Source organism: Acutalibacter sp. 1XD8-36, assembly GCF_009917525.1.
In the GTDB taxonomy this organism is placed as follows: Bacteria; Bacillota; Clostridia; order Oscillospirales; family Acutalibacteraceae; genus Acutalibacter.
Map to the genome: position 1 here is coordinate 56,170 of NZ_QZDU01000006.1, position 109,213 is coordinate 165,382.

The window sequence follows — 109,213 nt, forward strand, 5'->3', positions numbered from 1 at the left end:
CTTCCAGTCAAATCAATCATTTTTCCCATGACATTCCTCCTTGAACTTGTCCATCAGTGCATCCGTCGCTTTTTCAAGTTCTGGTTTCGTATTGTGCAGAATGTTAGTAGCCACATAGAGCAGTTTGAGAATTTGCTCCGCGTAGTGGGGGAGGAATTTGGAATCCTCTTTGGATTCAAAATACCGTTCCGCCTCTGCCAATACCGCACAAGATAGTTCGATTTGGTACTGCTGCTGTTCGATTTCAGCCATAATGTCGAATATGGACATATCTGCCCCTCCCAATTTACGCCAGAAAATGGCGTTTATTTTTTCTCTATATTACGCCATAATAAGGCGTAAGTCAAGAGCTTTTTGTTAGGAGGTTCGAAAATGTTCAACGACCGGCTTCGTGCAGCACGCATTTTCCGTGGATATACCCTCCAAAGAACAGCAGATGCAGTAGGTGTTCCTCTTCGCTCATACCAGAAATACGAAAGCGCTGATAGTGAACCAGATTTTGAGATGCTTATAAAATTAGCAAATCTATTTGATGTTCCTACTGATTTTCTTTTGGGCCGAGATGATTATTTGAGGAAGCTCGAAGTATTCGTTGATGTACCCCCAGAAGGTCCTCCAAGGCATCCCAAACCTCGAATGAACCGCTAACTTCCTCATATTCGATTTTCTGGTAGTGGCGCAGTGTTAGACCTAACTTTTCCGCCATCGCCTGCTGAGTTAGCCCAGCGGCCTTGCGGGCGTTTTTGAGATTTTCCCTCATGGTCTACTCTCCTCTATATTCATATGGAGTAATTCCGTATGGAACTCTCCAACCATTTGCCGCTATGCGGTCAATCATTTGTCGGGCAGTTTCAAACTTCCATGTTCCTACATGACGAAAACCTTTGTTTTCCAAAAAACGTATCTGTTTTGGTGTTGTAAGCCCTTCCTGGCGGCGGGCATCCAGCCGGTCCAGCAGTTTTGCGGCCTTACCTGCGTTATCTATCTGGTCAGGGAAGATGCCGAGCTTTTCCAATGCTGCTATCTGTTTCTCAGAGGGCGGGGCCATTTCCCAGCCGAAGGACGGCACATAGCCTGCAAGGTCCTCGGCCTGAATGGACATTTCAAACTGCAGCGGGTCCACCAGCTTGCGCTTACGGTTGCGCATCTCCCTAAGCTGCTTGGCAAGGGCCTCCTCCCGCTGGGCCACAACGTCCTCACTGGCAGCTTTCTCAGCCTGCTCCAAATCAATCGGCTCCCCAGCGTTCTCAATGTTCTCGGTCATCTTTCGGGCCACTTCCTCGTTCTCGCAAATAAGAGATGCAGGGTGGCAAAGCTCATGGCGCTCGGTGTGCCAGAGGAAGTCAAGCAGTAGAAGGTGGTCTTTGCCGGGGAAGAGCCGGGTCCCGCGCCCTACCATCTGGCTGTACAGCGAGCGCACCTTCGTGGGCCGCAGCACCACTACGCAGTCCACAGAGGGACAGTCCCAGCCTTCGGTGAGCAGCATGGAGTTGCACAGCACGTTGTACTTACCGCTGTCAAAGTCGGCCAGCACCTGGGCCCTGTCCTGGCTCTCGCCGTTGACCTCTGCCGCCCGGAAGCCTTTCTCGCAGAGGATATCCCGAAACTTCTGGGAGGTCTTCACCAGGGGTAGAAATACCACGGTTTTGCGGTCCCGGCAGTATTTGTCCATCTCTTCGGCAATCTGGTACAGATAGGGGCCCAGGGCGTCTCCCAGGTCGCCTGCTTTAAAATCCCCCGCGCTTAGCCCTACCCCGGACAAATCCAACTTGAGAGGCACGGTGAGGGCCTTGATAGGGCTGAGATAGCCCTCCCGGATTGCTTTGGGCAGAGTATACTCATAGGCCAGCGACTCAAAATAGCTGCCAAGATTACGCATATCCCCCCGGTCGGGAGTTGCGGTAACGCCCAGCACATTACTAGTCTCGAAGTACTGCAAGACCCGCTGGTAGCTGTCGGAGATGCAGTGATGGGCCTCGTCGATGATGATGGTGCCGAAATGCTCGGGGTCGAACTGGCTCAGCCGCTTCTCTCTCATCAGGGTCTGGACGGAGCCTACCGTCACCCGGTACCAGCTCTGGAGGCTGGTCTGCTCTGCTTTCTCCACCGCACAGCCCAGGCCGGTGGATTTTTTGATTTTGTCCGCTGCCTGGTCTAATAGCTCCCCCCGGTGGGCAAGAATAAGTACCCGCTGGCCGGCCTTTACGCAGTCTTCGGTGATTTTGGCGAATACGATGGTCTTGCCGCACCCCGTGGGCAGCACCAGCAGTGTGCGCCGGATGCCCTCCTCCCACTGGCTTTCCACGGCAGCACGGGCCTCTTGTTGATATGGACGCAGAGCAAGTATGCTCTTTTCCATCAGAACTCACCCGCCTTAAATCCCTGGGCGGGTTTTTCCACAGGCTCATAAAACCGCTTGATTTCATTGCTCTGCTTCTTCTCGCCGTCCCGGTCGCTGACCCATTCCCGGATGCCCACCTTGCACCGGCCCTTTGAGCCGATAACCTTGCTCCAGTTCATGCGCAGCTTTTCACCGTGTTTGCGCTGGCCGATACTGCTGAAGAACGCACACAGCAGGCCCTCGCACTTACTGTGCAGGAACAGATTGTGCTTTATAGCCGCCTTCCCCTCAGGTGAGTCAATAGTGATGGAAAGCACCGCCTTGTTGCAGGGGGGAAGCTTAGCCCCGCCGGCATAGTGCTCCCGCTCAAAGTCTGTAACCGTAAAGTCGTAGTCGCCCGGAGGCAGAAGGACAAATTCCGGGCCATCGTTTTCAATAACGTCCTCCCAGTCCAGCTCTCTCTCGTGATTTACAAATTCCATAGACAAGTCCTCCTTTCGCCGTTAAAACGGCAGGTCGCGGTTGTTCATAATTGTAGTGAATACCTTTTTCCAGGCCCCCACCAGCACTCCGCTGATAAATGCCGGGTCGTAGTTCTCAATGGGCGTGTCCTCGGGGTAGTACCCCTTCTGGCTGACTGCAAGGCGGATTTCCTGCTCCTCCACCTGGTTCTGTATCATCAGGTCGGTAAGGGCCTTTGGCAGATTGGGATTGACGTTAATAGTCAGCTGCTCTTGGGGAGCCAGGACGGGCTCAGCTGCCGCCGGGGCCGCTTTTGGGCTTTCCGCAGGGGGAGCAGCTTCCTCCACCGGCGGTGCAGCCGGAACAGCAGGCTCAGGCGTACCTGACGCAGCCCCGCCGCCTATGTAGATATAAGGGGCAATAGCACTGTAATCAAACTCCACCTCCTCAGGCAATCCCCAGCGGTTCTTGGCGTCCCAGCAGGGATGGTGGGCTGTGTACATGGTCCGCCGCCCGCCCTGGGCCTTGACGGTCTTCTTGTCCTCCCCGGAGCGCACTGTCAGGATTTTGTAGTTGGCAAAGAGAAGAGCGTCCGACCATTCCTTCACCAGCGGGGCCACATTCTTGCTCATCTTCATCTCCCAGCGGTCATAGGCCCCGGTCTCCTCAGGCTGCTCGAATTTGCGCATTTTGGCGTGGGCGGTGCCCAACACGTTTATGCCCCGGTCTATAATCTCGTCCAGCAGGTTCAGAAGCTTGCCGAACTCTTCGGCAACATAGACATACCCTTTACCATACCCGAAATCCTCGACGCCTTTCTTCTGTGCTGTGTCACAGACGTGCTGTGTGCAAAGGGCCTCGGCCCAGTCCATGGTGTCTATGATAAGGGTCTTGCACACGCTAGGGGTGTCCCGGATATATCTCGCATCTTCCAGCAGCATAGTCCAGCTTGAGGGCTTCGGGAGCCGTGCCACGTCCATATGTCGGGTGCTGCCCTCGGTGTCAATAAACACAGGCTCCGGGAATTTACTGGCAAAGGTGCTCTTGCCGATACCCTCCGGGCCGTAGAGGACCACCTTCTGAGCCCCTGACTGTATGCCTCTCGTTATCTGCATTTAGAACTCCCCCTCCTTCCAGGCGGCTTTAGTCTCAGCCGGCTTTTCCTCTCCGGCTATGTAGCCGTCCTCGATGATGATGGAGCACTCCCCGCCGGTGCTGACCCTGGTGGCGATTGCCTGCAGGCCCTCGCTCTCCAGCCATGCCCCGAACTCCCGCAGGGTGGCAATATCCATCTGCTCCAGCTTGTCCAGAAGCACAAACCCACAGTTAGGATTGAGCTTGCGCACTATAGCCGTGCTGACCTTCAGCTGGTCGCTGCCGCTCATGCTGTCCCAGCGCTTGCCGTTGTAGGTCAGCGCCCCTTCCTCCACCGAGAGCCCGGGCAGGGGAAGCGGGGCGCGGTTCAGCAGGTCGGCCTTTTCCTGCCGGGTCTTATTGAGCTCGGCGGTGAGAGCAGCGTACCGCTGGCCGTAGTCATTGGCGTCCATCTCGGCCTTTTCCTTGTCCAGATTGGCCCGGACTTTCACGTTAATGGCCTCGATGTCCGCAATATTTCTCTCCAACTCAGCGGTAGACTGGTCCTGCAAATCCTGGGCAGAGCGGGTGGCTGTATCGCAATCAGAGCAGAGGGTCTTATATCGCTCTTCCAGAAGTGCCAGCTCTTTGCCCATGCGGTCCCGTTCTGCTTCCAGCTGGGCGGCCTGCTGCCGCTTGCGCTGGTTCTCTCCATTCTGGGCAAGAATGGCCTGCTGCTGGCTCAAAAGCTCACTGATGGAAACCGGCTCCTTGGGCGCGTCAGGATAGTAGGTCATCTCTTTGGCGAACTTCATCTTCTGGTCGGCTATCTGCCCAATGGCCCGGCGGCGGTTATATGTATCGCTCTCATGGCGCTCCAGCTCCATGAGCTTGTCCCCCACACCAATAATCTGCAGGAGGGTGTCCCCCTTTTCCTTGTCGCTGGCCTGCATGAACCGGGGCAGGTCCAGGGCCAGCTGGGACACAAACTCGTTGAGAAGCTGCTGGCCCCCTTTATGGCCCGCTGGGTCAGTTACTTTAAGTTCGCTGTTCTTGCCCTTGCGCTCTACCACCAGGCCGTTGCTCATTACGATATGCAGCCGGGGCGGGATGTTGGAGCCGTCCCGGGTGGCGGCACTGGGCCGGTAGCGGTCGCCTCCCAGAGCCCAGGCGATGGAGTCCAGCACCGAGGTCTTGCCCTGGTTGTTGTTCCCGCCGATGATGGTCAGGCCGCTTGCGCTGGGCTTGATTTTTACCGCGCGGATGCGCTTGACGTTTTCTATTTCTAGTTGGTTTATTTTCAGCATGATACAGTCTCCTTTTTGTATTCCAGCAGGTTCAGCGCCTGGTTGATAAGCTCGGGCAGCTTGTAGGGACTCGCGGCGAAAATCAGAATCAGCCAGTGGGGAGCCGTCTTTCTCCGTTCGGAGGCGGCTTGGGTGAAAGGAATAATTTTTGTGTTATTCACGCTGTTAATTTCCTCCTTGTGTTTCCCGGAGGAATGTGATACACTAGATATAGCCCTCCGGGGTTGTGTTGGGCCTCTATACGCGGTGCTTGGTCGGCGGTTGCGAATAGGGCCTTCACTTTTTCCATTGTATCGGTTCATCTTTCCTTGTGATGATATAGTCCATCTCGTCTCCGTATACCGTGCTCGACCGCCAGATACTCTGGAACTGTACCCGGCGCCGCTTCCTGGCATTCCGGGCGTCGTATGCAGCGCAGCACCTTTCGGCGAGATACCAGGCGAAGAAACCGAGCGTTGCTATACGCAGGCCCATAATAAGCGCCAATAACAGGTCCACCTTTTACTCCCTCCCCTCTGAGCGGTACCTTTGGCCCTTCAGCTCTGCCATAAGTTCCGCAAGCTTTGGTATATCGTCCTCACAGGCCCCCTCCAGCCAGAGCACCCACCAGGCGGCCTCTGCAGGGGTGAGCTTGTACTTTTTTCGGATACACCCGGCCCTGTGGGCCAGGTCTTTATACGTCCGTCCCATTTGTCCCCTCCTAACGGTAGAGCGTCACCGGCTCAATCGCGGCCTTGCGCCGCTCAAAATCCTCCTTAGGTATGAGCCATTTTGAGCTCCTGTCCACTATCTTTTTCAGCTTGGTGTCCCATATCAGGGTGGTCTCCACGAAGGTCTCCCCGTCCTGGCCCACGCCGCAGCTGGTCCATTTCTCCAGTGCCATATGTATACTCTCCTTTCTATATCAGTCTATGCTTTAGGGGTTGTACAGCGTGCGCCGAGTTGGGGAACAGTTTCCATCGCCCCGAGCGATAATTGCTCAAATGGATCTTTCTTCACAAAGTTTGCTATTGTTACAACACCGAACTGCTTACACGTTATCTCGACCTGCCAGGAAATGCTTTCGGACGGTTGCCTGTTTTCCTTCATCGTAAGCCGCAGTTCCCTTAACAGTGAAGCCACTTCACCGGCAGATGTCGCTTTTGCCGGGTAGAATGCAGGCGGCTGGTGCAAACTCTCAAACCGGTTCTACATGTCCTCGAATGCTGTGACATAGGCGACAGTAAAGAGGACACCTTTCTCTCCGGTGAGCTTATTGGCAATCATGTCGCAGCCCTTTTTAGTGATGAGATAGCAAGGCTGCTCTTTGTTTTGGGCACTTACATAGGTGCTTGGGATGAAGAAGTCGGACGGTCCAAATTTGGGCTCTCCTGACTTTTCCATGATTTCAATGTAACCCGCAATATTGCGGAGTAGGTGTTTGTGCTGCTTTCCTACCATCTCCGCAACCTCGCGGCTGTCTATGGCCTGTTGGCCGTTAATGTTTTTGACCGTCATTTCGTTCGCTCCTTCCAATAGTTGATATACGTAAGGCTACTGGCTGCTTTAACAAAAAATGTTGGCATGTGTCGAAAGGGCCCCTGTTCTTCATTCTAGGATAGACACAGTGCCCACAATATAGCTCGTCTCCGTCCCGGGTATAGTGCTGACGAAAGTGCTCGCAGTTATAGCAGCACTCTGTCTGCGGTTCGATATTAATTTTGAAATACATTTTGTTCCTCCTTGCCTTTTTGTTCTTACCGTGGTATTCTTTTAGTGAACTGTCCTATTCGTGTACCTTTATGTTCTTTAGCTAAACAGTTCTTCCACTGTCCGCCCAAGCGCTTTAGCTATCCGAATGGCCGTTTTCACTCCAGGTTCTCTCATATCGTATTCATATCTCTGATATGCTATTTCTGATATACCTGTTTCTTTAGCTACCTGCGCTTGTGTTTTTCCTGCCGCTTTTCGAGCGCTTTTTAGCAATTCGTTCACAGCACCTTCTCTTTCTAGTTTAACTACCAGTTGGTAGTGTATTCATGATAACACCACCAAACGGATATGTCAAGCTTTTTTATAATTGGCAAGGAGGAAATTTTATGACTTTTGCAGAACGACTCAAAAAACTACGTTTAGCTAGAGATTTAACGCAAAAAGACGTGTATGAGGCCGTTGGTATGTCTGCCATAGGTTACCAGCGATATGAATATGGGCAAAGGGAGCCCGCTTATCAACAGTTAATCGCTCTTGCCGACTTCTTCGATGTTCCCACAGACTATCTTCTGGGCCGCGGCGTGTTCGCCAACTGGGACGAGCTCATGGATGAAAAGAGCCGCTTGTTGATTATCGCGTCCATTGAATCTCATTTCCCTGAATTGAAGAAACTCAACCTGTCTCATGCTGACGAGCGCAAGCTCATGAAGGTTTTGCCCTCTTTCATTGCTTTGATTGAGTTTTCCGATGATATGAAAGAGAGTTCTATTACCTATAAAATTTAGTTCAGCTTGCTTTCTATTTCTGATCAGTAGCTGCTCAGACCGAGTTTGCCGGAATGCACGAAGCACTTGGCTCCATTGATATGCGCTCCAACATCTTCACTGACCTTAATACTAATAACGAGGTGAACCATCGCCCTGCCGCCCAGCAATGGGCGGTGTGTACTCCGTAAATTCAGCGAACATCTACTACCAGCTGCTTTCTTGTGGTGCAACACGAGAGAGCAGTTTTGTTATGAGCTGTTTTTCGTGTGAACCCTATGACCCTGCCCATTATTCGCGTGTTGCGCGACATATTGGGCAAAAAATATATTGTTTAGCTCTTCTGCACTAAGGTCAAGAAGCGAGGCAATCTTATCAGCTTCCTCAATGGTAAAGGCACCGCCTCCACCATTGAGGCGCCTGTATAGAGTACTTGGAGTAATCCCTACTGCGGTCGCAACAGAATCTATATTCATCCGGCGCTCTACAATTTTGCCTCGCAGCTTGTCTGTATTAACCATCCTTCCACCTCCTTTTTTCGCGTTTTGTGCGACACCCATATATTACCATACATATCTGGGCTTGTCAACCCTATTTTCGCAAAATTTGCGAAAATTTTTATTTTTTCTCCCTTTGCTATTGCAAATTTGCGAAACCTGTGTTATTATTGCATTACCTCACAGGAAAGGGAGTGGAATGCCTTGAAGATAGGTGACCGCATAAGGCGGAGAAGGGAAGACCTTCACATTTCAGTAGATGAAGTTGCAAAAAGACTTGGAAAACATCGTGCAACTATATACCGCTATGAAAGTGATGAAATACGCACTTTGCCAACAAATGTTCTTGAGCCTCTGGCGGCTGTTCTGGAGACTACCCCTGCCGCTCTTATGGGCTGGGAGCCTTTCGAGGAGAGCATGCCTGAAAATGTTATCCCCCTCCCTAAAACCTATACCATCCCTCTTGTAGGCACCATAGCCTGCGGGCAGCCCATCACAGCTATCCAGGAAGATACCGAGGTGGTGGAGGTGCCGGAGTATATTCACGCTGATTTTGCCCTGCGGTGTAAAGGTGACAGCATGATAAATGCCAGGATTTTTGATGGTGATATGGTATATATCCGGCAGCAGGAGCAGGTTGAAAATGGTGAAATCGCCGCTGTCCTTATTGAAGACGAGGCCACGTTAAAGAAAGTATTCCTTTTTCATGACAGGATTGTTTTAGAGCCTGCAAACCCTCTTTTTGAGCCCCTTATTTATAGGCAGGAAGAGATGAATAGCGTGCGGATATTGGGTAAGGCAGTGGCTTTTACCAGCGCTATACGATAGAGAATAAATGAGGGCTTTTATATGAAGTGCACGAGATGTGGCGGGAATATTCCGTCAGGGGAGGGTACCGGGGGTTTGCAATAAGAGCTATTTTGAGGGAAATAGTGAGAGAAAACGCTTGACATAGTGCGGCACATATGCTATAATATAAACATCCAAAGGAAGGGAGCGCCTACTATGACAGAGAAAGAGCGGCAAGATACAAAGCTGGCTACGCTCTATGAGCTAAGACTACTTTTTACGAATGGAGAAAAGCAAGAATACTCCATCAAGGAAATCGTAGAACTGCTGGACAAAATTGCAATGGCAAAAGACCAAAAATAGCCAGGAGGGGGCGGAAAAACCGCCCCTTACTCTGCGTATAGAATCACTGGAGTTGATGAAATGTCAGAAAAAAAAGAAACGCCTCAGGAAAGATACCATAAGGCGCATACTGTCAATGTTAATATCCGGCTGATGAAAAATACAGAGCAGGACATCATTGAAAAACTCGCCAGCGTACCCAACAAGGCCGGATACATTAAAAGCCTGATTCGGGCTGATATGGGAAAATGAAAAAGCCGCTTTCAATGCGAGCGTTCGTTGGCAGTGAAGGCTCGCATTGAAAGTGGCAAGCAATGAGACCGGGTACGGCACACCGTCACCTAAGCAATGATTTTTTCCCAGTCAGCCGGAAAACCTATGCGCTTCAGTTCAATAAGGTCTCTGTATTTTTCTATTGTCGCACACAAGCCGGGGGCAAATGAATTTGTCCAGCCGATACTGTCAGAATATAGCAGCTTTAATACTACAATATAGTCGAAAAGCCTGTTCCCCAGCTGTATACCAAAGCCTTTAGGCGTTCTGGGGACACCGGGAAGCTTCGCGTCATATAGTCTGGAATAGTGGGCGCAGAAGTTTCTCAATATCGTCAGGTTTTTCAGCCAGCTTTTCATATGTTTATCAGAGGGCACAGCGAAAGCTTTGGCAATACCTTTTTGGTCCGCCCTTTTCATATCGGCATAAAAAAGCGAGAGCTCTCCCATGCTGAAAAGTTCGATAATCACCCAAATCGGAAATTTCCCGGAATACTTTTCGTTGTGGTGCTGTACAAACGGTTGCTGTTTGTTGTGCTCCTTTTCTCTTTCAATATGTTCCAGGAAATTCTCGTGATTATGCCTTTCGGAAAAGTTTGCCTTGTCCAAATACCCCAGGGCGCCGTATCTGTGCCCGAAAAAGTAGGCGATTTGAGAGCGTAGAGCCAATTCGATTTCCTCGATGACCGGAAAAAGGAGCTTTCTCATATCGTGGTCAAACTGATATATTCCAACCACCTGAGAAAAATTTGTGCCGCTTATGTACTTGTCCTCTTGAGTTTTGAATGGCAAAAAATATGCAGTCAGCCTGTAATAGTTCACTCTCTTCAAAAATTCCAGCGCGGACTGCTCGTCGTCAATGATACACCCACGCTTCGCAATTTTCTCTAACTGCTGGCACAATATATTGTATCACAACCTAACCTTTTGCGTTTTCTAAGACCACACCTCCCCCCAGCGGCGGCGCACTGAGGGGACCATCCTCCAGCCGGAACGGCGCGCATAATCTGCGTAACCGCTCACAATTCTTATTACTATGGGAGTAGTGGGCTTTTTTATGCCCTCTTCCACGAAAGGATGAATCGAAATGGAAAACCCCCGGAAGATTTGCGCTGCCTACATCCGGGTCAGCACCCACGACCAGGAGGAGTACAGCCCGGACAGTCAGCTAAGGCTTATACGCGACTATGCAAAAAGCAACGGCTATGTCCTGCCTGAGGAGTACATATTCAAGGACGACGGCATAAGCGGGCGGACTGCACAGAAGCGCCCGGGCTTCATGTCCATGATAGCCGCAGCGAAGGAGAAGCCCAGGCCCTTTGAAACAATCCTAGTCTGGAAGTTCAGCCGGTTTGCCCGGAATCAGGAGGAGAGCGTGGTATATAAATCCCTTCTGAAGAAGGAAAACGGCATTGATGTAATCAGCATATCCGAGCCCTTAATGGAGGGGCCCTTCGGCGGACTTATCGAGCGCATTATCGAGTGGTTTGACGCCTTCTACAGTGCAAACCTTGGGGCCGAGGTCCGGCGCGGCATGACCGAGCGGGCCAGCCGCGGGCTCCCGGTGAGCGTTGCGCCGCTGGGATATACATACCAGAACAAAGCCTTTGTGGTTATCCCCCGGGAGGCCGACACCGTTCGGGCTATATACCGGGACTTCCTGGGCGGCATCACCATGATAAGCATAGCAAAGAAGCTGAATATGCAGGGCGTCAGAACAAAGCGCGGCGGACCCTGGGAAAACCGTACCGTGCGGTATATCCTGACAAACCCGGTCTATACCGGCAAGGTGCGCTGGTGCAGGGACGGCGTGAACGACTACCACGGCTCCGCTCTGCTGGACGGCACAATGATAGTGGAGGGTGAGCACGAGGCCATCATCTCCCAGGAGGAGTTCGATGCCGTCCAGCGGCGCATTGAGGACTACCAGCGCCGTTATAAGGGCTCCGCCCCAAAGGCTCAGCGCCAGGAGGTCTCACGTATGCTCCAGGGCATAGTTAAGTGCAGCGCCTGCGGCGGCACCCTTAGCTTTACCGGGGCCGGGATGAACTGCGTCCAGTATGTCCACGGAAAATGCAGGGTGTCCCATTATATCACAGTCAAAAAGCTTGAGGAGCTGGTACTCTGCTCCATAGAGGAGCAGCTGGATAGCCTAAAGCTGAATATCATCTCCCGCCAGAGCCCCGACCGGGAGGCCGAGCGCCAGCGCCTTGAGCAGCTGCTCCGCCGGGAGGAGAGCGTCCTGCAGCGGTACAGGGAATCCTATGCCGCGGGGGTAGACACCCTGGAGGAGTACCGGGCCAATAAAGCCGCCAGCGAAGCCCGCACCCTGGAGCTGCAGAAGTCCTTGGCCGGATTGCAGAAGCCTGCAAAAGCCGACCCCGCTGCCTTTGCCAAAAAGCACCGCAACGCAATCCAGGCGCTGAAAAACGCTCAGCTGACGGCCCAGGAGAAAAACGCCCTGCTGCGGGGCTTTGTGGACCATGTGGTGTTTTTCAAGGACACTAAGCGGGTTGAGGTGGTGTATTATGTGTAGGCGTGAAATAAAGGAGAGACAGGCGTTTACCCATCTCCCCTTTTGCTTCTTCTATCCGCTACACGCAGCTTTTCTCTGTCTCTTTAAGCCCTGAAAGTCTCCCTGCATTAAACAGAAGTGCGTAGAATCGTACTAACCGCCTCCACTCGCGTGCCCTCGGAGTCCACATATTGTGGTGCTTTGCAAAGTTTACAAGGAAGTCGTATAAATCCGTTCCCGGCCCAGGAGGCTCGGTGTCGCTGGCCTCCTGAACAGAAACGTGAACAACCTGGGAGCTGATAGGGAACCGCTCGTTTTTGTCAATCCAGATTTGCATGGCCATATCCAAATCGCGTGGGTCGCAGTTGGTGATGCCGTGGTAGTCGATGTTGACAGCAAAATAATTTAGCATTTCTTCACCTCCGCTTTGGCAGCACGGTAGCCCTTGGCCTGACCATAATTAAAAGCAAGTTTAATGCTGTCATAAGGCTTCTCACGAGCCATATTAATTAGGTCCCACATCTCGGCTACTTGCAGGCTATACCTGATGTTTGAAAAGCCGGTTTTCTTGGTGTACTTCTTCATCTGTTCAATTTTCGCAACTTGGCTACTCATTTCTTATATTCCTCCTTGATTTCCACCAAAGAGGGTGCTATAATAGATTTGGCACCATTTGGTGTGTGGTTTTTAAGGCGTTGCCCGGTGATTGGTAGTCGGAGGGCAATGCCTTATTTCTTTATGTCTGGCTTTAACCGTTTAATCCCTCGGCGTATCGCTTCCATCTGGCTGATTTTTTCTTGTTGAGAATACTGCTCTAATATGGCCTTGCTTTCCTCATCAACACGAACAGTCAGTTTATACGGTTTAGGGTTATCGGTAGGCCTCCCCATTTTGGGGGTCATCTCATCACCTCACTTTTGACAGTCATAATTATAAACTATTGGCAGTCAAAAGTCAACCCTTTTTCCAGAAATCATTTGAAAAGATTAAAAAAGGATTGACAACACGTGCGATACGTGTTATAATATTCTTGTAGGGAGGGGGAAATATGAAAGATAAAGACCTGCTAAAGATTTTGAAGAAAGATGGTTGGGAAGTCGTTAGAATACACGGTAGCCATCATGTTCTTCAAAAAGGGGACAATATCACGGTAGTTCCTATACACGGCAAGGATGTCCCCACTGGCCTGCTGAATAAAATTTTGAAGGATGCGGGGCTAAAATAAGCCCCCTCCTTTTAGGAGGTATGTCTCATGATGTTCGTCTATCCCGCAATTTTCCACCAGGAGGAGGACGCTTATTGGGTGGAATTTCCAGACCTGCCCGGCTGCCAGAGCTTTGGCGGTACCCTGAACGAGACAATGGAAGGGGCACAAGAGGCATTGGCGGCCTATGCGCTCACCTTGTTAGAGCAAGGTAAAAACCTTGCTGCCCCTTCTGATATATCTGCCATAGACCCAGCAGGCGGGTTCACCTCTTTGGTAGCCTGCTCCGTTGACCCGTACAAAGACACCCGTGCTGTAAAGAAGACCCTGACCATCCCCGCGTGGCTAAATGACCGAGCTGTGGCGATGGGAGTAAATTTCTCACAGGTTTTACAAGACGCATTGCTCTCAAAAATATAGGTATCTATGCTGAAATTAAACTTCTTTTCCTTCATTATCACATCTTGACATATCTTGGGCCCCACGGCGAAATAGGCGCGTCACTGCGATACCTGAGCCAGAGGTACGCCATGCCCTACCCGGAGCTTAGCGCTATATTGACGGATATAGGTACCGAAGAACTAGCCCACCTTGAAATGGTCGGCACTATCGTCTACCAGCTGACTCGCTGCCTTACCCCCGAGCAGATTGAGGAGGCGGGTTTTTCCGACTATTTCGTGGACCACACCACAGGCGTATATCCCCAGGCTGCCTCCGGCGTGCCGTTCTCCGCGGCAACCTTTGCCGTCACCGGCGACCCCATAGCCGATTTGAACGAGGACCTTGCAGCAGAGCAGAAGGCGCGGCTCAGCTACGACAACATCCTGCGCTTTGCCGACGACCCGGATGTGGCCGAGCCCATCAAGTTCCTGCGGGAGCGGGAAGTCGTGCACTATCAGCGCTTCGGCGAAGCAAACCATACTGATTTAAGCAGATTTTATCCCCTGTGGGCGGCTCACAGGGGATATTTGTCTCCTTTTTTATTCGGATATTCAGCCGCAGACCTGTCCCTCTTCATAGCACACCCGGATATAATCCCGAGGCTGGTAATAAAAATCACTATTGTAGTTGGAGATCGCAGTATTTATCCATGAGGTGTATACCTCCACCAAACGGTCAATGATGTGCTCCTCGTCATCGCCGGAAATGTCCTCAATCAACCGCTCGTAGACCTCGCCAATCGTCCAGTAGTCGGGTACGTCATACCGACAGGATGCTACGTTATCGAAAGCGCCTTTCGGAATATTCAAGTTCGTAATGAAGTCATCCGCTATTTTTTCAATCGGCTCACAGTGAAAAACGTCTGCGTAACGGTAGATACGCCTGATGGTTTTCTCTCCCATAACGCGAACCAGCTCGGAGCGATTCAATTTTTGCTGCCTACCGATATATTCAATCAGGCTACAAGTATAGAATAATGCGCTGTTATTCTTCATCCCGGACTTCACTTCCCTTCACAAACGACAGCGTAGTTAAGGCTCTGTCCGTATGGAAACTGATCTGATGGGTTGGCCTTTTGAACTTTGCAAGCTCCCAAAAGGCTTCTCTGCTGATTTTTCCGTCCGCAAAGTTCTGGACATAGTTGAAAATAGTGTCATTAGCCATAGGGCCTTCTACGATGTCATAGTCATGAGGATGTCCCAAACGGCAGGACACGATGAAATCCAGCCATTCCTCCGTCATTTCCGTGAACCGTTTTACTCTCAAACTATCGTCAGGCATATAGAGATACTCACTTAAATAGCCGACGCCATCAAACCGAACAGCCCACCGGGTAGCTTGTTCTCGAATTAATGTGCAGTAAAAGCCAAAGTAAAAGTCTTTATTGTACTTCTGAAGCCGTATCTCTGGCGATTTGACCAATACTTTGCTGCCATGGTAGAGAATCATGCCCATTCCTCCTTGTTAGATTCTTTAAGCCTATTATACTTCCTCAATAGCTGAAAATCAACTCAACAGCCGACTATCTGCAAAAAATAACCGCCAGAGCATCAAAGCCCTGACGGTCTGCTATATGTTCCAAAGCACCTTCGTGCTGCCATCCTCGCTGATAACAATTTTATGTATCATAATCATAGCGACAGCCTTTTTGCGCTTGTAGTCGGCAGTCCTCCATGACTTCGCCAGATTGACAACAACATTGGTTTCATCATCACGGCTTTTCAAGTCCTCTATCCGCTCATACAGAGCCAGCCGGTCCCTCTTGAGCTGGGTAGCCTTTTGATTTGCCAGCGCCAGAAGGTCATCGTTGAATCCACCCGCCAGCATAGTGTCCAAAAGCTGTTTCTCCGACTTCTCAATAGCCTTGATTTTCAGCTTCAGCTCGTTGACCTCTGCCGTGTCTCCCTTTCGGGTGGTGCGGTTCATCTCCTTCAGATCTGCCAGCTTCGCGGAGATGCACTCATAAACCATATTCTCCAAATCCTCGGCGTAGATCGTCACCTTCGGCCCTGTACAGGTTTTCTTGTGGGATCTTCCGGTGCAGTTGAAATACCGCCGTATCTCGCCACTCTTGTTGATCTTCCCCTTAATGGTGGTCATGGTGTGGCCGCACTTCTCACAGACCACCTTCCCTGCCAGCCAGCTGGTAGGGTTGCTGACGCTGTTCCCAATCTGACGGTTCTTCTCCAGCTTCCGCTGGCATCTGAGCCAGATGTCAGAATCAACAATACCGGGGTGGGTTAAGAGCACCAGCTTCATATCCGACCAATCTGGGCTGCTGGGGTCATGCTTAGTGTGACCGTAGAGCTGCGCCCCATTCTCCCCGGTGAACATGGACACGTCTGTGACCATCTGAACGCCGTGGCGGTCATAGTAGTCGTATACATCGGAATCGGCCTTGACGTAGATAGGGTTCTTTAGCAATGTGGACAGCTTCGCCGTCGTCCAACTGCTGCCATTCAGGGGCTGCTTCCCCTCGGCTACCAGAATATCCAGGAGCCGCCGCAGGGACACGCTCTCCTGAGCGTAGACCTCAAAGATATAGCGTACCTCCTCTACCTCAGCGGGGATTGGATTCAGCTTTTTAGTCTTGACGTTATGGATGACTGTCGGAACCAGCTCGAAGCCATAGGGCTGGCGGCCGCCCATATAGAACCCCATTTCACTGCGGTGGGCATATGCCTGGGTGACACGGTTGATAATGGATGTCCGCTCAAACTCGGCGAACACCATCAGGAGCTTGACGATCATTTCACCATAAGGCGAGGATGTGTCAAAAGACTCCTGAGAGGACACGAACTCAACCTTGTGCTCCTTGAACTCCTGCAAAATGTTCACAAAATCCGATAAAGAACGGCTGATACGGTCCAGCTTGTAGACAATGACCTTTTTGACCTTCCCCTGCCGCACCAGCTTCATCATCTTCTGGAAGCCGTCCCGATTGACATTGCCGCCGGAGAAGCCGTTGTCCACAAAGGTTATGATCTTTTCGTCCCGCTCATCGGGCTTAATAACAGACCTGCAATACTCAAGCTGGGTTTCGCAGCTAATGCTGTTCTCCCGCTCCACCGACTTACGGGCATACAGAATGATCGCCATTTGACACACCCCCTTTCCTCATGGTAAAATGTATGTACTCCCTATGCGGGAATACGCTTTTCCGTTCTTGTCAAAGCCAGAAACAGCTCTTCTTTAAGCCGCTCCCGATTGGCTGGGTCCTCTTCATGGACAGTAAAATGCTCTACACGGTGTTTCCGGTCTTTGATGTCCGTGTACTCATCTTTTAGATTAGCCATTGCAATACCTCCTAGATGGCCCCACACAGGGCCAATGTCGATCTCATCCATTACGATAATATGCGTGAAGCCGCGGCATATTTCGTGGATGAATAGTAAAAACCAAGAGCACATCCGCGCCCTTGGTTTTTACTATTATATTCGAATCACGCTATAATATTTCCTTCACCATCTCCCCCGCCCATTCCTCCTCCGGGTTATTCGTTCCCAATTCCCCACGGAACGCGCGGGCTAAAATCGCCTTTTTCATGTTGTCGATCTGGGAGAGGACAGCTTCGGCGGCTTCTTTGGCTTGCTGCTCTTTTTTCAGAATCTTATCCAAGGCAACGACAACTTCTTCTTGTTCTTCAACAGATGGAATGGGAAGCTCTATCTTTTGCAGTTTTTTTGCATTTACACCCGGCTGTGCAATGCCTGCACTAAACTCTGTAATTTGCTGCCAATAACTTGGTGATTGCATAAAGTAATATAAATATCTTGCCATTAGCCCTGCCTGTTTCATCGTCAGCCGAATCAAGTATGAGGCAAAAACCGCTTTTACGTCATCCGCAATCAGATAGCTTTTCCCTGTAGTTGCGCCTGTGCGTGCTATCACGATGTCGCCCTGCTTCATCGAGTATTTCTCAAAATCGTCCTTTGAAATCGCACAATATGGAACCTTGTCCCAATTAACAACGCCATCTTGTATATCGGTGATACGCAAAAACTTTGGGCCAACTGGTTCTTGTGTGGCGCTCTCCGTATATCCATACTGCGAATTCGTATATTTGCCAAATGTGGATGTACGCCATTTGTCTGCGCCACGCTTGTTTCTCCACCGCTCCGTCAGCTCCCCCGTAAATGCCTTATGAAGAATTGCAGACTTCCGCAGCTCAAAACCGTCCACCACTGCTTGGGCCTTTTCCTTCGCCTCATCCAGCTTGGCGAACAGGCTTTCAAGGCGGGAGACAATACGGTGCTGTTCTGAAAAGGGGGGGAGCGGAAACGGAATTGCTTCCAAATCACTCTTTCGTATTGCTGGAACAGTTGTAGCATTCGTGTATGTGTATAAGTCAAGCCCAAGGGTCCAATAAAACGCATAGTGCCAAAAACATTCCTTAGCTTGAAAGGCCATAAGATTATTATCAATGCAACACGGTACAGCATTGATGCTCCTGCGGTTTAAGCGAATAGCCTCGCCAATCTTTGCAAAAATAATTGATTGACTTGGTATCAATGCAGCTTTTAATTTTGCTCTAATTTCTTCGTTAATAGTATTGCTATTATCATATAAAATCCCATTTACATCGGAATATTTCAAACTTCCAACTTTGTAAAAAGGAATTTGATATTCAGCAAAACCTTGATATTCATTTTTGAAAGTACTTCCGGCAGTAAACTCGCCGATATTGCCCCAATAAATCCAGCACCAATTCTCAGGAATCGGATACGGCTGCTCCTCTGCTGGCACAAGGGCTTGTTGCAGCTTTTCCTCTGGCGACAGTTCTTTTGCCGCCTTTTTCCCTCTTGCCATCAGTCCACCTCCGACAGGGCCTTCAGCTCATTCACCACGCTCTGCAAGAGGTCCACCGCTTCTTCCAGCTGCGCAATGGCTTCCTCGCCGCTCTCAATCGGGTCGGGCAAATCGTCATAGTCAACCATGGAATCATCCCGAATCAGCCCCAAATCCAGGCTGTTGCCCTTCTGGGCGATCTGCTCCCGGGTGAACACGCTCCACCGCTCATCCTGCACAGCCCGACGGTCTGCGGCCTCAAACGCCGCCTCAAAGTCCGCGAAATGCTCCGTTTTCAGCGGATTTGTCTTGCCGAAAGAGGGCATATTGGTACGTAGGTCATAGAACCAGACCTCCTGGGTATTGCCCTTGTCCGTCCTTCCCCGGGTGAAAAACAGCACGTTGGTCTTGACCCCCTGGGCGTAGAAAATGCCGGTGGGCAGACGCAGAACCGTGTGCAGATTGCACTTGTCCATCAGGTCAATTCGGATTTTCTCACCCTCGCCGTCGGCAAAGAGGACGTTATCCGGCAGCACCACAGCGGCGCGGGCCTTTCCGTCCGCGTTCAGACTGCGGTAAATATGCTGCAAAAAGTTCAGCTGCTTGTTGCTGGTGGTGTAGGTGAAGTCGTCGCGGGTGGCGCGTTCGCCGCCCTTCTTCGTTCCAAAGGGAGGATTGGTGAGGACCACGTCATAGCCCCGCATACTTTTACCGAGATTGGACAGGGTATCGCCCAGCGTGATGGTCCCCTCCATGTTGTGCAGCATGGCGTTCATCAGAGCCAGACGGTGGGTATCATGTACCAGCTCCATGCCAGTAAAGGCCTCCGTGCGCTCAAAGGCGGCGGTGTCTGCGTCCAGGTCAAAGAAGTCATCGGTCTGGTCCGCAACATACCGATGGGCGGCGATCATAAAGCCGAACGTGCCGCAAGCGGGGTCGTTGCAGCGTTCCTTCGGCTGAGGCTTCACCAGACGGGTCATGACATCAATCAGCACCCGGGGCGTGAAATACTGTCCCGCTCCCGACTTCTTCTCGTTGGCGTTCTTCTCCAAAAGGCCCTCGTACAGATTGCCAAGCCCCTCTTCCCGGGCAGAAAACCAGTCCAGCCCGTCAATGGTGGTGATAATCTTTTCCAGGTTCTTCGGTTCGTCAATGTTGGTGGCCGCGCCCTGATAGATTTCCCGCACACGGCCTGTACAGCTCTCGCCCAGGTGGTTCAGCAGCTCCTTATAGAATTTCTTCAATTCAATGCCGCTTTTGGCGGTGAGGCTGTCCCAGTGATAAGCCTCCGGGATCTGGCTCTCTGCCCCCGTCTCCTTCGCCATTTTCAAAAACAGGATATAGGTCAGCTCCGTCACATACTGGTGATAGGTGATGCCGTCGTCACGGAGAACATTACAGAGGTTCCAGAGCTTGGAGACAATTTCCTGTGTCGTCATGCGATTTTCCCTCCATCATCGTACAGATACTCGTTCAGCTCCAGGATAATGCTTTCCAGTTTATTTCCAAACACTTTGTTGATCTTCGCAAAGCCGCCTTGTGCCTTGAAGCGCCCATCCTCGTCAAATACGGTCACATTCAGCACAGATTCTTCCATCAGGTATTTTTCCATTCTGGTAATCCAGTTAAGCTCCTGCTTGGAGAAGGTATGCGCCTTTTTCAGCTTGTCCACCGCGCGTCTGATTCTGGCCTCATGGGAAATCAGGGTGGAGCCGATAGCGTACCGGCGAATCAGGCTGATAATATCGGCGGCGATTTCCTCGTTGGTCATCTGGGAAACAGCCGTATTCAGCTGCTGGGTGGTAAAGCCCTCCCTGTCCAGCGTCAGGCGTAGGGAGCGCAGCCCCTCGCGGGTCAGCTCCTTCGGCCTTGTGCAGACGATGTTCAAGGCGGCGATCTCATTCAGATTGCTCTTGACATAGTTTGCGAATGCGTCCAGATAATCCTCGGGCTTGCTGCCGCTGCCGTAGCCTCTGGTATGCTCCAAAAGCTCATCCTCGTGGTCGGAGATCACCACAGAGCGGCGGCCATCCGGCTTGAACTGCGCCAGCATTTTGAATAGCTCCGTATTGGCAAGCAGACGGTTTTTGGCGTCCTCCGGCCTGCGCTGCTGAATGTCGTCAATGAACTGGGTGGGGTCTTGTCCCCCGGTCATGCTGATAAAATGTTCCATGGTTTCAGCATCCATGCGCCGTTTTTTCCGTTGCAGCTTTGCAAGGATTTGATCGATCTGATTTTGCACCTGGCGTTCATCCTCCAGAACCTCCAGGCCATCCAAAAGCTGCTCAAATGTTGCGCTGGGGTTGGCAACGACGGGCTTCATGGTGTTGACCGCTTCCAGAGAATCATAAACGCCAACGGGGTCGTAGATTTCAAAATGGGTCTTGTGGATATCAGGACAGCGGCGGGTGGCACGGCCCATCATCTGCTCAAACAGGATACGGGATTTCACACGGCGCATAAATACCAATGTTGTGATTGCGGGAACATCGATTCCCGTCGTCAGCAAATCCACTGTTACGACAACGCTGGGAAAGCGTTCGTTCTTGAAGCGCTTGATGGCGTCCTTTACCTTTTTCTTGTTGCCGCCGCCTACAGAGCCGGTGATTTTCATAATGGCGTCATTGTCCACGCCCTTTTCCGTATAAATCTCCTTCAGAATTTTTACGATTAAATCAGCATGGTCATCATTGACGGCAAAAATCAAGGTTTTCCCCTGAACATCCGGACTATCCGGGTCAATATCACGGGCGATTTCAGCCAAAACCGTCCGATTAAACGGCTCTGTTATGACCTGGCAGTTGAAGGCATCCACATCAAAATCCAATTCATCTTCCAACAGCTCAGAATTGGTGACCTCACCCGTCACAGGGTCATACCGTACAACGGTATCGCCCCTCTTGTAATGAATGCCCTCCGCGCTTAATTTGGTGGATATCCTATGGGGAGCGTCATGGTCAACCAGATACCCCTCGATCACCGCCTCCCGGTATGTATACTTGAATACAGGCTGTCCGAAAATCTTGGTGGTCTGTAGGGCTGGCGTTGCGGTCAGCGCAATTTTCACAGCGTCAAAATACTCTACAACGCAGCGGTATTTGCTCTGATAATCGATCTGATCCCGGTAAAGGACTTCATCCTCGCCCATTTCCTTATCCAGGATATAGCCTCGGTGCGCTTCGTCGATGATAACCAAATCATAGTCAGAAACAGCGGGCATGGTATCCTCGTCATTGTACAGGATTCGCTTGACCATGCTCTGAACCGTGGCAATCTGGATACGAGTCTCACGGTCTATATCCTTATCCTCTAAACCCTTGATATTGTATATATCATCAAGGGTCATTAAGTCCTCCAGCTTGACCTCCTGGAATACGTCAGAGGCCTGTTCACCTAAAGCGGTTCTGTCCACCAGGAAAAGGATTCTGCGGAACCGTCCCGTTTTCAGGAAACGGTAGATCATACCCAGGATGGTTCTGGTCTTGCCCGTTCCTGTCGCCATGGCAAGCAGGACATTACGTTGGCCGTTGATAATTGCTTCCTCGGCGGCCTTTATCGCTCTGACCTGATATTCATAGAGACTCAGGCCGTCCTTGTCACGCAGCAGGTCATAGGGCATCTCCTGCAAGTCCTGATTCCTTGCGGAAATATCCTTGTCAAGCAGCTCTATAATCCCCTCCGGGCTCATCCAGCCCCGCAGAGCTTTTGGCGCATTATCGGGCTGCCTCAAATCCAAAAACCATATACCGCTTTTGGTGTCGTACTGCTCTAAATACGGCCTTCCGTTGGTGGCAAAGGTGAGCGGCACTTTATAGCTTCCCCATGTTCCAATCTGATAGGCTTTATCAGCACTGCGGATATTTCGGGAGTAATCTTTGCACTGATAGTCGATGACAGATGGAATATCCTTATGGCTCGCCTTCGCTTCGACCGTTGCGACCAACTGCATACCAACGAATAGAGCATAATCCACATAGCCCCGATTGCCAACCGTAGAATCAGTAGGCCATTCAGCAATAGCGATATTGCGCCCCTTGGCAGGACGTGTTCCCTTGGAATAGCGCAGCTGCTCTGTATCGGCCTCCCAGCCAACCTTGCGCAGCTGCTCGTCGATTAGATAGCGTGTTTCCGCCTCGGATTTGACTCGCTGGCTTGCGGCTTTGGCGGACTGCTTCTTTCGGACTTCCTTTTCCATGGTGGGAGCCGCCGCCGCTGCCCTTTCCGCCTCTTCGATCAGCTGTGTCTCCTGAGCCTGTTCGCTCTGCTGATTGACACTGACGGGTTCCAGTGTTTCAGATGGCATGACAAACGGTTGATTTTGATAATTCCAGTCCCCATAGGTCTGCATAAACCATTCGCATAGACTGTACGCCATTTGAAGCAATGTCTTTCCGTCTTCTACAGAAGCGTAGTTTTCATGTGTAGCCTTATTGCGGCTGATGCGCAGGGCATGAAGGACCTCCTTTAAGTCGCGGGTAATCATACCCTCGCGGAAGAGGCTGTTGATTCTGACTGCGGCTGTGTTATCCTGGGGCAGAGGGATTCTATCATAGGTGAAACACAAATTAACAATCGTTTCGCCGATCATTCCCAATTTCATCAGGCAGGAGTTAGAATCGCTATATAAATATTTTTCTGCCAGTTCACCGAAATTTGCCAGCACGGGGAAATGACTGTTCAAAAACGCAAAGTTTGATTTCATAGTACCGTCTCCTTGCTGGTATTTTGTAAAAATGAAGTTGCATTTTCAGATTTATGATGCTTGAATCTTTTGTCAGATGGTTTTTTAGAATCTGCTGGGATAAGCCAGGTTTTCCCTTTCTTGATTGCACCCTATAGCCGCCCATCTGCACATCTTGATTCAAAATAAATCCAGTATTTATTATACATCATATATCGGAATAACGCAACAAAGTATTCCTTGCAAACTGTTCTACGGGAGTTCATACCACTCTTATTGCCATTTTATAAGTTATATCTGATATAACATCAAAATCCGATTGACTACAAGCTATACTATGTGTTATCCTATACAAGAGAGGAGTTGATCGTCATGGTTATACGAGAGAACTATCTGGCGAAAATCCGTCCCTTTATCGGCAAGGACATCATCAAGGTACTGACCGGCATCCGGCGCGGCGGGAAAAGCGTCCTGTTGGAACAGATTCGTGACGAGATAGGCAGCCCTAATACCATCTTTCTAAACTTTGAGGATTTGGGAAACCAACACCTATGCGAATATAACGCCCTTCATGACTATGTATGTGAGAAAATCGGAGACAGCAAGGAACAATTCTACCTGTTCTTCGATGAGGTTCAAGAGGTGCAGGGCTGGGAGAAGGCAGTCAACTCCCTGCGGGTGAAGTTCCATGCGGACATCTACATCACCGGCTCCAACTCCCGGCTGCTGTCCGGCGAACTGGCTACCTATATTGCCGGGCGGTATATTTCCTTTGTTGTATACCCCTTTTCCTTTACTGAGTTTCAAATGGCTGACCCCGGACTTACTTTCCATCAATACATCCAGTATGGCGGCATGCCCTTTCTGTCCAGCATCAACTTCGAGCCGGAGATCAGCAAGAACTACCTCCAGGACATCTTCAACTCGGTGGTGCTGAAGGATATTGTCAAGCGCAACAACATCCGGGACGTTGACCTATTGGAGCGCATCATTGCCTATGCCCTGGCCAACGTAGGAAGGAGCTTTTCCGCCACCAGCATCTCCAAGTTCTTCAAGGCGGAAAACCGCACCGTAGCCCCCGAAACGATCCTGAACTATCTGAAAGCCTGTGAGGAAGCCTATTTTCTGTATCGCTTCAAGAGCCAGGACATCAACGGTAAGAAGGTATTGAAGGTCAACGAAAAATACTATGTGGCCGATCACGGACTGCGGGAAGCTGTCATCGGCTCGAACCTTCAAAATGTGGAGATCGTTCTGGAAAACATCGTGGGCCTGGAACTACTTCGCCGGGGGTACAAGGTCTACGTTGGCCGTGTCGGGACGAAGGAAATCGACTTCGTGGGCGAGAAACAGGGGGACAAGCTGTATGTGCAGGTCTGTTACCTGCTCAGTGATGAAGCTACCATCCAGCGGGAATTTGGTTCGCTGTTGGAGGTCAGGGACAACTATCCGAAACTGGTTCTGTATAAAGAAGGCTCCTTCCGGGGGAACTATGAGGGTATCCCGGCGATGAGGATTGAGGACTGGTTGGCTGGAAAAAATGTGTGAAAACTGCGTTGTATTCCCCGAAAAAATGTGTTATACTATTCCTGATCCCACACAAGAAGGGCTGGTAATGTGATGAAGCGAAACGCCTTAGACGCTCTGATCCAGTGGCAGCACAGCGAAGACCGCAAGCCCATGGTACTCAAGGGCGCTCGGCAGGTTGGCAAGACCTGGCTCATGAAGGAATTCGGGCAAGGCTGCTACGAACATTCCGTTTACTTCAACTTTGATGAAGAGGACGAATTGAAGTCCATCTTTGAAGCCAATAAAAACCCCCAGCGGATCATCGAATTGCTGTCAATGATCGTCGGTGAGAAGATACTTCCCGGCAAGACCCTGGTGATTTTTGACGAGATACAGGAGTGTCCCGCCGCCCTCAACGCCTTGAAATACTTCAAGGAAAGGGCCAACGAGTACCATATTATTTCGGCTGGCAGTCTCCTGGGGACGCTGCTGGCCCAGCCAAAGTCCTACCCGGTGGGCATGGTGAACCTGCTGGACCTCTCCCCTCTTACCTTCGATGAATTTCTGGCGGCTGTGGAGCCTTCCCTGTATGAGTTCTACTGCGGCATCCAGAAGGAGCAGCCTATTGAGGAGATTTTCCACCGCCGTCTGATGGAAGCCTGCAATAACTACTTCATCATTGGCGGGATGCCGGAGTGCGTGGCCTTATGGATAAAATACAAAGACCCGGCTAAGGTGGCTCAGATCCAGCGGGAGCTGATTGAGATATATGAAAACGACTTCTCCAAGCACAACGGCAAGGTCAACAGCGGCCGCATTCTGATGGTTTTCCGCAGCATCGTCTCCCAGCTTGCAAAAGCCAATGAGAAATTCATGTACGGTGCTGTCCGGGAAGGAGGACGGGCCAGAGACTTTGAGGAAGCGATAGAATGGCTCGTTTCTGCCGGGATGCTGAACCGGGTCTACAATATCTCCAAGCTGGAGCATCCTCTTGCCGCTTTTGACAAGCTGGATCAGTTCAAGCTCTTTGTCTTTGACACCGGCCTGCTCAAGCAGATGGCGGGGATCGACAACAGCGCAATTCTGTTGAAAAGCGATTACCAATTCAAAGGCCCCCTGACCGAGAATTTTGTTTTGCAGCAGCTCCGAGGCCAGTTCGAGGTAGAACCCCGCTACTACTCCGACAAAAACGGTGAGATTGATTTTGTGGTGCAATACGGAACAGAGATCATCCCCATTGAGGCCAAGGGCGGCGAGGACAAATCAGCCCCTTCCTTCAAGCGGTATATTGCTGAAAAGCAGCCGGAACACGCTCTGCGATTCTCTAAGCGTGGCTACCGGAAGGATGGGTATATTACCAATCTTCCGCTATATCTGGCGAAAAAAACAAGGGAACTGCTTTAGCGGCTATACTTTAGAGAAAAAAGAGGACATCCAATCATATGACCAATGAAAAAGTATTCCAAATGGATTTTGGGAAAGTCTACGAACTTCTTTTGAATAAGGCAGTCAAGAAGGGGCGTACACAAACGGAAGTTGATGAAGTTATCTTCTGGCTGACAGGACACAATACAGAAAGTTTGGAAAAGGCCCTTACATCCTCGGTCTGCTACGGAGACTTTTTCCGCAACGCACCCGCCCCCAATCCCAATCGGACGCTGATAAAGGGTGTGGTCTGCGGCATACGGGTGGAGGAAATCGAAGACCCTCTCATGCGAGAAATCCGGTACTTGGATAAGCTCATCGACGAGCTTGCCAAGGGCAAGCCTATGGAAAAGATTCTGCGGAAACAGGAGGAACCAACCATGTGGGTATGCCCCAAATGCGGCCGGTCATTTCGCAGAAAAGAGCAGGATCATTATTGTGGGAAAGCGCCGGAGACGATCGAGGAATACATCCTCAGCCAGCCGGAAGAGGTGCAGCCTTATCTGCGCCAAGTCAATGACGCCATTAAAGGCAGCATCCCGGAGGCCAAGGAAAAGATCTCCTGGAGTATGCCCACCTATTGGAAGGGCCGCAACCTGATCCAGTTCGCGGCTTTCAAACGGCACATCGGCCTTTATCCCGGCCCAGAGGCTGTGGAGGTGTTTGCCGACAGATTGACGGACTATAAGACCAGCAAAGGAGCCATTCAGATCCCCTACAGCAAGCCGCTCCCGTTAGAGTTGATAGGAGAGATCGCGGCGTGGTGCGGGACAAATAACCAGAAATAGGGACTTGTCCGCACATTTTTCAGCCCACTGAAAAAGCCCCAGAACCCTTGCAAACACTGGGCTCCGGGGCTTTTACTTAAATCGCTAATTTCGGCGAAGGCCTGCGCATTCTAACCGACCGCCTGGACAGCAAGAATTTCTACGCCTTCAACCCCTCCTTCGACAAGTAGGCAAGGCACAAATGCAAAAAGTAAAGGCCGGCAGGACAGCCCTGTCGGCCTTTATGCTTTATATGAGGCTATCTCCGCCTGGCCCAGCCAAACAGCCCCGACTCGCCGAACATCTTCACACTCTTAAGCCACCCCGGTTCAATCCTCTCCAGCACCACCTGGGGGCACTCGTAAGTGCTGAGCTTGCGCTGGTTCTTTAAATCCTCCATCAGCTCATTATACCTGCGCACGGAGATTTCCTCGCAGTCCGGGCGCAGCACCTTATAGTTTCCGGGCTTTGAGAACTTGAAGGCGTAGATAAAGTCGGCCCAGATTCCGTACTCGGTTATATGCACAAACTCCTCAGGCACATCCATGGTGAGGCGTACGGAGCCTGATACCTTCCCTCCGGTGTTCTGCTTTTTGCCCTTTACCACCGCGAAGACCGGGCACTCGCAGTGGAGCCCCAGCATGTCTATCAGCGCGTTATACTCCCCGCGGAGGCCGAGGTTGGGCTTTGCCCGGTAGACCTCGCCGCTTCTCAGGGTGCGGAGCACCACCTTGGACTGGTAGGTTTGCAGTATCATCTCAGGTTTCCCCTTTCTCCTCTTTCTCCCGCCTGTACTCCTCCGGGGTCTTTACAGCCCAGTCATACAGGTATGTGTCAAAGGCGCCCACCCGGTTGGGGCGGATAAGGTAGCGCCGAAGCAGCGCGTCCTCGTCCTGGCCGGTGCCGCCGTAAAAGGCGTCCGCTATGCCCCCGGCTATACAGCCCACCGTGTCCGTGTCGCACCGCACGCTGTACACATTCCTTATGCAGCTCTCCCAGTCCTCAGACTCCAAAAAGCAGCGTATTGCCAAGGGCATTGTGCCCATGGCGGTCACGTCAAACCTGCCGAAGGGCCGGTACAGGAACAGGGGGCGCGCCACGGTGTATTTATAGCGCCTGCGCATATAATATGCTATCTCGGCCTTGCTGGCCCCGGTGCGGGCCATAAATACCGCCGCAGCCGTAGCTATGGCTGCCCTGATTCCCTCATAGTGGTCGTGGGTGCAGACGGAGCTCTGCCTTGCCTCCCGCTCAACATCCTCCAGGGTGTCAAAGTAAAGGCCTATATAGCTCACCCGCATGGCAGAGCCGTTGCCGTAGCTGTTATAGCCCTTCTCAGAGTGGGCGTGCAGCCAGTTCTTGAACATGGGCCCGTAGCCCGCCTGCATGTACCGCCGCCCGAAGCGCTGGTAGGCCCGGAAATACGGCACACCTGTGAGCACAGCGTACTTTGTGGCGATGGTGAGCACAGTGTCGTCGGTGTACTTGCTCATGCCGTTAAAGAGCTCCTCACGCCGCCAGTCGAATTTCTCAGGCCTTGTAAACTCAAACCGCGACCCGGCGATATCGCCCAGTATTGCCCCGTACACTCCACACACCCCCGGCTCTTTTGCGTCCATTATAACATGGCGCCGGTTAAATTACTATTTGGCATATTGCACAAAAAGAACGCCGGACCATCCAGGCCCGGCGCCATTTGCTTATGGGTTTTCGCTTAGCCCTCGCGGAAGGTGCAGCACTCGGTGCCGGATTTGCCGGTCACATCGTCGCAGCAGCAGCCCACGCAGACACACTCGGCCTCGCACCTGCAGTCGTTATTATAGGTGCAATTCTTGGCCTTGCAGTCGATGGCTGTCTCCGCGGACGCGCAGCCGCAGGAGCCTGCACTGTTGCTGCTCCCGCCGCGAGGCTCGAAGGACTCGCAGCAGGTCTGGCGGCTCTCCCGGGCGCCGGGACCCTCAACCTTGATACCGGGCAGGTCGCAGAAGTTGTGCTCGTTATGGCGGCAGGCGGTCACTGAACATTCAAGCTTGTTTCTCATGGTAAATGCCCCCTATATTATAGAAAGTGGTCGGACAGGGGTTAGTATTGCCGCAAAGCATCAAATTATCAGCCCTCCGGGAAAAGGGAGTTCAGGTCCTCCACCCGCTGGTAGGTATTTGCAGCGGTGGCGCTGTTCATAAAGAGCACATCGGTTATGCCGTTATCCCTTATAAAGTCCGGCAGGCTCCCGGAAAAGCTCCTGAAGTCTATCATATATACCTCGTCAAAGCTGGCGCCCATAAATGCCCCGGCAGCGTTGCCGTAGGATTCCTTTACCACTGCAAGCTTTCTGTTCATATATGAATTTTCATTCTGTATGCGCACACATGGCAGGTCGCCCCAGAGGAACATGCTGTAGCCCATGGAGGCGTCGCTGCTGTTCACGCCGTCCAGCTGGGAGAAGTCATAGCCGTCGTAGCTCATAGCGGCCTTATAGGGGTATCCGGGCTCGAAGGTCTCGATATGGTCCGGGTTGTCATACAGGCAGTCCTCGCCGGTGACCTCGGCAAGATAGCCGTAGAAGTCCCGCTCGTGGCTCACAGCGTTAAACTGCTCCAGAGACGTACAGGGCACCTGGGCAACTTTGCAGAACTCCTCATAGGCGTAGTAGGCCCCCCGGGCGGTCCAGTGGGTGTCGGTGTTGAAATAGAGGTACTCCTCCTTATGCTGGTCCAGGGCGTCGCAGATGTCAACGGGCTGGGCGTATTTATAGGTGCTGTAGATATATCGTATATTGTCCTTTTGTGAGCCGCAGCCAAGGCTGTCCCGAAGCCTCTCCGGCAGGCCGTACTCGCTGTGGTTGGGGACTATCATATTATATACCTTCACATCGGCGGGCAGGTCCCTTGCAAAGCCGTCTATAGCCTGGGCGTAGGGATCCGAGGCCTCGTCGTAGCCGTAGAACAGTTCAAAGGCCATATTGTTCCAGATGTATATGCCCTCAGAGAGATAGCCGTCCTCGCCGTTGTCAGGTATGGGGCCGGGAGTGGGCGTTGGCTCCGGCGTAGGTGATGGAGTGGGCGCCGGAGTAGGCGTGGGCTCTGCCTCAGACTCCACGGCAGAGGATACAGGTGCCGGGCTGGGCCCCTTTGCCTCCTGCTCCTTATCCCTTAGGCCCAGCTCACGGACAAGGAGTATGCCCGCAGCCAGCAGGCCGGTGAGTATAATTATTACAGCTATAATGAGCCAGAGGCTCGGTCGATTGTCCGCATGATGCTTGCCTGGCATAGGGGTCAGCTCCTTCCACTTTTATCCAGCCCCTAAATCATACCAGAATTTCCCCGGTAAAGCAAGCAAAGGCTAAAACTTTCTCAATCTTTCAGAATAAACCTCCCCAAAAGCTGCATGGCTATGAAGGCTACAATGCAGGTGACAAGTGTCTCGGGTATCATGTACATGCCGTTATAGCAGGTGGAGTAGATTATCCCAAGCTGTGGGCCGGTGAGGTAGCTGAGCCCGGGGAAGAAGTTTGCCACCAGCTCCTGCATATAGCCCACTTCCATAAACTGGGCCCAGAGCAGCCAGCCTGAGAGTATGGACGAAACATACCGCAGAAGTCCGGCTATAAGGCAGCCCAGGGTAAAGGCCGCGGGGTCATGCTTTATTTTGCCCCGGAATATCCCCGCAAGGCCCAGCACCGTGAAGGCCAGCAGGTAGTCGAGGAATATGGAGCCGGCTACAGTCGCGCCGGATATGCCCTTGAGGGCGTCCAGGCCAAAGAGCAGCTGCAGCACGCTGAAGGTGAAGCCGGCCCCAAGGCCCCATTTTATCCCGGAGCGGAAGCTGAAAAGCATTACCGGCAGCATGGAGCAAAGGGTAATTGAGCCGCCGTACGGCAGGTCGAAAACCTTCACAAAGGACAGCGCTGTCCCCAGGGCCACGAGAACTCCGGCAAGGACCAGGTTCTCCACATTTTTCGGGCGTGTGTTTGATGTGTTGTTCATTTAGCATTTCCCTTTCTCAAAAAGATTATTTTTGAAAAATGAAAAGCGCCGCCCGGAAAAAATTTTCCGAACAGCGCAGAAGCTCCCAAAAGTATAGAATAAGCTTGGGAAAATGAGATGCTTCCTCCGTCGGTATTATCCGCCTCAGGTTCATAGGGTCTAAGCTCGCAGCTCCTCTCAGCACACCCGGGCCATCGTACCATAAGCCCGGGGACCTGCCAAAGCAGCGCTCTGGCAAGGTCCGCTCCCCTGCTCTTCATTTTTCGGTTTTATTCTAGCCTATGTCCTTCTATTTGTCAATAGCGAATTTCTCCGGCACTGTCCAATGGCCTTTGCATAAATTTGCTATTGCTTTTTCCCGGCTCATGGTTTATAATACTTTATAAAGAATTTATAAAAACGCTGGTGGTGTTTCAGTTATGAAAGCAAAAGACCTTGCCAAAAAGCTGGGAGTTTCCCCCGCGACCATGTCCCTGGTGCTGAACAATAAGCCGGGTATCAGCAGCGCTCTGAGAAAGTCCCTTTTGGAGCAGATACATGAGCTTGGCTATGGGCAGATGCTGTGCGAGTCCTGCAGGGAGGGCTCGGCCCCGGGGCAGCAGGCGGCGGTGAAGGCAGAGGAGCCCGGCGGGGGCGGCTGCGCCTGCAAGTCCATTGCGTATTTTATCTACCATGAGCACGACTACCTGGAGGATATGAATGACCCGTATAACTTCTTCTCCGGGGTTCTGGAGGGCATAGAGGCCGAGGCCTGGGAGCATGACTACTACCTGATAATGCTCCACGCCGGGCGGTACAAGAAGGCGACCATTGAGGAGCAGCTCCGCCGGGCGGGGAACGTGGCGGGAGTCATTGTGCACCCCTGCTCTATTGACGAGAAGATTGCCGAGACCGTAAGGTCGCTGCCGGTGCCCTGCGTGTTTATGGACACCTACACCGACTCCACCTGGCAGCCGCCCTCGGTGTGTATCAGCAACAGCCAGGGAATGCACCGGGTGGTGCGGCACCTGAAGGAGCTGGGGCACCGCCGCATAGGCTACGTGTCAAGCGGCTGGGAGAACCTTCTGAACCTGGAGCGCCGCCGCTGCTTTAGGGAGGCCATGAGGGACTTCGGGCTTTGCTGCAGCGAGAGCGACTTCTTCACAGCCGGGGAGGAGAGTGGCCTAGTGGACTATACCAGCCTTTCGGGGGATTTCGGGAGCGCCGGGAGCCTGCCCACGGCTATGGTCTGCGAAAACGACCGCCAGGCTTGGCGGACTATAATGGCTCTGCAGGCTGTTGGCAAGAGGGTCCCCGAGGATGTGTCTGTGGTGGGCTTTGACGACGGGGCCATCTGCACCACCATTGAGCCGAACATCACCACAATCCACAATTCGCCCCAGCTTATGGGCCGCCAGTGCGTGCTCATGCTGGAAAACCTCCTGCGCCTGAAGGACCTGGGAGAGGAGGCCTGGCTGCGCTATGAGCTGCCCGCAAGCCTGATTTTAAGGGAAAGCACAGGGCCCGCGCCCCTTGAACTGTAAGAAAATATTAATAAATTGTAACTATTGAAGCTCTTGACATTGTTCTTTTTCAGAGTTATAATTATTCGCGGCTTGGGATTACTCCAAGCCGTAATCTATGATTAGAAAGGTGAACCTAAAATGAAAAAGAATGTTCTACGTACACTGGCCGCTGTGCTGGCCCTGACAATGCTGTTCTCACTGGCCGCCTGCGGCGACGACAAGGGCTCCGGCAGCTCCACCCCCAGCTCCAGCGAGACCAGTTCCGCAGCTGACGACAGCTCCAGCGAGTCCAGCACCGAGGAGTCCAGCTCTGAGGCTGAGGATAGCTCCGAGGAGAGCTCTGCGGCCTCCACCGGCGCTGCCGACGGCGTGTTCCCCACCGTCAAGGCTTTCCTGGAGGACCCCACCACTAAGGCCCAGCTGGACGCTTCCATCGAGCAGATGCTCGGCGGCGATGATTCCATGGACGTGACCCTGGAGGGCACTGAAGACACCCTGATTTATATGTTCAAGTTCAGCGACGAGGCCCTGGAGGGCGCCGATGAGAGCACTCTGAAGGCTAATCTTGATGAAGGTCTCAACGAGGCGACTTTCGTATCCACCTTCGAGAACATCGCCGGCACTGTTGCTCAGGTTGTCGAGGCTGATAGCGTCAAGGTCAAGGTTGTTTATGCCAAGGCTGACGGCACCGAGATTGCCAGCAAGGAGTACACCGGTAAGTAATTTACAGCTAACATAGCAGAAAAGCCTCAGGGTCAAAACCCTGAGGCTTTTGCTATTGGAGTTTACATCCGGCTCCTGTATCTGCGGTAAACATTGCTGCCAAGGGCGAGGGCTGCAACGAGGGCGCAGGCCCCCAGCAGCACCCACATGCCAAGGGAGAAGAAGCCCCGCAGGTCCATGGCGGGCCAGTCTGTGAGGCAGCCAAACCCATGGGTGAAAGGGGTCAGCATAAGGTCGAAGACAGCCCCCACCGCCCTTATGCCGAAGCTAAAGACGGCCCCGAAGAACCGCAGGCTTAAATCAGCCACCCAGGAGAGAAGCTTCCAGGCGTAGCCGAACATGGTGAAGAACAGGTCAAAGATAGATAGTGTCATGTTAATACCCCCTGTATATTGTTTTTAGTTTGTGCTCTCGACTATACGGTAGTAGGTGCGGGCGGTGAGCAGGTAGATGACAAGGTAGAACATACTGAACACCAGCACACAGCCTGCCATGGACATGATTATCAGGTTAAAATTCACCATCTCCATGAGCATTAGTATCTTTTGCAGCATTGGGAAGGCGAAGCACAGGTGTATAAGGGCCATTAAGAGTGGCAGGAAGAAGACCATCAGGACCTGGCTGTGGATACTGCGCTTTACCTCCTGGTGGCTCATGCCCACCTTCTGCATGATGTCAAAGCGCTTTGCGTCCTCGTACCCTTCCGAGACCTGCTTATAGTAGATGATGAGCACGGTGCCCATGAGGAACATTGCCCCCATAAAGAGCCCTAGGAAGAATATCCCGCCAAAGAGCCCGGTGGCGTCCTCGCGCTCGCTTACGATATTGCGGCAGTAGTAGCTGAGTCCCCAGCCGTTTGTGCCGAGGCACTCCCAGCTTTTGCTGGTATCCATGACCCATCCCAGAAGCTCGTCGTAAACAGATACTATCTTCTCAGGGTCATGGCCGGCTATATCAAAGTATAAGAAATAAGATGGGTCCACCCAGGGCTCGTCGGAGGATATGCCTTCGCCGGGATTTTGCAGGCGGCCGTCCACTATCAGCTCCGGGTCGTTTATCACAAGGCCGTAGTTCTCGATATTATCATAATTGCTGAATTTGGAGTCGGTGTAGGGCATGTCTATTTTCTCCACCTGATAGGTCCTGCCGAAGACGGAGACGGTTTCGCTGTCAAATTTATTGCCCGGGTCGCATAGGAGAACCTTCCCGCTGTCGAGAGTGTAGTCCGTTTTGGCGAAGGCGTTATAATCGTCTAAGGCGAAGATGGTGAAGAAGGCATAAACAGTGCCATACGCGGTTTCGTTCCTGAACTCGAAGCCGTCCCCCTGCCGGATAGCTCCCAGGTCCCAGGCGCGGTAGGTGAGCACATCATCCATCTGTGCGCTGTGGGCGGCTGCCGTCTCCTCCGCCTTAGCCTTTACCGAATCGAACTCATCCTGCAGGACGCCGGTGAAGCTCACATTTATATCCCGGGCACAACGGCTGCGCACCATGTCCTCTGTGCCTGTATATAGTGAGAAGGTGGTGGACACCGTCACCAGCAGGCAGGTAAACAGGATACAGATTGAGGCAAGTCCGGCGGCATTCTGCTTCATGCGGTAGAGCATACCTGAGACGGTGGTGAAGTGCCGGGTCTTATAGTAGAAGCCCTTGTTTTTCTTCAGGAGCTTGAGCATGGCTGTTATACCCACCATAAAGAGGAGGTATGTGCCCAGAATGACCAGTATTACAGCCACAAAGAACATTGTCAGGGCCGCTACAGGGTCCTCGATGGTGACAGCCATATAGTACCCGGCCCCCAGCAGTCCGGCGCCGATAATAGCCAGGAGCCAATGGGCCTTGGGCTCCTTCTCCCCTGTCTCCCCGCCGTGGAGCAGCTCAATGGGCTTTGACAGCCGCACCTGCAGGATATTATAGAGGGCTGTTGCCAGGAAGATACAGGCAAAGAGTATGATTGTGTTCCTGATGCCTGAGATGGGTATCACAAAGGGGATGAGCCCGGGCATACCAAGTAATTGCTCCAGGATAAGGAAGAATACCTTGGAGAATATCACTCCGAAGCCGATACCCATTATAAGGCATACGGCGGCGGTCATAAAGGTCTCGGTGAGTATGACCCCGGCAATATGCCGCTTCTCCATGCCTAGGATATTGTATAGTCCCAGCTCCTTTTTCCGGCGCTTCATAAGGAAGCTGTTGGTGTAAAAGAGGAATATCGCGCCGAATATGGCTATGACATAGGTGCCAAGCTCCAAGGCCGCGCCGGAGCTTGTGACTCCGTAGAATTTTGAGCCCCTGGTCCCCATGGTGAGGGCGAAGAGCATATAGTACATCATGATTATCCCGGAGCCCGAGAGCAGGTAGGGCACCGTTACCCGGTAGCTGCTTTTAATGTTGTGGACCGCAAGCTTTGGATAGAGCTTAAACATTGCCCTGCGCCCCCTCTCTGCCGGTGGCAAGGACCGTAAGGGTTTCGGAAATGCTCTGGTACATCTGGTCGTCGGTCTGGCTGCCCCGGTATATCTGGTGGAACACCTGGCCGTCCTTTATAAAGAGCACCCTCCCCGCACGGCTGGCGGCCTGTATGGAGTGGGTCACCATCAGGACCGTCTGGCCTGAGGCGTTCACCTTTGAGAAGATGTCCATTATCTGCCCGGCTGAGCGGGAGTCCAAGGCTCCGGTGGGCTCGTCGGCAAGTATCAGCTGGGGCTGGGTTATAATGGCCCTTGCTATGGCTACCCGCTGCTTCTGGCCCCCGGATATTTCATAGGGGAATTTTCCCAGGAGCTCTGCTATGCCAAGGCTCATTGCAATGGGCTCCAGGCGCTGGCGCATTTCGGGATACTTCTTCCCCGCCAGGACCAGGGGCAGGAAGATGTTGTCCTGGACGGAGAAGGTATCAAGAAGGTTGAAATCCTGGAAGACAAAGCCCAGGTTGTCCCGGCGGAAGGCGGATATCTCAGACTCCTTCAGGCTGGTGATATCCCGCATGTTAAGGTACACCTTGCCGGAGGTGGGCTTATCCAGGGCAGCTAAAATGTTCAGGAGGGTGGTCTTGCCGGAGCCGGATTCGCCCATTATGGCGGCGAACTCCCCCTCCTCCACAGTAAAGCTCACGTCCTGGAGGGCGTGGACCTGGGCGCCGCCCAGACGGTTTGAATAGGTCTTTTTCAGGTGTTCTACATTTAAAACTGGCATATATAAATCTCCTTTACGTTTTTTGCATGGTTTAAGTATAGCGGGTAATTCTTACAAAATCCATAAGCTGGGCTTACAAAATGGGGCCGTCAGCTTACAGTTTTGTAAGGTTGGGCAAAAAAAGAAGCCCTTACAGGGCTTCAGTCCTTCGGCAGGGCCGGGCGGTCCAGATACAGCAGCACCGTGGTGCCCCTGCCCGGCTGGGATTTTATCTCAAAGGACGTTTGCATCTTGTCTAAAACCGACTTGCAGAGGTACAGCCCCAGCCCGGTGCTGGAGCGCTCGGCCCGCCCGTTCTGCCCGGTAAACCCGCGCTCGCACACCCGGGGCAGGTCGGCGGGGTTTATGCCCACGCCGGTGTCACAGACAGAGAGCACATGCCCCGGGCCCATGGAGATGGTTATGCCGCCGGACACGGTATATTTGACCGCGTTGGAGATAAGCTGCTCCAGCACGAAAAGCAGCCATTTTTCGTCGGTTATAACCCTGTCGTCAAAGTCCTCAAGGTCCACCCGGAGCTTCTTATATATGAACTGGGACGCAAACTTTTTCACGGCTTTTGAGACAATGGGCCGCACCTGGCAGCTTTCCAGGCGCAGGTCCGAGCTGATGGAGTGCAGGCGCAGATACCCTAAGAGCATCTCCATATAGCGCTCTATTTTAAACAGCTCCTGGCGCAGGGCCTCGGCCTCTGGCACGCTCCCGGACTGGAGTATCAGGCCCATGGCGGCTAAAGGGGTCTTTACCTGGTGCACCCATAGGGTGTAGTAGTCCATAAGCTCCTCCTGGCGGGTGGCGGCCTGGCTCTCAAGGTCGGCGGCCCGGGTTCGCAGGAGCTCCATGGTCTCAAGGACGAGCTCCATAGGAAGTGGGCCTTCCATTGCAGCAGGCTCCGGGGAGCCCTGTAATGCAGAACACTTTACAGCTTTAAGCCGCCGCACGCTCCGGCAGTACCTGACAAAGTCGGGCACGGACATGACTATCGCCAGGGTGATAGCTATAAGGGCGCAGTAGCCTATCTGGGAGAGCCTTAGGCCGTAGAGGAGCATAAGCCCGGCTATGGCTGCAAAGAGCAGGAGCCCGCAGAGCAGCACCCGGCGGCGGTCAATGAGATATCTGAAAAACAGCATAGAGCCCTCCGTTTAACTGAACTGGTAGCCCAGGCCCTTCCTGGTGACAAGAGTGCCCTCAAGCCCCACAGACTCAAGCTTTTTGCGCAGGCGGGAGACATTTACCGTCAGGGTGTTGTCGTCTATAAAGCTCTCGCTCTCCCATAGGCGCACCATCAGGTCCCCGCGGCTCACTGTATGCCCACCGTTCTCCATTAGCACCTGGAGTATGCGGAACTCGTTCTTGGTGAGCTCCAGCTTCCCGCCGGGGCCGGCGACGGTCTCGGCTCCCAGGTCCAGTATTGCCGGGCCGTACTCTAAAAGGTTCGTGCTGCCAAGCAGGGAGTAGGTGCGGCGGAGCACGGCCTGAATCTTAGCTGTGAGCACCGTCAGGTCGAAGGGCTTTGCTATGAAGTCGTCGCCCCCGAGCTCGATAGCCGTTACGATATTTATATTGTCCGAGGCCGAGGACAGGAAGACCACAGGCACCTTGGAGCGCTTTCTCAGCTCCTGGCACCAGTAGTAGCCGTTATGCACCGGCAGGCCGATGTCCAGCAGCACCAGGTGCGGGTCGAAGTCCAGCAGCTCCTCCAGAACCCGGGAGAAATCCTCCACGGCCCGGGCCTGATAGCCCCACAGGGACAGGTGCTCGCAGACGGTGCGGCAGATGACCGGGTCATCCTCAACAATAAATATCTTATACATTCCGGAGTATCTCCCGGATATCCTCATAGCTCTCCGCCCGCCAGGTATAGCCGAGAGCGCTGCGCTCCCTGGTCCAGGCCCCGGGCGGGTCGTACCAGATGCTTCGGAGTCCGGCGTTTACGGCCCCCTGGATATCTGAGCTGGGTGAGTCTCCGATAACTACGGCCTCGTCCGGGGTGAAGCCGGGGATATGCCCGGCAACGTAGTCAAAGTAGCGCTTGTCCGGCTTGCCCACGCCAACGGCCTCGGAGACAAATACCTCCTTAAAGTATGGGGCAAGGCCTGAGTGCCTGAGCCTTGGGAACTGGCTCACCACGTTGCCGTTGGTTATAATATAGAGCTGATATGTAAAGCTCAGCTCCTTTACAAGCTCTACGGCCCCGGGATAGGCCGTGCCTGTTTCGGCCAGTGCTGTAAAGTATCTCTCATTTACAGCTTCCGGGTCACCGGACAGGCCGGACTCCGACAGGAACTCCACAAAGCGGGTGATATAGAGCTCCTGCTTTGTGCACTCCCCCCGCTCAAAGCGGTCCCAGGCCCGGTTATTGCAGGCATCATAGCAGTCCAGAAGCCCCTTTGAGTAGGGCCGCTGGTCGGAGAAGCAGGCGTCATACATTATTTTGAAGGAGCGGACCATGTCGGCGGGGAAGTCCAAGAGGGTATAGTCGGCGTCGAAGAGAAGAAAGCGCATATGACCATCCTTTCACGCATATTATCATAGAGAAATTATACCCGCTTTTTAAGCCGGTGTCAATCTCGGGAGGACAAGTCTATGAGGAAATCAGGGTCAATAGGGCGCGGCTTTATCAAGTATTTCGTGCTGTGGCTGGCATTGGCAGGAGCCGTGGGGGCGGTATGGCTTTTGGGCGGCGGTGAGAGCAGCGGGCTGGTGGAGCCGGCAGAGCCTGAGGTAAGGCCGGAGCCTACAGCAGAACCTGAGGAGATGGATGTCAAGGTCCCGCAGTCCTCGGAGCGGGGTGAGCTTGCCGGTGTATGGGTGCCGTACATGTCCCTTAATGTGCCGGAGCACACCAAGGAGGCCTTTGAAGCCAACTTTAAAAGTATAGCCGACAGCGCCAGGGAGAAGGGCCTCAATGCCCTGTTTGTGCACGTGCGGCCCTTCTCAGACGCGCTGTATCCCTCGGAGCTCTACCCCTGGTCCCATATACTCACCGGCACCCAGGGGCAGGACCCGGGCTTTGACCCGTTAAAATTCATGGTGGAGTATACCCACAGCCTGGGCATGGAGTTCCACGCCTGGATAAACCCTCTGCGGGTACAGACCACCGAGACCCCCAGCCAGCTATCCGGGCCTATAGCAGACCTTAAAGCGGACGCGCCCTACTACTTCATGGAGTGGCAGGGGGCGCTGTATCTGGACCCGGCGTACCCCTATGTGCGCACGCTGATAGCCAAGGGCGCGGCGGAAATAGCGGAGAAGTATCCGGTGGACGGCATTCACTTCGACGACTATTTTTATCCCTCACAGGACGGGAGCCTGGACGCCGAGGCCTACCAGCTGCACGTGGAGACAGTCTCAGAGCCGCTGGAGCTCCAGGACTGGCGCAGGGCGAACATCAACGCCATGGTAGCCGAGGTATATGACCGTGTGAAGTCCATGAGCCCAGAGGTACAGTTTGGCATTTCACCCCAGGGGAATATCGAAAACGACTTGAATATGGGCGCGGATGTAGAGGCCTGGTGTGCTGTGCCTGGGTATATAGACTATGTCTGCCCCCAGGTGTACTACGGCTTTGAAAACCCGGGGCTGAACTACACCCAGGCCCTGGAGGACTGGCAGGGGATGTACAGGCGTAAAGGCCTTGAGCTTTACATCGGTCTTGCGCTGTACAAGGCCGGGGACAGCTCCCAGGGCGAGGCCTGGACAGGCGGGGACGTGATAAGCAGGCAGATAAAGGCTGCCAGGGAGCTACCCTGTAATGGGGTTATACTTTACAGCAGCGACTTTCTTGACGCCGAGCAGACTGGCACGGAGATGAAGAACGCCGTGGAGACCCTTGCCGGCGTAGATTAGCATATCGGCCATTTACAAACCCGGCACAAATATGCTATCATAGCATCGAGAAAATGTCCCTCGAAAGGAATGATAGCATGGAGTTCAGGATACCAAACAGCAAGTGGATATGGGCAAGTGACCCCGGTGTGCTGAAAAGCACCAGTGCGAATCTTGTGCTTTTCAGAAAGAGCTTCGAGATTGGCGAGGCGCGTCAGTGCAGGCTGCGGGTCTCGGCGGACGCAAGGTATAAGCTGTACTGCAACGGCGGGCTTATCGCCCTGGGCCCTGCCAAGGGCGACAGGAGCGTATGGTACTATGACGAGGTAGACTTGACGCCGTATCTTCGCCCGGGAAAAAACGTGCTCTGCGCCCAGGTGCTGCAGTATCCCACCGGGCATAACCTGGGAAGCCACGGCGTGTTCCGCACCAATACCCCCGGGCTCTATGTGGAGGAGATTTACGATGGCCTCAAGGAGCCGGTCATGCAGACCACCGGTGAGACCGCGGCAGATACTGAGGACACCAGGGCCCATGGGTGCATAGGGCTGACTGCGGACGGCAGCTGGCGCTGGCACTACGTTGGTGGATTCAGTGTGGTACAGGAGGCCATGGGCTTTGCGCCGCTGATGTTTATGGAGAAGGTGGAGGCGGACCCGGCCCTCTTAGGCTGGACCCTGCCGGACTTTGACGACTCAGCCTGGCAACACGCCCGGCCCTACAGCCTTTTTGAAATGCGCAGCTCCGTGGTGCCGGGAAACCTGCTGCCAAGGCCTATACCCCAGGTGTACAGGGAGGACAGGCAGTTTGAGGGGGTTGTGCAGGCCATTAAGTCCGGGAGCAGTGTGAGGGACTGGGAGAATATGCTCCGGGGAGAGGGCGTTGTGAGCCTGCCCGCAAACTCCGAGGAGATAATAGACATAAGCGCGGGCTGTGAGGAGACCGGGTTCCTGTCTTTGCGCTTAGCCGGAGGCGGTGGCGCTGAGATATGCCTGCTCTGCTCGGAGGCCTACGGAGTGAAGACCGGGGACGGCCCGTTTGACCCCTTTATAAAGAAGGACCGCTGTGATAATGTCAACGGAGATTTAAATGGGTTTACAGACGTGTACACAGTGGCGGGCGGCGGCACGGAGTCTATGCCTGAGGCATATGAACCCTTCTGGTTCCGCACATTCAGGTTTATACGCCTGACTGTAAGGACCGGGGACAGCCCTCTGACTATATCCGGCTTTGATTACCAGGAGACAGGCTATCCCCTGGAGGTCAAAACAAAAATCGAGACCTCCGACCCGGCTATGGAAAAAATCTGGGAGATAAGCGAGCGCACCCTGCGCCGCTGTATGCAGGAGACCTACACCGACTGCCCATTCTATGAGCAGCTGCAATACGCCATGGACTCCCGCAGCCAGATACTCTACACCTATATGGTCTCCGGGGACGACCGGCTTGCCAGGGCCTGTATGGACGACTTCCGGCGCTCCCAGCGCTATGACGGCATGATAAACTGTTCTTACCCCTGCTATGAGCCAAACATAATCCCGGGCTTTGCCGTCTACTATATCCTGATGCTGTGGGACCATATGATGTTCTTCGGGGATAAGGGCTTCCTCAGGGGACATCTGGCCTGCATGGACGGCATACTGAATTTCTTCGGCAGTAATTTAGACGGGCGCGGGCTGGTGGGCAAAATCGGCGGTGTGAACGGACGCTCCAGGTACTGGTCCTTTATCGACTGGACGGACCAGTGGGACGAGACCAGCGGAGTCCCATGTGCTACACTAAAAGGGCCCATCACAATGGAGAGCCTTCTGTATGTGTACGGCCTGCAGGCAGCGGCGGAGGTGTCGGAGTTTGTGGGCAGGAGGGGTACGGCTGAGGAGTACCGCGCCCGGGCGGAAAGCGTTCAGGCGGCGGTGCGTGAGCACTGCACAGGCCGCAATGGGATGATAACCGACGGCCCGGGGGTAGAGGAGTACAGCCAGCACTGCCAGGTGTTCGCCCTGCTGACAGATACCCTCTCCGTTGAGCAGTCCAGGGCAAATATCTCAGAGACCCTTGATAACCCTGGGGAGTATGCCCAGTGCTCTGTGGCTATGGCATACTATCTTTTTAGGGCCCTTGAAAAAGCCGGGATGTATGAGCGCACTGAAAAGCTCTGGGACATCTGGCGGGAGATGGTGGAGAATAACCTTACCACCTGCGTCGAGGACAATGTCCGGGGCCGCAGCGATTGCCACGCCTGGGGAGCCCTGGCGCTGTATGAGCTCCCGGCGGTGGTGCTGGGGGTCAGGCCTTCGGCCCCGGGATTTGCAAAAGTTGAGGTAAAACCGGTACCCGGGCACTTTACCTGGGCCAGGGGATGCGTAGCCACGCCCCGGGGGGAGGTCCGGGTAAGCTGGAGGGCTGACGGAAAAGGCGGAATCGAGGTAGAGACTGAAGGGGCTTTGTAAGAAGCCTATAAAAGTTTAAGCCGGCCGGGTACTCCCCGGCCGGCTCACGTTATTCTACGGCCCTAAGCGGCCTCTTTATCTTCGATGTCCTGTTTATAGGAGCTGTTGCACTGTTCCAGCATAGTTTCGGCAAAAATCCCATACCCCATTGTGGGGTCGTCCATAAATACATGCGTCACAGCGCCGCAGAGCTTGCCATCCTGCAAAATCGGCGCGCCGCTCATTCCCTGCACGATTCCCCCGGTGCTCTCCAGCAGCCTCTTGTCCGTCACGCTTATCACCAGGTTTTTAGTTGGCTGGTCGGCGGGGTTGACCTTCTTTATCTCCGCGGAATAGAGCCGCGGGCCGCTGCCGTCGATACTTGCCAATATCTCAACCGGCCCGGGCTTCACTTCGTCCCGGGACAGCACGTCCATTGGCGTGCCCTCCTTCGGGCTGTCAAGAGTTCCATAAACGCCGGTTTCGTTGTTGGCCAGGAGCCTGCCCATGGACTCGTCTGAGGAGAAATAGCCCCTCAGCTGCCCGGGCTCGCCCCTCTGCCCCTTGACTATGCCGCAGAGGGTGATGGCGGCAGGCTCGCCGGTTTTTAAGGTCATGACGCTGCCCGCGTCCGCGTCGCAGATGCCGTGGCCCAGGCCCGCGAACATGCCGGTGTTGGGGTCATAGAAGGTCAGGGTGCCAACGCCCGCGGCACTGTCCCGGACCCACATGCCTGTGCGGAAGGCGCCCTCGCCGAACACCGGGGTCACAGTGGTCTCGAACTCCTTCTCCCCCCGGCGCACCCTGAAGGTGACGCTCTGGCCCTGGCTCTGGCCGATATAGGCGGCAAGGTCCGAGTTGCTGCCTATGGTCATGCCGTCGGCCTCTATAAGATAGTCACCGGCGCGCAGCCCGGCCTCGGCAGCGGGGCAGCAGATACCGCCCGTGGTATAAATATCAGAGAGGGAGGCAACAATAACCCCGTCTGTGAAAAGCTTTATACCGAAGGCCTCTCCCAGGGGTATCACCTGCCCGTCCTCTGCCTTTTGGACCGCTTTAGCTTCCGGCGGCTGGCTTGCAGTCTCAAAGGCCGCCGCCTCCTGCACCCCCGGCTCAATGGACGGCTCCTCAAGGCCCAGCACACCGACTGTGGCAAGCATACATACCGCCGTTATCCCCACGCTCATTGCAAAGGTGTGCAGGGCCCCGCAGAAAGCCCTTTTCTTTCCAAATTTTTGATTATCCTCACATTTCAAATGCTTCACCCGCTTTCGGGGCAAGACTAAAAGCGGCATAAATAAATCCCGCTTTCGGCCCCGTTTTTAATTTGCCACAGGAAAAAGCAATTATGATGGAAATTAAAAACGCTTCTGTATCTGTTGTGCATGAGAGCACAGATAATACAGAAGCGAGAATTTTTGGTCTGCCGCAACTACCGGGCACAGCGGTGGCATGCCCATAAATCCATGGGTCCGCACTCCGGCTATTGCCGGTCTCGCCCGGTAGAAGGGACAGTAAACGTGCATGAAATAAGTATACGATGATATTAGGCAAATAATGTTATGTTTTTACCGTCTTAGTGTAGGCTGTTCACCTCCTTTGCTTTCGATGGTATTAGTATACAGCAGAATTATGAAAAACCTATCAAGCCCATATAAAAGAATTGTGAGATTTTTATGAACGCATTGTAAACTGCGGCCCATGTATAGACAGGACCTCCCAGTTGAATTTTCCGGGAATATGTGCTATACTATTATATAAGTACGCAAAAGCGCGAAGGGAGGCCTCAAAATGCCCATCACTGTTATCTGCGGCCACTACGGTTGCGGCAAGACAAACCTCGTATTAAACCTGGCGCTGGAAGCGGCTGGAAGCGGCCCTGTCACCCTTGTGGATTTGGACATTGTAAACCCCTACTTCCGCTCCTCGGACTATGGGGAGCTGCTGAAAAATAAGGGCGTGCGGCTGATAGCCCCGGTGTTCGCCGGGACTACTTTGGACACGCCGACCCTGCCGCCGGAGATACAGTCCATATTTGCCCCGGGAGCGGGCAGGGTAATCATAGACTCCGGCGGTGACGACGCCGGGGCCACGGCCCTGGGCGGGCTGAGCCACGGGCTCAAGAGGTCAGGGTATGAGCTTATATATGTTATAAACCGCTATAGGGCCCTCTCCCAGAGCCCGCAGGAATGCGCGGAGCTCCTTCGGGAGATAGAGGGGGCCGCGCGGCTTCTGGCCACTGGGATAGTCAATAACTCCCATCTGGGGGTGGAGACAGAGCTTTGGCATGTGCTGGAGTCTCTGGACTTTGCAAGGACCGCGGCTGAGCTTACCGGCCTGCCCCTGCTGTACTCCACCGTGCCGGACTTTGCCCTGGACGGCAGGGAGCCGCCGGAGGGCTTTAAGGCTGTTGGACGGCTTGTGAAATTTGCCTGGGAATAACTGAGATTTATATATATCGAATAATTTAAGTTAAGGAGGTATAGATATATGCCTAAGATAACCGTAGACGAGAGCGTCTGCAAGGGCTGCGGCCTGTGCGCCAACGCCTGCCCGCTGAAGATTATCTCCCTGGATACCGGGAGACTGAATTTAAAGGGCTACCACCCCGCAAGGCTGATGGAGCCCGGCAGGTGCACCGGCTGCGCGTCCTGCGCGGCAATGTGCCCCGACACCGCCATAACTGTGGAAAAATAACCGGAAAAGAGGTTGAAGCCAAATGAAAGTATTGATGAAAGGCAACGAGGCCCTGGGTGAGGCCGCGATTCGGGCGGGCTGCCGCCATTTCTTCGGCTACCCCATCACCCCTCAGACGGAGCTTGCGGCCTATATGTCAAAGCGTATGCCCAAGATTGGGGGTACATATCTCCAGGCCGAGTCCGAGATAGCCGCGGTAAACATGGTGCTGGGAGCGTCGGCGGCAGGCGTGCGGGCCATGACCTCCTCATCCTCCCCGGGAATCAGCCTGAAGTCCGAGGGCATATCATATATGGCAGGCTCAGACCTGCCGGCGCTGATAATAAACGTCCAGCGGGGCGGCCCGGGGCTCGGGGGCATACAGCCCTCCCAGGCCGACTACTGGCAGGCAACAAAGGCCACAGGCCACGGGGATTTCCAGGTGCTGGTCTTCGCGCCCTCCACTGTCCAGGAGATGGTGGATTTGGTGTCCGACGCCTTCGATACCGCCGACCGCTGGCGTATGCCCGCCATGATACTTGCTGACGGTATGCTGGGCCAGATGATGGAGCCGGTAGAGCTCCCCGAGGAGGGTGAGCATGCCTCCACAGAGAAGCCCTGGGCCGCAAACGGCCATAGCAACAAGCGTGAGCACAACATCATAAACTCCCTGTACCTAACCCCGGATAAGCTGGAGGAGCTGGTAGTTGAGCGCTATAAGCGTTACGAGCAGGTAAAAGCTACGGAGCAGCGGGCCGAGGAGTACCTATGTGACGACGCGGACGTAATAATTGTGGCCTACGGAGCCTCCTCAAGGGTGGCCAGAAGTGCTGTGAACAAGGCCCGTGAGAAGGGCGGAAAGGTGGGCCTCCTGCGGCCCATAACCCTATGGCCCTTCCCCACCGGCGCGCTGCAGAAAGCGGCGGGCCACGCAAAGGCCTTCCTCACTGTTGAGATGAGCATGGGCCAGATGGTGGACGACGTGAAGCTCGCCATTGACTGCAGGGTGCCCGTGCACTTCTTCGGGCGCACAGGCGGCATAATCCCGACCCCCGGCGAGGTGCTGGCGGAAGTGGAGAAGCTTCTGTAAGGACTATAGAGAAAGGAAGGGTCTAATATATGGCAACAATATTTCAGAAACCCCACGCCCTGACCGACGCCCCACTGCACTACTGCCCGGGCTGCACCCACGGCATTGTGCACCGTCTGGTGGCCCAGGCCATCGACGAGCTGGGGGTGGAGGGCCGCACCGTTGGGGTGGCCTCGGTGGGCTGCTCGGTGATGTGCTATGACTATTTCGCCTGCGACATGGTCCAGGCCCCCCACGGCAGGGCCCAGGCGGTTGCTACCGGACTCAAGCGGGCAAAGCCAGATAATGTGATATTTACATACCAGGGCGACGGAGATTTGGCAGCTATCGGCACGGCCGAGACCGTCCATGCGGCGACCAGGGGGGAAAACCTCACCGTTATCTTCATCAACAACGCCATATACGGCATGACCGGCGGGCAGATGGCCCCCACCTCCCTGCCGGGGCAGATAACCCAGACCACCCCCTATGGGCGGGACACGGACACTGCCGGGTACCCGGTGAAGGTCTGCGAGCTCCTGTCCACCCTGGACGGCGTGGCCTTTGCCCAGAGGGTGACTGTGGACTGTGTGAAGAATGTGAATATAGCCCGGAAAGCCATTAAAAAAGCATTTCAGAACCAGCTGGACGGCAAGGGCTACTCCATAGTCGAGGTGCTCTCCACCTGCCCCACCAACTGGGGGCTGACCCCTGTGGAGTCCCTTGAGTGGCTCCGGGAGAATATGATACCCTACTATCCCTTAGGGGTATATAAGGACATAGACGCCGGGGTGAAGAAGGGGGGCGCGTCACAGTGAAGGACCTGAATATGGTGTTCGCGGGCTTCGGGGGCCAGGGCGTGCTCTTTGCCGGGAAGGTAGCGGCCTACGCCGGGCTTATAAAGGGCAAGGAAATTTCCTGGCTGCCCTCCTACGGCCCTGAAATGCGCGGGGGCACGGCAAACTGCAGCGTCTGTATTTCCGACGAGCCCATCGGCTCGCCCCTTATCACCGCGCCGAACTATCTTATAGCCATGAACCTCCCCTCTCTGGAGCGCTTTATCGACGGAGTGGAGCCGGGCGGGACGGTGATACTGGACAGCTCCCTTATTGACCGAGAGATATCCCGCGGGGATATTACCGTTTACCGGGTGCCATCCTCAAGGCTGGCGGAGGAGAACGGGCTTACAGGGCTCTCGAATATGATACTTGTGGGGAAGCTTTTCCATGAGCTGGGCTTCTGTACGGACGAGGTGCTGGACGAGGCCATGCAGAAGTGTATACCCCAGAGGAAGGCCGCTATGCTGGAGCTGAACCGTAGGGCTGTGGCTTTGGGGGCTCGGCAGTAATAGGTAAGTATTTACCCGCTTCTTTGCAGAAGCGGGTATTTTTTGTTTTATTATTGGGCTTTTTCGCTGTCGCTCAGTCGCAAGACCGTGGGACGCCGTCCCACACCCTGCAAGGGAAGCACGCTCCCCTTGACCCCATTAGCATTCCTCTATCCTCAGCAGGCGGTTATACTTGGCCACCCGCTCTGTCCGGCAGGGCGCGCCGGTTTTTATCTGCCCGGCGTTTACCGCCACGGCTAAATCGGCTATAAAGGTGTCCTCAGTCTCCCCGGAGCGGTGGGAGATGATGGTGTTATAGCCGCTCCTGCGGGCCAGGTCTATGGCGAGCATGGTCTCTGTGAGGGTGCCTATCTGGTTTGGCTTAATGAGTATGGCGTTGCCCGCGCTCTGGTCTATTCCCTGCTGCAGGCGGTCGATATTCGTCACAAACAGGTCGTCCCCCACCAGCTGCACACGGCTGCCGATACGCTCTGTCAGTGCAGTCCACGCGGGGAAATCCTCCTCGCCCAGGGGGTCCTCTATAGAGATGATTGGGTACTTGCCCACAAGGTTTGTCCAGTATTCAATCAGGTCCTCGGCGTCCATATTCTTCCCGCGCTTTGGCAGGTGGTATCCGCCCTCTGTGGCCCATTCGCTTCCCGCCGCATCCAGGGCTATATGCACCCGCCCGGAGTAGCCCGCCTTCTCCACGGCTGCCAGAATCTCCTCTATAGCCTCCTCGTCGCTGCCAAGGTCCGGGGCGAAGCCGCCCTCGTCCCCAACGCCGGTGGAGAGCCCGCGGGCCTTCAGCTGGGAGCCCAGCACATGGTATATCTCGCTGCACCAGCGCAGGCCCTCCCTAAAGCTCTCCGCGCCGGTGGGGACTATCATAAACTCCTGGATGTCGATATTGTTCCCGGCATGGGCGCCGCCGTTGAGAATATTCATCATGGGCACCGGCAGCTTATATGCTGCGGCGCCACCTAAAAAGCGGTAGAGCGGCATACGGTAGTGGGCGGCGATTGCCCGGGCGCAGGCCAGTGACACGGCTAAAGTGGCGTTGGCCCCAAGGTGCGCCTTGTTCGGCGTGCCGTCCAGCTTCTGGAGAAGGGCATCCACGTCCCGGACCGTGAGGCTGTGGAGCTTCTCCAGGGCCGGGGAGATTATTTCGTTTACATTCCTGACAGCCTTCAGGACCCCCTTCCCCCCATAGCGCCTGTCGTCGCCGTCCCGGAGCTCCACTGCCTCGAACTTGCCTGTGGAGGCCCCGGAGGGTGAGGCGGCGGTGCCCATGGTGCCGTCGGTGAGCTGCACCGTGGCGCTGACAGTGGGGTTGCCGCGGGAGTCAAGTATCTCGCAGCCGTAGACCTTCTGTATTTTTACCATAATATCTCACCTTCCAAAAAAATTTTTCCTATTTTCAGTATTGCACATTGCAAGGCAAAATAAACCATGGTAAACTAAAAACAGAAAACCGAATGGAGGTGCTCTATGGCACAGAAGGAATTTCATATAGAGACTGAACGGCTTATTTTAAGGCGCTATAAAAACAGCGACCTTGAGGGCCTGTACCGGTACCTGTCAGACCCTGAGACAGTCCGCTACGAGCCCTATCGTCCCATGAGCCGGGAGGAGACCGGTGAGGAGCTGCAAAGGCGCATAGCCTCCAATGAGATGATAGCCGTGGAGCTCCGGGACGGCTGCGGGCTCATAGGCAATGTGTACCTTGGCAGGCGGGAGTTCCAGTCCATGGAGCTGGGCTTTGTCTTTAACCGGGAGTACTGGGGGAAGGGCTATGCCTCCGAGAGCTGCCGGGCGGTGCTTGAAAAGGCCTTCGGGGAGGGCGTGCACCGGGTATATGCCGAGTGCGACCCGGAGAATGAAAACTCCTGGCGGCTGCTGGAGGCCCTGGGCTTCCAGCGGGAGGGATACCTGCGGCAGAATGTCTACTTCTGGACGGACGAGAACGGCCGGCCCATCTGGAAGGACACATATATTTATGGTAAGCTTCACATATAAAAATAAAGAAAAGAGGTAATACTTATGAACTTCCAAAGAGTCACGCCGGAATCTGTTGGCATACCCTCCGGCGCAATTCTGGACATGCTGGACCAGCTTTACCGCGAGGGCATTGAAATGCACTCCTTCAAGCTCCTGCGCCACGGGAAGGTCTGCGCCGAGGGCTCCTGGGCCCCCTACGCGCCAGAGACCCAGCACATCCTGTTCTCCTTCAGCAAGAGCTTTACAAGCACCGCCATAGGCTTTGCCGTGCAGGAGGGCATTATTTCCCTGGACGAGCGGCTTATTGACATCTTCCCGGACAAGGCCCCTGAGGAGCCCGGGGAGAACCTAAAAAAATGCCAGGTGAGGCACCTTCTTATGATGGGCTGCGGGCATAAGACGGAAATAGAATGGGCCTCTGGCGGCAGCAGCGACTGGGTAGAGCTGTTCCTCCACCACCCCTTTGTCTATGAGCCGGGGACCCACTTCCTGTACAATACCGCCGGCACCAATATGCTCTGCGCCATTTTAAAGAGAAAGACCGGCCTTGACATGACCGAGTTCTTGAAGCCCCGCCTCTTTGAGCCCCTGGGCATGGGTGAGATACACTGTGTTAAAATGCCCGACGGCGTGGAGATGGGCGGCGCCGGCATGTCCGTCACCATTGAGGAGATGGCCCGCTTTGTGCAGTTTATAGCCAATAAGGGCAGCTGGGAGGGCAATCAGCTATTGAACCCGGAGTGGTTTGACCTTGCCACCTCAAAGCAGATTGAGAACGCCGGGGCCGGCTGGGGCGGCGACCCGGACTGGCAGGCGGGGTACTGCTTCCAGTTCTGGCGCTGCGCCCCCGACGGCGTGTTCCGCGGGGACGGCGCCTACGGGCAGTACGGCGTTGTTATGACAAAGCAGGACGCTGTGCTGGTGATACACTCCTCCTCAATGAAGCTTCAGGCGGTGCTCACCGCCGTCTGGGAGAAGCTGTTGCCCGAAATGCGGGATGAGCCGCTGGCAGAGGACCATAGGGCTCATCATATGCTGGAGAAGCGCCTGGAGAGGCTGGAGCTCAACACCATGCTTGGCGTGCATAACCCCGGCGCTGAGGCGTCCCTAAACGGCGCGGTGTATGTGCCAAAGGGCCATGTGCCTGGGCTCCGGGACATAGTTGGCGGCCCGGGTTGCTTCGCCCCGGAGGGCGGCTCCCTGGAGAGCGTCACATTTAAGTTTGAGGGCACCAGGGCTCAGCTTCTGTGCAAAGAGGACAGAGGGGAGTATACCCTGGACCTGGGTATGGAGGGGCATTTCGTCACAAGCTTAGTCCACGGCGTGCCCTTTGGGGCCAACTCAAGCTGGCGGGCCCACGACACGCTTGAGGTACACCTGGTGAATACCAAGGTGGTAATGGGCAAGAGGTTCCTCTTTAAGTTCAGCGGCAGTGAGCTTACAGTGACCGGAACGCCGACCCTGCCGGAGGCTATAAGCCTTGGGGATGTGCAAAGCTCAGAGCTCCGCTTTGAGCTTTCTGAGGGAGAGATAAACACCAAGACCAGGATGTACTGGGAAGTAAACGACTAAAAATAAGGGCCGGGCTGGTGATAAACACAGCCCGGCCTTAGGTTTTAATAATTCTCGGGTTTTACACGGAAGTAGGACTGCGGATGGGCGCACACTGGGCAGACCTCCGGGGCCTTGCTGCCCACACAGATATGGCCGCAGTTCATGCACTGCCAGATGGCGTCGCCGTCCTTGGAGAATACCAGCTTGTCCTCAATGTTCTTTAAGAGCTTGCGGTAGCGCTCCTCGTGCTCCTTCTCAATCTTCGCAACGCCCTCAAAGAGCGCCGCTATCTGGTCGAAGCCCTCCTCCTTGGCGGTTTTGGCAAACTCCGCATACATGTCGGTCCACTCGTAGTGCTCCCCCTCGGCGGCGGCCTTGAGGTTTTCCTCGGTAGTGCCGATGCCGCCGTTTAAGAGCTTAAACCACATCTTGGCGTGCTCCTTCTCATTGTCGGCGGTCTCCTGGAATATCTCGGCTATCTGCTGATAGCCGTCCTTCTTGGCTTTGCTGGCAAAATAGGTGTACTTGTTCCTGGCCTGGCTCTCCCCGGCAAAGGCGGTGAGCAGGTTGGCCTCGGTCTTGCTTCCCTTGAGTTCCGGCATGGTTTTGTACCTCCAGTAAAATATAATGTCTATAGCCAATATTATAGCCAGATTCCGGGCAAAAGTCCATGCGTCCAGGAAAATAATTGTAAAATTATCATGAAGCCCCCGGGAGGTGTTGAAAAACCGCGATAGAGGGAGTATACTAAAAATAAAAAACAAGTGAGGTCGTGTTTTTATGTGGTATGAACGCTTGCAGCGCTTTCTCTACGGCCGCTACGGCACAGATAAGCTGAGCATTGCCATCTTGGTCGCGGGGCTTCTGCTGTCCCTTATAGGCAGCCTGCTGTTCTGGCCCATCACCCTGCTGGCAGACGCACTCTATATCTGGGCTCTGTTCCGCACCTTTTCCCGGAACATACCCGCCCGTCAGAGAGAGTACGCCGCCTTCCTGCGGTTTTGGACTCCTGCCGAAAACTGGCTGCGCAAAAAAAAGCAGCGCTTTTCCCAGCGCAAAGAGTATAAATACTTCAAATGCCCCAGCTGCCGCCAGGAGCTGCGTGCGCCCAGGGGCAGGGGGAAGATAGAGGTCACCTGCCAGAAGTGCCATAACGTGTTCCGCACGAAGACCTGAGGAGTTAGGAGGATAGTAAGAGGATGTATTTTAGGGATGAAAAAAGCCGTGACTGGCTGAAAGTGGGCAGTATTCTGCTGATTCTGGCGGCGCTCCTGGCTATGGCTGTGCTGCGCTTCGACCAGGTCTGGGGGGCCCTGAGGACTCTCGGGAACACCCTCTCCCCTGTGCTTGGGGGGCTGGTGATTGCCTATATACTGAACGTATTCGTGCACTTTTTTGAGGATATAGCTTTTAAGCCCTTTGAAAAAACCAAGTCAAATATATGGGATAAGCTGCGGCGTCCTGTGTCGGTGACGCTGGCGTATCTTGTGGTGATACTTCTGGTGGTGTTTATTGTCTGCTTTATAATCCCCAGCCTGGTGGATTCAATGAGCGTGCTGACCGTCACCATCCAGCATAACCTGCCCATATACGCAAACCAGGTCATGGCCTGGGCCAACGATATGGCCCGGGAGCACGACCTGACATTTGTACAGGAGTTTTTAAAAGACTTTAACTGGAGCTCCCTTCTCAACATGCTGGGCGACGCGACCAAATTCACCACGGAAATACTTTCCCAGCTCTTTAACGTGACGGCAAATCTGGCCTCCGGCGTGTTCGCCATGATAATGGGCTTTATCTTCTCGGTATACATGCTCTCCGGGAAGGAGAAGCTTATCCGTGGCACAAAGGACGCGCTCAGGGCGTTTCTGCCCAAGCGGGCCTCCACTGTTATCGCAAGGGTGGCAAGGCTCTCAAACCAGGTGTTCTTCTCGTTTATCCAGGGCCAGCTTACCGAGTGCGTAATACTGGGGGTGCTGTGCTATATCGGCATGAGCATACTGCGGCTGGACTACGCCCTGCTCATATCCTCGGTGGTGGCCCTTGGGGCGCTGATACCTATTCTCGGGGCCTATATCGGCGCCGGGGTCGGGGCGTTTATACTGCTCCTGGTGCACCCGCTGGACGCTTTGATATTTGTGGTGTTTTTAGTGATACTCCAGCAGCTTGAGGGGAACCTGATTTACCCGAGAGTCGTGGGGTCGTCTATCGGGCTCCCGCCGATTTGGACGATATTTGCGGTGACCTTCTGGGGGGGAGTCCTGGGGATACCGGGTATCTGGATAGGCACGCCCCTGACAGCGGTGGTTTACCGGCTGTTCAGGGAGCAGGTTTATAAGCGGCTGCGCAGGCCGAAGCTGGAGCGGGGGGAATACTAGGAGCTTTGCCCCACTTAATAAACAGAAAGCAGTCAGTATTACCTCTGAAACTCCGTCATGTTCTGCCAATACCTCATAGGCATATTTCCCCGGCGAAGGGCTGGGTTAATGCGCCCCTCAACGGCGATGGTGTCGTAGAACAGCCGCCATAGCTCCTGGAAGTGGGTCTCCTCCTCCGAGGGCTCGGGCAGGTCAAGGCTGTCCGCCTGGAAGAACTCCCGCTTGCGGCCCGCCGACTGGTAGACGAAGCCCATGCCGTGGGTCTTGTCAAATATAACAAGGTTCTCGGTGTTAAAACGCTCACAGAAGTGCGGGGCTACCAGGGGCAGCACCATATTGTTGGGGGTTATCATAGACGCGAGAAATCCCCCGCAGTCCGCAAAGCGCATGAACTCCACGTGGTAGTGGGCCTCGTTTTTAAGGTAGAGCAGGGCTTTATCAATGGCGTGCACGTCCGGGTCAACGCTCAGCTTCGTGACCCTGGCGCCGTTGCGGTAGCCCTTGAGAATGAAGCGAATCAGCCGGAGCTCCTTATCCTCCATGCAGCACAGGAAGCCCTTTCGCACCATGTCCTGGGCGAGGGGGGAAATCCTCACGCTTAGTGAGCGCTCCACCCGGGCGGCAAGCCTTTCGTCTGTGTCCACAGCCTTTATACCGAACAGGGTGCCCTGGGGTTCGTCCAGAAGCTGGACGCCCTGGGGCAGTTTCTTGTCAAAAAAGCACTGGGCCACGCAGCAGAGAAAGCCCTGGTACGTGCCGTCGTAGCGGTAGACTATATTTGCCCCGTCAGACATTTTACACCATCCTCTCTAACCGGCGCGAAGAATGATAACTGCTCGGGCGGGTCCACCTTCCGCTGGCCCAGCCCGCGCTCGCTTATGGCCCCGGCTATGACCGCAGGGTTGTCAGTGGGCAGCGGGGAGGCGCTCTTGCCGCTGCATACTATAAAGTACCTGGCACGCTTCAGGACTACACCCAGCTTTTTAAGGCCGTCAAAATCCAACCTGCACTGCCGCCGGGCGGAGCGTATGCGCATGGCTGACTTTACACCAATGCCCGGGACGCGCAGGAGCATTTCATAGGGGGCGGTGTTTATCTCCACAGGGAAATGCTCCATGTGGTTTACTGCCCAGTTGCATTTTGGGTCAAGAAGGGGGTTAAAGTCCGGGTGCTCCTCGTCAAGAATCTCCCCGGCGGTGAAGCCGTAAAATCTGAGGAGCCAGTCGGCCTGATAGAGCCGGTGCTCCCGAAGGAGCGGAGGCGGGGTGTCTATAGCCGGGAGCGCCCTGTCCGAGACCACAGGCATATATGCAGAGAAGAAGACGCGCTTGAGGCTGTACTTTTTGTACAGGCCCTCGGTGAGGTTCAGTATCTGCCGGTCGCTCTCAGGGCTGGCGCCGATTATCATCTGGGTGGACTGCCCCGCCGGAACAAACCTGGGCGCGGCCTTATACTTCACTATCTCCCGGCTGTTTTGGGCAATGCCGTCACGAATCTGGGCCATGGGGGTGAGTATCTTCTCCTTGGACTTTTGGGGGGCCAGTAGCTTCAGGCTCTGCTGGGAGGGCAGCTCGATGTTTACGCTCATCCTGTCGGCATAGCGCCCCAGCTGCTCTGTAAGCCGCGGGCTGGCCCCGGGGATGGCCTTAATGTGCACATATCCCCAAAAGCCGCAGTCGTCCCGGAGCATTTTAACTGCCGAGAGCATTAGTTCGCAGGTGTAGTCCGGGTTTTTTGCCACCGCCGAGGACAGGAACAGTCCCTCGATGTAGTTCCGGCGGTAAAACTGCATGGTGAGCTCACAGAGCTCCCGTGGGGTAAAGCTGGCGCGCCTGCAGTCGGTGGAGCGGCGGTTGACGCAGTAGGTGCAGTCGAATGCGCAGTCGTTGCTCATTAGCACCTTCAGAAGGGAGATACACCTGCCGTCGGCGGCGAAGCTATGGCATATCCCGGCCTTGGCAGCGGTGCCAAGCTTCCCCTCCATGCCCGGGCGGTCCACCCCGCTGGAGGTACAGGCTACGTCGTATTTCGCCGCGTCCGTCAGTATCTCCAGCTTCTTAAAGATATCCAGCTCACTCATACTCGTCCTCCTTGCGTGGCCTTACCGCGAAAGCCCGGTTAATGCTTGCGGCGCCGTATTTTTCCCGAACGCGGTCCACCACGCTCTCAAGCTGCTCCCGGCGCCTTAATCCTTCGGAGTCCTCGAAGAAGCTCACCTGGCTCTCCCCCTCTGGCACAAGCCTTCCTGCACGCACACCCAGCAGACGTATGGCCCAGCGCCTGCTCTCCCGGCAGTATAATTCCCAGGCGGCCTCGTATATGGACCTGGAGTCACAGACCGCCGTTAAAAGCTGCCTTTGCCGCTGTACCTCCTGGAACTGGTTATTGCGTATGGTTATCTGCACCTCCCCTGCCCTGAGCCCATTCCTGCGCAGGCGGGTGGCCACGGTCTCGGAGAGGCTGGAAAGGGTCTCGCGCACCTCGCTTTCGGAGGTGATATCCCTTGGCAGGGTAGTGCTGCTGCCGATGGACTTGGGGTCCTCGTGGGCATCTACATTCTGCACCGGGGTATCGTCCAGGCCGTTGGCGTAGAGCCAGAGGGTCTCACCGGTGCGGCCCATCAGCTGGCGCATTACGGTGAACTCCATCTTCGCAATGTCCCCAATGGTATAGATACCGTACTTTTTCAGGGCCGCCTGGGTGGTGGGGCCCACCAGCAGGAGCTCCCCGGCGGGAAGCTTCCAGATAATGCTCTCCATCTCAGCATGGCCGAACTCCGTGACGGCGTCGGGCTTCCTGTAGTCGCTGCCAAGCTTGGCGAAAACCTTATTATAGGATACCCCCACAGATACCGTAAGGCCCAGCTCGCTTTTCACCCGGGCGCGTATCTGCTCGGCTATCTCCCTGCCGGAGCCAAAGAGCTTTTCGCTGCCGTACACGTCCAGCCAGCACTCGTCCAGGCTGAAGGCCTCCACGCGGTCTGTATAGTCACAGTATATTTTCTTCGCCATAGCCGAGAACATTGTGTAGCGCTCATGGTGGGGCGGCACGAGCTGCAGCCCCGGGCACTTGCGCATGGCCTGCCAGATGGGTTCCGCTGTCTGTACGCCGCTCTTTTTTGCCAGCATGTTCTTAGCCAGTATTATCCCGTGCCTGCTCTCCTTATCCCCAGCCACAGCCATGGGCACGTCCCTGTATTCCGGGGCATACAGCGTCTCAACCGAGGCATAGAAATTGTTCATGTCCACGTGTAAAATACCGTTCTCCATGGGGCCGCCTCCTTTACCTGACTATATTATAGAACGTGCGTTCGCATATGTCAAGTATTTTTTTACGGAGGGAAAAAATTACAGCCCACGGCTGCGCAGGCATGCGATAAGCACCTTCTCCCTCTCGGTGAGGTCGCCGATGGTCCGTGGGTCCTCTGAGGGATGGTGCTTTACACGGAAACGGTGTGGGTCAACGGCTGGCTGTGCTCCCGGCAGGACAAGTTGGTCCAGGGTCACGCCAAACATCCTGGAGAGCTTTACCAGGGTCTCCACATCCGGCTGGCTCTTGCCGGTCTCATAATAGGCGTAGGTGGAGCGCACAACGCCGAGAGCCGCCGCCACGTCCCGCTGGGTATAGCCGCAGGCAAGACGGAGGCTACGCAGATTCGTCCGAAGGTATAGGCGGTAGTCAAGCATATTTTCACCTCAATTCTGCCGGTTAAAAGTATAATTTTAACTCTTTATGGTTATTTTAACCCTTTAGGGTTAGCTTTGTCAACCCATTTCTTTTATCCTCAATTTGCAGAGGAGAGGTGATAGAAGTGGAACTTAAAGAGGTAATAACCAACAGAATTCTGGCCCTGTGCCAGCAGAGGGGGATATCGGTGAATAAGCTGTGCAATATGAGCGGGGTTACACAGTCTACGGTGAACAACATCATCAACAGGAAAAACAACACCACAACTGTGTCAACTATTAAGAAGCTATGCGACGGGCTGGATATAACCCTGGGTGAGTTTTTCTCAACAGAGGAGTTCGACCGGCTGGAGCAGGAGATACGATAAATAAAATAAAAAAGCCCCCGGATGGGGGCGGGTCATTTTTTCACACTGCGCAGCCAGGCGATAAGCTGCTTCTCCTCATTGGTAAGCTCTCCAATGGTCTGGGGGTCAGTGGAGGGGCGGCGCCTCACCCGGTCGCAGGTGTGTTCCACCAAAGGCTGCTCCTCCTGAATAATAAGCTGGTCCAATGTAACCCCAAACATCTTGGCCAGCTTGGTGATGGCCTCAAGGTCCGGGCAGGTTTTGCCGGTCTCATAGTAGGTATAGGCGGGGCGGGACAGACCGAGCACTGTCGCGACATCGTCCTGGGTGTAGCCGCAGGCCAGGCGGAGCTTGCGGAGGTTTTCACTCAGGAAGTTTTTATAGTCAGACATATTGACACCCCTTATTTCAGATTGTAAGACCATTATAGCACACATCTTTTAATTACGCAAGCTCGTATACTCATGTGCGTCAGTCTGGATACACTGTCCTTGAGGTGATTTTTTTGTATGTTAAGGACGCTGTAGTTATGAGATTTGTGCAAATATGCGCCGAGAGGGGTATCAAGTATAATGAGTTAGCAACTATGTCTGGTGTTACACCGTCAACTGTATACAGTATGATGGATGAGCGTCGCCGCCACCTTCATATTGACGTTATCAAAAAACTCTGTGACGGCTTGGATATAAGCCTTGCTGAATTCTTTTCAGGGCCTATTTTCGACAGGCTGGAGCAGGAGATACGGTAGGAAAGTCTACCTGACCTGAGAGCCATGGAGCAACGGCAGATAAGCTCTGCACATAAACAAAAAATCCCCCGGACGGTTAGTCCAGAGGGATTTCTTTTGTTGCAGCTATTAAACATATTGGATTGGTATCTACACTATAATACGCGATACCCCATCCCAAAACTCAAGCAAAATCAGACAAATTTGGCAGGATTGATTTTCACGCCAGGCCCCATGGTAGCAGCCACAGTGCAGCTGCGCACATACTGGCCCTTGGCAGCGGCGGGCTTAGCCTTTACAATGGCGTCCATCAGCGCGTCAAAGTTCTCCGTGAGCTTTTCAGCACCGAAGCTCACCTTGCCGATGGGGCAGTGGATGATGTTGGTCTTGTCCAGGCGGTACTCAATCTTACCGGCCTTGGCGTCCTGCACAGCCTTGGCGATATCGGGGGTCACAGTGCCTGCCTTGGGGTTGGGCATCAGGCCGCGGGGGCCGAGCACCCTGCCGAGACGGCCAACAAGACCCATCATGTCGGGGGAGGTGACCACCACGTCAAAATCCATCCAGCCCTCGGACTGAATCTTCTGTACCATCTCCTCGGCGCCCACAAAGTCAGCGCCGGCGGCCTGGGCAGCCTCAATATTGTCGCCCTTGCAGATGGCTAAAACGCGCACGTTCTTGCCGGTGCCGTTGGGCAGTACCACGGCTCCGCGCACCTGCTGGTCGGCGTGGCGTCCGTCAACGCCCAGCTTTACATGGAGCTCGACAGTCTCATCAAACTTGGTGGTGCCGGTCTTCACACAAAGGTCCAGGGCCTCTGCGGTGTCATACAGCTTCTGACGGTCAATGAGCTTTGCGCTCTCTCTATACTTCTTACCATGTTTCATTTCCGCTTCCCCCTTCCCTTAGTCTACAACTTCAACGCCCATGCTGCGGGCGGTTCCGGCTATCATGCTCATAGCGGCCTCAAGAGACCCGGCGTTCAAGTCGGGCATCTTGGTCTCGGCTATCTTCTGGACCTGCTCTTTTGTAATCTTAGCGACCTTCTTCTTGTTGGGCTCGCCCGAGGCGGTCTCAATGCCTGCGGCCTTCTTTATGAGCACTGCCGCGGGGGGAGTCTTGGTGATGAAGGTGAAGGAGCGGTCGGCATACACGGTGATGACTACGGGGATTATCATGCCCACGTCATTCTTTGTGCGCTCGTTGAACTCCTTGGTAAATGCCATGATGTTCACGCCGTGCTGGCCCAGAGCAGGGCCCACAGGGGGGGCCGGAGTGGCTTTTCCGGCGGGGATTTGGAGCTTAATAAAGCCCGTTACCTTTTGTGCCATTGTCTAATTACCTCCAATATTGTGGTGCAAGCGGTGTCAGCATACAATATTTACTGATACCTCCCACTTGTGTAAAGGTTTTCTTTATAAAAACCTTTTACTGCTGTTTGCTTATCTTTATCTTAATTGCAGATTAAAAGCGGTCGCAATCCGAACTTACTTTGAATAAGGCTGATTAACTTTAGTTTAAGCCTTACATCAGCTCCGCCTGGTCCAGCTCCAGCTCCACAGGGGTGTCCCGTCCAAACATGGACACTGTTACGCGCACCATGTTCTTCTCCGGCTCCAGGTCCTCCACCACACCGATGAAGCCCTCCAGAGGGCCCTCGGTTATGCTCACAGTGTCTCCGACCTTGTAGCTGACCTCTATCTGGTGTTTTTCTATCCCAAGATTTGCAACCTCCTGGTCTGTAAGCGGGACAGGCTTGCTGGACGGCCCGACAAAGCCGGTGCAGCCCCGGATGTTCCGCACCGCATACCAGCTCTCGTCGGTCATCACCATCTTCACTATCACGTACCCGGGGAACACCTTGCGCTCAACTTCCTTGCGCCGTCCGTCGTCGGTTATCTCCGTGACCATCTCCGTGGGCACGCGTATCTCCTGTATCAGGTCCTCCATCTGGCGGTTCTCAACCGTTGTCTTCAGGTTGGATGCCACCTTGTTCTCATAACCCGAATAGGTATGCACCACATACCATTTTGCTTCCTCCGCCATGGGCTCCCCTCCCGGAAATTTTTAGTGAAACTTTATGCTGCAACATTCATCACAAGCCCCAAAAGGTTCATGAACGCCGTGTCCAGCAGGAATACGAACAGCCCCAGGACAATTATCGTCGCCAGCACGACGCCGGTATTTTTAAACGTGGCCTTGGGTGTGGGCCATACTATCTTCTTAACCTCGCCCCTGCAGTCCTTCACGAACTTCGCGACCTTGCGCCCGAAGGCGGCTATGGACTTGGGGTTCTGCTTAGTTTCGGTCTTCTTAGTCTCTGCCATCCGTCCCGCTCCTCACTTTGTCTCCCTGTGCAGGGTATGCTTCCGGCAGAACCGGCAGTACTTGTTCATTTCCAGCCTGTCAGGGTCGTTCTTCTTGTTCTTCTTTGTGAGATAGTTCCTCTGCTTGCACTCTGTGCAGGCCAGCACAATCTTAACTCGCATTTTATCGGCACCTCCATAGTTTTATTTGGTATGCGCCGGTGTGCCCGGCGCTTTGCCTCCCTCAAAAGCGGGCGCAAAAACAAAAGCCCCTGCTCAGAGGTATATTCAGTATAGCACCTCTTAAAGTGTTTGTCAACCCTAAAAAGCACAAGACTTAGCTTAGCCGGGCCTCTACCTTCTTGCCCCGCTGCTTCTTCTTTTTCTCTGGCCTGATGTTCTTGCCTATGAGCCTGCGGGCGGGCTTCGCGGACTTCTTCAGCTCGTCCCCAAGGCGCTCATAAAGCACCTCATAGCTCTCCTTTGTCAGGCCGTCTATCACCACATAGGTGACTATGGACCGCAGGTCCAGGTCGCCGTTCTTGTACATGTCGTCCAGAAGCCCGGCAAGCTTCCCCACCAGCTCGCTGTCCGGGTAGCTCTTTAACAGCGACTCGATTTCCGGCAGCAGGTGCCCCTTTATAAATGTAATATACCGCACCTGCCCGTAGACTATCTTCTCCTCGTTGAGGGCGTCCTTGGAGCCGGGGAACATGTGCACGAGCCGGTTTACAAAGAACATGGGGTCCACGGTGCGCTCGCGGCCCTTGGAGCGCTTGCGCTGCTGCTGGACCATCTGCACCCTTTTTGGCCCCTGGATTATCTCCAGAAAGTCGTTTATAATGCTCTCCGCGTCGGAGCGGTCCCCGGTCTGCTCGTCAAAAAGCCAGGTGGAGAGGGTACGCCATTCCCCGGGCTTGCCGTCGGGGTCGAGGTTGGCGGAGCGCAGAAAGAAGCTTTTATGCCTGCGGTCATACAGCAGGCTGTACGCCACTTCCTCCGCGGCGAATATAGCCGCCTGGCCCTGGGGGTCCTCCATAGGCGCGGGCTCACTAAAGCCCTGCTTGGTGAGTTCCCCGGAGAGGGCGGTGCTTATAAGCTGAAAAGCGTTAAAATCCAAGTGATATCAACTCCAAAACCAGTGTATTTTTGTATTATAACATGGGCCGTTTAGGTTGTCAAATGAAAGGGAAAGAAATTTCGCAAAAAAACACTTGCCAATTCCATCAGGATGTGCTATAATATTCAGGCAGGTACGGACCATTAGCTCAGTTGGTTAGAGCAACCGGCTCATAACCGGTCGGTCCGGGGTTCGAGTCCCTGATGGTCCACCACCAGCGTGACGCTGGACTCAATTCGCGCACCCACTAATGTGGGTGCGCGAATTTTTTGCCCGCGAGTAGGCGGCATCTTTTTAAGCACTGTAGGGCCCAAAATGGGACCCTTAAAACAGCAAGTCAAAATTAACCGGCGTATAAAACAGCCTGCGGACCTCCCCCGGCTCCCTCGTCTTCCCCAGCACCCACATCAGCTTTGTGACCGTGGACTCCAGCGTCATATCATAGGGCTCCAGCAGTCCGGCCCGCTCCCTCAGCCTGTGGCCCACCTGGTACACCGACAGGTCGCTGCCCTCCTGGGGCACCTGGGTAGCCAAAACTACCGTTTTGCCCGCCTGCAGTATCCTGTCAAGCTCGGAGAGGTACACGTCCGGTATGCCGCCCACGCCGTAGCTCTCTATAATAAGCCCGTCGCAGCGGTCCCCTATGGCGCTGAAGGCCCCCTCAGGCAGGCCGGGGATAAGCTTTATAAGCGCGACCCTCTGGCAGAGCTCCCTTGTAAACACCGGCCTGCCGCTCTCCCTGAACGGTATAAACCGCAGCACCCGCTGGTCCCTGAGCTCTGCAAGCTCCGGGAAGTTTATGCTTGTAAAAGCGTTATAGCTCTTTGTGCGGGTCTTCCTGGCCCTGGTGCCCGCAATGACCCGCCCGCCGAACACGATACAGACCCCGCTGTCCCCGCTGCAGGCGTACCTGAAGCTGTCCATCAGGTTCTGCCTGGCGTCAGTGTCCTCTGCGTCTATGGGCCGCTGGGCGCCGGTAAGCACCAACGGCTTGCTGGTATTCTGCACAAGGTATGAGAGCGCGGCGGCGGTATAGGCCAGGGTATCGGTGCCGTGACAGATAACAAAGGCGTCAAAGCTGTCATAATTCCTCTCTATCACCCCGCCCAGCAGCAGCCAGTCCCCGGGAGAGATATTTGTGCTGTCCAGATTAAGCGGCTGCACCACCTCCACCTGGCAGAATTTGCGCACATCCGGCACCTGCGCCAGCAGCTCCTCTGCAGAGAGCCCCGGGGCCAGCCCCGAGAGGGTCTTCCTTGAGGCTATAGTGCCGCCGGTGGCAATAAGCAGTATCTTTTTCATAGGCTCCACCTCTATGTTATAGGTTGCAATTTTATGATTCATATAGTATACTCTAAGCAGAAGTATACTATATTAGCCGTAAAATGTAAAGCCCCATGGAAAGAGGTCAAATATGAAGATACTATTCGTCTGCACAGGCAACACCTGCCGCAGCCCTATGGCCGAGGGCCTGTTCCGCGCCCTGGCACCGGAGCACACCTGCTCCAGCGCGGGCCTTGCCGCCATCCCCGGGCAGCCGGCCTCACCCCAGGCCGTCGCCTGCTGTGAGGAGGTAGGGGCCGATATCTCCGGCCACCGCTCCCGCCAGCTCACCCGGGAGGAGCTCTCAAGCTGGGAGCTCTTTGTCCCCATGACCCGGGCCCACGGGGAGGTGCTCAAGGGCGCGGGAGTGCCCCCGGAAAAGCTGTACCTGCCCCATGATATAGGCGACCCCTTCGGCGGTGACCTGGACACGTACCGGGCCTGCCGGGACCGTATAGCCGGGGAGCTCTCCCGCCTTCGGGACTCTCTTGGCTGCGCGCGGATAGTCCCCATGGAGGAGCGGCACCTAAAGGAGATTTCCGCAATAGAAAACGCCTGCTTCTCCCTGCCCTGGAGCCTCCAGGCCTTCCGGGAGGAGCTGATAAACCCCAGCGCCGTGTATGCCGCGGCGGAGCTGTCCGGACATACCGTTGGCTACGGCGGTATGCGCCACGCCGCCGGGGAGTTCTATATTGACAATATCGCCGTGTCCCCATCCCACAGAAGGCGTGGCATTGCCCGGCAGATAATGTCATACCTCATAGGCTGCGCCCAAAAGCATGGGGGCTCCTTTATCTCCCTGGAGGTGCGGCCCTCAAACGCACCGGCTATCGCCCTTTACGAGAGCCTGGGCTTTAAAAGGGCCGGCCTGCGCCGGGATTTTTATGAGAAGCCCCGGGAGGACGGGCTGATATACACTCTGGATTTTGAGCAAAAGGAGGACATGCCATGCTGATACTGGGAATAGAGACCTCCTGCGACGAGACCGCCGCGGCAGTGGTTGAGGACGGCCGCAGGGTGCTCTCGTCGGTGGTGGCAAGCCAGATAGAGGAGCACAGGATATACGGCGGCGTGGTGCCGGAGATAGCCTCCCGCAGGCATAGCGAGGCCATAACCGCCGTTGTAAACGGCGCCCTCAGCAAAGCAGAGGTCACGCTTGCCGATATCTCCGCTATAGCCGTAACCTACGCCCCCGGGCTTATCGGGGCCCTTCTGGTGGGGGTGAATTTTGCCAAGGGTCTGGCCCTCTCGGCGGGGCTGCCGCTGGTGCCCGTCCACCATCTTCGGGGGCATATCGCCTCCAATTATCTCAGCCACCCGAAGCTTCAGCCAGCCTTTTTGTGCCTGGTGGTGTCCGGCGGGCATTCCCATATAGTGGATGTACAGGATTACGACACACTCAATGTGGTGGGCCGCACCCGTGACGACGCCGCAGGAGAGGCCTTTGACAAGGCCGCCCGGGCCATGGGTATCCCCTATCCCGGCGGGGTGGAGCTGGACAGGATAGCCGAGGGAGGCGACCCCGGCAGGTATTCCCTCCCCCGGCCCAGGGTCGATGGCTCAAGGTACGACTTCAGCTTCTCTGGCCTGAAGACCGCCGCCCTGAATATCCTCCATAACGCCCGGCAGAGAGGCGAGGAAATAAGCGTCCCTGACCTGTGCGCCAGCTATCGCCGGGCCGTGGTGGACTACCTTCTGGACCATTTTTCCCTGGCTGTCAGGGAGCGCGGCGCCCGGCATATAGCGGCAGCCGGAGGCGTCTCCGCCAACCGGCTACTGAGAAGGGAGCTGGAAAACCTGAGCCGTGAGACCGGCGCGGCGCTGTACCTCCCGGAGCTGAAATACTGCGGGGACAACGCCGCCATGATAGCCTCCCAGGGGTATTACGAGTTCCTAAAGGGCCATACTGCCGGCATGAGCCTTAACGCCTTCCCCCAGAGGGATATCAGCGCAGGGCTCTAGGGCTTCCTTGCCCTGAGAGCCTTGGTCCTGATACCCTCGGCGGTAAATTTCACCTCGTGCTCGGTGAGTATATTTCCCGGGTCATTTAACGAGTGCAGGTCCTTTGTGTCAAAATACACCTCAAACCCAGCCTCATTTAAGTACCGCTTTGTGGCAAGATACAGGTCGTCGTTGTCGGTCTTAAACCAGAGCTCCCCGCCCTCTGATAAGAGAGGCTTATACTTCTCCAGCTGCCTTGTATGGGTCAGGCGGCGCTTATGGCAGTGGGCGGCGGGCCAGGGATTGCAGAAGTTGATTATCAGCCTGTCCACCTCATTTGGGGCAAAGAGCTCATTCAGGCGCTCTATATTGTAGTAGCACAGGAGCAGATTGTCCGGCTCACGCTCCCCGAAGGCCTCCTGTATGTTCCTGCGGCCCACGCCTAAAATGTCATAGCTTATATCTATGCCCACAAAATTCACCTGTGGCTGGGCCAGCGCCTCCCCCGCAAGATATACACATTTCCCGCAGCCCAAGTCCAGATACAGCGGCCTTTTTTCCCCGAAACGCTCCTGCCAGCAGCCTTTGAGCTCCTGTGGGCTCTCAATATAGTATGGGCACGCAGCCAGCTCCGGCCTGGCCCAGGCTTTTTTTCTTATACGCATTTTGTCCTCCCAAAGCTTTTGTCCCTCTATTTTATCATTCTCCGCTGACAAAATCAACTTGAAACTTTCCTTCATATAGTGTAAAATAGGATTAAACAAATAACCGAAAGGATAATTTTACCATGAGCAGAAAAGCCTTGGCCCTGGAGGGCGGGTCCCTCAGGTGTCTTTTCACCTGCGGGGCAACAGACCTGATGATGGATGAGGGCCTACAGTGGGACGGCATAATAGGCGTGTCCGCCGGGGCGCTCACCGGGGTGAATATAGTCTCCGGCCAGAGGGGGCGCACCGCCCAGGTAAACCTGGGCTATGTGAACGACCCCCGCTATATGGGCTTTCGCAGCCTGATAAAGCACAGGAGCATTTTTAATTTTGATTTTCTCTTCGGCGAGCTCAGCGACACCCTGCTGCCCTTAGACCGGGAGACGTTTATAAACTCTGAGATAAAATACACCGCCGTAGCTACCAGCTGCATAGACGGCAGGGTGAGGTACTACGAAAAGAGCGAAATTCCAGACATATACCCGGCTATCCGGGCCAGCGCCAGCCTGCCCCTTTTATCCCCCATGGTGACGGTTGGGGGGGAGCCCTGCCTTGACGGAGGCCTGTCCGTCTCCGTGCCCTACCAAAGGCCCCTGGACGAGGGCTACGATAAGGTAGTTGTAATCACGACCCGGGAGCACGGCTACCGCAAGGAGCCGGTGTCAAGGGCCATGGCCCGAGTCTATGCCAGGGCATACAGAAAATACCCGGAATTAGTGCGGGCTATCCTCAACGTGCCCCGGCACTATAACGCCGAGATGGACGAGATAGACCATCTGGAGGCACAGGGCAGGATATTTGTGATACGCCCCCGGGAGCCTGTCACCGTCTCCCGCACGGAAAAAAACGTGGCAAAGCTTCAGGACCTCTATGACCGCGGGCAGGAGGCCTGCCGCATCGCCCTGCCGAAGCTCCGGGAGTATCTTGAAAGCTAGCCTGTAAGCTTCTTCCAGAGCTTAGAAGCCAGGCTCTCGCTGGGTGGCGGCGCGTCGCACCTCACCAGCACGATGTCCCCGCCAATCATATCTATGTCCCGCCAGGGGATAACCGTGTCCGGCTCCCGGCCCAGCAGCCCGAACAGCCTGGACCTGCCGTAGACCACAAGGGCCGTGATTTTGGCTGTGCTCGTGTCTATCTCCACATCGCAGACAAAGCCCAGCCTCCCGCCGTTTTTAACGCTTATGACCTCCTTCATCCGCAGGTCGCCCATTCTGCAAGGCATAGCCGAACCCCCTCTCTAAATATATTTCTATGTGAGGGCAAAAAATATATTACAGAAAGAAGGAAAAAGCATGAACATCTGGCACGATATCTCCCCGAAGCGTATAAAGTCAGACGACTTTTTCGCGGTTATCGAGATTTCAAAGGGCAGCAAGTCCAAGTACGAGCTGGACAAGGACACCGGCCTCTTAAAGCTGGACCGCGTCCTCTACACCTCCACCCACTATCCTGCAAACTACGGCTTTATCCCCCGCACCTACGCAAACGACGGCGACCCCTTGGATGTGCTGGTGCTCTGCTCCGAGAACATAATCCCCATGTCCCTTGTGCGCTGCTACCCCATCGGCGTTATAATCATGGACGACGGCGGCTCCGAGGACGAGAAGATAATCGCCATCCCCTTCGACGACCCCACCTACAACAGCTATAGGAGCATTTCACAGCTCCCAATGCACATCTTTGAGGAGATGAGGCATTTCTTCAAGGTCTATAAGCAGCTCGAGCAGGACAAGAACACCGAGATAAGCGAGGCCAGGGGGCCCGATGACGCCAAGGCAGTCATAGACGCCTGCCTGGACAGGTATTTAAACGATTTCTGCAAGACCTGAGCAGACAGAAAACGGAGATGGGAATGTATCCCATCTCCGTTGCTTTTACTGCTCAAGGCCCTTGATATAGGACACCAGCAGCTGCTTCACTTCCTCTGCCGTATAGGTCTTGTCCGGCTGGGACTCGACCACCTGCGTCAGGTCGAACGCCATAGCCTTCTGGGCAATGAGTTCTATAGACATAGTAATCTCCTTATGCGTTTACATTCCATCCAGACCGCTCGATACGCTCCTTAGTCTCCCGCTGGGCCTGCTCCCTATAATACCAGCGCGGCGCAACCTGGAAGTTCTTCATAAACTTATTCACCGCCACAAGCTCTTTCCTGCCGGCAGGCCGGAACTGTAATAACTCCGCCAAATTCTTTATATCCGACGGCAGGTCGTGGCCGATGCTGAAGTCAAAGCTGCTTGAAATAAGCATATCCTCATACATGGCCCACACGGTGGATTTCGGACTTGGAACCTCGTCCCCCTCGACCATGACAACGTCCTCATTCCGGCCCTCGGCCTCATAGAACCACTTGAACCCCTCGGGCGGCACCATATCAAAATCCAGTATCCACTTTTCATTAATAGGCTGCACGGGGCTGCCTGGAATATAGTCGCTCTCGCCGGAGACTGCGGAATTGAAGTTATAAAGGCTGTTCTTGCCAATGGCCTTATAGTCTGGAATCTCAAACTGGTCGAAGCCTTTCTCCGAGGCCATATCCTTGGCCTTGCCGCTTATGGCCCCGATGGCGCGCTCGCTCATATAGTAGTAATCGGCGTTGTAGTAGTGCCAGCCACGGTTGTACTTCGAGCAGAGCGCCTTGCCCTCAGCGTTGTTATGTTCCGCCGCCGACTTCAATATAGCACCCCGGAAACAGTCATAGGCGAAGGATAGCTCTGCCTCGTCGAAGCCGCTCAGCGACTGGAACGGGTACTGCTTCTCCTTACAGATACCTATAAACTTCTCCGCGAGACTCTGAAATTTATCGGCAAGCTCACTCTCGGTTATTTCCCCATCAAAGAAACTGTCGGCAATGTTTGCCATAGACTGCTTCATGCTCTGGATGTCCTCCGATATTTTTGAGCTGCATCCCGCGCCGTAGTAGAACATATCCTTTACATTCTCCAACTGTTTCCAGTGTGGCTGATTCATAGAGTCATCTATAGTCCAGCCTATAGCGTTCATCTGGTCGGCATTGAGGGTATATTCAGTCTTAGCCCCCGTAAGCCGCTTGAGAACTCCCCCTCCGACCTCTACATCTTCCGTACCTGTGACAGCGGTATGCGTTACCCTGCCGGGTTCGCCATAGAAAACAGGCTTACCGTTCTCAATCCTGACATTCATGCCTTCACCTTTACCCTTATATTTTTTATGTATATCTATCTCCAGGTCCATCGTTCCTAACTTAGAAGCTTCTCTTATACTCTCTATCGGCGGGAATTAAGAAAAAGTTTAGGCCCGGCTTCAATATTTGCCAAATTTCTGCGACTATATATATGATACCAGAGAAAAGGAGCTTAAGCATATGAAAAAACTGTTTCTGTCCGCACTATTATTAATGCTCTGCCTGCTGCCCGCCTGCGGGAGACCCGCAGTAGAGCCCGCCGCTTCCCCCGCGCCCTCCCCCTCTCCAACCCCTATACATACCCCTATGCCTACCCCGGAAGCAGCTGAAGCCCCGGCGCTTGAAAACGCCTGGGGCTCCGCGCTCATAATCAATGTCAGCGAAGGCGGCCTTATAGTTCTGCTGGACGACCCTAATGGTACGGCGCGAATGCCCATGCCCGATAAGATAGGCTTTGCCTCTGAGGAACTGGGCACAGAGCTTCTGCCCGGCATGACCGTAGAGCTCGCCGGAATCGGGGGCGGCATACTGCTCACCTCTCCCGCACAAATAAACCCAAGTGAGCTTATGGCTGTGTCCTATGACGGCGGGCTTATAAACCTGTACCGTGAGATGCTCTGCGAGCTTGAGGGCCGCAGCCCGGAGCTGGACGAGGGCACCGGCTTTATCTGCATAGACCTGCATAACGCCGCAAACCTCCCCTTTGGCGCCGGCGGGGCCATCACCTGGTGCGCGGGCCTATGGTTTAGCAGGGACGTCCTCAGCGGCACCCTGGGCTGGCTCAATGATAACGGATACCTCAGCGGCCCAAACCTGCACTGGAAGGACGGCGTATTTATCGAGCTTCGGACCGAGGACGTAACCGAGGACAGCTTCACGCTTATCTGCACTAAGCAGCGCAGCCGGGAAGAAAAGCTCTGCATGACTGTAAAGGCCGAAAAATCCGACGGGCTCTGGACCTGGCGGGAGGCATAAGCCTGGCTATACCCTTATCTCCGCCTTGATTTTCCCCAGCGCCCCCTTCTCCAGGCGGGACACCTGGGCCTGGGAGATACCCACCAGCCCCGCCACCTCCATCTGGGTCCTGCCGTCCAGAAAGCGCATGGAGAGGATTCGCTTCTCCCGCTCGGAGAGGTTGTGGATAGCCTCCTTTATGGCTATCTCCTCCAGCCACTCCTGGTCGTCGCCGTCCCCAAGCTGGTCCATAATATACACAGGGTCGCCGCCGTCTGAGAATGTGGGCTCATAGAGGGACACCGGCTCGACTATGGCCTCCAGGGCCACGACCACGTCTTCACGCTTCACCCCCAGCTCCCCGGCTATCTCCTCCATCCCCGGCTCTCGGCCGTTCTTGGCTGTAAGGCGCTCCTTGCACTGGATGGCCTTATATGCCGTGTCCCTCATGGAGCGGCTCACCCGCACGGAGTTGTTGTCCCTAAGGAAGCGCCGGACCTCGCCGATTATCATGGGCACCCCATAGGTGGAAAACTGCACCCCCTGTGAGACGTCAAAATGGTCTATGGCCTTCATCAGCCCAATGCACCCCACCTGGAACAAATCGTCCGGGTTTTCCCCCCTGTTCCCAAAGCGCTGTATCACGCTGAGCACCAGCCGCAGGTTGCCCTGTATCAGCTTCTCCCTTGCCCCCTTGTCCCCGTCATGGGCGCGTATGAGCAGCTCCCTCATTTCGCCGCTTTTCAGCACCTTCAGCTTCGAGGTGTTCACCCCGCATATCTCTACCTTTCCCTGCATAAAAGAATACCTCCTGAAGTAACTTCAGAAGGTATTCTTTGCATTTTAGCGCTGATTTAATCCCAGACTCTTAAATCCACCTGGCTTCAGTCATCTTGTCCTCAAAAGTAATGGACCGCTTGAGCACATCGCAGGCCTTCACAAGGCCCTCGTTCTGGCTCATCAGGCTGTCCTCATGCTCAATGGACAGCACATAGTCGTAACCCACCATGCGCAGGTTGCTGACAAATTCCTTCCAGAACAGCTCATCGTGACCGTAGCCAATGCTGCGGAATATCCAGGTGCGGTTCAGCTCGTCGGCGTAGCTGATGGTATCGAGGGTGCCGTTTACAGGGGCGTTGATGGGGTCGATAATAGCGTCCTTTGCGTGCACATGGAAGATGGCGTCGCCGCCCAGAGCCCTTATGACCTTGATGGGGTCCATGCCCTGCCAGAACAGATGGCTTGGGTCAAGGTTCGCGCCAATCTCCGGGCCCACGGCCTCACGGAGCCTGAGTAGGGTGCGGGTATTATGTACGCAGAAGCCCTGGTGCATTTCCATGGCTATCTTGTTTACGCCGTGCTCCTTTGCAAAGGCCACGAAGTTCTTCCAGTAGGGGATGAGCACCTCGTTCCACTGCCACTCCAGGAACTCGGGGAACTCATTGGGCCAGGCGCAAACCACCCAGTTGGGGTTTTTGCTCTCGGGGCAGTCGCCCGGGCAGCCGGAGAAGGTGTTTATCTGGTGGATACCCAGCTTCTCAGCCATGAGCACCGCGTTATGCAGGTCGTCGTCAAACTCCTTGGCTATCTCCTTATTGGGATGCACAGGGTTGGCATGGCAGCTAAGGGCGCTTATCTCAAGGCCGGACTCCTTTACGGTGGTGACGAACTCGTTGAACTTCGCCTCGTCGTGGAGCAGCACTCCCGGGTCGCAGTGGTCCTTGCCGGGATATCCGCCGCAGCCAATCTCCACCATCTGGGCGCCCAGGCCCTTAAAGTAGGCCAGCGCCTCCTTCAGGGGGGTACTGCCGATAACATTTGAAAGAATACCTAATTTCATTGGTATGCACTCCTTTGATTTTATTTTGGCTTCTGGAAATATTATACAAAATAAAGAGCCAAAAATCAATCCCATTTAAAAATTATTTTGGCAAATATTTATTCGCCCTCATAGTACCCGGCCTCGTCCTCCAGCCGGAAAACCCGGTTCACTCCCATGCCCCAGACCCCAAGCTTCCCCGAGTCCGGGTAGACCGCCGCGTCCAAATCATTCACAGCGTCGAAGTCAATATACGTCAGTGGACCCTCTCCGATATTGGTCAGCTTATGGGCCCCGCCCTCCCCCGCCGGGAAGAACAGCAGCTCCCCGGCCCGGACGGTGCGCTCGCCCTCTGGGGTGCGCAGGGTGCCCTCGCCGCTTATGATATAGAAGGTCTCCTCGTCCTTCACATGGTAGTGATAGGGGTACGCCGACTTCCCCGGGGGTATCTCGTAGACGCTTACCACGCACTTCCGCGCCTCGCCCCGGCGCACAAAATACCCGCGGGTATACTCGTACCCCTCGTGCTCAGCTTTGTGCCGGGAGTCAAGACAGTCTACAGGCTCATGCAGGACCTTATCTGTAGGCTCCACGCTCAGCCCTCCCTTTTAAAGGTGCCTGTCACCAGCTCCATCAGGTGCACTGCCCTGCCTCCGTCCTCCTCAATGCACAGCCTGCACCTGTTGCAGTAGCAGAGCACCAACTTCCCGCCGTGCTTCGCAGCCTGGTTTGGCTGAAAGTGCAGGTCGCCACAGTAGTCCGCCCGCTCACGGTTTTCAGGTATCTCCTCAAAAGCCACGCCCATTTTAGCCAGCAGGCTCCGCACCGCCCCGTGTATCTCCGGGTGCTCCCTGTCACGCCAGCAGTCCTGTATGCTCACAGTGAGGCCGCTGTAGTCCGGCAGCTCGAATATACCTTCCCGGTCCAGCCACACAAACAGATTCTCCGGCACAAGCCCCGGGAATCGGTTCTCCAGGGTCTCCCGGCAGGCCTGGCAGAAATACAGGGCCCTGCCGCCCTCGGGGTACTCCCGCCTGTCCGTCCGGCAGCACCCTGCCACCGGCATAAGCCCGGCCATCCGCTCACGGAGCAGCTTCGCCGCCTGGGGGCTGGCTTTATTAAAATTACAGCTTGGGAAATATATGCTGCCCATAGCCTACCCCTTTATGGACTCCATCAGCCCGCCGCTTTTAATAATATTCTGCAAAAACTCCGGGTACGGCTGGGCCTGATAGGTCTTTCCGGTGGTCTCGTCAGTGATGACCCCAGTGTCAAAGTCCACCTGTACCTTATTCCCGGCGGCAATCTCCTCGGCGGCCTCCTGGCACTCCAGGATGGGGAAGCCGATGTTTATGGAGTTCCTGTAGAAAATCCTGGCGAAGGTTTTGGCTATAACGCAGGAAGCCCCGCTGGCCTTCAGCGCGATAGGCGCGTGCTCCCGGGAGGAGCCGCAGCCGAAGTTCTTACCGGCCACCACCACGTCCCCGGGCTTCACGTTTTTTACGTAGTCCTTGTCGATATCCTCCATGCAGTGTACCGCAAGCTCCTGGTGGGAGGCGGTGTTTAGGTACCTGGCGGGGATTATTACGTCGGTGTTTACGTCGTCGCCGTATTTGTGTACTGTGCCTGTTGCGTTCATATTATTTCTCCTTTACTCTCTATTTCTCATACTGTAAGGCCACATAAGGCAGTATGGCCCAGGTTATCTCGTCGGCGGTATAGCTGCCCGTATGTATCATGGACATATGGTCGGAGGTGGACGCCCGGATGCAGGGGAACTCCCCGCACTTCCGGCACGAGCCCAGCCCTCTTTCAGCCGCGCAGCTCTTGGCATGACAGGGCTCCTCCTTGCAGTGGCAGGTATCGCTCTCGCACCCGCCGCAGCGCATGGACCAGTCAGTCAGCCCATATACCCTGGTGAGCAGGGGTACCATCATCTCCCGCCGCTCCTCGCTCTGCCCGGTATAGTGCACGCACAAATCGCACCGCTGCCCGCACTGTCCGTAAACGGCCTCCTCCTTTGGGAACGGCTTGCGGTTAGGCTTTTTCTTTATTAATATCAGCGGCTTTATCTCCTCCAGCCGCTCCAGGCTGTCTATGCCGAACATCATCCACTTGCCGTCGTGATAGGTCTTGGCGCTGTCGTAGACCTCCTGCACCCAGGGAGAAAACTCCTTCCGCCTTTCCTCGAAGGCCTCACGCTCCCCTTTGCCGAAGATTATCATGAAGTCAAACCGCCCCTCCCTGATGTACACCGTGAGGATGGTCTTCTTGCCCTGTTTAAACTTCAGCTCGTCCTTTCCGTTGCCGGACTCGTCCAGCCGGTACTTCCCCCGCATGAACACCATGGCCTCGTGGCTCACTCTCTCAAGCCCAGTCACATCCTCACCTCCGAGTGGTAATACCGCTCCTGGAAATGCGTCAATTCCTCTATCTGCTTCCTGGTGAACTCCATCCCCTCCGGGGCCAGCACCCACTTCTCCTCCACGTCGTCAAACCGGTGGATAATTGCAATGAGCCTGCCGGTGAACTCCGTGAGGGGCACATCCACCCCCAGCACATAGGCGTCCTGTTCCTCCCCGTCCGGGGCCATGAGGCCTGGCACATAGCCATAGTTGATGGGGTATATTATATCCGGGTGCTTTGGGTGGATTGTCCCAATGGGCCTGTCCATCCTGACGGTCACCAGGTCCCCTATCTTCATCGTGCTCACAGCTTAGCCGGGTCAGTCAGGTACCCGGTAACGGCGCTTGCCGCCGCCACCGCCGGGCTCGCCAATATCACCTCGGATTCCACGTGGCCCATGCGCCCCACAAAGTTCCTGTTGGTGGTGGACACGGCCCTCTCGCCCTCGGCAAGTATGCCCATGTAGCCGCCGAGGCACGGCCCGCAGGTGGGCGTGCTGAACACGGCGCCGGCCTCTATGAATATCTCAGCCAGCCCCTCCCGCACACACTGGAGGTATACCTCCTGGGTGGCGGGTATCACTATGCAGCGCACATTTTTAGCCACCTTCCTGCTCTTTAGTATCTGCGCCGCTATTCTCATGTCGCTGATACGCCCGTTTGTGCAGGAGCCTATCACCGACTGGTCTATCTTCACATCGCTGACCTCTTCTATGGTCTTCGTATTCTCCGGCAGGTGGGGCATGGACACTGTGGGCCTTAAAGCCGACAGGTCTATAGTCACCGTGCGGGTATACTCCGCGTCCGCATCCGCCTCAAAAACCCTGGGCTCCCGCTGGAATCTGTCCCTGCAGTATTCAAGGGTCTTCTCGTCCACCGGGAAAATGCCGTTCTTCGCCCCGGCCTCTATTGCCATATTGGCAATGGTAAACCTGTCGTCCATACTGAGGGCGGCAGCCCCGGGCCCTGTAAACTCCAGGGACTGGTACAGCGCGCCGTCAACGCCAATCTCACCGATAAGGTGCAGCACCACGTCCTTGCCGCAGACAAACCCTGTGGGCTTGTTGATAAGCTCCACCTTTATGGCAGAGGGTATCTTGAACCAGAGCTTGCCGGTTATCATAGCCGCCGCCATGTCCGTGGAGCCAACGCCTGTGGAGAAGGCCCCCAGCGCCCCGTAAGTACAGGTATGGGAGTCCGCGCCCACAACAGCGTCCCCGGGGCCTACCAGCCCCTGCTCAGGCAGAAGGGCGTGCTCTATGCCCATCCTGCCCACATCAAAGAAATTCTTGATGTCATACTTGTCCGCAAAGAGCCTTGTCTGCTTGCACTGCTGGGCGGCCTTGATATCCTTGTTCGGGGCGAAGTGGTCCAGCACCAGGGCTATCTTCTCCCGGTCAAAAACCCCCCGGGCCCCGCAGCGCTCAAACTCGTTGATGGCAACCGGCGAGGTTATGTCGTTGCCCAGCACCATATCAAGACTGGCCTCAATAAGCTGTCCCGGCTGTACAGACGGGAGCCCTGCATGGGCGGCTAGTATCTTTTGTGTCATCGTCATAGGCATATGGGTGCCCTCCTCATTTTTATATAATAATACATATATAAAATATATAATATTATTCTGCAGTTTCAGTGCCGGCCTTTTCGCCCTTCTCAAGGCGCTCCAGGAGCTTCACCGAATCCTTATGGTACTCCGTCAGCTTCTCGTCCTTCTCCACAGCTCCGTCCGTGGTGCGTATGGACACGCTCAGGCGCTTGCACAGCTCCTCCACCACCTTGGGGGTCCAGTTGTTCAGCTCGTTGCCGGAGGCGGTGAAATCCCTGAGCCCGATATAGTCCTCCCATGGTCTGCTGGCATTTTCAATGTCCATGGCCCCGTCGGGCATTGGGGTGCCGTCGTTATACATAAAGAAGCCCTCCAGCACGCTCCCCAGGGCCTTGACCCCCTCCTCGTCGTGGATATATATCATGCAACTTCCAAGGGACGCGTCCCCTGCAAAGCGGGTGTATGCCGCCTGGAGCAGCTGGTAGTCCTGGGTAGTGGACTTGTCCCCGAACACATAGTTATTCACCGTGACCTTCACTTTTCCGTCGCCGTTCCTGTCGTCACAGTACGGCACAAGGTAGCTCTCCAGCTCCTCACGCACCTCTGTGGGCAGGCTGAAGGAGGTTATCAGCCCGACCGTATAGTCCGGGTCCACCCTCGTCACCACAGACACTATCCAGCTTATCACCAGCGCCGCAGCTATAGCCGAAAACAGCAGTATGCGCTTATTATAATGCCACCAGTTCTTAAACTTGTCCTTCCTAGTTTTCAGCTCTATCACGCCGGTGTGTATGGTGTCTTCCCCCACATCCAGCAAATACCGTTCCCGGGCCATTACAGTACCTCCAAATTATCTGTGTTTATTTAAGAGTATTGTATTACCTTTGTGGGGTATTGTCAAGTTAATAAACTGTGAAGGCATGGGCTATCTCAGAATCTCCTCGAGGAATCTCCTCGGGCGCAGCGAGAGCCTGCAAAGGGCGGAATATGGTATATGCCTCTCCTTAGTAAATCTTCCGCTAAAAAGGGTTTATTGTTGATATCTACCCCTACTGATTATTTACCTTGTATAAGGATAACTGTTTTATCATATACTATAACAGGAGTAATGTAAACAAGATTCTCCTATGATAGAATAAGTTTCAAAAGGAGGGGTGATGTAGATGGATGTAACAAAGAGTATTGTGAGCTACGAAGCCGCTGCATACGGTCATGTCCGGGTCAAACTGGCTGAAATGCTGGATTCCAGAGGCATCACACGCAACAAGCTTCGGACGCTTACCGGTGCAAAGTATGAGGTAATCGACAGGTACTATAAAGCTGTCAATGTAGAGATGGTCGACCTGGACTTCATTGCCAAGGTGTGCTATGTTCTGGAATGTAAGGTTGAAGACCTGCTTGAGTATGAGTCAGAAGAATAACAAAAGTACCGGGGGAATCCGGTACTTTTTGTTTATGCTATTTGCACATGATATCCAATCCAGGATATAGTCATACCCTCACCGGGCAGAAGTCAAACCCCTTCTCCAGTTCCTTTGAAAGCCGCACAATAAACCCGGCCAGCAGCTCGATACACTCCTCAATATCCTTCCAGCTGCCCACCTCCACCGAGCTGTGCATATATCTCAGCGGTATGGACACCAGCGCCATTGGCACGCCCTCACAGGCCCTGTTCACCGTGTCCCCGTCCGTGCCGGTGTGCCCGGCGGCAACCTCGAACTGCACCTTTATCCCAAGCTGGGAGGCGGTCTCCTCCAAAAGGGCGTTCATCCTTTTGTTCACCGCCGTGGCCCTGCACAGCACCGGCCCGCCTGAGAGCTTCACCTCCCCGGTATCCCCCGGGTCCGTGCCGGGGGCGTCGCTGGCCCAGGTCACATCCACAGCTATGCAGCAATCGGGCTTTATGCGGCTGGCGGCATAGTACGCGCCCCTGCCGCTTGTCTCCTCGCCCACTGTCGTGGCGGCGTATATCCCCATACCGGCCCCCTTCGCAGCGGCAAGCTTAGCCGCCTCCAGCACCACAAAGGCCCCGGTCTTGTCGTCCAGCGCCCGGCAGGTAAACAGGCCGTTCATGAGCTTCCGCACCTCTGTGTCCGCGCAGACCGGGTCCCCCACAGAGACCAGCTTCTCCGCCTCCTCCCTGGTGTTGGCTCCGATATCCACTATGAGGTCAGTATCCTTCACTTTGTCCTTCTCCAGAAGCTCACTTGACGTGGCGATTACCCCCGGTACCCTCTCACCCCTATGGCAGACCTGCACCGGCGAGCCGATATAGAGCTTCGGGGCCACGCCGCCGTCCTTCATCAGCCGCAGCCTGCCGGACTCGTCAATATAAGTCACCTGGAAGCCTATTTCGTCAATATGCCCGCAGAGCAGTATCCTGCTTTTAGCCTCCGGGTTCACAACGGACACGGCGTTGCCGCTGGGGTCGGTGAGCTGGGCGTGGGCAAAGCCCCTGCCGAAGTCCAGGGCCTTTTTCTGGATATACTCCTCGTGCCCGCTGACCGAAGGGGTGTTTAAAAGCTCCTTCAGAAATTCTCTGTTCATTTTCCGTACCTCACTTTATAATAAATTATTTATTGCTCTTTCCCGTGGCTTCCTCCACGTCTATTCTCCACACCGCCGTGGCCCGAAGGCTCTTTCCGGCTGTCTCCTCAAACTTATCCATATTCCCCGGCGCGTACTTCTCGCATATGAGCCGCAGCCCCAGCATTTTCTCCCTCTCTTCGGTGACCTCAAAGGCCCTGCCCTTTAGTATCGCCGACTCATACTCCGTGGTAAACTTCTCCGGCACGGCCCTTGTATCTCCAACACATACCACCGAAACCCGGCTGTCCTTCCGGATACAGTCGGCCTTTGTCCCCTTAAGGGCGCTGTGGAAGTAAAGGCTGCCGCCATTTACGGCAATGCTCACCGGCACGGCATATGGCTCCCCCTCGGGCCCGATAAGCCCCAGCACGGCATACTGGCACCTGCCGGCTACCTCCATTGCGAACTCCTTTGACATCTCCCTGTCTTTTCTGCGCATTGAGTAAACTCCAACTCCTTATATTTTTGTTTGCTTAAAGTATAACACAACCAGAAACTAAAGACAACAGAAAAAGGGCTCTTGACTTCCTCGCCTGCCCCTGATATTATAATGGTATAGAGCCCGGCGTCCCTGTGGTGGTACCAGTCATGGCCTCCCATCATATTATGTTCACATCACGTACCGAGAAGGAGAGGCTATGAGATTTAACTTCAAGACCACCATGCGGGCCTGCTTTGTCAGCAACATAGTCCAGGCTGTTGTCAACAATTTCGTGCCCCTGCTGTTTATCACCTTCCAGCAGGACTATCATATCCCGCTGAGCAAAATAACCCTTCTGGTCACAGTGAACTTCGGGGTGCAGCTCCTGGTGGATATGCTGGCGGCAAGGTTTGTTGACAGGATAGGCTACAGGACCTCTGTAGTGGCGGCGCAGCTGCTGGCGGCGGCAGGGCTCATATTGCTCACTGTGCTTCCAGGGCTAATGGACCCCTTCACCGGTATTTTAGTGTCGGTTATAGTCTACGCCCTTGGCGGCGGGCTGATGGAGGTCATAATCAGCCCCATAGTCGAGAGCTGCCCCACGGACAATAAGGAGACCGCCATGAGCCTTCTGCACTCCTTCTACTGCTGGGGCCATATGGGTGTGGTGCTGGCGTCCACGGTGTTTTTTAAGCTTATCGGCATAGGGAACTGGCGGATACTGGCCCTTATCTGGGCCGTGCTGCCAATTATCAACAGCGTGGTCTTCGCCTTCACCCCCATCGCCCCCCTCCTCTCAGAGGGTGAGCGGGGCATGGGCCTGCGGGGGCTCTTTAAAAGCAGGGTCTTCTGGGTGCTCTTTTTGATGATGCTCTGCGCCGGGGCCAGCGAGCAGGCCGTAAGCCAGTGGGCCTCGGCCTTTGCCGAGCAGGGGCTGGGCGTCTCAAAAGCCGCCGGGGACCTGATGGGCCCTATGTCCTTCGCCGCCTTAATGGGGCTCTCCCGGGCCCTGTACGGACATTTCGGGGAAAAGCTCAGGCTTGAGCGGGTAATGAAGTTCAGCGCGGCGCTCTGCGTGGTTTCATACCTGCTGGTGGCACTTCCCCCCTGGCCCATGCTGAACCTTCTGGGCTGCGGGCTCTGCGGCTTCTCCGTGGGCGTAATGTGGCCCGGCACCCTCAGCAAGGCCTCCCGGGTCCTGCACACCGGCGGCACGGCTATGTTCGCCCTGCTGGCCCTTGCCGGGGACATAGGCTGCTCAGCCGGCCCCACCTTAGTGGGCATGGTGTCCTCAGCCGCAGGCGGGGACATGAAGCCGGGGCTGCTGTCGGCAGTGGGCTTCGCTGCCGTAATGCTCTGCTGCCTGCTCAGCATTGCCCCAAGCCCGAAACACAATGTGAATACATCAGAGACGTAACATGCAAAGGAGAAAGAATATGCGTAAAGGCCGACTTTTTCAACTGTTATGCCATCTTTTAGAGAAAGGCCAGAGTACCGCCGGCATTATTGCCGAAGAGTTCGGAGTGTCCGTGCGCACAGTCTACAGGGACGTTGAGACCCTTAACGCCGCGGGCATACCCATCTACGCCGAGACCGGCCGCCACGGCGGTATCTGCCTTATGAAGGGCCTGGTGATGGACCGGGCCGTGCTGTCCCAGGAGGACCGCAGGAAGATACTGGACGCCCTGAAATCCGGCGGCGAGGACTCCCTTGAGCCCATCCCCGCCTCCCTGCAAAAGCTTGCGGAGCTTTTTGACCTGCCGGCAGACGAGTGGCTGGAGCCCGGCTTCCAGGGCCAGGCCCCCGGCCCCAACGACCGCATAGAGTTCCTGCGCCGGGCCATAATCCAGCACCATACCGTGGTGCTCACCATGGCGGACAGCGCCGAGGGGCTCTACCGGGTCCACACCATGCCCCTGCAGGTCTGCTGCCGGGAGGAGGGCTGGTTCCTTCGCGCCTACTGCCCCGAGGAAGGGGAGTACAGGCTGCTGCCCCTGTCCCATATTCTCAAGTGGAAGCCCACCGTTGAGAGCTTCGAGCCCATGTCCTTCCCCGAGGAGGCCCCGAAGGAGGAGGCCCCCACGGCGCGGGTGGTGGTAAGGTTCCCCGCCGGCATGGTGGACCGGGTCTTCGCCGCCTTCGACTGCACTAACATACACCGCCGCAAGGACGGCGACTTAGAGCTGCGCCGGGATATGCCCATCGACCAGGCCCTTGTGAACAAGCTCCTTGCCCTGGGCCCCGAGGCCGGCATAAGCTCACCCCCGGAGCTCCGTCAGCAGGTGGCTGAGAGGGCCCGGGCCATATACGAGGCCAACCTATAAGCTATGCTTTTAACTTACCTGCGGGTGAGCTGGTAAAAGGCCACGGCGCTGGCGGCAGCCACATTCAGGGAGTCAACCCCCCGGGACATGGGGATTCGCACGGTGTAGTCGCACTGAGCTATAGTCTCCCGGGCAAGGCCGTCCCCCTCGGTGCCAAGGACAATGGCGAGGCGCTCCACCTCTGAAAGGCGCGGGTCCCCTATGTCCAGGGAGTCGTCCAGAAGGGCCATTGCCGCCGTCTTAAAGCCCAGCCCATGTAGAAACTCCGTCCACTCCTCCGGCTCCTCACTTGGGAGATACGCCCATGGCACCAGGAACACATTGCCCATGCTCACCCTTAGGGCCCTTCTGTACAGCGGGTCGCTGCCCTTTGAGGTCATGAGCACCGCGTCTATGCCGAGGGCGGCGGCGCTTCTGAAAATAGCCCCCAGATTCGTGGGGTTCATCACATTCTCAAGCACAGCTACGCGGCCGGCCCCCCGGCAGACCTCCTCCGGTCCCCTAAGGGCCGGCCGTCGCATTGCCGCAAGCATCCCCCGGGTCAGGTGGAAGCCTGTAAGCTCACAGAGCACCCGCTCCTCTGCCACATATACCGGCACGCCCGGGCACCTGTCAATAAGCTCCCGCCCCTTTCCGGCGGCGTGCTTAGCCTCCATGAGGAAGGACACCGGCACGCAGCCCGCGTCCAGGGCCCTGCCTATCACCAGGGGGCTCTCCCCTATGAACAGCCCGTTTAAGGGGTCAGCCCGGTTTACAAGCTGGTTTTCCGTGAGCCTTGCGTACACGTCCAGCTCCGGCGCGCCAAAATCCTCTATCTCTATTATATCAGCCAATATGTACACCGTCCTTTCGGGGTAATTATAGCTTATTTCGGGGAAAACTGCAACTGGGGGCCTGTCCCCCGGGAAGGAGAAATTATTATGACAATCCCTCCACTCAAGCGGGAGCAGAAAGAGACCCTTCTGGGCCTCTCCCTCCTGTTCGTTATCCTGTTCCTGCTCTGCAGGCTGTTCCCCCTGGTGGGCGACGACTGGTACAGGGAGGCCCTCGGGTCCAATATCCACAGCCCTGCGGAGCTTATCCGCGAGGTCGCCTACCGCTGGTCCACCACCAACAGCAGGATATTCGCGAATATCCTGGCCTTCTCCGCAGGCAGCAGGCCCCTTCTCCGGGAGCTCTATCAAACCTCCTTCACCCTTGCGCTTATCGCCCTTCTCAGCCGTGTCACCGGGATAAAGGGGGCCCGGGGGCTAATGCTCTGGACGGCGGGGGTGCTGGCCCTGCCCCTGCCCATTTTCTCCCAGATACACTCCTGGGCGGCGGGCTTCTTCGTGTTCGTGCCCCCTACGGTACTGCTGCTGGGCTGCCTTGCAATAGTCCAGCCGGTCATAGACGGCGGTGAGCTTACAGAGAGCCGGCTCAGATGGGCAGCGCTGTTCATAATGGGCTTCCTTCAGGAGCTCGCCGCAGAGCATAGCGCCCTGTTCGGTATCTGCGCCGCCGGAGCCCTCCTCATATGGTACCGGCTGGAGCGGAAAAAATGGTCCCCCTCCCTTATATCAATGCTCATAGGCTGCGTGCTCGGAGCGGCGCTGCTGTTCGCCTCACCCTCCTACAGGCTTATAGGCTCCGGCGGCACTGACTATTATAAGACCGGCCTCACCGGCGGCCTGGGGGGGCTCATACAGAGCGCCTTTCGGAACCTGCCCACCATCGCCAAATACTTTATCCTGGACTGCCCTGTGCTCTACTGGTCCCTCACCCTGCTCACCCTGCTGCTGGGCCTCCGGCTCCGGGGCGCTTTAAACTGGCTGCTGAAAGCAGTTCTGGCGGCGGGGTGCCTCTCCCTGGCCATCCTCCCCGCCCACCGGATAACCGCCGCCTTTATCTGGGCCCTGGCCCTCGCCGCCGCCCTCTTCCTATGGCTCCCCGACCGCATAAGCCGCGCCCGCACGCTGTTCTTCCTCCTCAGCGCCCTTACCGCCGCCGGGCCGCTGCTCTTTGTAAACCCCATCGGGCCGCGCTGCCTGCTGCTGTCCTATGTGCTGCTGCTGGCTGCGGCAGGTAGCGTCCTCAAGGCACTGAAGCCGGAAAACTTCCCGAAGCCCGCCACATGGCTGGCCCCTGCGGTCCTCTCCCTGACAGCCCTCGCCGTCTGCTTCGCCGTATTCGTGCCCATTCATAAGACCGAACTCCAGCGCACGGAGATACTGGAGGAAGCCATGGCCTCCGGCGCAAAAAAAGTAACCGTCCCCGCCTACGATAACAGCCGCTGGCTCTGGGACGCTGACAGCGCCTTTAAGCTCGGGCAATACTATTATCATGAGACCCCTGGGGACGTGGAAATAAGCTTCGAGCCCGGCCCTCAGTCCAAATGAAACAGCAGAGGAAGGTCAACTGACACCGGGCTGTTGTCGGGGTTTGTGTCCATGATATCAGCCATATAGTCCCACCATCTGCGGTTAATCTCCGTGTCCGCCCCCTCAGCCCACAGCGCCTCATCCTCAATCTCTATCACCGCGAACAGGGTCAGGGTCTCCTCATCCAGGAAAATCGAATAGTCTCTGCCGCCATGGGCGTGAATCATCTCTACCATCTCCGGCCACAGCCGGTCGTGCCTGCGCTTGTACTCCTGGGCCATGCCCGGGTAAAGCTTCATTTTGAATGCCTTCTGCATGGGGTACTCCTTTCAGTTTTCGGGTATTTTCTAATAGGATAGCACAAAAGTACCGCAGGTGCAATGGGGGCATGAGAAAACTATGCTTGACATTTTGGGAGATAGGCGGTAAAATATATGGTGTTGTATGGAAGCGTGTCGATTGGGTCGTAACGGGCTGTGTTTTTAAGGAAAATATGCGATGCCATAAGCCACAATCTAATATACAATATACGGAGATGTACCCAAGTGGTTGAAGGGTCCGCACTCGAAATTCTGTGGGGTGAATGGAACGTGAGAGACCGAGAGGCCGCGGAAATGCTGGGGATTTTGGAATTCGGCGGTCGCGGGGCTGGTCGAGTTCTAAGGTCAATTCTAAGATAACAAACGACACAATTTTATATACGGAGATGTACCCAAGTGGTTGAAGGGTCCGCACTCGAAATCTTGCGGGTGGAGTGGAACCGGAGGGGCTGGGAGGCCCTGAAAACACTGGGAATTTTGGAGTTGGGTGGACAGAGATTTGGCCGAGTTCTAATAGAAATTCTAAGAATAATCAAATAGCTGTTGACCTGTGATATTCAGGTTAATATATTCGGAGACGTATCGAAGTGGTCATAACGGGACTGACTCGAAATCAGTTGTACCTCACGGTACCGTGGGTTCGAATCCCACCGTCTCCGCCAAGGCGGTTCGTACCGCGCAAGAGAGCTGCAAGGGAAACTTTGCGGCTCTTTTCCATAAAGGCCGGAGATGGGGAACGAGTTTGTCTTTTGCACGACAAAAACGTAGAAGGAGGAGTCATTGTGAGAGGTTCAGAGTCCAGGCTGATAGAATATATGGAAGGGGCTAAAAAGCGCTTTGTCATCCCGGTCTACCAGCGGAACTATAACTGGAAAACGGAAAACTGCAAACAGCTTTTTGACGATCTGCTGAAAATAATCCGGAATGGGAGAAAAAGCCACTTCTTTGGAAGCATCGTGTCGGTCTTTAACCCGGATGGCCGCTATACCGAGTTTCTTGTGATCGATGGACAGCAGCGGCTTACTACCGTGTCCCTCCTGCTCCTTGCCATATACAACTTAACAAAGGAAGGCGTGATCATTCCGGCCACACCCTCTTTGACCCAAGAAATCTATGAGGGGTACCTTGTGGACAAGTTCCAGCCGGAGGAGACGCGCATCAAGCTCAAGCCTGTCAAGAATGACCAGCGCGCGCTGGGAAAGCTGTTTGAGGACAAAAAGGAGCACATAAAGGATTCCAACCTGACAGCAAACTACAGCTATTTCTATGACCGCATCCAGAAACAGGAGATTACCATCGATGAGCTTTTTGACGCAATTTGCAGGCTGGAGGTCATTGATATCCGGCTGAACAACGAGGATAACCCCCAGCTCATTTTTGAAAGCCTCAACTCTACTGGCCTTGATTTAAGCGAGGGCGACAAGATTCGCAACTTTGTCCTGATGGGTCTACCTTCAAAGGAACAGGAAGTCTATTATGAAAAGTATTGGAACCGCATTGAGGAGTGCACAGGCTATGATGCCAGCTCTTTCATTCGAGACTATCTCAGCTTAAAGCAGCAGTCCATTCCCTCACAGAAGCGCGTCTATGTGAATTTCAAAGAGTATGTGGAGCTGGGTAAAATGGAAACAGAACCTTTACTCAGAGAGCTCCTCGGGTATGCCCAGCGGTATCAGGTCTTGCTGAAAGGCGGCACCGCAAGCAAGGCTTTGAATGCTTGCATCATCCGTCTGAATCGTTTGGAAACAACGGTCACCCGGCCGTTTTTCTTGGAAGTCCTGCGTCTGCACGATGAGGGTACTCTGAGTATTTCAGAAGTCACGGAGATTTTTCTGATTGCCGAAAATTACCTGTTCCGCCGGAACATCTGCGATTTGCCCACCAACGCCCTGAACAAGATTTTCCTTATGCTGCACCGGGAGATCACCCGCTATGACGGCACGGAAAAGGATTATGTGGATAAATTCAAATACGCGCTTCTCTCAAAAAAGGAAAGGGCGCGTTTCCCGGATGACGAAGAATTCGGCGCAAGCTTTACGGAGCGCCAGGTCTACCAGATGACCAACAAAAACAAGGTTTACATTCTGGAGCGCCTGGAAAACTATGGCACGCTGGAAGACAAGGACATTTATGCCCACTGCGACGATGGAACGTATTCCATCGAACACATCATGCCCCAGCATCTCACACCCGCGTGGATCAGGGAGCTTGGCGAGGACTATGAACAGATACACGAGCAGTGGCTGCATAGAATCGCCAACTTGACGCTGACCGCCTATAACTCTGCCTACAGCAACAGCTCCTTCCTTGAAAAGAAGAGCATGAAGAATGGTTTTGATGACAGCGGCCTTCGGATGAATACATATATCAGCAAAAAAGAGAAATGGACCCTGACAGAGTTAGAGGACCGCAGTCAGTATCTGCGCGGGCGGGCCATTGAGATCTGGGCGGCGCCTGTTACCACTTTCAAGCCGCAGGAAAAGCAAATGGACACCTATACTTTGGATGATGACGAGAATTTGAGCGGCCGGACGATTATCCGGTTCCGCTACAAAAACGCCGAACAGCCGGTGACCAGTTGGGTGGAGATGTTCCAGAAGGTGTTTCAGATCTTGTATGCAGAGGACAAGTCCGTCATAACACGGCTGGCAGTATCCTACGATGAAAACATCGGCTACCACTTTTCCATAGGCCCCCATGAACTGCTTAAATCGGTGGAGATCGGCGATGGGATTTATGTGTTGACAAATACAAGCACACAAAGCAAGCTTTCTGTCCTGAACCGTGTATTCAAGTTATATGACGCCGACCCTTCAGACCTTGTGTTCTATCTCCGGGATGAAAGCGAGGCCCTGGAGGATGAGAATGGCCCGCGTTATGCTCTGAGGAGGCAGTATTGGGCATACGCGCTGCCGATTATTAAAGAGGCCCACGGAGAAAACGGCCCTTTCAGCAATGTCAATCCGTCCAGTATGAACTGGGTAAATGGGTTCTTTGGTGTTAATGGTTTTAATTTGTGCTGTGTTGCGAACTATGACTCTGCCCGGGTGGAGGTTTATCTTGGTCACGCAGACCGGGACGTTAACAAACAGACATTTGACGCGCTGATAAAACACAAGGGAGAGATTGAGTCCGCGCTTGGGATAGCCCTCCAATGGAGCCGTGGCGACGATATCAAGTCGTCAAAAGTGTACTATATGCTGAACAATGTAAGTATAGAGCATGAGGTGGATTGGCTGCAGATGGCTCGCTTTCACGCGGAATGGAGCAAGAAATTCTATGATGTTATCGTGCCGTACCTATTGCGCACCTGAAGTTAAGAAGTCATACACAGAAACTCTGCTATCAGTTCCCTATATTTTTCCACTCCTGGTTTCCTCAACATCTCCGGCGAGGCACAGTAAGCAATAAACTCTGCTTTCCCACAGTACCGCATCCCGCCCACACTGACGCTGCTGATTACCCCCTTCCGCATCCAATCCCCCACCCTTTGGGGCGCACAGCCAATCAATTCAGCGGCCAGCTTTGTGGGCAGGGCGTCAGGATAGTCGGCCCACTTCATCGTCAAAAAATCTTGAAATGCCGCGCAATTCTCTGGCGTAGGCTCAATCAATTTCTTCCTCGGCTTGTAGATATCAGAATTAAATTGCCCGTATAGCTCCGACAGAAATTCCGCCTCAGTATCCATTCTGCGCTTAAACTCCTTCGCATCGCTTGCCTTTATCAGGAATCGATGCGTCTTTTTCCCGGTATCAATGCACGGAATATAATCGTTCTCCAGCAAATACTTCAACTTTCGCTTTGAGATATGCAGGTAACGGTACAACTCGTCTGCGCTGAGATACTTCGCCATCTTTACCCCTCGCTCTTATTATCAAAAATACCCGTGATAATATCTGCGCTGGCCTGTTTGCTGGCCTTGTCCAGATGGGCGTAAATGTTAGCCGTAGTGCTGATGTCACTATGCCCAAGGAAGTTGGAAACATTGATAAGTGGTACATCGTGGCTAATGAGTATACTAGCCATTGTGTGTCGAAGGTCGTGATAGCGAATTTTGCGCAGCCCATACTTCTTGATGATATCACTAAAATGCTGTGTTACATACGATGGCCGAATCAGTCTGCCAAGCTGGTCGACGCACACAAAATCCATGTACCTTATATCGTAACTTTTTTCGAACATCTTGCGGTAGACTTCCTGCTTTTCCCTCTCTGTTTCGAGCATTTCCCGAACCGGAGCCGGTAACGGTAATGTCCTTCTGCTGGATTTGTTTTTCATTTCTTCCACAGGCTCCACAATCTTTTCACCGTTACGCTCGTACTCAACGATTTTTGTATCCAACAGCACCGTGTTCTGCTCCCAATCAATTCTCGACCATCGCACGCCGAGAGCCTCACTTCGGCGCAAGCCAAGCCCTCCTGCCAGTAGGATTGCGGGATAGATTGGGTCGGAGCGAGTAAGTTCCAACAGCGCTTTCAGCTCGTCCTCGGAGTAATTCTCGCCGTGAAATTTATTCTTCTTGGGCCTGTCCACCCGGTCGAAAGGATTGGCGTCGATCAGACCATCTTTGAACGCCTGACTGAACGCTCGCCGCATTATGGCATGGTAATGGATAACCGTGTTGGCAGTCACGCCGTCAGCGAAGAGGGAATCGTAAAAGTCCTCGATATCTTTTGGCTGCAAATTACCAACCGTCAGCTTTGTTTTAGGCTCAAAGTACCGCCGGATTTTTCCATAAATCATGCCGTGATAGCTCTCATAAGTGTTGATTTGAATACTCGATTTAGCCCTGTTCAAGTAAGCACAGAGATAATCAAAAACCGAGAGACCGGCTGCAGGGTTTCCCCTGCGCACCAGGCTCTCAGCGTACTCAATCTCAAATTTGCTTACCACTTCCCGATAAGCTTTTTGCACCTTTGATTTCCCTGTCCCCTCCGGCAGGCCAAGCGCCCGCCAGACCGGCTTTGTTTTGCCGTCCTCCTTGACTTGGATCACAGCGTAGAGACGCCCTTTCTTTGATTGTACGCTGGCCGCAAATGAATTTTTATCTGTCATGCTGACCTCTCCTTTCCGCCGACTTCTCCGGCACCACACACACTACCACAAGACCTGCCGGAAGTCCATACCGCACCCGCAGAGTTTTCAGAACAGACACATTTCGGGTTCGGACCCCCTTTATCCTTATTGCGCAAATAGGATATGAGAACGCTTTTGGAAACGCGGTTCTCTCGCCCAACTTTCACTGCCGGAATTTCACCTTGCCTAATCAATTTGTAGACGGTCTTGGTGCATACGCGCAAAATTTCAGCCACCTCAGAGGCGGTCAACGCCTCCGGGTAGCTGGACAGAGCTTTTTTGTATTCCATTTTTGTCATTCACAAACCTCCATACTCATTTGAATTTGTGGTCAAACTCATCATCATTTTCTTCAGCAATTACAGAAATTGCACCCGCCGCAAGGCCGAGTAAGGCCCCCAGCGCCTCGCCATTCTCCTGAGCCTCAATGCGTTTGCGGCGCTCCTCGGGGTCTTCATTATCGTCACTCAGAGCAGCCAGCGTATACATAGCAGAGCGGACAGCGCTGCCCCCAGCGCCGAGGACAGTATCGACACCACGATGATGAGCGCCCAGGTTTTCCAGCTCCGTCGTTTCGCTGCCTTGGCGATAGCCGTTTCCAACTGCGAGCCCTTTGCCAAGGAATCGTTCAAACTCTTTTCGAGACTCTTCCCAGCCTGTTGTGCGAGGTTCTCCATCTGCGCTGTTGAAGTCTTTATCTGTTTCACGAGCTGGTTGGAAATCATCTGCTCCTCGGCAATCTGCTGTTTCGCTAGCGAATACAGCTTCGGCTGGAAATTCACTGTGCTCTCCAGAAGATCCACCATCGTATCCCAATCTTTCTCCTGGATAGGCACCATTACCGGCATACTCGGGCCATTCATATTCTTTATAGCGCTTGCGTTTTTTGCGACTAACTCGTCCATAGTGGGCCTCTCTGTATTGTAACTCATAAGCTAAATTCTCCTTCAAAAATTTGTCATCGTGCAATTTTACATCTCTGCATTTCATCTTATTTGGGCAGGTGAACGTGATATATTTGCGCTCGTCCGTCCAACGCACTTGGTAGCCATACCGCTCCATCTCAAAGATGAAGTCCTGCTTGCTGCCACTGCGGTTCATGGCGGCGCAGATATCGGCCATCAGTTTGAACTTCCAACTCTCGCCTTTCAGAGCGGCGCGGTACTCCCTCGTGGACATTTTCGTACCAGATTTCTCATAGGGCGGGAGCACCGACAACCCATGCACCGCGCATATTTCGTCATTGAGAGCCCGCAACTCAATCAGAGTATTCGGGCTTTGCCGCAGCTTTTTACCGTTCTCAAAGCCAACGGAGTTGATAACGAAGTGTGAGTGCAGGTGGTCGGCGTCGCAATGCGTTGCCACCAAAATCTCATGACCTGGCCATGCCCGCTCCGCAAACTCTCTGGCGACGGCGTGAACCTCCTGCGGAGTAATGTTTTCGTCGGGTGAGAACGACTGGACGTAGTGATAAAAGTTGATGCCGTTTGTCTTGCGATACGCTTGTTTCGTCGTCAGAAATTCTATAAAAGAGTTTTCACCATCGCAAGAAATGCCACTGACCATGCGCTGGCCGGTGGCATTGTCCGCTACTTTCTTCTCCTGTAGGCAGTAAGAAATCACACTTTTCATGGCGCTGAGCGACTGCCTGCTCTCGGGAATGAATTTTATTGTTGCCATCATCGACCTCCCGCTATGCGAAGGAGATGCTCGAAAATCATTCGTTGACCCTGAATGACCTCTGAGAAATCAGCCGAGTGAAACGCTCCCGCATTGATTTTCATGGTGATTTGATTGATGTTGTTGCCGATCCTTTTTAGCTCGATCAGCAGCGGTTTGACGTCCTCGGCAACGTGAATTTCCGTGCGCAACGATGTTGCAACAAGAAAATCTGTAATGCTGAGTTGAGCTTTCTTTGCTTTCTTCTGAATCATCTCTTTTTCTGCTTTGGTCAAGCGAATCGTCAGTGTTTCCGCTCGCTTTCTGGTGTTTTGCATACCTTTCTCCTTTCTGAAGTGGGTCCGGGCTACTGCCCGGTTCTTAACGTGCGGGGCGGACAGCCACGCGCTCTGCTTGCCCCAGCGGGAGGCCCTTACGAGCCTCCCCTGCCGGGAAATCCGGCCTCCGCGCCTTGCCGCAAAACTGGGCCACAAATGCCCCAAAACGGCCTTCTCGTGGCTTGGTATAGAACTATCTGGATACCGCCGCAAAACGCCCACACGAGCCTGCTGTGGCCTCACAGGGGCGCAAGTGCCGAAAGCAGCGGCTCATGCCGGACGGACGTTTTCCTTAGAAAATCCAGGGGTTTCAGCACTATCAGGGTCGCAAGGGACGGTAAATTCGGCACTGCTCAATGTTGCGTCACTTGCGGCACTTCCGTCACTATCGGGTGGGGCAGAAGAAAAAGAAACGGTAACCAGCCTCTGCCCATTGCTTCGATGGCTGCGAAAGAAAACACCCTTTTCCTCTAAAATATAGCGCCAACGGTTCATCATCTGCTTGAGGGACTTGGGTGCAATCTCCTTTCCGACCAGCTTACTGACCGCACCGGCAAGCTGCGTATTGTTGCCGCTAAATGTCTGTATCGAACGTACAAACTCAGTGAGTGCCGTCAGTTCCTCTGGCATTTCTATTGAACGATTTTCCAAGCTGTCCTGCACCAATTCCCATGAGCAATCGGATTTTGAGAAACGTAAGTCTAGCTTTCGGGTTTCAATGTCTCGACCGGTGCAGACCAAAGTTGCCGCGCCCTCACTGCGCTGGCCCCGGTCAAGAATGAAGATGGCGTCCATCGCGCCGCTAATTCCAGTGGTGCCAGAGAGTTTATTGAGCGGGTCGCTGGCGCCTTGCTTACGCAAATGGTGAACGAGCAGGATGGAGAGCTGCAATTCGTCTGCCAGCTTTTTCAGCTCGCGCACTTCGGCATAGTCGGAGGCGTATGAGATATCCTGACCGCCGGAGCGCACGATTTGGAAGGTGTCGATGGCTACCAGCGCGGTATCAGGGTGTTCGTGGATGAACTCTCTGATCTGTTCGCACAAACCTTGTCCTAACTTCTCAGCGGCCGTAGCAAAAAATGCGTTTGGAGGAGCCTCATCTGTAAGCTGTAGCAATCGGTCTTGCACCCGGCGGAGCGGGTCTTCCAGGCAGAGGTAGAGGGTCGAGCCTTGCTTGACTGGTAGGTTCCACACCGGTTCACCCTTTGCAATCCTCACACACCAGTCCAGCACCATCCAGGATTTGCCGTTCTTGGGTGCGCCGCCTAGCATGGATATCCCTTGAGGCAGGAGCGTATCAATGCAGAATTTGCCCGGCTGAAACCTCATGTCCTGTAGGGTTTCGCCGTCAATGACGGCAAGTCTTTCGATGGGTTTTGGCATACACACATCAGTCCTTTCGGTAAAATAGAAACGCTCCCAGCTTGAAAAAGTGGGAGCAGTATTCATGTTGTAAATCGGAAAGGATCCTGGTATAATTTTGGCGGGAGGTGAACGGTATGCCGCAGGTCAGGTATAAAATCTATACGTTGTCTGCCAGCGCTCTCATGTCCTACGCGCAGGAAGATGCGGAGAGCGGCTATGCCTTTGCGTTGAACGCAAAAGCAACGGAGAAATGCAAAGTGTTGACCGCCCTCCACGAGCAGCAGGACTGTGCGCTGTTCTTTCAAGCTTTGTGTATTCTGCATGGGGATAGCTACCAGTTACCGATGGAGAACACTCTGATTAGTGACCTGTCGGACGTGATCTGCTACGTGGATTTCAGCAATATCTTCGACCGGAATGCCGCACAGAACCGTCATGCCGTCCGGCAGAAAAAGGCAGAGAGTATGTTCCGGCCTGAGGGCATTGTGCTGGATTTTGGCGCTGGCCCCTGTCGGTATCTGGCATTCGAGCGCTCCAACAGCATGAGCCGCAAGGCACAGCTTTCTTTTGTTCGGGAGGACATTTACGAGCCGCTACGCCGGAGAATCATGCTGGATATGAAAATTGGGTCGTGCCAGTTGAGCAAACTTTATGCCTACAATGGGCTGATGCTCTCCGGTGGAACTCGAATAGACGGTGTTGAAATTGACAGGCCCCACCGGGTGATTGTAATTGATAACCCCGAGGTAACTGTCCATGATGTACCGGTCATTACGGTTGAGGACGATGGGAGCGCAGGTAACATCCGCAAGTATCATCGGGTAGAGCGGAGAGAGGAGATCCCAGTAACTCTATTTGACGGCGAGGGCTTGATTTCAAAGCAGTACGCAGAAATCATTGATAAGGTTTACTGCGGTAAGCATATCCACACGTCGTTTCAGATACGCTTACCATATGTAAAAGGTATGCTCCATCAGGTTGACTTCAAGGATTTTTTGACCAGCGGGGGCTGTGACACCATTACAGACCTATGGGGCGTTCAGCACAAAGTGCGTGATGTGGATATCATTTTGACAAAGTCCATGTTCAAGGGATATGGCTGGCTGACGGAAAATAAAATGAATTGGAATGACTACTGGAGGGCGTTTTCTAAGTACCGATATGCGCTTTACATAACGCAGACCAGCAAAGAAAAACCGGAGGAGCTTACTACTCTGAATTACCAATTCTTGAACACGGTTTCCATAACTGCCGAAGAGTTTCGGCCACATGATCTGCCGTTAGGATGGAAGGATTCACCGGCAAAGGACGAGCGTTGCTGGCTCACAAAAGAAACTGAACTGGTCTATTATAGCTACTGCGCGGATGAGAAATTTCGCAAACAGTACTTTCTATCAGCCCTGGAGCGCAGGTGGTTTTCTAAGAAAAGCAAGGCGTACTACATGGCAAAAATCGTGAAGAAGAACTCGCTATTCATCAATGAGCCTGTCTACACCAAAGAGCTGGACGCGAAGGCAGAGCAAATTTTGAAACAGTATGCAGTCGGACAACTTATCGTCGCAGGTGACAACCGGTTTTTGTCTGGCGATTTGCTCGAGTTCCTTACCTTGTTGCTCCCAAAACAGGTGCCAAAAGATAGAGCAAAACGAACATTCTTTGCAGCGGCAATAGGCAACCAATTTGCGAACAATTTTTATTACGCACCCAAAACTGCTTATGAACATAGCAAAGAATGTACCCTGCTTCGTAATCCCCACATTGCCCGCAATGAGGAAATCCAGTTAAGCTGTTATGTCAAAGTGGAGCAGATGCGCAAACATTATTTAGGCCATCTTACTGATGTGGTGATGGTGGATTCCCACACTCTGGCGGCAGAGCGTTTAGGTGGGGCTGATTTCGATGGAGATATGATAAAGACGATTGCAGACCCGATTTTGAATGCTTGTGTGAAGCGTAATTATCAGGAGTATGCCACCGACTTGACCAGGCAAACCAGCGGGAATATACCTCTTTTGAAAATACCCGCCGCCGAGCCGCAAATCCGTGACGCTAACGACTGGTATGCCCGGTTTGAAACGGTACGCAACACCTTTTCATCTCGCGTGGGGCAGATATCAAATGCCGCGCTGGATAGAAGTGTGATCGCTTACAATGAAAATTCTGACTCAGATTTACGCCAGCGCTGCAGGGAAGAAACGGAGATTCTGGCTATTCTAACTGGCCTTGAAATCGACTCAGCCAAGAGCGGTGTCAAGCCTGACTTGTCGGAGTATCTGAACAAGAAAGTCGTGAACCGAAGTCTGTTCTTACAATACAAAAAGCTGTTGGATTCGGCAGAAGTTCGCGGCAAATGGTATGAGCCTACCTTCGAGCAAAAGCACAAGGCGTTCTTTGAGAAGGCGGACTGGAGCAAGGTAGACTCCAACTTGGAGCGGTTGCCGTATTTGGCGTATCAGCTAAAGAAGAATACGCCAAGGGTAAAGCCCAAGCCTGCAAAGGATAGTGAGCTTTTTACTTTCGCACAGGAGCTTGACTGGAAAGACAGGCTTGACCCGCAAATTCTTTCTTCTGTGTCGGCACTTTTGAGTGACTACGAGGCTTGCCTATCCCGCATACACGCTTGCCGAGTGCCGGTTCAGAATAAGCAGAGAAAGAATGATATCGAGAGAATTTTGTTCAGCCGTGGACAGGAAGATATCTTTGATCCGGACGAATTGTACGCAGCTTTCCAGGATATTTCTGCGGAGCGGGTTACGGAAATCCGTGCGGCCATTGTAGAGAGCAAATGGCATTTTATGGACAGTGAGTCACGATTTGATTTTCTGGAAAGCCATCTACCGTAACTTGATAATTATCATGAGCTGTTTGCGGATTTCAGGCATAGCGGCTATCGCATTTTTGGCGATTTGATTTGCGATATCGATGATGAGAACCAGGCTACAGACATAAAGAAATACTTGCGAGATACTGATTCAGTAGCTTTTCAGCATATGATGAACGCGTATCTCGAGCTACCTTTGCGGCATGATTACAGGGAAGTTGTCGCCTCAAAATGCAGGGAACTGTTGGATAGAGTTGTGCGTCCAAAGGTGGCGGTGCAGTATGTAGTTGCGCTGGGTAAGCGAGATTTGCTATGGGATTTGCTCATAGACCATATCGAAGAAAATGTTCTCAAGGAGGAGAACCATGCTGAATGAGCTGGCTGAATTTCGGGCGTACACTGAGCCGCCAATTTACAAAGCAGATAGTAAGCGCGATACAACTTATATGGGACGTTTCACAATGGACATGATCCTGGATTTTAACGGCCTGGCCCGGGTGCTGACAGTGCTTGCCCGGGGATATCTGTTTGCAGATGCGGACGAGAATCCCGGAGATAAAATCGACTATGCTCGTCGTGCACTCTGCGCATGGTGTAGTGTCCCGGACAAAAAGAAAGCCAGCCCTAAAGAGGACTGGAAGTTCAAAAGCGATTTCAGAGAATTGCATGGGGAGTTTCCCGAGTTGATGGACAAAAATGGCATGGGGTGGTTTTGCCGTCATGTTCACAATATCGCGCAATTTATGAAGAACAATCCCAATGCAGTGAGTAAGACAGCGTATGGCAAAGCGGATATCATAGATAAAGAATTCGATGCGGCCTGGCGAAGGAAGGTTGTACAGTTTCAAGTGCCGATTTTCTCGCACGGCACGAACGGTGCGTGGGTTTTGAGGTTTGATGATGTGCTGGCCGATGCTCTGGAACTGTGGCCGCTGCGAAACAACAGCGTTAATTTGCCGAACGATATTCTCGATCGAATTGAAGCACTCCGGCCTGAGAAGGTACCGGCTGAAGTTATCCGCACTTTAGTGGAGTATTACATAGCGAATAAGCCAGAGGATTCTGAATGGGTCTTGTTGCCGGTCACGAATTTCGACGCATATTTTGGCAGTGCCATGTTCAGTAGAAAGTGGCTGCCAGCTATTCCTGAGAGTATTATCATGCGGAAAAAGGAACGGTTGGGAGTTGCAAGATTTCGAGCGAGTCAATCTATTTTGTAAATAATATATTCTGAGGTAATAATGGGTCAGCCTTGGGTCGGGTGATCATATTATACCCCTTGAGGTCCTCGCCAATCAAAGCGAACAGGGAAGGTACTACTGTGAAAGTCATCTTAGTTTATTGGAGCGGCACCGGCAACACCGAGGCCATGGCCCAGGTCGTTGCTGAGGGCGTGCAGGCCCAGGGCGGCGAGGTCGCGCTGTTCACCGCTGGAGAGTTTGACGTTGACATGGCAGGCTTCTTTAACGCCATCGCTTTCGGCTGTCCATCCATGGGCTCAGAGGAGTTGGAAGAGAGCGAATTCGCGCCCATGTTCGCCGCCCGTGAGCCGGAACTGAAGGACAAACCCATCGCCCTGTTCGGCTCCTATGGCTGGGGGGATGGGGAGTGGATGTGCACCTGGGCCGATACCTGCAAATCTAACGGCGCTATATTGGCCTGTGAGCCGGTCATCTGCAACGAAGCGCCAGACGAAGACGCCCTGGCCCAGTGCAAAGCGCTGGGCGGAGCACTGGTCTTAGCAGGGAAATAAGGGAGTAAATATAGATGGAGCCGGCCTTGAATCCGTTCACGCGGCAGGCCGGTTCCGCCTTTGATGGGTGCGTTTTGCAAGCCCAGAATGTCCGATGTTCAAAACCTACAAATCAAACTTATGGTTTACCGTGCTATCTATCGTGTTTCTACAAAGTTTCAAATTCATTGCGGCCTGCATTGACAATACCTACATCTGATGATATAATTTCGCTTGGATTAGTCATCGCTAACTCGATGTCATGTGTTAATAGAGGTTCAATGCAGATTGCATCGTAAGGTTAGTTTCTGCTAATCAAATCGTATCTAAAGGAGACGTCCACCATGAGAAAACTTATCCCCATTCTTCTGACCGTACTGATTCTCTGCTCCGCCATCCTCACTGGATGCGGCTCCACTCCAGAAACAAACTCCAGTGAGCCAGCCTCTACAGCTTCTTCCGAGGGGCAGTCCGAAAGCGTCGCATACCCCATCACGGTTTCACACATCTATGGCGAGACCGTGATTGAGTCCAAGCCTCAGCGTGTTGTCAGCATCGCATGGGAAAACTCCGCCGCGCCGCTGGCCCTGGGCGTGACCCCGGTAGGTGTGTCAGAAGCCAACTACGGTCTTGTCACCGAGCACAAAATCCATCCCTGGACAGACGAGGCTTTCCAGTCCTTGGGCGTAGACAGCCCCCATGTTTTCAACGACACAGACGGCTTTGATTTTGAGGCCATCAGCGATGCCGAGCCTGATTTGATCTTAGCTGTGAACTCAGGCATGACCCAAGAGGAATATGACACCTTAAGCGAGATTGCCCCCACTGTGGCCTACCCGGAAAAACCTTGGCAAGTTAGTTGGCGTGATTCTGCCCTCATTGCCTCCAAGACCATTGGCATGGAAGAAGAAGGGAAAAAGCTGGTAGAGGACACGGAAAAGCTGATTGCGGAGAAAGCGGCCGAATATCCGGCCCTGGCGGGTAAAAAAGCCATCTTCTGCTGGATCAGTCCTGATGACCTGAACACCTTCTCTATCTACCTTCCCGGTGATTCCCGGGCCGACTACTTGAACGATTTCGGCTTGGACTTGCCGGACAGCATCCGTAAGTTAGCCCAAACTACCAGCGATTTCTACATAAATGTCAGTCGAGAAAACGCAGACCAGCTCAGCGATGTGGAAATGATCGTAGTCTACGGCAATGCCGCCAACCTGGAAACAATCCAGGCCGACGCCTTAATGAACCAGATCCCCGCAATCAAAAACGGCGCGGTGGCCTTCATTGACGACGCCTCCGCTCTTGCGGGCGGGGCCTCTCCCAGTGTGTTGTCCATCCCATACAATATCGATACCTATCTGAAACTGCTGAACGATGCAGCTGAGGCAGTGAAATGATCAGGAGGCGCACATTATGCCTGCTGTGCCTGCTGGTTTTCCTGATTCTGTGCGCTGTGGCCTCCGTATCATATGGAGCCAAACCCGTCAGCCTCCACAGTATATTTGCGGCGTTGGGGCTGGGCAGCGGCCCGGAGTTTGAGGTCAGCGTGGTACAGGCCCGCATCCCCCGCACACTTTTCGGGGTGATCGCCGGGGCGGCCCTGGGCGTCTCCGGCGCACTGATGCAGGCCCTTACCCGCAACCCTATTGCTGACCCCAGTATTTTAGGTATTAACACCGGGGCCTCTCTATTTGTGGTCAGCGGCATGGCGTTTTTCCACATCAGCAGCAACAGTCAATACATCTGGTTGGCCTTTGCCGGGGCCGCGCTGACCGCCGTTGCTGTCTACGGGCTGGCATCCTTAGGCCATGGCGGGGCTACGCCCATTAAACTTGCCTTAGCCGGGGCGGCGGCAAGCACGGCACTTCAGTCCCTGGTGAATACGATAATGCTGCCTGACACCCAGGTGATGGATCGCTTCCGTTTCTGGCAAACGGGCAGCATTGGCGGGGTGACTTGGGAAGACATTGCCGCCCAGTGGCCCTACCTGGCCGTGGGGTTCATAGCCAGCCTGCTACTGGCCCCGGCGCTGAACACCCTGGCCCTGGGGGACGAGGTCGCCACAGGCCTGGGCCTGAATGTGGCTCTGGTGCGGGGTACAAGCGCTTTGGCCGGTGTGCTGTTGTGTGCGTCCGTCACGGCGCTGGCAGGGCCTATCGGCTTTGTTGGGCTGATGGTGCCCCACTTTATGCGGCTGCTCCTTGGGCCGGATATGCGCTGGGTAATGCCTATGTCAGCCTTGGGCGGCGGAGGCCTGCTGCTGGCCGCCGATGTGCTGGGCCGTGTGCTGGGCGGTGCCGGGGAGGTTGAAGTGGGCATTATTACGGCCCTGCTGGGCGCGCCGGTGTTCATCTTCATTGTGAGAAAGGTCAAGGTGCGTGCCCTATGAATAATCAGCAGACCCCTATCTTTTTGGGTTTTCAAAAAAGACGCAGGCGCTATATTGCTGTGTGCGCGGCGCTGGCTGTGCTGGCGGCGGGGCTGGTCTGCTTCGGCATGGTTTTCGGTCAGACCTTCTACAGCCCCCAGACCATCTTCCGCGTCCTGAACGGTGAATCGGTCAAGGGCGCGACTTTCACCATCAAGACCCTGCGCCTGCCCCGGGTGCTTACGGGACTGCTGGCTGGGCTGTGCTTTGGCATGGCAGGCAACACCTTCCAGAAGCTGCTACGAAATCCCCTGGCCAGCCCGGATATCATCGGCGTAACCTCCGGGGCCAGCGTAGCGGCGGTGTTCGCCATTTTGGTATTGGGCTGGAGCGGTGCGCTGGTGTCTGTTTCCGCCGTGGTTTCTGGCATCGTGGTGGCAGGAGCAATCTGGTTCTTTTCCCAGGGTGCGGGTTTCTCCAACGGACGGTTGATTTTAGTGGGCATCGGGATGCAGGCGTTCCTCAACGCGGTCATCTCTTGGACCCTGCTGAAAGCCTCGGAGTACGATGTACCCAGCGCCATGCGGTGGCTCAGCGGGAGCCTGAATGGGGTCAAAATGGAAAATGTGCCCCTGCTCATCGGGGTGCTGGCCATTGCTGGCGGCGGGATCTTGCTACTGAACCAACATCTTTCCGTAATGCAGATGGGCGAGGAATACGCCCAAACCCTGGGCGCACGTCCCAGCCGGACACGCCTGCTGCTCATCCTGTGCGCCCTGTGCCTGACAGCCTTTGCCACAGCTTCCACAGGGCCCATCGCCTCAGTGGCGTTCTTATCTGGGCCTATTGCTGACCGCCTTACCGGCGGAGGGAAGGGCAACATGGTTTCTTCCGCCCTTGTGGGCGCGGTGCTGGTGCTTGCCGCCGACCTCTGCGGACAATATGCCTTCCCCGCCCGCTATCCGGTGGGCGTGATAACCGGCATACTCGGCGCGCCCTATCTGCTGTTTTTACTGCTGCGCATGAACAAAAAAGGAGGAAATTAGCGATGGAACAGCACATATTATCGGCTGAAAACCTTCAGCTCGGCTATGATGGACGGGTGATTGTGGATAGCATGGAAGCGGTCATACCGGATGGGAAAATCAGCATTATCATCGGGGCCAACGGATGCGGGAAATCCACTCTGCTGAAGTCCTTTGCCCGGCTTTTGCGGCCCATGTCTGGAGTGGTCACCCTGGACAGACGGCCCATTGGCAGCTATCAACCGAAAAAATTGGCACAGATTTTGGGCCTGCTGCCCCAGTCCCCGGTGGTACCGGAGGCCATAAAAGTTGCGGACCTGGTGGCAAGGGGGCGGTTCCCATACCGAAAGCTTTTGCAAAACGCCACAAAGGAGGATATGCGGGCCGTACAGGATGCCCTGGAGATCATGGGTATTGCGGAATTGTGCGACCGCAGTGTAGATGAGCTTTCCGGGGGCCAGCGCCAGCGGGTATGGATCGCCCTGGCTCTGGCCCAGCAGACAGACATTCTTCTGCTGGATGAACCCACCACCTATCTGGATATCGCCTATCAGGTGGAAATTCTCGACAGCCTTGCCGAACTGAATCAAAGTAAGGGCACTACAATCGTCATGGTACTCCACGATATCAATCTCTCTGCCCGCTACGCCGACTGGCTTTTTGCCATGCGCAAGGGGAAGTTGCTGGCCCAGGGAGAGCCTGCGGATATTCTCACCCCGGAGTTAATAAAAGAAGTCTACGGGCTGGACTGTGTGGTAATGGAAGATCCTGTCTCCTGTACGCCCTATGTTGTGCCAAAAGGCAGGTACCATATGAATACTGCCCTGGTGCGGGCCGGATAAGGTTCCAAAAGAAGATAAGACTGTACAAGCGAAAACGACTTGCTTGTACAGTCTCTTTTTATCCCTCCAACTCCGCCTTCCACTTTCGAAAGCTCTCCTCGCTGATGGCGTGCTCGATCTTGCAGGCATCCTCCTCAGCCAGCTTCTCATCCACCCCGGCGGCGATAAGCTGGCGGGTGAAAAACTGGTGCCGTTCATAAATCTGCTCTGCCACCTCCCGGCCCAGGCCGGTCAAGAGCAGGGAACCGTTTCCGTCAACCTCCAAGAACCCGCCCTTTTTCAGGAGCCCTACCGCGTTGCTAATGCTGGGTTTGCTAAAATTCATGTGTCGGTCCAGATCAACTGAGCGCACCGCGCCCATTTTACGTTGCAAAACCAAAATTGCCTCCAGATAGTCCTCGCCGGACGCGTATAATGCCATAATTGTCCTCCCTTTAGGTGCGTACCTTGGTATGGTCGCGGAACAGATGATAATAGATTGTAAAAGCCAGTGATGTGACCGCCCAGGAAACCGGGTAGACTGCCAAGATTGCCAGCAGTTGGTGATTGTGCGGCACAAGCCATATCCACAGGACACGGGTAGCGCAGGTGCCAAGCAGAGTGATCACCATGGGCCGCAGACTCTCGCCCTGGCCCCGGATCGCCCCGGCAAAGACCTCGCCGAACACATACAAAAAGCAGAGCGGGGCCATCAGCCTCATAAGCCTGCCGGTGACGCCGGCAATGGGCGCATCCGCCGAGTTGAGGATAAGACGGCCCAGCGGTTCGCTCCATAAAAACAGGATAGCGCTGATAAAAATGATAATGGCAAGGATCATACCAAGACCGATCCGTACTCCTTTTCTGCAACGCTCCCCCTGGCCCGCGCCGTAATTTTGCGCCACAAAGGTGGCGATCGCCGCCGCGAAGGAGTCTGCTGCCAGCCATATGAGAAAATCCAGCTTGCCGCACAGGGCCCAGGCCACGATGTTATCCGTACCGGTCTGGTTCACCGCCGCCTGCACAGTCATGTTGGAGATGGGGTACAATACAGACTGTAAGGCCATAGGCAGGCCGATGGTGAATATCTTCCCCAGCACCGCTCTGTCAAAGCGGAGCCGCCCGGGGGACAGCCGGTAAGCCGCCTGCCGCCTTGTCAATACCATCAGTGCCAGTGCCGCGCTTAGCCCTTGGGCAAGGACTGTGGCCAGGGCCGCGCTGGGGGCGCTCATGCCCCATGCCGCCACGAACAGCAGGTCAAGGCCCACATTCGCCGCGCCGGAGACTGCCAAAATGCAGAACGGTGTCCGGGAATCCCCCACCGCCCGCAAAATTCCGGCGCAGATATTGTAGACCATGGATACGGCCAGCCCGGCAAAATAAATCTGTACATACCCCAGCGCCAAAGGATACACGTCGTTCGGTACGCTCATCAGGCGCAAGCCCAAAGGCGCTGCCGCCACGCATACCGTCGACAGCACCAGCCCTCCCGTCATTGAGAATGCCACCGCCGTGTGTACGGCTTTTGAGAGGGCGTCCTCCTCCTTGGCCCCGAAGCACTGGGAGATAATGATGGCTGCCCCCGCAGACAACCCGGTGAAGAAATTGACCGGCAGTTCGAGCAGATTATAGATGGAATCTATGGCGGCAAGGCCCGCTTTTCCCGCGAACTGCCCCAATATCACAGCGTCCACCGTGGCGTAGAGCTGCTGGAAAAGCCCGCCTGCCAGGACGGGCAGAAAATACAGCAGAAGCAATTTCCAGATAGAGCCGGTGGTGAAATCAATGGCGCTGGCCCTCTTTTTCATGTTGGCCTCCTTTTTGTTAGCTTATACTAACCTTTGGGCGTGAAAATTCAACGTGGAGCATGAAACCCATGGGAAAGGTGCGTATGACCCGGTAAAACAGCCGGATGATTGGCGTTTTGCGATAGCCGCCTTTCAGATAACTTTGACAGAGCAATTCTCCTTTGTGTTCCGGCATCAGTGAACGCTGGGGCGATGATATCCCACAGTAACCGTTTACAACAGGTGTATCTCATGATTCCTGCCACCTACCCCAGCGCCACATCCAGTGCCAGCATAACGGCAAACCCAGCCGCAAAGAACAGCGTCCCCAAATTTGAGTGCTCCCCAAGAGATGCCTCCGGGATGAGTTCCTCCACCACCACATAGATCATGGCCCCCGCCGCGAAACTGAGCAGATATGGCAACGCGGGCAGAATAAATCCTGCTGCCAGAATGGTTAGCATGGCGGCCAACGGCTCCACCACCCCGGAGAGAACGCCGTACAGAAAAGCCCGCCCTTTCCCCGTCCCTTCCGCCCGGAGCGGCATGGAGATAATGGCCCCCTCCGGGAAATTCTGCAGGGCGATGCCCAGGGACAGGGCCAGCGTACCGGCGGCGGTGATGCCGCTGTTCCCGGATATCCACCCCGCCAGCACCACGCCCACCGCCATTCCCTCTGGGATGTTGTGGAGGGTGACGGCCAACACCAGCATGGTCGTCTGTTTCAGCCGGGCATGAGGCCCTTCTGGCTGACTTGTGCCCTGGTGCAGATGGGGAACCGCCCTATCCAGTATCAGCAGGAACAGTATGCCCAACCAGAACCCGACTACCGCCGGAAGGAACGCCAGCCTGCCCATATCCGCCGACTGCTCCATGGCGGGCACCAGCAGGCTCCACACGGAAGCCGCCACCATGACCCCGGCGGCAAAGCCGGTCAGGGCGCGCTGGACAGCCCGGTTCAGCCCGCTTTTTATGAAGAACACACAGCCTGCCCCCAGGGAAGTGCCCAGAAAGGGGAGCAGTAATTCTGCCAGAACATTTCGTACCATTTTTCTGCGTTTTCCTCCCGTTTTACGTTTGGGTACTGTGTACATTATGCGCTGTTGTCAGTTTGAAATACTCTCGTCAGCCATCTGCCGGGATTGTCTTGACCCCAAAGCAAAAATAAAGGATATGGAACACCCACACGCACCCCAGCACGATGCGGCCCACCGGCACGGCGTGCATCATCACAAAGCCGATGGACATGAGCAGGGTCACCGTCACCATAATGCGCACCTTGGTCTTTTTCGTCATGCCCTTGCCCTGGACAAAGCTCTCCAGGTTCTCCTTATAGAGCTTCGTACCCTTGAACCACCTGTCCAAGCGTTCCGAGCTGCGTGCAAAGCAGAACGCTGCCAGCAATAAAAAGGGGAACGCGGGCAGCAGAGGCAGAACCGCCCCCACCGCACCCAGCCCCACGCCGATGCACCCCAATACTATGTACCCGATTTTCTTAATTTTCATGCCTGTTCCTCCAATCTCCGTTTCTCTTTTCTGGTCTCGATTACGTGCCGCACCGCCTGCACCGGGCAGACAAGGAGCATCCTGGGCCCGGAAAAGCGCATCACCGCCCGGATTTTCTCCCGCATTTCCGGCTTGTAGCAGTGTACCCGGCAGTTGGAGCAAAAGGTCTTTGTCTCCATGAACGGGCAGTGGTCGCTGCGCTGTCGGGCGTATTCGGCCAGTGCCGCGCACTCCGGGCAGAGTCCCTTGGTGTGGTGGTTTTTCCGGCAGTAAAGGGCAATCATCTTGGCCACCATCGCCTTTTCCCGCTCCCGTTTTGTCTGTGCGTCCATCAGCTCAGCCTCCCATTCTCCACCGAGTACACCCGGTCCGCAATACGCATGGTACTCTGCCTGTGAGACACCAACACCACGGTCTTGCCGCCCCGCTCCTGGCCTAGGGACTTCAAAATCACCGCCTCGTTCAGGCTGTCCAGATTGCTGGTGGGTTCGTCCAGCAGCATCAACGGAGCGTCGTGAAGGAATGCCCTTGCCAGCCCCAGCCGCTGGCGCTCTCCGCCGGAGAGGGTGCCGCCCAGCTCGCCCACAGGGGTGTCGTAGCCCTTTGGCAGGGTCATGATGAAGTCATGGACAGCGGCCTTTTTGCAGGCAGCAATGATTTCCTCATCCGTGGCGTCCAGCTTTGCAACGCGGAGATTGTTCTTGATGCTGTCGTGAAACAGATGGGTCTCCTGGGTAACGAAACTCTCCAGCTCCCGGAGGTTTTGAGTGTTGATCTCCCCCACGTCCCTGCCCGACACCAGCACCTGCCCCGGCCCGGCCTGCCAGAATCTCATGAGCAGCTTGAGGAAGGTAGACTTCCCACTGCCGCTTTTGCCCATGATGCCCACTACTTCCCCTTTTGGCACGTCCAGGCTCAGCCCGCTGAGGACTTGTTCGCCGCCATAGGAGAAGCAGAGGTTTTCCGTTGCCGCGCCGGTAAAGTCCACTGCGGCCTGACCGCTGACCTCCTCTACCAAAGGCGCTTCCTCCAGAATATCCAGCACCCGGTTTCCGGCGGCGAAGGTACTCTGCAAAGTGCTGCCCAGGTTAGCCAGAGCCACGCAGGGGCCAAAGCTGCTCATGAGCGCCACTGTGGGAATAAGCACCCCGGTAAAGTCCACCTGCCCCCGGCTGTACAGCGCTGCCGAGGTGAACAGCATTGCTAAGTCCAGCAACAGAATCACGGTATTGGTGACGGCCATGCTGTACCCCGCCTTACACTTCATTTTGGACTCGCTCTCCGAGAGGGCATCGGTGCGGGCGTTCATTTGAGCAAGCCGGGCCTCCCCCTGGCCGTACTGGACGGTCTCGTCCAGACCCCGCAGGCTGTCCAGCACAAAGGCGCTCAGCTCCCCGGACTCCCGCCGGAACACCATGCCATCCTCTCCGCTGAGCCGGGAAGTCAGAATGGGCACAGCTACTCCCACCACGACATAAGCCCCCAGGGCCAGCAGCCCCAGCGCCCAGTGGCAGCTGCCGATGAACAGGCACATCACCACCGTAAACAGCCCGGCAATGGCCGCCGGGGAGATGGTGTGGGCGTAGAACACCTCCAGCAGCTCAATGTCCGAGGTGATGACTGCTATCAGATCGCCACGGTTCCGGCCCTCCAGCTTGGCGGGGCACAGGCGGCGCAGGGACCGGAACACTTTGTCTCTTATGAGCGCCAACAGCTTGAAGGCAATGTAGTGGTTGCTGGCCTGCTCGGAGTAGCGCAGAACGCCCCGCAGCAGGGCGAACACACCCACGGAAATGAAAATGGCGGTCAGGCTAAGGGGCGTGTCGAACCGCAATAGATTCAGCACCGCGTACCCGCCGAAGATGGTGATGAACGCCGCGCACAGGTGACCGGCAAGGCCCATCCCAATCGCCAGCACCATGAACCCGGCCAAAGGCCTCACCAGCCCCACCAGCCTCAGCATGACTTTGAACCCGCTCCGTTTCATTTTGACCCCTCCCTGCTATAGTTTTCCAAGGACTGCTGAGCCTCCCACAGGGCGGCGTAAGCGCCCCGCTTTTCCAGCAGCTCATGATGCGTGCCGTGCTCCGCAACGTGGCCTTTTTCCATCACATAAATGTTGTCTGCACCAGTCACGTTGGCCAGCCGGTGGGAGATGAGAATGATCGTCTTTTCCCTGGCCAGTTGGTGAATCTCTGCCATAATGTCGTTCTCGCTCTCCACGTCGATGTTGGAGGTGGCCTCATCGAAGATGTACACCGGGCTGTCGTGGAGCAGCGCCCGGGCCAGGGCCAGCCGCTGCCGCTGGCCGCCGGAGAGGTTTGCACCCTGCTCGGTGAGGGGGGTGTCAAGGCCCTTCTCCTGCCGGAGGAAACCGTCCAGCTTCACCTTTTCCAGCGCCGCCCAGAGTTCATCGTCCGTGGCATCGGGCCTGCCCATTTGCAGATTTTCCCGCACGGTGCCCTTAAATAGGTAGCTCTGGTGGCTGATGTAGGTGATGCTTTCCATCAGGTTTGCCTCGGCTATGTCCGCCAGCTCCACGCCGCCGATCTGGATGGAGCCGCTATAGCCCCGGTTCCGGCCCAGGAGCAGTCCGGTGATGGTGCTCTTGCCACAGCCGGATTCACCAACGATAGCGGTGAAGCCGCCTTTAGGCACGACTAACTCAATGCTATGAAGAATGGGCCGGTCAGGCTCGTAGGCAAAACTCAGGTTGGTGCAGGTGATGGAGCAATCCTCCGGGAAAGGTGCAGTGCCCCGCTCCGGCTCAGGCAAGTCCAGCAGGCGGAAAATCTTCTCGCTGGCGGCCATGCCGTTCATGGCAATATGGAAAAAGCTGCCCAGCTGGCGCATGGGAATGAAAAAGTCGGCGGACAGAAGAATGATGAGCAGGCACCCGGCCAAGTCCACCTGCCTGGCCCGGTACTGGGTCACGGAAAGAATCACCCCCAGGGCCGCGCCGCCGTAGGCAATCAAGTCCATAATGGTGATGGAATTCAGCTGCATGGTCAGCACCTTCATAGTGATCCGCCGGAAGCTCTCAGCCTCCTGGTTCATCTCCTCCTGCTTGAAGCCGTCGGACTGATAGATTTTTAAGGTTGTTAAGCCTTGCAGGTTTTCCAGAAAAGTGTCGCCCAAAGCGGTATATTGCCCCCAGTATTTGGCGAGCAGCTTCTTGGCACAGGTCTGCACGGCGGCGATGGCAATGGGAATAAGAGGCACGCACACCAACAGCACCACCGCCGAGGGTACGTTTACTGTGCACAGGTAGGCGAACAGGGTCAGCGGGGCCAGCATGGCGTAGAAAAATTGGGGCAGGTACGCCCCAAAGTAGGTTTCCAGCTGGTCAACGCCCTCCACCGCCACCTGGATCACCTCGGCGGTGCTGGCGCTCTGGCGGTAACACACTCCCAGCCGAAGGAGCTTTCGGTAGATAAGTTCCCGTAGGGTATGCTTGACGGCCTTGGACGAGAGATAGCTCATGCGGCTAGCCCCCACTGTGCAGGCGAAGCGGAGGACAAGCGCTCCCGCCGCCACCGCCGCTGTCAGGCCGAGCCGCCCGCTTTTACCCAAAGCCAAACAGGCTAAAAAAGCGGTTATGGCGGTCATCATAGCCATGTTTGCCAATAGAGAGAGCCATTGCAGGGCTATGTTCCCGGTCACGTATTTTCGGCTCTCGGGGACTGTGCCGATCAGGCGTTTGTTGATCATCATAGCGATCTTCCTCTCACAGATTTGTTAGCATATGCTAACCACATGTTAGATGAAAGCGCACGCCGATTAGCGTGCGCTAACTCGCTTATATTTTACTATGAGAAGGAAAATTTGTCAAGGGGAGTTTTATCCCAGCGACCAATTCTGGCTCTCCGTTTGCAGCTTGACCATCCGGGCAAAAGCCCCGTTCTTCTTCATCAGCTCCTCTGGGGTTCCCATCTCAGCCACTGTGCCGCCGGACAGCACTACGATCTTGTTGGCGTTCTCCACCGTCCTCATGCGGTGGGCAATAATCAGCACCGTTTTTTTCTCCACCAGCCGGGAAATGGCCTGCTGAATCTCCGTTTCGTTCTCTGCATCCAGAGAGGCGGTGGCCTCGTCCAGCAGAATAATAGGCGCGTCTTTCAAGAGGGCGCGGGCGATGGAGATGCGCTGCCGCTCGCCCCCAGAAAGGGTGGAGCCGTTCTCCCCAATCATGGTCTGATACCCCTGTGGGAGCTTGGAGATAAACTCATCGCACATGGCCTCTTTCGCCGCCTGCATGGCCTCCGCATCAGTAGCGTCCTTACGACCTATGCGAATATTCTCCATGACGGTGTTGTTGAACAGCGTTACATCCTGGAACACGATGGAATAGGCAGTCAAGAGCCGTTCCGGGTCAACCTTGCCCACATCCACACCGCCGACTGTGATCCTGCCCCGGTCTATATCCCAAAACCGCGCCGCCAGCTTTGCGGCGGTGGATTTGCCGCCCCCGGAGGGGCCAATCAAGGCCGTTACCTCGCCCTGCTTGGCGGTAAAGGATACATCCTTCAGCACTGTCTCGCCGCTGTTGTAGGCAAAGCCCACATGGTCAAAGGTGATGTCATAGTCTTTGGGCGAAAAGGCCGTTTCGCCGCTCTGGGAGGGGCTTTCATTGATCTCGTTCATGCGGTCAATATTGATTTGCAGGGAGTTCATAGCAGCCAGATTTTGCAGAGAGAAGTTCATCGGCTCATAGATACGGGAAACCACCAGCAGGAACAGGAAAAAGGTCACAAGGGACAGTTCCCCGCTCATCAGGCGCATACTGCCTACCAGCGCAACCGAGGCGATGCCCAGCTTGAGAATCATCTGCGCAGGGGCAACAAACATAGCTGATCCCAGCTCGCTTTTAATGTGCCTTACCTCCAGCGCGTCGATCTTCTTATTCAGACCATCGAGGTATTCCTGTTCTGCCTTGCAGCTTTTCAAATCGCGGATGGTTTCCAAACACTCCTGCACTCCCTCTGCCACAGCAAGGCTTGCGGCGGTCTGCCTGAGGGTAAAATAGTTCTGCGCTTTTTTAGAGAAACCTACAATCACCAGCGCCACCGGCAGCACCCACAGCGCCGCAAGTGCCATCTGCCAGTCATAGAACAAC

General features: G+C 54.7%; 123 protein-coding genes, 2 tRNA genes and 3 pseudogenes (1 of these 128 cut by a window edge). 48 read left to right on the top strand and 80 right to left on the bottom strand.

What is annotated here, in order from left to right:
- Positions 1-12: 12 nt before the first annotated feature.
- Positions 13-252, bottom strand: coding sequence for a hypothetical protein (locus tag D5270_RS10655; RefSeq protein ID WP_166544089.1), 240 nt, complete (start codon positions 250-252; stop codon positions 13-15).
- Positions 253-372: 120 nt separating this feature from the next.
- Here D5270_RS10655 and D5270_RS10660 point away from each other — a divergent pair, with 120 nt between their 5' ends.
- A complete protein-coding gene (locus tag D5270_RS10660) occupies positions 373-648 on the top strand; it encodes a helix-turn-helix domain-containing protein (protein WP_166544090.1) in 276 nt (91 codons plus the stop codon).
- Position 649: 1 nt separating this feature from the next.
- On the opposite strand, the pseudogene D5270_RS17260 reads toward D5270_RS10660, so the two are convergent.
- From D5270_RS17260 to D5270_RS10715, 11 genes and pseudogenes are all read right to left on the bottom strand, one after another.
- A pseudogene (locus tag D5270_RS17260) lies at positions 650-760 on the bottom strand (helix-turn-helix transcriptional regulator); the annotation flags it as partial.
- A gap of 3 nt (positions 761-763) precedes the next feature.
- Entirely contained in the window at positions 764-2,359 is a 1,596-nt protein-coding gene (locus tag D5270_RS10670; protein ID WP_166544092.1) for a DEAD/DEAH box helicase, read from the bottom strand.
- Complete coding sequence (locus D5270_RS10675) at positions 2,359-2,823, bottom strand: DUF669 domain-containing protein (RefSeq protein WP_166544093.1); 465 nt, start codon at positions 2,821-2,823, stop codon at positions 2,359-2,361. The genes D5270_RS10670 and D5270_RS10675 overlap by 1 nt, the downstream gene beginning before the upstream one ends.
- Before the next feature lie 21 nt (positions 2,824-2,844).
- Positions 2,845-3,918, bottom strand: coding sequence for an ATP-binding protein (locus tag D5270_RS10680; RefSeq protein WP_166544094.1), 1,074 nt, complete (start codon positions 3,916-3,918; stop codon positions 2,845-2,847).
- A complete protein-coding gene (locus D5270_RS10685) occupies positions 3,919-5,187 on the bottom strand; it encodes an AAA family ATPase (RefSeq protein WP_166544203.1) in 1,269 nt (422 codons plus the stop codon). It abuts the gene before it with no gap.
- Positions 5,178-5,345, bottom strand: a complete 168-nt coding sequence (locus D5270_RS10690) for a hypothetical protein (protein ID WP_166544095.1) — start codon at positions 5,343-5,345, stop codon at positions 5,178-5,180. The genes D5270_RS10685 and D5270_RS10690 overlap by 10 nt, the downstream gene beginning before the upstream one ends.
- A 115-nt stretch (positions 5,346-5,460) precedes the next feature.
- Positions 5,461-5,682: a hypothetical protein gene (locus tag D5270_RS10695; protein ID WP_166544096.1), complete on the bottom strand. Its 222-nt coding sequence runs from the start codon at positions 5,680-5,682 to the stop codon at positions 5,461-5,463.
- A 3-nt stretch (positions 5,683-5,685) separates the two neighbouring features.
- Positions 5,686-5,874, bottom strand: coding sequence for a hypothetical protein (locus tag D5270_RS10700; protein WP_166544097.1), 189 nt, complete (start codon positions 5,872-5,874; stop codon positions 5,686-5,688).
- Between the two features lie 10 nt (positions 5,875-5,884).
- Positions 5,885-6,067 carry a hypothetical protein gene (locus tag D5270_RS10705; protein ID WP_166544098.1) on the bottom strand — a complete coding sequence of 61 codons (183 nt, stop codon included), beginning with the start codon at positions 6,065-6,067 and terminating at the stop codon, positions 5,885-5,887.
- 305 nt (positions 6,068-6,372) lie between these two features.
- Complete coding sequence (locus tag D5270_RS10710; protein WP_166544099.1) at positions 6,373-6,681, bottom strand: Rha family transcriptional regulator; 309 nt, start codon at positions 6,679-6,681, stop codon at positions 6,373-6,375.
- A 291-nt stretch (positions 6,682-6,972) separates the two neighbouring features.
- Positions 6,973-7,158 carry a helix-turn-helix transcriptional regulator gene (locus D5270_RS10715; RefSeq protein ID WP_166544100.1) on the bottom strand — a complete coding sequence of 62 codons (186 nt, stop codon included), beginning with the start codon at positions 7,156-7,158 and terminating at the stop codon, positions 6,973-6,975.
- Between the two features lie 104 nt (positions 7,159-7,262).
- Here D5270_RS10715 and D5270_RS10720 point away from each other — a divergent pair, with 104 nt between their 5' ends.
- A complete protein-coding gene (locus D5270_RS10720) occupies positions 7,263-7,661 on the top strand; it encodes a helix-turn-helix domain-containing protein (RefSeq protein WP_166544101.1) in 399 nt (132 codons plus the stop codon).
- 230 nt (positions 7,662-7,891) lie between these two features.
- Here the strand turns inward: D5270_RS10720 and D5270_RS10725 are convergent, their stop codons facing one another.
- On the bottom strand, positions 7,892-8,161 hold the full coding sequence (locus D5270_RS10725; RefSeq protein WP_166544102.1) for a helix-turn-helix domain-containing protein: 270 nt from the start codon (positions 8,159-8,161) through the stop codon (positions 7,892-7,894).
- Positions 8,162-8,185: 24 nt separating this feature from the next.
- Here D5270_RS10725 and D5270_RS10730 point away from each other — a divergent pair, with 24 nt between their 5' ends.
- The 3 genes from D5270_RS10730 (at position 8,186) to D5270_RS10740 (ending at position 9,520) form a co-directional block, all read left to right on the top strand.
- The gene (locus D5270_RS10730; RefSeq protein ID WP_207709360.1) at positions 8,186-8,965 is read left to right on the top strand and encodes a LexA family protein; all 780 of its coding nucleotides are present in this window, start codon (positions 8,186-8,188) and stop codon (positions 8,963-8,965) included.
- Between the two features lie 177 nt (positions 8,966-9,142).
- Positions 9,143-9,289: a hypothetical protein gene (locus tag D5270_RS10735; protein ID WP_166544104.1), complete on the top strand. Its 147-nt coding sequence runs from the start codon at positions 9,143-9,145 to the stop codon at positions 9,287-9,289.
- Between the two features lie 60 nt (positions 9,290-9,349).
- Positions 9,350-9,520 (top strand): hypothetical protein, encoded by a 171-nt coding sequence (locus D5270_RS10740; RefSeq protein ID WP_166544105.1) that lies wholly within the window; start codon positions 9,350-9,352, stop codon positions 9,518-9,520.
- A gap of 89 nt (positions 9,521-9,609) precedes the next feature.
- Here D5270_RS10740 and D5270_RS10745 read toward each other — a convergent pair whose 3' ends face one another.
- Positions 9,610-10,371, bottom strand: a complete 762-nt coding sequence (locus tag D5270_RS10745) for an Abi family protein (RefSeq protein WP_207709361.1) — start codon at positions 10,369-10,371, stop codon at positions 9,610-9,612.
- Positions 10,372-10,627: 256 nt separating this feature from the next.
- On the opposite strand from D5270_RS10745, the gene D5270_RS10750 reads away from it, so the two are divergent.
- The gene (locus D5270_RS10750; RefSeq protein WP_166544107.1) at positions 10,628-12,076 is read left to right on the top strand and encodes a recombinase family protein; all 1,449 of its coding nucleotides are present in this window, start codon (positions 10,628-10,630) and stop codon (positions 12,074-12,076) included.
- A gap of 58 nt (positions 12,077-12,134) precedes the next feature.
- On the opposite strand, the gene D5270_RS10755 is transcribed toward D5270_RS10750, so the two are convergent.
- Both D5270_RS10755 and D5270_RS10760 read right to left on the bottom strand, forming a co-directional pair.
- The gene (locus D5270_RS10755) at positions 12,135-12,467 is read right to left on the bottom strand and encodes a hypothetical protein (protein ID WP_166544108.1); all 333 of its coding nucleotides are present in this window, start codon (positions 12,465-12,467) and stop codon (positions 12,135-12,137) included.
- Positions 12,461-12,670 (bottom strand): hypothetical protein, encoded by a 210-nt coding sequence (locus tag D5270_RS10760; RefSeq protein ID WP_166544109.1) that lies wholly within the window; start codon positions 12,668-12,670, stop codon positions 12,461-12,463. Before D5270_RS10760 ends, D5270_RS10755 begins: the two co-directional genes overlap by 7 nt.
- Before the next feature lie 433 nt (positions 12,671-13,103).
- On the opposite strand from D5270_RS10760, the gene D5270_RS10765 reads away from it, so the two are divergent.
- The 3 genes and pseudogenes from D5270_RS10765 to D5270_RS10775 all read left to right on the top strand — a co-directional run.
- Positions 13,104-13,280: a type II toxin-antitoxin system HicA family toxin gene (locus D5270_RS10765; protein WP_166544110.1), complete on the top strand. Its 177-nt coding sequence runs from the start codon at positions 13,104-13,106 to the stop codon at positions 13,278-13,280.
- A gap of 27 nt (positions 13,281-13,307) precedes the next feature.
- Complete coding sequence (locus D5270_RS10770) at positions 13,308-13,679, top strand: type II toxin-antitoxin system HicB family antitoxin (RefSeq protein WP_166544111.1); 372 nt, start codon at positions 13,308-13,310, stop codon at positions 13,677-13,679.
- Positions 13,676-14,173, top strand: a pseudogene (locus D5270_RS10775) (manganese catalase family protein); the annotation flags it as partial. The gene D5270_RS10770 and the pseudogene D5270_RS10775, both read left to right, overlap by 4 nt.
- 511 nt (positions 14,174-14,684) lie before the next feature.
- Here D5270_RS10775 and D5270_RS10785 read toward each other — a convergent pair.
- The 6 genes from D5270_RS10785 to hsdR form a co-directional block, all read right to left on the bottom strand.
- Positions 14,685-15,155 (bottom strand): DUF3990 domain-containing protein, encoded by a 471-nt coding sequence (locus tag D5270_RS10785; RefSeq protein ID WP_442858601.1) that lies wholly within the window; start codon positions 15,153-15,155, stop codon positions 14,685-14,687.
- Between the two features lie 114 nt (positions 15,156-15,269).
- The gene (locus D5270_RS10790; protein WP_166544113.1) at positions 15,270-16,799 is read right to left on the bottom strand and encodes a recombinase family protein; all 1,530 of its coding nucleotides are present in this window, start codon (positions 16,797-16,799) and stop codon (positions 15,270-15,272) included.
- A 41-nt stretch (positions 16,800-16,840) separates the two neighbouring features.
- A complete protein-coding gene (locus D5270_RS10795; RefSeq protein WP_166544114.1) occupies positions 16,841-16,996 on the bottom strand; it encodes a hypothetical protein in 156 nt (51 codons plus the stop codon).
- 151 nt (positions 16,997-17,147) lie between these two features.
- Positions 17,148-18,509, bottom strand: coding sequence for a restriction endonuclease subunit S (locus D5270_RS10800; protein WP_166544115.1), 1,362 nt, complete (start codon positions 18,507-18,509; stop codon positions 17,148-17,150).
- Positions 18,509-19,927 carry a class I SAM-dependent DNA methyltransferase gene (locus tag D5270_RS10805; protein ID WP_166544116.1) on the bottom strand — a complete coding sequence of 473 codons (1,419 nt, stop codon included), beginning with the start codon at positions 19,925-19,927 and terminating at the stop codon, positions 18,509-18,511. The genes D5270_RS10800 and D5270_RS10805 overlap by 1 nt, the downstream gene beginning before the upstream one ends.
- Complete coding sequence (gene hsdR / locus D5270_RS10810) at positions 19,924-23,190, bottom strand: type I restriction-modification system endonuclease (protein ID WP_166544117.1); 3,267 nt, start codon at positions 23,188-23,190, stop codon at positions 19,924-19,926. Before hsdR ends, D5270_RS10805 begins: the two co-directional genes overlap by 4 nt.
- A gap of 351 nt (positions 23,191-23,541) precedes the next feature.
- On the opposite strand from hsdR, the gene D5270_RS10815 reads away from it, so the two are divergent.
- The 4 genes and pseudogenes from D5270_RS10815 (at position 23,542) to D5270_RS16815 (ending at position 26,891) form a co-directional block, all read left to right on the top strand.
- A complete protein-coding gene (locus D5270_RS10815) occupies positions 23,542-24,717 on the top strand; it encodes an ATP-binding protein (protein ID WP_166544118.1) in 1,176 nt (391 codons plus the stop codon).
- Positions 24,718-24,789: 72 nt separating this feature from the next.
- On the top strand, positions 24,790-26,082 hold the full coding sequence (locus tag D5270_RS10820) for an ATP-binding protein (RefSeq protein ID WP_166544206.1): 1,293 nt from the start codon (positions 24,790-24,792) through the stop codon (positions 26,080-26,082).
- Between the two features lie 38 nt (positions 26,083-26,120).
- Positions 26,121-26,468 (top strand): annotated as a pseudogene (locus D5270_RS16810) (DUF2200 domain-containing protein); the annotation flags it as partial.
- A 15-nt stretch (positions 26,469-26,483) separates the two neighbouring features.
- Complete coding sequence (locus D5270_RS16815) at positions 26,484-26,891, top strand: iron chaperone (RefSeq protein ID WP_243150332.1); 408 nt, start codon at positions 26,484-26,486, stop codon at positions 26,889-26,891.
- A gap of 238 nt (positions 26,892-27,129) precedes the next feature.
- On the opposite strand, the gene D5270_RS10835 is transcribed toward D5270_RS16815, so the two are convergent.
- From D5270_RS10835 to D5270_RS17265, 6 genes are all read right to left on the bottom strand, one after another.
- Positions 27,130-27,627 carry a hypothetical protein gene (locus D5270_RS10835; RefSeq protein WP_166544120.1) on the bottom strand — a complete coding sequence of 166 codons (498 nt, stop codon included), beginning with the start codon at positions 27,625-27,627 and terminating at the stop codon, positions 27,130-27,132.
- Position 27,628: 1 nt separating this feature from the next.
- Positions 27,629-28,489, bottom strand: coding sequence for an ADP-ribosylglycohydrolase family protein (locus tag D5270_RS10840; RefSeq protein WP_207709363.1), 861 nt, complete (start codon positions 28,487-28,489; stop codon positions 27,629-27,631).
- Between the two features lie 95 nt (positions 28,490-28,584).
- On the bottom strand, positions 28,585-28,911 hold the full coding sequence (locus tag D5270_RS10845; protein WP_161474281.1) for a DUF1540 domain-containing protein: 327 nt from the start codon (positions 28,909-28,911) through the stop codon (positions 28,585-28,587).
- Between the two features lie 68 nt (positions 28,912-28,979).
- Complete coding sequence (locus D5270_RS10850; RefSeq protein WP_166544121.1) at positions 28,980-30,140, bottom strand: DHHW family protein; 1,161 nt, start codon at positions 30,138-30,140, stop codon at positions 28,980-28,982.
- A gap of 83 nt (positions 30,141-30,223) precedes the next feature.
- Positions 30,224-30,856 (bottom strand): energy-coupled thiamine transporter ThiT, encoded by a 633-nt coding sequence (locus D5270_RS10855; protein WP_166544122.1) that lies wholly within the window; start codon positions 30,854-30,856, stop codon positions 30,224-30,226.
- Complete coding sequence (locus D5270_RS17265) at positions 30,853-31,116, bottom strand: hypothetical protein (protein WP_442858602.1); 264 nt, start codon at positions 31,114-31,116, stop codon at positions 30,853-30,855. Before D5270_RS17265 ends, D5270_RS10855 begins: the two co-directional genes overlap by 4 nt.
- A gap of 159 nt (positions 31,117-31,275) precedes the next feature.
- Here D5270_RS17265 and D5270_RS10860 point away from each other — a divergent pair, with 159 nt between their 5' ends.
- Positions 31,276-32,379 carry a LacI family DNA-binding transcriptional regulator gene (locus D5270_RS10860; protein ID WP_166544123.1) on the top strand — a complete coding sequence of 368 codons (1,104 nt, stop codon included), beginning with the start codon at positions 31,276-31,278 and terminating at the stop codon, positions 32,377-32,379.
- A 120-nt stretch (positions 32,380-32,499) separates the two neighbouring features.
- Positions 32,500-33,084 carry a DUF4854 domain-containing protein gene (locus D5270_RS10865; protein ID WP_166544124.1) on the top strand — a complete coding sequence of 195 codons (585 nt, stop codon included), beginning with the start codon at positions 32,500-32,502 and terminating at the stop codon, positions 33,082-33,084.
- A gap of 62 nt (positions 33,085-33,146) precedes the next feature.
- Here the strand turns inward: D5270_RS10865 and D5270_RS10870 are convergent, their stop codons facing one another.
- From D5270_RS10870 to D5270_RS10895, 6 genes are all read right to left on the bottom strand, one after another.
- Positions 33,147-33,458, bottom strand: coding sequence for a hypothetical protein (locus D5270_RS10870; protein ID WP_166544125.1), 312 nt, complete (start codon positions 33,456-33,458; stop codon positions 33,147-33,149).
- A 24-nt stretch (positions 33,459-33,482) separates the two neighbouring features.
- A complete protein-coding gene (locus D5270_RS10875) occupies positions 33,483-35,513 on the bottom strand; it encodes an ABC transporter permease (protein ID WP_166544126.1) in 2,031 nt (676 codons plus the stop codon).
- Positions 35,506-36,282: an ABC transporter ATP-binding protein gene (locus D5270_RS10880; RefSeq protein WP_166544127.1), complete on the bottom strand. Its 777-nt coding sequence runs from the start codon at positions 36,280-36,282 to the stop codon at positions 35,506-35,508. Before D5270_RS10880 ends, D5270_RS10875 begins: the two co-directional genes overlap by 8 nt.
- 140 nt (positions 36,283-36,422) lie before the next feature.
- Complete coding sequence (locus D5270_RS10885; RefSeq protein WP_166544128.1) at positions 36,423-37,412, bottom strand: sensor histidine kinase; 990 nt, start codon at positions 37,410-37,412, stop codon at positions 36,423-36,425.
- 12 nt (positions 37,413-37,424) lie between these two features.
- The gene (locus D5270_RS10890) at positions 37,425-38,096 is read right to left on the bottom strand and encodes a response regulator transcription factor (protein WP_166544129.1); all 672 of its coding nucleotides are present in this window, start codon (positions 38,094-38,096) and stop codon (positions 37,425-37,427) included.
- Positions 38,089-38,787, bottom strand: coding sequence for a YjjG family noncanonical pyrimidine nucleotidase (locus D5270_RS10895; RefSeq protein ID WP_166544130.1), 699 nt, complete (start codon positions 38,785-38,787; stop codon positions 38,089-38,091). Before D5270_RS10895 ends, D5270_RS10890 begins: the two co-directional genes overlap by 8 nt.
- Before the next feature lie 81 nt (positions 38,788-38,868).
- Between D5270_RS10895 and D5270_RS10900 the strand changes: the two genes are divergently transcribed.
- Positions 38,869-40,131, top strand: coding sequence for a glycoside hydrolase family 10 protein (locus D5270_RS10900; RefSeq protein ID WP_166544131.1), 1,263 nt, complete (start codon positions 38,869-38,871; stop codon positions 40,129-40,131).
- A gap of 77 nt (positions 40,132-40,208) precedes the next feature.
- Positions 40,209-42,560 (top strand): alpha-L-rhamnosidase-related protein, encoded by a 2,352-nt coding sequence (locus D5270_RS10905; RefSeq protein WP_166544132.1) that lies wholly within the window; start codon positions 40,209-40,211, stop codon positions 42,558-42,560.
- A gap of 62 nt (positions 42,561-42,622) precedes the next feature.
- Here the strand turns inward: D5270_RS10905 and spoIVB are convergent, their stop codons facing one another.
- Entirely contained in the window at positions 42,623-43,795 is a 1,173-nt protein-coding gene (gene spoIVB / locus D5270_RS10910; protein WP_166544133.1) for a SpoIVB peptidase, read from the bottom strand.
- 535 nt (positions 43,796-44,330) lie between these two features.
- On the opposite strand from spoIVB, the gene D5270_RS10915 reads away from it, so the two are divergent.
- From D5270_RS10915 to D5270_RS10935, 5 genes are read left to right on the top strand one after another with little or no spacing between them, the layout of a single operon-like run.
- The gene (locus D5270_RS10915; RefSeq protein ID WP_166544134.1) at positions 44,331-44,981 is read left to right on the top strand and encodes a ParA family protein; all 651 of its coding nucleotides are present in this window, start codon (positions 44,331-44,333) and stop codon (positions 44,979-44,981) included.
- A gap of 48 nt (positions 44,982-45,029) precedes the next feature.
- Positions 45,030-45,236 carry a 4Fe-4S dicluster domain-containing protein gene (locus tag D5270_RS10920; RefSeq protein WP_161472585.1) on the top strand — a complete coding sequence of 69 codons (207 nt, stop codon included), beginning with the start codon at positions 45,030-45,032 and terminating at the stop codon, positions 45,234-45,236.
- A gap of 22 nt (positions 45,237-45,258) precedes the next feature.
- A complete protein-coding gene (locus D5270_RS10925) occupies positions 45,259-46,305 on the top strand; it encodes a 3-methyl-2-oxobutanoate dehydrogenase subunit VorB (protein WP_166544135.1) in 1,047 nt (348 codons plus the stop codon).
- 29 nt (positions 46,306-46,334) lie between these two features.
- Positions 46,335-47,102: a thiamine pyrophosphate-dependent enzyme gene (locus D5270_RS10930; protein WP_166544136.1), complete on the top strand. Its 768-nt coding sequence runs from the start codon at positions 46,335-46,337 to the stop codon at positions 47,100-47,102.
- A gap of 11 nt (positions 47,103-47,113) precedes the next feature.
- Positions 47,114-47,632, top strand: coding sequence for a 2-oxoacid:acceptor oxidoreductase family protein (locus tag D5270_RS10935; RefSeq protein WP_166544208.1), 519 nt, complete (start codon positions 47,114-47,116; stop codon positions 47,630-47,632).
- A 138-nt stretch (positions 47,633-47,770) separates the two neighbouring features.
- Here the strand turns inward: D5270_RS10935 and eno are convergent, their stop codons facing one another.
- Positions 47,771-49,000, bottom strand: coding sequence for a phosphopyruvate hydratase (eno, locus tag D5270_RS10940; protein WP_442858604.1), 1,230 nt, complete (start codon positions 48,998-49,000; stop codon positions 47,771-47,773).
- Between the two features lie 102 nt (positions 49,001-49,102).
- Between eno and D5270_RS10945 the strand changes: the two genes are divergently transcribed.
- On the top strand, positions 49,103-49,630 hold the full coding sequence (locus D5270_RS10945) for a GNAT family N-acetyltransferase (protein WP_166544138.1): 528 nt from the start codon (positions 49,103-49,105) through the stop codon (positions 49,628-49,630).
- A 24-nt stretch (positions 49,631-49,654) separates the two neighbouring features.
- Positions 49,655-51,184 (top strand): serine hydrolase domain-containing protein, encoded by a 1,530-nt coding sequence (locus D5270_RS10950; protein ID WP_166544139.1) that lies wholly within the window; start codon positions 49,655-49,657, stop codon positions 51,182-51,184.
- A gap of 44 nt (positions 51,185-51,228) precedes the next feature.
- Here the strand turns inward: D5270_RS10950 and rbr are convergent, their stop codons facing one another.
- A complete protein-coding gene (rbr, locus tag D5270_RS10955) occupies positions 51,229-51,768 on the bottom strand; it encodes a rubrerythrin (protein WP_161472590.1) in 540 nt (179 codons plus the stop codon).
- A gap of 178 nt (positions 51,769-51,946) precedes the next feature.
- Here rbr and D5270_RS10960 point away from each other — a divergent pair, with 178 nt between their 5' ends.
- Together D5270_RS10960 and D5270_RS10965 are read left to right on the top strand one after the other, a co-directional pair.
- Positions 51,947-52,342, top strand: a complete 396-nt coding sequence (locus D5270_RS10960; RefSeq protein WP_166544140.1) for a zf-TFIIB domain-containing protein — start codon at positions 51,947-51,949, stop codon at positions 52,340-52,342.
- A gap of 23 nt (positions 52,343-52,365) precedes the next feature.
- Complete coding sequence (locus D5270_RS10965) at positions 52,366-53,544, top strand: AI-2E family transporter (protein WP_166544141.1); 1,179 nt, start codon at positions 52,366-52,368, stop codon at positions 53,542-53,544.
- A gap of 38 nt (positions 53,545-53,582) precedes the next feature.
- Here the strand turns inward: D5270_RS10965 and D5270_RS10970 are convergent, their stop codons facing one another.
- From D5270_RS10970 to D5270_RS10985, 4 genes are all read right to left on the bottom strand, one after another.
- Positions 53,583-54,338, bottom strand: a complete 756-nt coding sequence (locus D5270_RS10970; RefSeq protein ID WP_166544142.1) for a TIGR03915 family putative DNA repair protein — start codon at positions 54,336-54,338, stop codon at positions 53,583-53,585.
- Positions 54,317-55,615 carry a putative DNA modification/repair radical SAM protein gene (locus D5270_RS10975; RefSeq protein WP_166544209.1) on the bottom strand — a complete coding sequence of 433 codons (1,299 nt, stop codon included), beginning with the start codon at positions 55,613-55,615 and terminating at the stop codon, positions 54,317-54,319. The genes D5270_RS10970 and D5270_RS10975 overlap by 22 nt, the downstream gene beginning before the upstream one ends.
- Position 55,616: 1 nt before the next feature.
- Positions 55,617-56,813, bottom strand: a complete 1,197-nt coding sequence (dinB, locus tag D5270_RS10980) for a DNA polymerase IV (protein WP_166544143.1) — start codon at positions 56,811-56,813, stop codon at positions 55,617-55,619.
- Positions 56,814-56,891: 78 nt separating this feature from the next.
- Positions 56,892-57,230 (bottom strand): helix-turn-helix transcriptional regulator, encoded by a 339-nt coding sequence (locus D5270_RS10985; RefSeq protein WP_166544144.1) that lies wholly within the window; start codon positions 57,228-57,230, stop codon positions 56,892-56,894.
- A 125-nt stretch (positions 57,231-57,355) separates the two neighbouring features.
- Here D5270_RS10985 and D5270_RS10990 point away from each other — a divergent pair, with 125 nt between their 5' ends.
- The gene (locus D5270_RS10990) at positions 57,356-57,598 is read left to right on the top strand and encodes a helix-turn-helix domain-containing protein (protein ID WP_166544145.1); all 243 of its coding nucleotides are present in this window, start codon (positions 57,356-57,358) and stop codon (positions 57,596-57,598) included.
- A 32-nt stretch (positions 57,599-57,630) separates the two neighbouring features.
- Here D5270_RS10990 and D5270_RS10995 read toward each other — a convergent pair whose 3' ends face one another.
- On the bottom strand, positions 57,631-57,969 hold the full coding sequence (locus D5270_RS10995; protein WP_166544146.1) for a helix-turn-helix domain-containing protein: 339 nt from the start codon (positions 57,967-57,969) through the stop codon (positions 57,631-57,633).
- Positions 57,970-58,106: 137 nt separating this feature from the next.
- Here D5270_RS10995 and D5270_RS11000 point away from each other — a divergent pair, with 137 nt between their 5' ends.
- A complete protein-coding gene (locus tag D5270_RS11000; protein ID WP_243150321.1) occupies positions 58,107-58,325 on the top strand; it encodes a helix-turn-helix domain-containing protein in 219 nt (72 codons plus the stop codon).
- 173 nt (positions 58,326-58,498) lie between these two features.
- On the opposite strand, the gene rplA is transcribed toward D5270_RS11000, so the two are convergent.
- The 6 genes from rplA to D5270_RS11030 all read right to left on the bottom strand — a co-directional run bounded on the left by rplA (position 58,499) and on the right by D5270_RS11030 (position 61,730).
- Positions 58,499-59,191 (bottom strand): 50S ribosomal protein L1, encoded by a 693-nt coding sequence (rplA, locus tag D5270_RS11005; protein WP_161472599.1) that lies wholly within the window; start codon positions 59,189-59,191, stop codon positions 58,499-58,501.
- Between the two features lie 18 nt (positions 59,192-59,209).
- On the bottom strand, positions 59,210-59,635 hold the full coding sequence (rplK, locus tag D5270_RS11010) for a 50S ribosomal protein L11 (protein ID WP_161472600.1): 426 nt from the start codon (positions 59,633-59,635) through the stop codon (positions 59,210-59,212).
- 193 nt (positions 59,636-59,828) lie between these two features.
- Complete coding sequence (gene nusG, locus D5270_RS11015) at positions 59,829-60,350, bottom strand: transcription termination/antitermination protein NusG (protein WP_166544148.1); 522 nt, start codon at positions 60,348-60,350, stop codon at positions 59,829-59,831.
- A 32-nt stretch (positions 60,351-60,382) separates the two neighbouring features.
- On the bottom strand, positions 60,383-60,631 hold the full coding sequence (secE, locus tag D5270_RS11020; protein WP_161472602.1) for a preprotein translocase subunit SecE: 249 nt from the start codon (positions 60,629-60,631) through the stop codon (positions 60,383-60,385).
- A 12-nt stretch (positions 60,632-60,643) separates the two neighbouring features.
- A complete protein-coding gene (gene rpmG, locus D5270_RS11025; protein WP_066539368.1) occupies positions 60,644-60,793 on the bottom strand; it encodes a 50S ribosomal protein L33 in 150 nt (49 codons plus the stop codon).
- Between the two features lie 154 nt (positions 60,794-60,947).
- Positions 60,948-61,730 carry a DUF7674 family protein gene (locus tag D5270_RS11030; RefSeq protein ID WP_166544149.1) on the bottom strand — a complete coding sequence of 261 codons (783 nt, stop codon included), beginning with the start codon at positions 61,728-61,730 and terminating at the stop codon, positions 60,948-60,950.
- Between the two features lie 137 nt (positions 61,731-61,867).
- Here D5270_RS11030 and D5270_RS11035 point away from each other — a divergent pair.
- Positions 61,868-61,944, top strand: a tRNA-Ile gene (locus D5270_RS11035).
- Between the two features lie 110 nt (positions 61,945-62,054).
- On the opposite strand, the gene D5270_RS11040 is transcribed toward D5270_RS11035, so the two are convergent.
- Positions 62,055-63,032: an asparaginase gene (locus tag D5270_RS11040; RefSeq protein ID WP_166544150.1), complete on the bottom strand. Its 978-nt coding sequence runs from the start codon at positions 63,030-63,032 to the stop codon at positions 62,055-62,057.
- A gap of 112 nt (positions 63,033-63,144) precedes the next feature.
- Here D5270_RS11040 and rimI point away from each other — a divergent pair, with 112 nt between their 5' ends.
- Together rimI and tsaD are read left to right on the top strand one after the other, a co-directional pair.
- Positions 63,145-64,008, top strand: coding sequence for a ribosomal protein S18-alanine N-acetyltransferase (rimI, locus tag D5270_RS16825; protein ID WP_243150322.1), 864 nt, complete (start codon positions 63,145-63,147; stop codon positions 64,006-64,008).
- Positions 64,002-65,015: a tRNA (adenosine(37)-N6)-threonylcarbamoyltransferase complex transferase subunit TsaD gene (tsaD, locus tag D5270_RS11055; protein WP_166544151.1), complete on the top strand. Its 1,014-nt coding sequence runs from the start codon at positions 64,002-64,004 to the stop codon at positions 65,013-65,015. The genes rimI and tsaD overlap by 7 nt, the downstream gene beginning before the upstream one ends.
- Here tsaD and trmB read toward each other — a convergent pair.
- Entirely contained in the window at positions 65,012-65,659 is a 648-nt protein-coding gene (gene trmB, locus D5270_RS11060) for a tRNA (guanosine(46)-N7)-methyltransferase TrmB (protein WP_166544152.1), read from the bottom strand. The two genes, tsaD and trmB, sit on opposite strands and share 4 nt — an antisense overlap.
- A 122-nt stretch (positions 65,660-65,781) precedes the next feature.
- On the opposite strand from trmB, the gene D5270_RS11065 reads away from it, so the two are divergent.
- The gene (locus D5270_RS11065) at positions 65,782-66,636 is read left to right on the top strand and encodes a patatin-like phospholipase family protein (RefSeq protein WP_166544153.1); all 855 of its coding nucleotides are present in this window, start codon (positions 65,782-65,784) and stop codon (positions 66,634-66,636) included.
- On the opposite strand, the gene D5270_RS11070 is transcribed toward D5270_RS11065, so the two are convergent.
- Positions 66,633-66,923: a YlmC/YmxH family sporulation protein gene (locus D5270_RS11070; protein WP_161474270.1), complete on the bottom strand. Its 291-nt coding sequence runs from the start codon at positions 66,921-66,923 to the stop codon at positions 66,633-66,635. The genes D5270_RS11065 and D5270_RS11070 overlap by 4 nt on opposite strands.
- Before the next feature lie 70 nt (positions 66,924-66,993).
- On the opposite strand from D5270_RS11070, the gene D5270_RS11075 reads away from it, so the two are divergent.
- On the top strand, positions 66,994-67,530 hold the full coding sequence (locus D5270_RS11075) for an inorganic diphosphatase (RefSeq protein ID WP_166544154.1): 537 nt from the start codon (positions 66,994-66,996) through the stop codon (positions 67,528-67,530).
- A 45-nt stretch (positions 67,531-67,575) separates the two neighbouring features.
- Here D5270_RS11075 and D5270_RS11080 read toward each other — a convergent pair whose 3' ends face one another.
- Both D5270_RS11080 and D5270_RS11085 read right to left on the bottom strand, forming a co-directional pair.
- Positions 67,576-67,713 (bottom strand): hypothetical protein, encoded by a 138-nt coding sequence (locus D5270_RS11080; protein ID WP_166544155.1) that lies wholly within the window; start codon positions 67,711-67,713, stop codon positions 67,576-67,578.
- Positions 67,714-67,723: 10 nt separating this feature from the next.
- Positions 67,724-68,863, bottom strand: coding sequence for a hypothetical protein (locus D5270_RS11085; RefSeq protein WP_166544156.1), 1,140 nt, complete (start codon positions 68,861-68,863; stop codon positions 67,724-67,726).
- A 181-nt stretch (positions 68,864-69,044) separates the two neighbouring features.
- Here D5270_RS11085 and D5270_RS11090 point away from each other — a divergent pair, with 181 nt between their 5' ends.
- Positions 69,045-69,839: a hypothetical protein gene (locus D5270_RS11090; protein ID WP_166544157.1), complete on the top strand. Its 795-nt coding sequence runs from the start codon at positions 69,045-69,047 to the stop codon at positions 69,837-69,839.
- A gap of 6 nt (positions 69,840-69,845) precedes the next feature.
- Here D5270_RS11090 and sigG read toward each other — a convergent pair whose 3' ends face one another.
- The 9 genes from sigG to D5270_RS11135 all read right to left on the bottom strand — a co-directional run bounded on the left by sigG (position 69,846) and on the right by D5270_RS11135 (position 76,423).
- On the bottom strand, positions 69,846-70,616 hold the full coding sequence (gene sigG, locus D5270_RS11095) for an RNA polymerase sporulation sigma factor SigG (RefSeq protein WP_161474265.1): 771 nt from the start codon (positions 70,614-70,616) through the stop codon (positions 69,846-69,848).
- A 70-nt stretch (positions 70,617-70,686) separates the two neighbouring features.
- Positions 70,687-71,658: a sugar phosphate isomerase/epimerase family protein gene (locus D5270_RS11100; RefSeq protein ID WP_166544158.1), complete on the bottom strand. Its 972-nt coding sequence runs from the start codon at positions 71,656-71,658 to the stop codon at positions 70,687-70,689.
- A gap of 98 nt (positions 71,659-71,756) precedes the next feature.
- Positions 71,757-72,230, bottom strand: coding sequence for a cupin domain-containing protein (locus D5270_RS11105; RefSeq protein WP_330587502.1), 474 nt, complete (start codon positions 72,228-72,230; stop codon positions 71,757-71,759).
- Positions 72,231-72,232: 2 nt separating this feature from the next.
- Positions 72,233-72,790, bottom strand: coding sequence for a hypothetical protein (locus D5270_RS11110; RefSeq protein WP_166544159.1), 558 nt, complete (start codon positions 72,788-72,790; stop codon positions 72,233-72,235).
- A gap of 3 nt (positions 72,791-72,793) precedes the next feature.
- Positions 72,794-73,276, bottom strand: a complete 483-nt coding sequence (leuD, locus tag D5270_RS11115) for a 3-isopropylmalate dehydratase small subunit (RefSeq protein ID WP_166544160.1) — start codon at positions 73,274-73,276, stop codon at positions 72,794-72,796.
- Between the two features lie 19 nt (positions 73,277-73,295).
- Positions 73,296-74,018 carry a DUF3788 family protein gene (locus D5270_RS11120; RefSeq protein WP_166544161.1) on the bottom strand — a complete coding sequence of 241 codons (723 nt, stop codon included), beginning with the start codon at positions 74,016-74,018 and terminating at the stop codon, positions 73,296-73,298.
- Positions 74,015-74,341, bottom strand: a complete 327-nt coding sequence (locus D5270_RS11125) for an inorganic pyrophosphatase (RefSeq protein WP_166544162.1) — start codon at positions 74,339-74,341, stop codon at positions 74,015-74,017. Before D5270_RS11125 ends, D5270_RS11120 begins: the two co-directional genes overlap by 4 nt.
- A gap of 5 nt (positions 74,342-74,346) precedes the next feature.
- Positions 74,347-75,606: a 3-isopropylmalate dehydratase large subunit gene (gene leuC, locus D5270_RS11130; RefSeq protein WP_166544163.1), complete on the bottom strand. Its 1,260-nt coding sequence runs from the start codon at positions 75,604-75,606 to the stop codon at positions 74,347-74,349.
- A gap of 52 nt (positions 75,607-75,658) precedes the next feature.
- Positions 75,659-76,423, bottom strand: coding sequence for a hypothetical protein (locus D5270_RS11135; RefSeq protein ID WP_166544164.1), 765 nt, complete (start codon positions 76,421-76,423; stop codon positions 75,659-75,661).
- A 328-nt stretch (positions 76,424-76,751) separates the two neighbouring features.
- On the opposite strand from D5270_RS11135, the gene D5270_RS11140 reads away from it, so the two are divergent.
- Positions 76,752-77,009, top strand: coding sequence for a helix-turn-helix domain-containing protein (locus D5270_RS11140; protein ID WP_161474257.1), 258 nt, complete (start codon positions 76,752-76,754; stop codon positions 77,007-77,009).
- Between the two features lie 70 nt (positions 77,010-77,079).
- On the opposite strand, the gene D5270_RS11145 is transcribed toward D5270_RS11140, so the two are convergent.
- Together D5270_RS11145 and D5270_RS11150 are read right to left on the bottom strand one after the other, a co-directional pair.
- Complete coding sequence (locus D5270_RS11145) at positions 77,080-78,135, bottom strand: M42 family metallopeptidase (RefSeq protein ID WP_166544165.1); 1,056 nt, start codon at positions 78,133-78,135, stop codon at positions 77,080-77,082.
- Between the two features lie 25 nt (positions 78,136-78,160).
- Positions 78,161-78,616: a pyridoxamine 5'-phosphate oxidase family protein gene (locus D5270_RS11150; RefSeq protein WP_166544166.1), complete on the bottom strand. Its 456-nt coding sequence runs from the start codon at positions 78,614-78,616 to the stop codon at positions 78,161-78,163.
- 199 nt (positions 78,617-78,815) lie between these two features.
- Between D5270_RS11150 and D5270_RS11155 the strand changes: the two genes are divergently transcribed.
- Complete coding sequence (locus D5270_RS11155; protein ID WP_166544167.1) at positions 78,816-80,015, top strand: MFS transporter; 1,200 nt, start codon at positions 78,816-78,818, stop codon at positions 80,013-80,015.
- A 19-nt stretch (positions 80,016-80,034) separates the two neighbouring features.
- A complete protein-coding gene (locus D5270_RS11160; RefSeq protein WP_166544168.1) occupies positions 80,035-80,922 on the top strand; it encodes a helix-turn-helix transcriptional regulator in 888 nt (295 codons plus the stop codon).
- 14 nt (positions 80,923-80,936) lie between these two features.
- Here the strand turns inward: D5270_RS11160 and D5270_RS11165 are convergent, their stop codons facing one another.
- Positions 80,937-81,755 carry a TrmH family RNA methyltransferase gene (locus D5270_RS11165; protein WP_166544169.1) on the bottom strand — a complete coding sequence of 273 codons (819 nt, stop codon included), beginning with the start codon at positions 81,753-81,755 and terminating at the stop codon, positions 80,937-80,939.
- 87 nt (positions 81,756-81,842) lie between these two features.
- Between D5270_RS11165 and D5270_RS11170 the strand changes: the two genes are divergently transcribed.
- Positions 81,843-83,300: a DUF6056 family protein gene (locus tag D5270_RS11170; protein WP_166544170.1), complete on the top strand. Its 1,458-nt coding sequence runs from the start codon at positions 81,843-81,845 to the stop codon at positions 83,298-83,300.
- Here D5270_RS11170 and rhaM read toward each other — a convergent pair.
- On the bottom strand, positions 83,288-83,581 hold the full coding sequence (rhaM, locus tag D5270_RS11175) for an L-rhamnose mutarotase (protein WP_442858603.1): 294 nt from the start codon (positions 83,579-83,581) through the stop codon (positions 83,288-83,290). The genes D5270_RS11170 and rhaM overlap by 13 nt on opposite strands.
- Positions 83,582-84,175: 594 nt before the next feature.
- Between rhaM and D5270_RS11180 the strand changes: the two genes are divergently transcribed.
- Positions 84,176-84,264 (top strand) — tRNA-Ser (locus tag D5270_RS11180).
- A gap of 120 nt (positions 84,265-84,384) precedes the next feature.
- Positions 84,385-86,916, top strand: coding sequence for a DUF4268 domain-containing protein (locus tag D5270_RS11185; RefSeq protein WP_166544172.1), 2,532 nt, complete (start codon positions 84,385-84,387; stop codon positions 86,914-86,916).
- 2 nt (positions 86,917-86,918) lie between these two features.
- On the opposite strand, the gene D5270_RS11190 is transcribed toward D5270_RS11185, so the two are convergent.
- The 6 genes from D5270_RS11190 to D5270_RS11215 form a co-directional block, all read right to left on the bottom strand.
- Positions 86,919-87,455: a hypothetical protein gene (locus tag D5270_RS11190; protein ID WP_066538203.1), complete on the bottom strand. Its 537-nt coding sequence runs from the start codon at positions 87,453-87,455 to the stop codon at positions 86,919-86,921.
- Between the two features lie 2 nt (positions 87,456-87,457).
- On the bottom strand, positions 87,458-88,657 hold the full coding sequence (locus D5270_RS11195) for a tyrosine-type recombinase/integrase (protein ID WP_166544173.1): 1,200 nt from the start codon (positions 88,655-88,657) through the stop codon (positions 87,458-87,460).
- Positions 88,654-88,977, bottom strand: a complete 324-nt coding sequence (locus D5270_RS11200; protein WP_166544174.1) for a helix-turn-helix domain-containing protein — start codon at positions 88,975-88,977, stop codon at positions 88,654-88,656. The genes D5270_RS11195 and D5270_RS11200 overlap by 4 nt, the downstream gene beginning before the upstream one ends.
- 16 nt (positions 88,978-88,993) lie before the next feature.
- On the bottom strand, positions 88,994-90,358 hold the full coding sequence (locus tag D5270_RS11205; RefSeq protein ID WP_166544175.1) for a relaxase/mobilization nuclease domain-containing protein: 1,365 nt from the start codon (positions 90,356-90,358) through the stop codon (positions 88,994-88,996).
- Positions 90,358-90,675 (bottom strand): plasmid mobilization protein, encoded by a 318-nt coding sequence (locus tag D5270_RS11210; protein ID WP_166544176.1) that lies wholly within the window; start codon positions 90,673-90,675, stop codon positions 90,358-90,360. Before D5270_RS11210 ends, D5270_RS11205 begins: the two co-directional genes overlap by 1 nt.
- 270 nt (positions 90,676-90,945) lie before the next feature.
- The gene (locus tag D5270_RS11215) at positions 90,946-92,058 is read right to left on the bottom strand and encodes an AAA family ATPase (protein ID WP_166544177.1); all 1,113 of its coding nucleotides are present in this window, start codon (positions 92,056-92,058) and stop codon (positions 90,946-90,948) included.
- Between the two features lie 116 nt (positions 92,059-92,174).
- Between D5270_RS11215 and D5270_RS11220 the strand changes: the two genes are divergently transcribed.
- The 8 genes from D5270_RS11220 (at position 92,175) to D5270_RS11250 (ending at position 100,825) form a co-directional block, all read left to right on the top strand.
- The gene (locus tag D5270_RS11220; protein WP_243150323.1) at positions 92,175-94,883 is read left to right on the top strand and encodes an RNA dependent RNA polymerase; all 2,709 of its coding nucleotides are present in this window, start codon (positions 92,175-92,177) and stop codon (positions 94,881-94,883) included.
- A 222-nt stretch (positions 94,884-95,105) separates the two neighbouring features.
- A complete protein-coding gene (locus D5270_RS17050; protein WP_279286497.1) occupies positions 95,106-95,237 on the top strand; it encodes a hypothetical protein in 132 nt (43 codons plus the stop codon).
- Positions 95,227-96,081, top strand: a complete 855-nt coding sequence (locus tag D5270_RS11225) for a hypothetical protein (protein WP_166544178.1) — start codon at positions 95,227-95,229, stop codon at positions 96,079-96,081. The genes D5270_RS17050 and D5270_RS11225 overlap by 11 nt, the downstream gene beginning before the upstream one ends.
- Before the next feature lie 101 nt (positions 96,082-96,182).
- Positions 96,183-96,614: a flavodoxin gene (locus D5270_RS11230; RefSeq protein WP_330587512.1), complete on the top strand. Its 432-nt coding sequence runs from the start codon at positions 96,183-96,185 to the stop codon at positions 96,612-96,614.
- Between the two features lie 323 nt (positions 96,615-96,937).
- On the top strand, positions 96,938-97,987 hold the full coding sequence (locus tag D5270_RS11235) for an iron-siderophore ABC transporter substrate-binding protein (protein WP_166544179.1): 1,050 nt from the start codon (positions 96,938-96,940) through the stop codon (positions 97,985-97,987).
- Complete coding sequence (locus D5270_RS11240; protein WP_166544180.1) at positions 97,984-98,979, top strand: FecCD family ABC transporter permease; 996 nt, start codon at positions 97,984-97,986, stop codon at positions 98,977-98,979. Before D5270_RS11235 ends, D5270_RS11240 begins: the two co-directional genes overlap by 4 nt.
- The gene (locus D5270_RS11245) at positions 98,976-100,004 is read left to right on the top strand and encodes a FecCD family ABC transporter permease (RefSeq protein WP_166544181.1); all 1,029 of its coding nucleotides are present in this window, start codon (positions 98,976-98,978) and stop codon (positions 100,002-100,004) included. Before D5270_RS11240 ends, D5270_RS11245 begins: the two co-directional genes overlap by 4 nt.
- Positions 100,005-100,006: 2 nt before the next feature.
- Complete coding sequence (locus D5270_RS11250; protein WP_166544182.1) at positions 100,007-100,825, top strand: ABC transporter ATP-binding protein; 819 nt, start codon at positions 100,007-100,009, stop codon at positions 100,823-100,825.
- A 58-nt stretch (positions 100,826-100,883) separates the two neighbouring features.
- Here the strand turns inward: D5270_RS11250 and D5270_RS11255 are convergent, their stop codons facing one another.
- The 8 genes from D5270_RS11255 to D5270_RS11290 form a co-directional block, all read right to left on the bottom strand.
- Positions 100,884-101,246: a metal-dependent transcriptional regulator gene (locus tag D5270_RS11255; protein WP_166544183.1), complete on the bottom strand. Its 363-nt coding sequence runs from the start codon at positions 101,244-101,246 to the stop codon at positions 100,884-100,886.
- Positions 101,247-101,259: 13 nt separating this feature from the next.
- A complete protein-coding gene (locus tag D5270_RS11260; protein ID WP_166544184.1) occupies positions 101,260-102,612 on the bottom strand; it encodes an MATE family efflux transporter in 1,353 nt (450 codons plus the stop codon).
- Between the two features lie 245 nt (positions 102,613-102,857).
- Positions 102,858-103,640, bottom strand: coding sequence for a ZIP family metal transporter (locus D5270_RS11265; RefSeq protein ID WP_166544185.1), 783 nt, complete (start codon positions 103,638-103,640; stop codon positions 102,858-102,860).
- Positions 103,641-103,716: 76 nt separating this feature from the next.
- A complete protein-coding gene (locus tag D5270_RS11270) occupies positions 103,717-104,097 on the bottom strand; it encodes a YbaN family protein (protein WP_166544186.1) in 381 nt (126 codons plus the stop codon).
- Positions 104,094-104,429, bottom strand: coding sequence for a nitrous oxide-stimulated promoter family protein (locus D5270_RS11275; RefSeq protein ID WP_166544187.1), 336 nt, complete (start codon positions 104,427-104,429; stop codon positions 104,094-104,096). Before D5270_RS11275 ends, D5270_RS11270 begins: the two co-directional genes overlap by 4 nt.
- The gene (gene cydC / locus D5270_RS11280) at positions 104,429-106,084 is read right to left on the bottom strand and encodes a thiol reductant ABC exporter subunit CydC (RefSeq protein WP_243150324.1); all 1,656 of its coding nucleotides are present in this window, start codon (positions 106,082-106,084) and stop codon (positions 104,429-104,431) included. Before cydC ends, D5270_RS11275 begins: the two co-directional genes overlap by 1 nt.
- Positions 106,081-107,808 carry an ABC transporter ATP-binding protein/permease gene (locus D5270_RS11285; RefSeq protein ID WP_166544214.1) on the bottom strand — a complete coding sequence of 576 codons (1,728 nt, stop codon included), beginning with the start codon at positions 107,806-107,808 and terminating at the stop codon, positions 106,081-106,083. The genes cydC and D5270_RS11285 overlap by 4 nt, the downstream gene beginning before the upstream one ends.
- 129 nt (positions 107,809-107,937) lie before the next feature.
- Positions 107,938-109,213 carry the 3' portion of an ABC transporter ATP-binding protein gene (locus tag D5270_RS11290; RefSeq protein WP_166544188.1) on the bottom strand. The gene runs 452 nt beyond the window's last position, so the window shows 1,276 of its 1,728 coding nt (coding positions 453-1,728); its start codon lies off the right edge, out of view — the gene reads right to left on this strand; its stop codon occupies positions 107,938-107,940.

What these genes read in the sequence shown, in the direction of transcription:
- D5270_RS10655 (WP_166544089.1), bottom strand. Translation starts at nt 252, where the DNA reads ATGGCTGAAATCGAACAGCAGCAGTACCAAATCGAACTATCTTGTGCG.
- D5270_RS10660 (WP_166544090.1), top strand. Translation starts at nt 373, where the DNA reads ATGTTCAACGACCGGCTTCGTGCAGCACGCATTTTCCGTGGATATACC.
- D5270_RS10670 (WP_166544092.1), bottom strand. Translation starts at nt 2,359, where the DNA reads ATGGAAAAGAGCATACTTGCTCTGCGTCCATATCAACAAGAGGCCCGT.
- D5270_RS10675 (WP_166544093.1), bottom strand. Translation starts at nt 2,823, where the DNA reads ATGGAATTTGTAAATCACGAGAGAGAGCTGGACTGGGAGGACGTTATT.
- D5270_RS10680 (WP_166544094.1), bottom strand. Translation starts at nt 3,918, where the DNA reads ATGCAGATAACGAGAGGCATACAGTCAGGGGCTCAGAAGGTGGTCCTC.
- D5270_RS10700 (WP_166544097.1), bottom strand. Translation starts at nt 5,874, where the DNA reads ATGGGACGGACGTATAAAGACCTGGCCCACAGGGCCGGGTGTATCCGA.
- D5270_RS10705 (WP_166544098.1), bottom strand. Translation starts at nt 6,067, where the DNA reads ATGGCACTGGAGAAATGGACCAGCTGCGGCGTGGGCCAGGACGGGGAG.
- D5270_RS10710 (WP_166544099.1), bottom strand. Translation starts at nt 6,681, where the DNA reads ATGACGGTCAAAAACATTAACGGCCAACAGGCCATAGACAGCCGCGAG.
- D5270_RS10720 (WP_166544101.1), top strand. Translation starts at nt 7,263, where the DNA reads ATGACTTTTGCAGAACGACTCAAAAAACTACGTTTAGCTAGAGATTTA.
- D5270_RS10725 (WP_166544102.1), bottom strand. Translation starts at nt 8,161, where the DNA reads ATGGTTAATACAGACAAGCTGCGAGGCAAAATTGTAGAGCGCCGGATG.
- D5270_RS10735 (WP_166544104.1), top strand. Translation starts at nt 9,143, where the DNA reads ATGACAGAGAAAGAGCGGCAAGATACAAAGCTGGCTACGCTCTATGAG.
- D5270_RS10740 (WP_166544105.1), top strand. Translation starts at nt 9,350, where the DNA reads ATGTCAGAAAAAAAAGAAACGCCTCAGGAAAGATACCATAAGGCGCAT.
- D5270_RS10750 (WP_166544107.1), top strand. Translation starts at nt 10,628, where the DNA reads ATGGAAAACCCCCGGAAGATTTGCGCTGCCTACATCCGGGTCAGCACC.
- D5270_RS10755 (WP_166544108.1), bottom strand. Translation starts at nt 12,467, where the DNA reads ATGCTAAATTATTTTGCTGTCAACATCGACTACCACGGCATCACCAAC.
- D5270_RS10760 (WP_166544109.1), bottom strand. Translation starts at nt 12,670, where the DNA reads ATGAGTAGCCAAGTTGCGAAAATTGAACAGATGAAGAAGTACACCAAG.
- D5270_RS10765 (WP_166544110.1), top strand. Translation starts at nt 13,104, where the DNA reads ATGAAAGATAAAGACCTGCTAAAGATTTTGAAGAAAGATGGTTGGGAA.
- D5270_RS10770 (WP_166544111.1), top strand. Translation starts at nt 13,308, where the DNA reads ATGATGTTCGTCTATCCCGCAATTTTCCACCAGGAGGAGGACGCTTAT.
- D5270_RS10785 (WP_442858601.1), bottom strand. Translation starts at nt 15,155, where the DNA reads ATGGGCATGATTCTCTACCATGGCAGCAAAGTATTGGTCAAATCGCCA.
- D5270_RS10790 (WP_166544113.1), bottom strand. Translation starts at nt 16,799, where the DNA reads ATGGCGATCATTCTGTATGCCCGTAAGTCGGTGGAGCGGGAGAACAGC.
- D5270_RS10795 (WP_166544114.1), bottom strand. Translation starts at nt 16,996, where the DNA reads ATGGCTAATCTAAAAGATGAGTACACGGACATCAAAGACCGGAAACAC.
- D5270_RS10800 (WP_166544115.1), bottom strand. Translation starts at nt 18,509, where the DNA reads ATGGCAAGAGGGAAAAAGGCGGCAAAAGAACTGTCGCCAGAGGAAAAG.
- D5270_RS10805 (WP_166544116.1), bottom strand. Translation starts at nt 19,927, where the DNA reads ATGACGACACAGGAAATTGTCTCCAAGCTCTGGAACCTCTGTAATGTT.
- hsdR (WP_166544117.1), bottom strand. Translation starts at nt 23,190, where the DNA reads ATGAAATCAAACTTTGCGTTTTTGAACAGTCATTTCCCCGTGCTGGCA.
- D5270_RS10815 (WP_166544118.1), top strand. Translation starts at nt 23,542, where the DNA reads ATGGTTATACGAGAGAACTATCTGGCGAAAATCCGTCCCTTTATCGGC.
- D5270_RS10820 (WP_166544206.1), top strand. Translation starts at nt 24,790, where the DNA reads ATGAAGCGAAACGCCTTAGACGCTCTGATCCAGTGGCAGCACAGCGAA.
- D5270_RS16815 (WP_243150332.1), top strand. Translation starts at nt 26,484, where the DNA reads ATGTGGGTATGCCCCAAATGCGGCCGGTCATTTCGCAGAAAAGAGCAG.
- D5270_RS10835 (WP_166544120.1), bottom strand. Translation starts at nt 27,627, where the DNA reads ATGATACTGCAAACCTACCAGTCCAAGGTGGTGCTCCGCACCCTGAGA.
- D5270_RS10840 (WP_207709363.1), bottom strand. Translation starts at nt 28,489, where the DNA reads ATGGACGCAAAAGAGCCGGGGGTGTGTGGAGTGTACGGGGCAATACTG.
- D5270_RS10845 (WP_161474281.1), bottom strand. Translation starts at nt 28,911, where the DNA reads ATGAGAAACAAGCTTGAATGTTCAGTGACCGCCTGCCGCCATAACGAG.
- D5270_RS10850 (WP_166544121.1), bottom strand. Translation starts at nt 30,140, where the DNA reads ATGCCAGGCAAGCATCATGCGGACAATCGACCGAGCCTCTGGCTCATT.
- D5270_RS10855 (WP_166544122.1), bottom strand. Translation starts at nt 30,856, where the DNA reads ATGAACAACACATCAAACACACGCCCGAAAAATGTGGAGAACCTGGTC.
- D5270_RS17265 (WP_442858602.1), bottom strand. Translation starts at nt 31,116, where the DNA reads ATGAAGAGCAGGGGAGCGGACCTTGCCAGAGCGCTGCTTTGGCAGGTC.
- D5270_RS10860 (WP_166544123.1), top strand. Translation starts at nt 31,276, where the DNA reads ATGAAAGCAAAAGACCTTGCCAAAAAGCTGGGAGTTTCCCCCGCGACC.
- D5270_RS10865 (WP_166544124.1), top strand. Translation starts at nt 32,500, where the DNA reads ATGAAAAAGAATGTTCTACGTACACTGGCCGCTGTGCTGGCCCTGACA.
- D5270_RS10870 (WP_166544125.1), bottom strand. Translation starts at nt 33,458, where the DNA reads ATGACACTATCTATCTTTGACCTGTTCTTCACCATGTTCGGCTACGCC.
- D5270_RS10875 (WP_166544126.1), bottom strand. Translation starts at nt 35,513, where the DNA reads ATGTTTAAGCTCTATCCAAAGCTTGCGGTCCACAACATTAAAAGCAGC.
- D5270_RS10880 (WP_166544127.1), bottom strand. Translation starts at nt 36,282, where the DNA reads ATGCCAGTTTTAAATGTAGAACACCTGAAAAAGACCTATTCAAACCGT.
- D5270_RS10885 (WP_166544128.1), bottom strand. Translation starts at nt 37,412, where the DNA reads ATGCTGTTTTTCAGATATCTCATTGACCGCCGCCGGGTGCTGCTCTGC.
- D5270_RS10890 (WP_166544129.1), bottom strand. Translation starts at nt 38,096, where the DNA reads ATGTATAAGATATTTATTGTTGAGGATGACCCGGTCATCTGCCGCACC.
- D5270_RS10895 (WP_166544130.1), bottom strand. Translation starts at nt 38,787, where the DNA reads ATGCGCTTTCTTCTCTTCGACGCCGACTATACCCTCTTGGACTTCCCC.
- D5270_RS10900 (WP_166544131.1), top strand. Translation starts at nt 38,869, where the DNA reads ATGAGGAAATCAGGGTCAATAGGGCGCGGCTTTATCAAGTATTTCGTG.
- D5270_RS10905 (WP_166544132.1), top strand. Translation starts at nt 40,209, where the DNA reads ATGGAGTTCAGGATACCAAACAGCAAGTGGATATGGGCAAGTGACCCC.
- D5270_RS10915 (WP_166544134.1), top strand. Translation starts at nt 44,331, where the DNA reads ATGCCCATCACTGTTATCTGCGGCCACTACGGTTGCGGCAAGACAAAC.
- D5270_RS10920 (WP_161472585.1), top strand. Translation starts at nt 45,030, where the DNA reads ATGCCTAAGATAACCGTAGACGAGAGCGTCTGCAAGGGCTGCGGCCTG.
- D5270_RS10925 (WP_166544135.1), top strand. Translation starts at nt 45,259, where the DNA reads ATGAAAGTATTGATGAAAGGCAACGAGGCCCTGGGTGAGGCCGCGATT.
- D5270_RS10930 (WP_166544136.1), top strand. Translation starts at nt 46,335, where the DNA reads ATGGCAACAATATTTCAGAAACCCCACGCCCTGACCGACGCCCCACTG.
- D5270_RS10935 (WP_166544208.1), top strand. Translation starts at nt 47,114, where the DNA reads ATGGTGTTCGCGGGCTTCGGGGGCCAGGGCGTGCTCTTTGCCGGGAAG.
- D5270_RS10945 (WP_166544138.1), top strand. Translation starts at nt 49,103, where the DNA reads ATGGCACAGAAGGAATTTCATATAGAGACTGAACGGCTTATTTTAAGG.
- D5270_RS10950 (WP_166544139.1), top strand. Translation starts at nt 49,655, where the DNA reads ATGAACTTCCAAAGAGTCACGCCGGAATCTGTTGGCATACCCTCCGGC.
- rbr (WP_161472590.1), bottom strand. Translation starts at nt 51,768, where the DNA reads ATGCCGGAACTCAAGGGAAGCAAGACCGAGGCCAACCTGCTCACCGCC.
- D5270_RS10960 (WP_166544140.1), top strand. Translation starts at nt 51,947, where the DNA reads ATGTGGTATGAACGCTTGCAGCGCTTTCTCTACGGCCGCTACGGCACA.
- D5270_RS10965 (WP_166544141.1), top strand. Translation starts at nt 52,366, where the DNA reads ATGTATTTTAGGGATGAAAAAAGCCGTGACTGGCTGAAAGTGGGCAGT.
- D5270_RS10970 (WP_166544142.1), bottom strand. Translation starts at nt 54,338, where the DNA reads ATGTCTGACGGGGCAAATATAGTCTACCGCTACGACGGCACGTACCAG.
- dinB (WP_166544143.1), bottom strand. Translation starts at nt 56,813, where the DNA reads ATGGAGAACGGTATTTTACACGTGGACATGAACAATTTCTATGCCTCG.
- D5270_RS10985 (WP_166544144.1), bottom strand. Translation starts at nt 57,230, where the DNA reads ATGCTTGACTACCGCCTATACCTTCGGACGAATCTGCGTAGCCTCCGT.
- D5270_RS10995 (WP_166544146.1), bottom strand. Translation starts at nt 57,969, where the DNA reads ATGTCTGACTATAAAAACTTCCTGAGTGAAAACCTCCGCAAGCTCCGC.
- D5270_RS11000 (WP_243150321.1), top strand. Translation starts at nt 58,107, where the DNA reads ATGAGATTTGTGCAAATATGCGCCGAGAGGGGTATCAAGTATAATGAG.
- rplA (WP_161472599.1), bottom strand. Translation starts at nt 59,191, where the DNA reads ATGAAACATGGTAAGAAGTATAGAGAGAGCGCAAAGCTCATTGACCGT.
- rplK (WP_161472600.1), bottom strand. Translation starts at nt 59,635, where the DNA reads ATGGCACAAAAGGTAACGGGCTTTATTAAGCTCCAAATCCCCGCCGGA.
- nusG (WP_166544148.1), bottom strand. Translation starts at nt 60,350, where the DNA reads ATGGCGGAGGAAGCAAAATGGTATGTGGTGCATACCTATTCGGGTTAT.
- secE (WP_161472602.1), bottom strand. Translation starts at nt 60,631, where the DNA reads ATGGCAGAGACTAAGAAGACCGAAACTAAGCAGAACCCCAAGTCCATA.
- rpmG (WP_066539368.1), bottom strand. Translation starts at nt 60,793, where the DNA reads ATGCGAGTTAAGATTGTGCTGGCCTGCACAGAGTGCAAGCAGAGGAAC.
- D5270_RS11040 (WP_166544150.1), bottom strand. Translation starts at nt 63,032, where the DNA reads ATGAAAAAGATACTGCTTATTGCCACCGGCGGCACTATAGCCTCAAGG.
- rimI (WP_243150322.1), top strand. Translation starts at nt 63,145, where the DNA reads ATGAAGATACTATTCGTCTGCACAGGCAACACCTGCCGCAGCCCTATG.
- tsaD (WP_166544151.1), top strand. Translation starts at nt 64,002, where the DNA reads ATGCTGATACTGGGAATAGAGACCTCCTGCGACGAGACCGCCGCGGCA.
- trmB (WP_166544152.1), bottom strand. Translation starts at nt 65,659, where the DNA reads ATGCGTATAAGAAAAAAAGCCTGGGCCAGGCCGGAGCTGGCTGCGTGC.
- D5270_RS11065 (WP_166544153.1), top strand. Translation starts at nt 65,782, where the DNA reads ATGAGCAGAAAAGCCTTGGCCCTGGAGGGCGGGTCCCTCAGGTGTCTT.
- D5270_RS11070 (WP_161474270.1), bottom strand. Translation starts at nt 66,923, where the DNA reads ATGCCTTGCAGAATGGGCGACCTGCGGATGAAGGAGGTCATAAGCGTT.
- D5270_RS11075 (WP_166544154.1), top strand. Translation starts at nt 66,994, where the DNA reads ATGAACATCTGGCACGATATCTCCCCGAAGCGTATAAAGTCAGACGAC.
- D5270_RS11080 (WP_166544155.1), bottom strand. Translation starts at nt 67,713, where the DNA reads ATGTCTATAGAACTCATTGCCCAGAAGGCTATGGCGTTCGACCTGACG.
- D5270_RS11085 (WP_166544156.1), bottom strand. Translation starts at nt 68,863, where the DNA reads ATGAATGTCAGGATTGAGAACGGTAAGCCTGTTTTCTATGGCGAACCC.
- D5270_RS11090 (WP_166544157.1), top strand. Translation starts at nt 69,045, where the DNA reads ATGAAAAAACTGTTTCTGTCCGCACTATTATTAATGCTCTGCCTGCTG.
- sigG (WP_161474265.1), bottom strand. Translation starts at nt 70,616, where the DNA reads ATGCAGGGAAAGGTAGAGATATGCGGGGTGAACACCTCGAAGCTGAAG.
- D5270_RS11100 (WP_166544158.1), bottom strand. Translation starts at nt 71,658, where the DNA reads ATGAAATTAGGTATTCTTTCAAATGTTATCGGCAGTACCCCCCTGAAG.
- D5270_RS11110 (WP_166544159.1), bottom strand. Translation starts at nt 72,790, where the DNA reads ATGGGCAGCATATATTTCCCAAGCTGTAATTTTAATAAAGCCAGCCCC.
- leuD (WP_166544160.1), bottom strand. Translation starts at nt 73,276, where the DNA reads ATGAACGCAACAGGCACAGTACACAAATACGGCGACGACGTAAACACC.
- D5270_RS11125 (WP_166544162.1), bottom strand. Translation starts at nt 74,341, where the DNA reads ATGAAGATAGGGGACCTGGTGACCGTCAGGATGGACAGGCCCATTGGG.
- leuC (WP_166544163.1), bottom strand. Translation starts at nt 75,606, where the DNA reads ATGCCTATGACGATGACACAAAAGATACTAGCCGCCCATGCAGGGCTC.
- D5270_RS11135 (WP_166544164.1), bottom strand. Translation starts at nt 76,423, where the DNA reads ATGGCCCGGGAACGGTATTTGCTGGATGTGGGGGAAGACACCATACAC.
- D5270_RS11140 (WP_161474257.1), top strand. Translation starts at nt 76,752, where the DNA reads ATGGATGTAACAAAGAGTATTGTGAGCTACGAAGCCGCTGCATACGGT.
- D5270_RS11145 (WP_166544165.1), bottom strand. Translation starts at nt 78,135, where the DNA reads ATGAACAGAGAATTTCTGAAGGAGCTTTTAAACACCCCTTCGGTCAGC.
- D5270_RS11150 (WP_166544166.1), bottom strand. Translation starts at nt 78,616, where the DNA reads ATGCGCAGAAAAGACAGGGAGATGTCAAAGGAGTTCGCAATGGAGGTA.
- D5270_RS11155 (WP_166544167.1), top strand. Translation starts at nt 78,816, where the DNA reads ATGAGATTTAACTTCAAGACCACCATGCGGGCCTGCTTTGTCAGCAAC.
- D5270_RS11160 (WP_166544168.1), top strand. Translation starts at nt 80,035, where the DNA reads ATGCGTAAAGGCCGACTTTTTCAACTGTTATGCCATCTTTTAGAGAAA.
- D5270_RS11170 (WP_166544170.1), top strand. Translation starts at nt 81,843, where the DNA reads ATGACAATCCCTCCACTCAAGCGGGAGCAGAAAGAGACCCTTCTGGGC.
- rhaM (WP_442858603.1), bottom strand. Translation starts at nt 83,581, where the DNA reads ATGAAGCTTTACCCGGGCATGGCCCAGGAGTACAAGCGCAGGCACGAC.
- D5270_RS11190 (WP_066538203.1), bottom strand. Translation starts at nt 87,455, where the DNA reads ATGGCGAAGTATCTCAGCGCAGACGAGTTGTACCGTTACCTGCATATC.
- D5270_RS11195 (WP_166544173.1), bottom strand. Translation starts at nt 88,657, where the DNA reads ATGACAGATAAAAATTCATTTGCGGCCAGCGTACAATCAAAGAAAGGG.
- D5270_RS11200 (WP_166544174.1), bottom strand. Translation starts at nt 88,977, where the DNA reads ATGACAAAAATGGAATACAAAAAAGCTCTGTCCAGCTACCCGGAGGCG.
- D5270_RS11205 (WP_166544175.1), bottom strand. Translation starts at nt 90,358, where the DNA reads ATGGCAACAATAAAATTCATTCCCGAGAGCAGGCAGTCGCTCAGCGCC.
- D5270_RS11210 (WP_166544176.1), bottom strand. Translation starts at nt 90,675, where the DNA reads ATGCAAAACACCAGAAAGCGAGCGGAAACACTGACGATTCGCTTGACC.
- D5270_RS11215 (WP_166544177.1), bottom strand. Translation starts at nt 92,058, where the DNA reads ATGCCAAAACCCATCGAAAGACTTGCCGTCATTGACGGCGAAACCCTA.
- D5270_RS11220 (WP_243150323.1), top strand. Translation starts at nt 92,175, where the DNA reads ATGCCGCAGGTCAGGTATAAAATCTATACGTTGTCTGCCAGCGCTCTC.
- D5270_RS11225 (WP_166544178.1), top strand. Translation starts at nt 95,227, where the DNA reads ATGCTGAATGAGCTGGCTGAATTTCGGGCGTACACTGAGCCGCCAATT.
- D5270_RS11235 (WP_166544179.1), top strand. Translation starts at nt 96,938, where the DNA reads ATGAGAAAACTTATCCCCATTCTTCTGACCGTACTGATTCTCTGCTCC.
- D5270_RS11240 (WP_166544180.1), top strand. Translation starts at nt 97,984, where the DNA reads ATGATCAGGAGGCGCACATTATGCCTGCTGTGCCTGCTGGTTTTCCTG.
- D5270_RS11245 (WP_166544181.1), top strand. Translation starts at nt 98,976, where the DNA reads ATGAATAATCAGCAGACCCCTATCTTTTTGGGTTTTCAAAAAAGACGC.
- D5270_RS11250 (WP_166544182.1), top strand. Translation starts at nt 100,007, where the DNA reads ATGGAACAGCACATATTATCGGCTGAAAACCTTCAGCTCGGCTATGAT.
- D5270_RS11255 (WP_166544183.1), bottom strand. Translation starts at nt 101,246, where the DNA reads ATGGCATTATACGCGTCCGGCGAGGACTATCTGGAGGCAATTTTGGTT.
- D5270_RS11260 (WP_166544184.1), bottom strand. Translation starts at nt 102,612, where the DNA reads ATGAAAAAGAGGGCCAGCGCCATTGATTTCACCACCGGCTCTATCTGG.
- D5270_RS11265 (WP_166544185.1), bottom strand. Translation starts at nt 103,640, where the DNA reads ATGGTACGAAATGTTCTGGCAGAATTACTGCTCCCCTTTCTGGGCACT.
- D5270_RS11270 (WP_166544186.1), bottom strand. Translation starts at nt 104,097, where the DNA reads ATGAAAATTAAGAAAATCGGGTACATAGTATTGGGGTGCATCGGCGTG.
- D5270_RS11275 (WP_166544187.1), bottom strand. Translation starts at nt 104,429, where the DNA reads ATGGACGCACAGACAAAACGGGAGCGGGAAAAGGCGATGGTGGCCAAG.
- cydC (WP_243150324.1), bottom strand. Translation starts at nt 106,084, where the DNA reads ATGAAACGGAGCGGGTTCAAAGTCATGCTGAGGCTGGTGGGGCTGGTG.
- D5270_RS11285 (WP_166544214.1), bottom strand. Translation starts at nt 107,808, where the DNA reads ATGATCAACAAACGCCTGATCGGCACAGTCCCCGAGAGCCGAAAATAC.